The sequence below is a fragment of the Leifsonia aquatica genome, assembly GCF_014190775.1.
Lineage (GTDB): Bacteria > Actinomycetota > Actinomycetes > Actinomycetales > Microbacteriaceae > Leifsonia > Leifsonia aquatica.
The window spans coordinates 342,251-456,696 of the sequence record NZ_JACHVP010000001.1 but is presented as its reverse complement, the minus strand read 5'-3'; the positions used below and the strand labels follow the sequence as shown (position 1 = coordinate 456,696).

The following is a 114,446-nucleotide window of genomic DNA, read 5'->3' as shown; positions in this document are numbered from 1 at the left end:
GCGCTCGGCGCACGCCGAGTACTCGCCGTCGCCGGGCCGCGATCCGCTCGGCATCCTCGCCACCCAGCACGAGGCGCGTCTGCAGCAGCTCGTCGACCTGCGCGTGGAGCGGATGGGCACGGACGCGTTCTCGTTCTACCGCGGCACGGCGGCCATCCAGTCGGCCGACCTGGCCGCCGGCCCGACCACCGGCGCGGAAGTGGTCGTCTGCGGCGACGCGCACCTGTCGAACTTCGGCATGTTCCGCTCCCCCGAGAACGCGATGGTGTTCGACATCAACGACTTCGACGAGGCGACCGTCGGCCCGTGGGAGTGGGACGTCAAGCGCCTGCTCTGCAGCGTGATCGTCGCCGGGCGTTCGCTCGGCGCGCCGGAGCAGGAGCTCATCGGCATCGCCGAGGAGGCGGCGGCGAGCTATCGCGACTGGCTCGCCCGCACCCTGAAGCGCACGCTGCGCGAGCGCTACTTCCGGCCCACGTCCGTCAACGAACGCCGCCGTCGGCTGCACCCGGACACGGTGCGGATGATCCAGGAGGTCGCGCTCGCGTCCGGCAAGCGCACCAGCCAGCGCGTCGCCCGGCGGGCGCTGGAGGACGACGGCGACGGCGGTCTGCGCTTCGTCGACCGGCCGCCGGTGCTGCAGCGCGCCGAGCCCGAGATTCGGGCGCTCGCCGACGCGGCCTTCCACCGCTACCGCGAGACCGTCCCGCCGAACGTCGCCCTCCTGCTCTCCCAGTACCGGCTGCTGGATGTGGCGCGTCGCGTGGTCGGTGTCGGCAGCGTCGGAACGCGGTGCTTCATCCTGGCGCTGCGCGGCCCGGCCGAGGAGACGCTCATCCTGCAGCTGAAGGAGGCCGGCTCGTCCGTCGTGGAGCAGTTCGGGGGCGTCACGCCGCTGCCAGGCTACCTCGACCCGGCGCTGTTCCCCGAGCAGCAGGGCTACCGTGTGGTCGCCTGCCAGCGCATCCTGCAAGCCGTCTCCGACCCGTTCCTCGGGTTCCTGAAGGAGAGCGGCTTCACCTTCTACCTGCGGCTGTTCCGCAACCGCAACGCGTCGTTCGAGATCCCGGCGATGAACTCGGTGCAGTTCCGGGACTACGCGCGCATCTGCGCCGTCGTGCTCGCCCGCGCGCACGCCCGGTCTCCCAAAGCGGCCTTCGTCTCCGGATACCTCGGCACGGGCGACAGCTTCCCGCGCGCCGTTGCCCGTTGGTCGTCGGCGTACGCCGATCAGGCCGAGGAGGACTACGCCGGGTTCGTGGCGGCCGCCCGCGACGGACGGTTCACGGTCGCGGCCTGACGGTCGCCCGCGGCGGCGGCACGGGGAGCAGGAACTCGCGCACGGCTGTCAGCACCTCCGGGGTGTCGAGGTGCAGGCCGTGGCCCGCGTCGAAGGCGCGCAAGGTCGCGTGCGGGATCGCCTCGGCGAGGGGCCGTGCCTGTGCGAGCGGGGTCAACGCGTCGTGATCGCCGTGGAGCACGAGCGTCTCGGCGCGGATGCCGGCCAGCGCCTCCCGCGCGTCGTGGTCGCGGCTCGCGGCGAAGTGGCCGCGCAGCGCCTCCCGGGTGGCGGTGCGGGTGAAGAACGCGTCGACGGTCTCGGGATGCGCGACCACCCAGTCCGCGTCGAAGAAGAGCGGCGTCATCCGGGCGCGGTCGCCGCTGAGCAGATCGGCGATCACGGCGGGGTCGCGCTTCTCGCCCGAGCGGTCGCTGGCCGTCGTCGCGATGAGCACCAGCCGGCGCACCCGTTCTGGGTCGTCGGCGGCGAGCCACTGGGCGACGCGGCCGCCCATCGAATGACCGACCACGTGGGCGGCGGAGACGCCGGCCGCGTCGAGCACGGCGACGGCGTCCTGGGCGAACGCGCGCGTCGTGTAGCGCCCCGCCTCGCCGAGGTCGCTGGCGCCGATGCCCCGGTGGTCGAAGACGATGACGCGGAAGTCCTCGGCCAGTGCGTCGGCGAACGGACCCCAGCCGTGCATGCCGGTCGCCTGTCCGGCGATGAGGAGGACGGGGACGCCGGTCCCCCGCTCGGCGAAGGCGATGCGCGCCCCGTCGTCGGCGATGGCGTAGTCGGGCACGAACGAACAGCCTAGTCCGCGGTGTCGCTCGCGGGCCGCGCGCGCACGTGCATCCGCTCCCCCTGCTTGCCGAACAGGCTGAGGAACTCGACGCTCTCGGCGTCCGCACGGTCGAACCAGTGCGGTACGCGGGTGTCGAACTCGGCGGCCTGCCCCGGCTCGAGCACGATGTCGTGCTCGGCGAGCACGAGGCGCAGCCGGCCGTTGAGCACGAAGAGCCACTCGTAGCCCTCGTGGGTGCGCGGGTCCGGCTGCGGGATGCTTGCGCCGGCCGGGATGACCATCTTGTACGCCTGGATGCCGCCGGGTCGGCGCGTGAGGGGCACCACCGTGCGGCCGTGCAGCCGCTGCGGACGCAGGTGCACGCGCGGGTCGCCGGTCGGCGGCGCATCGACGAGGTCGTCGAGCGTCACCCCGTGCGCCCGGGCGAGCGGGAGCAGCAGTTCGAGCGTCGGCCGCCGGGTTCCCGACTCGAGCCGGGAGAGGGTGCTGATCGAGATACCCGTGGTCTCGGAGAGGTCGGTGAGAGTCAGGTCGCGCTTGGTCCGCAGGGCGCGGAGCCGCGTGCCGACGCCGTCGAGGGCGTTGTCCAGGTCGTCGCTCATCGTCTGAGTTTGCCATTCCGGCAAGGATATTTGCCAGCGGAGACGCGGGGGCCGACGATCGGAACATGCAGAACGATGGATTCGACGTGATTATGGCCGGCGGCGGCGCCGCCGGCCTGAGTGCCGGGCTCATGCTGGCCCGCGCCCGCCGCTCGGTGCTGGTGCTGGATGCCGGGGCGCCGCGCAACGCCCCCGCCGCCGCGGTGCACGGCCTCTTCGCCCGCGACGGCGTTCCGCCGGCGGAGCTCACGGCCGTGGGGCGCGAGGAGGTGCGGCGGTACGGCGGCGAGGTCCGCGCGGCGTCCGTCACCGACGCCCGCCGCGACGGCGACGACATCGTCGTGACCGCGGACGGCGACGAGCTGCGCGCACGCCGGCTGCTCATCGCGACCGGCCTGGTGGACGACCTCCCCGACATCCCGGGTGTGCGCGAGCACTGGGGCCACGACGTCGTCCACTGCCCCTACTGCCACGGCTGGGAGGTGCGCGACACCGCCATCGGCGTGCTCGCGCTCGGGCCGCGCGCCGTGCACCAGGCCCAGCTGTTCCGGCAGTGGAGCGACGACGTCGTGCTGTTCACGAACGGCTTCCCCGCACCGAGCGCGGACGAGAGCGAGCAGCTCGCGGCGCGCGACATCCGCGTGGTGGAGGGGGCCGTCACGGCCGTCGAGTCCACCGACGGCCGGGTCACCGGGCTGCGTCTGGCCGACGGGAGCGTCGTGCCGCGCGCGACGATCGCGATCGGCCCGGCGGCGCTGGTCCGCCTCCCCTTCGCCGCCGGCCTCGGCCTCGCGACCGCCGAGCACCCCTCCGGCATGGGCGAGCACCTGCCCGCCGACCCGGCGGGCCGCACCGCCGTCCCCGGCGTCTGGGCCGCGGGCAACGTCACCGACCCGTTCGCGCAGGTGGGTGCGGCGGCGGCCAGTGCGGCCTTCGCCGCCGCACAGCTCAACATGGAACTGGTGCAGGAGGACGTCGAGCGCGCCGTCGCCGAGCGCCGCGCGGGCTGAGACCTATCCGGCCGCCGCGCGCTCCCGCACCGCCCGGGCGCTCCAGCGACCGTCCGCGCGCTCGACGCGGATGGCGTGCTCGAACGCCCGGGTGACGGTCTCGGTCGTGACGGCCCGCTCGATCGCGCCGGTCGCGACGATGCGTCCGTGGGAGATCAACAGCGCGTGCGTGGTGGTCTCGGGCAGCTCCTCCAGGTGGTGCGTCACGAGCACCGACGCGAGCTCGGGGGCCGTGTGCGCGAGTCCGTCGATCGTCTCGAGCAGTTGTTCGCGCGCCGCGACGTCGAGCCCCGTCGTCGGCTCATCGAGGAGCAGGAGCTGCGGGTCGGCGATGAGGGCGCGGGCGATCAGCGTGCGGCCTCGCTCCCCCTGCGAGAGCGTGGGCCAGCGGGCGTCGCGGCGCGAATCCAGCCCGACGGAGTGGAGGAGCTCGTGCGCCCGCGCGATCTGCTCGGCCGTGGCCTCCCACCGCATCGGGGGCTCCAGGGTGCCGGTGAGGCCGGTGAGCACGACCTCGGTGACCGTCAGCGGCGAGCGGACCGGATGCCGCGGGTTCACGTGCCCGATGTGCCGGCGCAGCTCCTGCAGCTCCACCCGCCCCAGCCGGCGGCCGAGCACGTCGACGGTACCGGAGGTCGGGAAGGTGAGCGCGCCGCAGAAGCCGAGCACCGTGCTCTTGCCCGCCCCGTTCGGTCCCAGCAGCGCCCAGTGTTCGCCTGCCCGCACGGTCAGATCGATGCCGTCGAGGATGTGCGTCCCGTCGCGCCGGAACGTCACCTCCCGCAGCTCGAGCACGGCGGGGGCGGCGGGCGTGGTCACGAGAGGCGCTCCTTCATCGAGGTGAGGTGGTCGCGGCTGAGGCGGGAGGCGGCGACGGCGTCGCGGTCGGCGATCGCGTCGAGCAGGGCGCGGTGGGCGTCGTGGTCCGCCCCTTCGTCCGAGAGCGGACGCAGGCGCAGCATCTCGACCATCGACTGGCGCAAGCGTGGGACGAAGCCGTCGAACAGCTCGGCGAGGATGTCGTTGTGGGCGGCGGCGACGATCGCCCGGTGGAACGCGGTGTCGGCGTCCACGTGGGCCTCGAGCCCGCGATCGAGCCGGCTGCGGGCGTCGAGGGCGCGGCGCAGGGCGCGCAGCTCCTGCGGGGTGCGGCGCTCGGCCGCCAGGGCGGCGGCCTCCGACTCGATCGCGATGCGCGCCTCGATGACCGACACGATGGAGGCTCGGCGCAGGACCGCATCCCAGTCCTCCGGGGCGTCCAGCGCGGTGACGAAGACGCCTGCCCCCTGCCGGGACTGGAGCACGCCGCGGCCCGCCAGCTGACGGATCGCCTCCCGCACGGTGGAGCGGCCCACCCCGAGCTGCGGCGCGAGCGTCGTCTCGCCCGGGAGCTTCTGGCCGAGGGCCCATTCACCCGCACGGATGCGCTCCAGGAGCGCGTCGGCGGCCTGGTCTGCGAGCGGGGCGCGGAGCACGGGCATGCGCCGAGTCTACGGGATGGTGGCGTCGCCTTGTCTGCTTGTCTGAGGAGTAAAGGCACAGAGGTCACGGTTCGGTCACTTTCAGGAAACGTTCGACTTTCGCATGGGGTTCCCCCAGAGCCGCTCCTTACGCTCCCCCCTTATGACGACGCAGCCGCTCAGGGTCGGTCCGCTGACCCGGCGCCGCCTGGAAGAACGCGCACGGCAGGATGCCGAGGCGCTGCGCGGCGCGCCCGCACCCGAAGCCGGCGCGCCGCCCACCGTCGCGGCACTCCAGGCCCGCGCCAACGCTTACGCCCGCCGCGAGGAGCAGCGCTTCCACCGGCATGTGCGCCGCGAGCTGACGGAGCACCGCCTCCTCACGGCCGCCGTGCGCACCGATCTCGACGCCTTCGACGACCGGCTCGACGCGCTCCCGCCCGCGGAGCGCGACCACGCCCGCATCGCCGTCGGCGACGGCCCGGCCTACGCCGAGCTGCGGCGCCTCGAACGGCGCATCGCCCGCCGGCACCGCCGCGCCGAGGAGCTCGCCGCGCTCATCCACGCCCGCTTCACCGCCGCCCGGCTGCGCGCCGCCCGGCACTTCGACCGGTCCGACGAGAAGATCGCGGTCTACTGGGGCGCCTACCGCGCCGCACTGCCCCGCGACGCCGCCGACCGCGACCCCGGCCGGGAGGGGACGCCCGAGCTGCGGCGCTCCGACTGGCTGACCACGCGCACCGACGCACTCGAACACTGGCAAGGGGGAACCGCCGATGGCCAAGCGTGACCGGCTCACCGAATACCGCGTCCCGAACGTCTCGCGGCTCAAGCGCCGCGTGCTCTGGCGACTGCGGAGGCTGCGCGACGCGGTCGACGTCGAGACACTGGAGGTGTTCGAGCACGAGCTCGCCGCCTTCGAGCGCGCCGGCGCGGCCGAGCTCGAGCGCCAGCGCACGCGCAACATCGCGGTGTGCTCCGCCCGGGTCGCCGAGGCGCAGGCGCGCGAGGAGCTCATCCGCAGCGCCCTCGAGCGCACGGAGGCCGAGATCCTCCGCGCCGACGAGGCCGCGCAGCGCCTCGACGCCCGCCTGCTGGGGAGCGATCCCCAGCTCCACAACTACGCCTGAGACAGGAAGGACGACCATGGCCAGGGACATCGTCACCCGCCCGCCCCGCCACCGCCCGACCGTCGGGCACCTCTCCCCCGTCGCGCACGTCTTCGTGTACGTGCTGCTCGTCGCGATGCTCGCGGTGGACTACATCCTGCTCTCGCAGGCCCTCACCCTGCTGCTGCGCAACGACAGCCAGTACGGCTCGATCGGCCTGCAGATGTACGTCATCACCCTGGGCATCTCGCTCGCTGTGGTGACCCTCCCGCACGCCGTCGCGATCATCCTGCGCCGGGTGCAGTCGCGGGTCATGGCGAGGGGATGGATCCCCGCCGCCGTCGCCCTCTCCCTCGTGTGGGCGGCGCTCCTGGCCGCGATCACCGTCGCCCGGATCAAGGCGGGCATGGACGCGTCCGCGTCCGGCGGCCTCACCGGCCTCGTCGGCGGGGACACCGCCCCCGCGGCGCCCACGTTCTCGTGGACCGCGCCCGACACGATCATGGCGTTCCTCATGCTCGGCGTGCTCGCCACCTCCGGCGCCGTCAGCTTCGTGGTCGCCTGGATGACCACCAAGCCGCTGCTCACCGCGGCCGAGAAGGCGCACGCGCAGGCCGAGCGGCTGCGCGTCCACCGCGACAAGCTGCGCGGGGAGGCCGTGGCCGCCGCCGAGGCGACCCGCCTCGCCTACCAGCTCGACGCGCACGACGCCGTCCGCTACACGGGTGCCCGCGTCACCTTCCATTCCCGGGTCGACGTGGTGCGCGCGCAGCTCGGCGTCCGCCTCGCCCAGCGCGAGCGCGACCCCGAGAGCACGAGCCAGATCATCCGCGAGCTCAAAGCCCGGCGCAGCACCGCCGCGGTCGAGGCCGGACCGGGCGCGCACGCCGCGTCCACCCCGCCGGCCGATCACCCCGCCTGGCCCGCCCAGCCCTGACCTCGAGGAGCACTCGTGCCCACTCTCCCCCGCATCCGCACCGCTCTCGCCGTCGCCGGCGTGCTCGCCCTCGCGGCCGGCCTCACCGCCTGCTCATCGGCGACCGCGTCCGGCGAGGCGTGCGACCAGTCCGCCCCGCGCAACCTGGGCGTCGTCGCCGGGAGCACCGCCAACGCGCCGACGACCGCCCTGCCCGCCTCGGCCACCAGCCAGCTGAAGGCCGTCGGCGCGAGCAACGGCAGCGTCACCGTCGTCATCCCCTCCGGCACCCCGCAGGTGATGGGGACGACGCTGATCGGCTCCACCGCGCAGGACGCGATCGTGTGCCAGAACGAGCAGCGCACCAAGCTCACCCAGATCACGCAGTACATCGACGGACTGAAGGCCGCGAACCCGCAGGTCGACTTCCTCGGCGCGATCGACCAGGCCGCCCGCAACCTGGGGAAGGATCCGATGGGCGTGCTCGTCGTCGGCAGCGGCCTCCAGACCACGGACCCGCTCGACTTCGCCGGCAGCGGCCTGCTCTCGGCCGACCCGGCGCAGGTCGTCGCCGATCTGACCTCCCGCAACCTGCTGCCGACCGACCTGAAGGGCGTCACCGTCTACTGGTCGGGGATGGGCGACACCGCGGGCGATCAGCAGCCGCTCACCATCCCGGCCCGCAGCAACCTGGAGGCCATCTGGACCGCCGTCGTGAAGGCCGCGGGCGGCACGCTCTCCCTGCTTCCCGAGCCGGCCTCGGGTGGCGCGACGACCGGCCTGCCCGCGGTGACGCCGGTGCCCGTCGAGGCCGTCGCCACCAAGACGGACTGGTCGCACCCCGTCGTGATCCGCGACAGCGAGCTGCGCTTCACCAAGGACACGGCCACGTTCGCCGACCCGCCCGCGGCGCAGCAGACGCTCGCGTCGCTGGTCCCGGCCATCGAGCAGAACGGTCAGGTCGTCACCATCACCGGCACGGCCTCCAAGGACCAGGCGACGAGCAACACCGCCGACCTCGCCCTGTCGCAGCGCCGGGCGGAGGCGGTGAAGACCGCTCTCGTCGGTCTCGGCGTGCCCGCGGCCGAGCTCACCACCGCCGGCGTCGGCCACGACTGGTGCGGCTGGCGGGCCGAGACGGATGCGAGCGGCGCGTACTCCGACGCCGTCGCGGCGCAGAACCGCACCGTCGTCCTGACTTCGGCGGGTGTGGGCCTCTGCGCGTGACGTCGCTGCTCGGGAGGAGCTGCTCGGGAGGTCGCTGGATCCGGGAATGACTCGCGGCCCGCACCGGTTCGCCCGAGTATGACAACCATCGGACTCATCGGTTCCGGCCACATCGGCTCCCAGCTCGCCCGCCTCGCGGTCGCCCACGGCTACAGCGTCGTGCTGAGCAACTCGCGCGGCCCCGAGACGCTCTCCGACCTCGTCGCCGAGCTCGGACCGCAGGCGCGCGCCGCGACGCCCGCCGAGGCGGCTGCGGCCGGCGACCTCGTCGTCGTCACCGTGCCGCTCGCGGCCGAGGCGACCCTCCCCGTCGCCGAGCTCGCCGGCAAGATCGTCATCGACACGGACAACTACTACCCGCAGCGCGACGGCAACATCCCGGAGCTCGACGACGAGTCGACCACGGTCGCCGAGCGCCTGCAGGCCGTGCTGCCGACCTCGAAGGTCGTGAAGGCCTTCAACCACATCGGCGCCGCCGCCCTCACCACCGAGGGCCAGGCCGCGGGGACCCCCGGCCGCCGCGCCCTGGTCGTCGCCGGCGACGATGCCGAGGCACGCGACCGCGTCGCCGCGCTCATCGACCAGTTCGGCTTCGACGCCGTCGACATCGGCCCGCTCGCGGAGGGATGGCGCATCCAGCGCGACACCCCCGGCTACGTCACGCGCTTCGACGCGGACGGGCTGCGCGAGGCCCTCGCCGCGGCCAAGCGCTACCGCGACATGTAGCCTCCCGCACCCCCGCACATTCGGCACGAATGTCGTGAAACGCCCGCCGTTTCGCGACATTCGTGCCGAATGTGCGTCGGGCGTCCGCTGCGCGCCCCCTGTACAACCGCGCCGCGACCCCGCACAATGACGTGACATGAGCACGTCTCATGTAATCCGGACGCCCGATCAGCGATTACGCATCTTCGTCTCCTCTACCCTCCAGGAGCTGGCCGACGAGCGGCGGGCGGCGCGGCACGCCATCGAGCGCCTGCACCTCGCCCCCGTGATGTTCGAGCTGGGCGCCCGCCCGCATCCTCCGCGCGAGCTCTACCGCGCCTATCTCGACCAGAGCGACGTCTTCCTCGGCCTGTACTGGGAGCGGTACGGCTGGGTCGCGCCGGAGGAGCAGGTCTCGGGCCTCGAGGACGAGTACGACCTCTGCCCGCCCGACCTGCCGCGCCTGCTGTACATCAAGAGCCCGGCGCCGGAGCGGGAGTCCCGGCTCCGCGCGCTGCTCGACCGCATCCGCGACGACGACCGTGCCGCGTACAAGTACTTCGAGACGCCGAAGGAGCTCGCGCGCCTGGTGGAGGCCGACCTCGCCACCCTCCTCGCCGAGCGCTTCGACCAGAGCCGCCTCGTCCTCGCCGTCGCGAACGGTGTCGGCGGCGAGTCCGGTTCCCGGTCGAACGCGGACTCCGAACGCGGGATGGCCGCATCCGCCCCGGCGAGGAGCGCCCGCCTCGACGCCGAACGCCTGCTCACGCCCGTGCGCCTCCCGGCTCCCCTCACCGCCCTCGTCGGCCGCGACGCCGACGTGGCGGCGCTGCGCGGGATGCTCGCTTCCGGCACGCGGCTGCTCACCCTCGTCGGCGCGGGCGGGATCGGCAAGAGCCGGCTCGCGATCGCGGTCGCGCGGGCCGCTGCGCCCGGCTTCGACGACGGCGCCGTCTTCGTCGACCTGTCCGCCGTGCACGATCCGGAGCGCGTCCCGAATCGCATCGCGCAGGCGCTCGGCGTGCACGACACGGGAGACGCGCCGATCGCGGAGCAGCTGATCACCGCGCTGCACGACCGCCGCATCCTGCTGGTCCTCGACAACTTCGAGCAGGTGCTCGACGCGGGCCCGCTCCTCATGCGGCTGCTCGCCGAGGCGCCGGGCCTGGCGCTGCTGGTCACCAGCCGCGCGCTGCTGCGCGTGAGCGCGGAGCGCAGCTACGACGTCGGACCCCTGGAGGACGAGTCGGCGGTGAGCCTGTTCGTCGAGCGCGCCCGCGCCGTGGCGGGCGACTTCGAGGTGACAGCGGACAACGCGGAGGCGGTCGTCGGAGTGTGCGAGGCCGTCGACGGCGTGCCGCTGGCGATCGAGCTCGCCGCGGCCCGCGTGCGCGTGCTCTCACCGGCCGAGCTGCTCGACCGGCTCGACCGCCGCCTGAGCGTGCTCGTGGGAGGCTCGCGCGACCTCCCGGAGCGCCAGCAGACCATCCGTCGCACCATCGAGTGGAGCACGCAGCTGCTCGAGCCCGGGCAGCGCCGCCTGCTCTCGCGCCTCGGCGTCTTCGAGGGCGGGTTCACGCTCGACGCCGTCGAGGCGCTCGGCCATGGCGACGGGGCGGAGGACGCCGACGTGCTCTCCGACCTCGCCGCCCTCGTCGACAGCAGCCTCGTCGGCCGCCACGACGGCGACGAGCGGCCGCGGTTCTCGATGCAGGCGATCGTGCGCGAGTACGCGCGGGAGCAGCTGGAGCGGGACGGCGGGCTGACCGCCGCGCGCGACGCCCACGCGCGGTACCTGCTCGCGCTCGGCGATGCCGCGCAGGAGCCGCTGAAGGGGGCCGGCCAGCACGAGTGGATGGAGCGCCTCGGCGACGAGCGCGACAACCTGCGGACCGCCGAGCGCTTCCTCCTCGACCGTCACGACTGGGATCGGGCCGCGCACCTGGCGCTCAGCCTCTACCTCTACTGGTGGGTGACGGGTCTGCTCGGCGAGGTGCGCACCTGGATGGCGGAGGCCCTCGACGCGGGCGAACCGCTGAGCGATCGCACCCGCGCCATCGCCCTCTACTTCACCGGGACCATCGAGTTCTGGAAGGATCCCGACGGACGCGTCGCCGCCTCCCTCGCCGAGAGCGCCGACCTCTTCCACCGCGCGGGCGACGCCGACGGCGAGGGTCTCGCGCGCATCTCCCTCGCGCTCGCGCTCCTGGCGGGCGAGCGCCCCGACATCCCCCGCGCCCAGGAGGTGATGGAGGCGAGCCTCGCGCTGTTCCGCTCGACGGGCAGCGTCTGGGGCGAGTCCATGGCGCACGTGCTGCTCGGGCGGATCGCTCTCGCCCAGCAGGAGATCACCGCCGCGCAGGACCATTTCGAGCGTAGCCTCGCCCTCACCCGGCGCGACGGCGACGCGGTCGGGGAGCGGATCGCCTCCTACCACCTGGGCTGGACGCACCTCATCCGCGGCGATGTGGAGGCGGCCCGTCATGACTTCGCCCGCAGCGTCACGGTCTCCGCCGGCATCGGGCACAGCGAGGGCATCGCGTTCGGCCTGGAGGGGATGGTCGCGGTCGCCGCCCTGGCGGGCGACGCCTCCCGGGCCGGTCTGCTGGCCGGTGCCGCGCAGGCGCTCCGGGAGCGCAGCGGCACGCACAACGGGCCGACCTTCACCTTCCACCGCCGCTACCTCGACCGTCTGCTCGCCGGTCCGTCGGCGCCGGAGGTGGAGGCGGCCATGGCGGAGGGCCGTGAGCTCAGCGTGGAGCAAGCGGTCGCCGAGGCCCTCGCCGGGAATGATGCGGACGCCTCCCCGGTTTAGTTGAAGCGTCAACCATTTGGAACTATGATCGGTTGACGCGACACCATTCCGTTTCGACCGAGGACTCACGATGACCACCGACCAGCTGCTCGACGCCTCCACGCACATGGCGGCCCCCACCCTCCGCGTCGGCGACCTGGAGCTGATGTCGTCGTACTACTCCGCCGCCTTCGCCTTCGAGGCGCTCGACGAGAAGGCCGACGCGCGCGGCCGCGAGGTGCACCGCGTGCTCGGCCGCAACGGCGTGCCGATGGTGTCGCTCATCCACACGCCCGACCTCCCCGCGGTCGACCCGCGCCAGGCCGGGCTGTTCCACAACGCGTTCCTCTTCCCCGACGCCGCGAACCTCGCGGCGACCGTGTACCGCGCCGCGCAGGATCCGCGCAGCCGTTTCGTCGGCTCCAGCGACCACCTCGTCTCGGAGGCGTTCTACTTCACCGACCCCGAGGGCAACGGCGTCGAGCTCTACACCGACCGGCCCCGCGAGACCTGGAGGCGCGAGCGCGGGCAGATCCAGATGGACACCACCTGGCTCGACCCCAATGCGTACCTGCAGGCGAACCTGGCACAGGAGGTACTGGACGCCGGATCCGCGCTGAACGGGACCGTCGGGCATGTGCACCTCCAAGTCGGCGACATCGCCACGGCGCGCGCGTTCTACGTCGACGCGCTCGGTTTCGAGTCCACGCTGAGCGAGTTCCGCGGGGCCCTCTTCGCTTCCGCGGGCGGCTACCACCACCACATCGCGATGAACACGTGGAACAGCGCCGGCTCCGGCCCGCGTGCCGCGAGCCTGGGGCTCGGGGAGGTGGCGATCACCGTCCCGGCCCGCACCGAGCTGGATGCCCTGGCCGCCCGGCTGCGCGACCACCGCATCCCCTTCGCCGACGACGGCCGCTCGATCGTCGCCGCCGACCCGTGGGGCACCCAGGTGAGCGTGGTCCTGCCCGACCTGACCACCGACGAGCTCCTGACCCGCTGAGCGCGAGCGCGCCCATCGAGGCGGCACGAATTCACACGAAAACGCGCGAGACGGCGAACTATTCGCCGTCTCGCCTGCGAGCGGGTGCGGGTGCGGGTGCGGGTGCGGGTGTCGGCGCCGTCTCCTGCAGCGCCTTGATCAAGGTCTGAGCGTCGTAGGGGCCGATGTGCCGGCGGCCGTTGATGAAGAAGGTCGGCACGGCGGTGATGTCCATCGCCTCCGCGTCGAGCATGTCATCGCGGACGCGGGCCGTCACCTCGGGCGAGGCCAGGTCGGCTTCGAAGCGGTCCAGGTCGAGGCCGAGCTCCTCGGCCCGCCGCAGAATGTCGGACGGCAGCTGATGCTCCTGGTCGGCGAACAGGCTGCGCTCGAACTCGAAGAACTGCCCCTGGCGCGAGGCGGCCTCCGACGCCTCCGCCGCCGCGAGGGCGTTCGGGTGGAACCGCGTGAGCGGGGCGTGCCGCCAGACGTACCGCACGCTGTCGCCGAGCTCGGCCCGCACCTCCACCACCGATCCGGTCGCCTTCAAGCAGAATCCGCACTGGAAGTCGCCGTACTCGACGAGGGTGTACGGCGCGTCCGGGTCGCCGTAGACGTGGTCGCGCGCCGGGTCGACGGGACGCACGAGGGTCAGCCCCGCCTCCTCCTTCGGGCGCCGGGCGTCGGAGATGCGGAAGATCACGGTCGCGACCGCGAACGAGATGACGGTCGCGGCGAGCACCCCGACGCGCGCGGCGTTCTGTGCGGTCTCATCCGGGATGGCGAGGTCGACGATGAAGAGGGAGATGGTGAAGCCGATGCCGCACAGCGCCGCGCCTCCCGCGAGCCGGTCGACCGTGAGCCCGGGACCGAACTCGCCGATCCGCAGCCGCCGCATCGCGAACGTCGAGCCGAACACGCCGACGAACTTGCCGACGACCAGACCGGCGACCACACCCCACGCGAGCGGCGAGACCAGCGCGCCGGCGAGGATGCCGCCGTCCAGCCGCACCCCGGCGTTGGCGAGCGCGAACAGCGGCAGCACGACGTACGCCACATAGGGCGACCACGCCGACTGCAGCCGCTCGTTGATCGAGATGGATTCGCGGAGGCTGTTCGCCGCCGCCCGCGCGTACTCGGTGTTCGGCGATTGGCGGAAGGTCCGCGCGAGGTCGAGGGCGTGCTCCACGTCGCGCCTGTCGGGCCGGTACACCGGGATGAGCAGGGCGATCGCGACGCCCGCGAGCGTCGGATGGACTCCCGACGCGAGGAACGACAGCCACACCACGATCGCGAGCGTCGCGTACACCGGGCCGCGCCCGGCGGGCAGATACCGCGTGAGGTAGACGCCCACCAGCCCGACCGCGGCGACGATGAGCGGCAGCGGCGTGAAGTCCTTCGTGTAGACGAGCGCGATGATGCTCAGCGCACCGATGTCGTCGACCACCGCCAGGGCGAGCAGGAAGACGCGCAGCCTCCCCGTGGCGTGCGGCCCGATCAGCGCCAGCGCACCGACCAGGAAGGCCGTGTCGGACGAGATCACGATCCCCCACGCGTGCGCCTGCCCGGTCGACGCCGTGAACAGCACGAAGATCAGTGCGGGGACGGCCAGCCCGAACAGCGCCGCCACGACCGGCACGACGGCGCGCGACCAGCTCGTGAGCTCGCCGATCGCGAACTCGCGGCGCACCTCCAGCCCGACCGTGAAGAAGAAGATCGCCATCAGCGCGTCGTTCACGAGCGCGTGCAGCGTGAAGTCGAGGTGGAGGTCGCCGAGGCCGAGCGTGAGGTGCGTCTCCCAGAACGCCTCGTAGCCGCTGAACGAGATGTTCGCCCAGACGATGGCGATGACGGTCGCGGCGAGGAGCAGGACCGCGCCGATCCGGCTGCGGCCGGCCGCGCGGAACCGCTCGGCGACGGTGGGGCGCCGGTCCCGCGACGTGCCCCCGCCGTCGGGATCGGGCGAGCGCTGGATGATGGTGAGGTTGGTGGTCATGGGGTCTCCTCTGGCCGATCCGCCGATCAGGCCGGCCCGACGGGGGCGGGCTCGCGCTCGCCCTGGTACTCGGCCGACAGCAGGCGGTAGGACTTCGTGGTGAAGGCGAGCAGCGCGAGCACCACCATCGCGAGGCCCGAGAACAGGAACACCAGCGCGATGCCGCGGGCGCTCCCCTCCCCCAGCAGCCACCCCCAGGTGCTCTCGCCCGCCCCCGTCTCCATGTACGGGATGATCAGGAACTGCGCGAGCGGGGCGATCAGGAAGGCCGTGATCGGCGCGGCCGCGGACTCGAACGCCTGCGCGAACCCGAACACGCGGCCCTGGCGGCCGAACGGCACGATCTTCTGGATCACCGTCTGCTCCGACGCCTCCACCGCCGGGATGAGGGTCATGTACAGCCAGATGCCCGCCACGTAGAGCAGCCACCACTCCCGGATGGTGAAGAGCGCGCCCAGCACGCCCATCAGGGCGACGAGCAGCAGCATCGTCCGGATCGGGTTGCGACCCAGCCCGAACCTCGCCACCAGCAGGCCGCCGATGATGAACCCGGTGGACGAGATCCCGAGCACGACGCCCCACCACTCGACGGCGAACAGCTCGAGCCCGTACGGGTCCATGAGCGCCATGTAGACGCCGCCGATGAGGTTGTTGAAGGTGGAGAAGATGATGAGCGCGAAGAGTCCGGGCGCGCTCCGGATGGCCGCGATGCTCCCCCGCAGGTCCATCGACGGCGCGGCGCCCGACTCGGTCTGCGGCTGCTCCTCCGGGATCCGCAGGAACAGCAGGTGCGCGAGCGCCGCCGCGGTCAGCAGGATGGCGATGACCAGCGTCCACCCCATCCCGAGCAGTCCGATCGCGAGCCCGCTGAAGACGCTCGTGACGATGAACGCCACGCCCTGCACCGTTCCGACCAGCCCGTTCGCGTTCGCGTGCCGCTCCTCCGGCACGAGCAGCGTGACGGTGGTCGAGAGGGCGATGTTGCGCATGTTCTCCACCACCGACCCGAACAGGATGACGCCGGCGAAGATCCAGAACATCGGACCGCCCAGGTCGAGGAGCGCCGACTCGGGGAAGACGAGATAGAGCGCGCCCGCCACCGCGAACGCGACGAGCGTGATCGTGCCCGCGAACAACATCACCTGGTACTTGCGGTGCCGGTCGACGATCGTCCCGAACAGGATCGAGAACACCGCGACGAGCAGCATGTAGGCGCCGCCGACGATGCCGGTCGCGAGCACCGACCGCGTCTCCAGGTAGACCCAGAAGGTCAGCGCGAACCAGAGGAACGACGTCGTGACGTTGGCCACGGCCGTGTTCACCAGCACCTGGGCGAAGGTGCGTACTCCCGGAACGGACGTCTCCGTCATGCACAGAGGGTACGGCACCCGTGCCGCCGGTGTCAGCCCGCTGGGGGCGACCGAGGCGGCACGAATGCGCGCGAAAACCCGCGAGACGGCGAACAGTTCGCCGTCTCGCGGGCCGCTGCGCGGGGCTGCGCGCTACGCGGCGACGACCGCCTCCTCCTCGGCGGGAGTCACGACGCGGGACTCGTCGGCGAGCTGGCGGCGCCGCGCGCTCACGACGTGGGTGACCACGATGAGGAGGATGCCGGCGGTCGCCCAGAGCGCGAGGCGCAGACCCGCGAAGCCGAACGACTCGCCCGGGAAGTAGGTGAGCGCCTGGGCGGCGTCCAGCCAGGCGGCGCCGTTCCAGAACGTGTGGAGGCCCGCGAAGAGCGGCGGGGAGAGCACGGCCTGGAAGATGCCGCCCGAACTGGTGAAGTTGAGCATCACGAACAGCATCGTGAGCGCGGGCGTCGTCCACTTGCCGAGGATGGGATGCAACCCGATCCCGACGGTCACGATCCCGAAGACGTACAGCGCGCCGAGGAGCCAGATGCTCCACTCGTTGCCGGAGAGCACGCCGTAGATCGGGCCGGCCACGACGACGCCGATCCCCGCGACGACGAGGGATGTGGCCGCGGCGACAGCGAACCGCCAGCCGAGCGCGATGCGGGCCGTCACGGCCGCGACCGCGATGGCGCTCGCGTACGATCCGACGCTCAGGGCGACGAGGAGGAAGAACAGGCCCTGCCCGGTGCCGTCCTGCGCGCCGACGGGGCGCACGTCGTCCACGGTCACCGGCAGGTGCTGCTGGTAGGAGATCGGGAGGAGGAGCTTCTCGGCGGCGGAGGCCGTGGTCTCCGAGGCGGCGGAGGCGACGATGATCGTGGCGTGCGTTGCATCGCTCGCGTAGGCGGCGGCGATGTCCCGGTGCGCGACGGCGGTGCGCGCGGCGGCCTCGTCCGTGACCGTGGTGACGTCGAGCTTCTGCGGAGCGGCGTCGTTCAGCTTCTGCGCGAAGACCTCGGCCGCGGGGGTGTCGCCGACGATCGCGATCGGGAGGTCGTGCGGCTCCGGCTGGTGGAACGCGCCCAGGTAGGCCAGCGCCATCCCCGTCGCGAGGAAGAGCGGGATGAGCAGGTGCGTGCCGAGCGCCTTCCAGAAGGAGGCGGCCGGCCAGAACGACGGGCGGGGCGGGACGGTCATCGGGACGACGCGGTGGTTGGACATGACACCTTTACGGATCGGAGTTGCATTGAGCAACACCAATTGTTGCACAATGCAACGACTATGCTGAGGGGTATGGCCGCCCGAGACCCTGAGAGTGCTGACAGGAGCGCCGCCGTCGAGCGCATCCAGTCGGAGCTGACGACGATCGCCCGCCGCGGGACCGCACGCGTGCGACGCGAGGATGAGACCCTGTCGTTCGTCGATCAGTCGCTGCTCTCGTTCATCCGCGCCAACCCCGGCTGCCGTGCCGTCGACATCGCAGGGCACTTCCAGCTCAACCGCTCGACCGTCTCGCGCCAGCTCGGCGCGCTCGCGGAGTTCGGCCTGATCGCCGGCGCCGACGCGGACTCCGGTCGCGGTCACGCACTCGTGGTCACCGACCGGGGCCGCGAACTGCTCGACCGCGCGGCCGGCAGCGTGCGCGCGGCCCTCGACGAGCGGCTGACCGGGTGGTCGGCGGACGAGCTGGTGCTGTTCGCCGGGATGCTCTCCCGCTACAACGCGATCGACGGCTGACGCGCGATCGACGGCTGACTAGTGGGCCGGATCCTCGGGGTCCGATGCGCCATCCGGATCGCCCGCGTCCTCGTCCCGTTCCGCCTTCGGTCCCGGCTCGGCGTCCGGCCGGCGATCCGCGGCCGTCGCGGAGGGTGCCGACGGCCGCTGCTGCGGCGGCTTCGGGGTGCGCCGCATCTTGATCCCGACGGCGGCCAGCATCCCGACAGCCGCCACGCCGAAGAAGACGAGCCCGACGAGGAGCCACGGCTGACTCCCGGGCGCGGGCGCGGCGCCGGTCAGCAGCTCGGCGGCGGAGGGGACGGCGATGAGACGCGCGGCCATCGGGGGTCTACGGCGAGACATCGTCATCACCTCCGCGCCCCATCGTGCCGTGCGGAGGCGAACCCGTGCAACCGAGCGGCGGTCGGTGGTCAGGCGAACGCGGCGTCGAAGAGCGCGCGGGCACGGGAGGCGGTTGCCGCACGCCGCTCCGCCGGGGTGCGCGCGAGCAGGTCGGCGAGCATCTCGATCGCGAGCAGCGCGTCGGCCGGTTCGACCTGCTCGCCGACGCGGCCGGCCTCCTGGTCGCGGGCGAGCAGGGCCGAGACGATGGCCTCGAGCCGTGCACCCAGTTGCGCGGTGCCCTCGCCGAGCTGGTCGGCGTTGAGCATGTCGATGAACGCGGTGGAGACGAGCGCCTGCTCGACCACGCGGTCGAGCAGCACGTCGAGCGTGGCGTCGGGATGCGCGGCGATCGCCTCCAGCGCCGTCATGTTCTCGTCGAACACGGCGACGGCGAGCGCCGTGCGCGTCGGGAAGTGCCGGTACAGACTCCCCTGCCCGACGCCGGCCCGCTTGGCCACCGCGTTCAGCGGCGCGTTGTACCCGGCGGTGGCGAAGATCTCCCGCGCGGCGGCGATGAGCGCGCGGCGGTTCTCGGGCCCGGCGCTCGGCCCCCGGTTGCTCTTCCCCTCACCTGACACGGGTGCTAGCGTACAACCGGACACAGGAGTCCGGTTGGAGGCGTCATGGCCGTGCAATGGGATCGTGAAGTGGATGTGCTCGTCGCCGGGTCCGGCGCGGCAGGCATGACGGCGGCCGTGACGGCCGCCGATCTGGGCCTGAGCGTGCTGGTCGCCGAGAGCACCGAGCGCTGGGGCGGGACGACGATGCGCTCGGGCGGAGGCCTCTGGCTCCCCGACAATCCGGTGATGAAGCGCGCCGGAATCCGGGACTCCCGCGCCGAGGCGCTCACCTACCTGCAGGCGGCGATCGGCGATCCGGACATCCCCTCGTCGACGGTCCGTCGCGAGGCCTTCGTCGACGCGGTCACGCCGCTGGTCGAGCTGCTCTCGCGGCTCGGCGTGCAGTGGATCCCCGCCGTGAAGTATCCGGACTACTACCCCGACCGCCCGGGCGGGAAGATCGGCCGGTCCCTCGAGGTGAAGCCGTTCAACGCGCGCCGCCTCGGCGACTGGCTCGCGACCTCCCGGATCGGGGACGCCATCCCGGTGCCGCTGCGCAACGGCGACGTGTACCTGCTCTCGCGCGCGTGGTCGACGCCGTCCGGCTTCGTCGCGGGAGCCGCGTTCGTCTTCCGCACACTCGGCGGCCTGGTGACCGGCCGCAAGCTCGTCGGGATGGGCGGCGCGCTCATGCTGAGCCTCGGCGACATCGCGCGCCGGCAGGGCGTCGAGCTGCGCCTCTCCTCCCCCGTCACGGAGCTGGTGAAGGACGACGACGGCCGGGTGGTCGGCGCGGTGCTCGGCACCCCCGAGGGGCCGGTGCGCGTCCACGCCCGTCGCGGCGTCGTGCTCGGCGCGGGCGGCTTCGCGAACAACACCGCCTGGCGGCAGGAGTACCAGGGCATCCCGGGCTACAGCTCGGCGGCGGAGGGCGACCTCGGCACCGCGATCGAGCTCGGCCGCGATGCCGGGGGCGCGCTCGATTATCTCGACGACGCCTGGTGGGGTGCGTCGGTGCCGCTGCCCGGCACGCAGCCGCTCTTCGTGCTCAACGAGCGCAGCGATCCGTTCAGCATCGTGGTCGACCAGACCGGTCAGCGCTACCTCAACGAGTCCGAGAGCTACATCGACTTCGGCCACGATCTGCTCGCGCGCGACGGGATCGTCCCGGCGAACCCGTCGTGGCTGGTGCTGGATGCGCGGCACCGCCGCCGCTACATGTTCTCCGCGCTGCTCGTCGGCGGCAAGAAGTTGTTCGCCGACGGGATCGCCGTGAAGGCGGACACCCTCGACGGGCTGGCCGAGGCGATGGGTGTCGACCGGGAGACGTTCCTGGCCACGGTCGAGCGCTTCAACGGGTTCGCCCGCACCGGCGTCGATGAGGACTTCGGCCGCGGCCGCACGGCGTACGACCGCTACTACAGCGACCCGCGGGTGAAGCCGAACCCCAACCTCGGACCGATCGAGAAGGGGCCGTTCACCGCGGTGAAGCTCGTGCCCGGCGACCTCGGCACCAAGGGCGGTCTCGTCACCGACGAGCACGCCCGGGTGCTCACCGAGGCCGGCGACCCCATCCCCGGGCTCTACGCCGCCGGCAACACGACCGCGTCCGTGATGGGGCACACCTATCCCGGTCCGGGCTCGACCATCGGCCCCGCCGCCGTCTTCGGGTATCTCGCCGCACGGCACGCGGCCCTCGTCGACTCCGCCTCCTCCCCCTCCACCGCCCGCACGACCGACAAGGAAGCCAGCGCATGACCCCCAAGCCGCTCTCCGCCGACGACTCCATCAAGACCTGGCTGGACCACCCGACCGGCGGTCCGATCATCCGCGAGCTGCTCGCCGAGGCGGGTCAGAGCCCGGAGGTGCTGCGTCCGGTCAGCCGGCTCGCGCTCAAGCGCCTCATCAAGCTGAGCAAGGGGCAGTTCTCGCAGGCGATGGTCGACGACCTCGTGCGCCGCGCCAATGCGGCCGACGGCGCCGTGGATGCCGCCCTCGACTCGGCGGCCGCGTCCGCAGCGGCGGAGGCTGCCTCGCCCGAGGCCGCAGCGCCGTCCGAACCGGCCGCCCCCTCCGCGCCGGAGCCCGCCGAGTGGGCGGAGCGCATCACCCCGGGCCGCTTCGACGGCAAGACCGTGATCGTGACCGGCGCGGGTTCCGGCATCGGCCGCGCCACCGCCTCCCGCATCGCCCGCGAGGGCGGCCGCGTCGTCGCCGTCGACGTCTCGCGGGAGCGGCTCGACCAATTCGTCGCCGACCACCCGGGCGCCGACGTCGTGGCCCTCACCGCCGACATCACGGACGACGCCGGCGTCGCCGAGATCGTCCGCGCCGCCGGTGACCGCATCGACGGCCTCGCCAACATCGCCGGGATCATGGACGACATGACGCCGGTGCACGAGCTCACGGACGCGGTGTGGCGCCGCGTCTTCGCGGTGAACGTCGACGGCACGATGAAGCTCATGCGCGCGGTGGTGCCCGCCATGCTCGCCGCCGCGGCCGGCTCGATCGTCAACACCGCCTCCGAGGCCGCCCTGCGCGGATCGGCGGCCGGGGTCGCCTACACCGCGTCCAAGCACGCCGTGGTCGGCCTCACGAAGAGCAGCGCGTTCATGTACGGTCCGAGCGGGATCCGCGTCAACGCGGTCGCGCCCGGCCCGACCATCACGAACATCGAAGCGAGCTTCGGCTCCCCGCTGGGCGCCGACCGCGTGCAGACCGCCATGGCCGTCATGCCCGATCCGGCCGGCGCCGACGCGCTCGCCGCCTCCATCACGTTCCTGCTGAGCGACGACGGCGTCAACATCAACGGCGTCGTCCTGGCGAGCGACGGAGGCTGGTCGGCGGCGTGACCGGACGGCGTCACCGCGCCGCGCTTGACCGCCGCGGCACGCCCGTTGACCGTCCGCGAAGGTCCGGCCGGCGGGCGTTCCGCGGGCCCGGCGGCGCATGGGAGTCTCGGAACGACTCGAGGGAGAGGCGTCCGGGATGCAGACCAACGGTGTACGCAGCGCGATCGTGATCGGCGCGGGGTCGGCGGGTTCCGTCGTCGCCCGGAGGCTGGCCGACGCCGGAGTGTCGGTGACCGTGCTGGAGGCCGGCGGCGAGGACACGAACCCCGCCATCCACGACCCCAGCCGCATGGGCGAGCTCTGGCACAGCCCGGACGACTGGGACTACTTCACCGTCCCGCAGGAGCACGCGGCCGGCCGAGAACTGCACCTGCCGCGCGGCAAGGTGCTCGGCGGCTCCCACTCGCTGAACGCCATGATCTGGGTGCGCTGCGCGCCGGCCGACTTCGACCACTGGGCGGCGCTCGGCAACGACGGCTGGGCGTGGGACGACGTGCTGCCCGTCTACCGCGCCATCGAACGGTTCTCCGGCGGCGGCTCCGAGCTGCACGGCGCAGAGGGCCTGCTCGACGTGACCGACGACTATCCGCTCGACCCCATCCAGGAGTCGATCATCGCGGCGGCGGTCGAGGAGGGCCTCGAGCACAACCCCGACTACAACGGCGACCACCTCGACGGGGTCTCGCAGCAGCAGATCACCGTGCGCGACGGGCAGCGGCTGAACACCTACCTCGCGTACCTCAAGCCCGTGCGCGACCGCGTCGACGTGCGCACCGGATGCTGGGTGCACCGCCTCCTGATCGAGTCCGGCGACGACCGCACCCCGCGGGTCGTCGGTGTGGAGTTCGAGCAGGGCGGCGAGGTGCAGCAGCTGCGCGCCGACGAGGTGATCCTGTGCGCCGGTGCCCTCGACTCGCCACGCATCCTGTTGCGCTCGGGCATCGGCCCGGCAGCCGAGCTGGAGGCGCTCGGCATCGCGCCCGTCGCCGACCTCCCCGGCGTCGGCAAGAACTTGCACGACCACCTCCTCTCGCCGGTGATCTTCATCACCGAGCAGGAGGTCGGGCTCCCGCGCGCGGGCGTCTCGGTGACGCAGTCGCACCTGTTCTGGAAGAGCACCCCCGACAAGGAGGTGCCCGACACCCAGCCCATCCACTTCTCCGTCCCGATGTACCACGAGGGCATGACCGGCCCCGCGGACGGCTTCTCGCTGATGGCGGGGATCGTGTCGCCGAAGGCGCGCGGCAGTGTGACGCTGTCGGGCCCGGGAGCACACGACCCGCTGCTCATCGACCTCGACGCGCTCGGCCACGCGGATGATGTCGCGTCGCTCGTCGCCTCCGTGCGCCAGTGTCGCAGCATCGGCACCCGCCCCGCTCTCGCCGCCTGGGGTGCGACCGAGCTCTACCCGGGCCCGGAGGTCGGCGACGACGAGCTCGAGGACTACGTGCGCTCGACCGTCGTCACGTACCACCACCAGGTCGGCACCTGCGCGATGGGCGTCGACGAGCAGGCGGTCGTGACGCCGCGGCTGCGGGTGCACGGCGTCGACGGGGTCCGCGTCGCCGACGCGTCGATCATGCCGCGCGTGACGACCGGCAACACGAACGCCCCGAGCGTGCTCATCGGCGAGAAGGCCGCCGCCTTCATCCTCGCCGGCGAGTGACCGCGACGCGGGACGGGGGACGACGATGGAGCTGGGACTCGCCGGCCGGTCCGTGATCGTGACCGGCGCGGCCAGCGGCATCGGCCGGGCGAGCGCCCTGGCGTTCGCGCGGGAGGGGGCGCGCGTCGCCCTGCTCGACCGCGACGAGCGCGGACTGCGCGCGCTGCAGGCCGAGCTGCGCGCCTCCGGCATCGACAGCGCAGTGACCCTCCCCGTCGACGTGACCGACGAGTCGTCCGTCCGTTCCGCCGTGGAGGAGGCAGCCGCCGCGCTGGACGGCGTGGATGTCGTCGTCGCCTGCGCGGGGGTCTCCGGCCCGTTCGGCTCCCCCGTCGACGAGATCGCGCTGGAAGCCTGGAACGCGGTGCTCGCCGTGAACGTGACCGGGCCGTTCCTGCTCGTCAAGCACACCCTCCCCCATCTTCGCCGCTCGAAGGCGCCCGCGATCGTGCTGCTCGCCTCCGACTCCAGCTTCGTCGCGGCGCCCGGGATGGTGCCGTACAACGCCTCGAAGGGCGCCGTGCTGCAGCTCATGCGGGCGCTCTCCGTCGACCTCGCCCCCGACGGCGTGCGCGTGAACGCCGTGTGCCCCTCCATCGTGGACACCCCGATGGCCCGCGCAGACCTCGGCGTCGAGCCGGGCGGGTTCGCCGGGGCGGACTTCCCCGTGCAGACCGCCGAGGAGGTGGCGCGGCACGTGCTCTACCTCGCATCGACGGCCTCGCGGCCCGTGAACGGCCACGCCCTCGTCTCCGACTTCGGCTACCTGGCCCGGTCGTCGTTCCCGGCCTGAGCGCCTGATCGCCTCATCCACTCCACCACCTCCGAGAGAAAGCAGGCCGCCGTGACCGCACGCGGAGCATCCGTCGACGGCAAGGTCGTCGTCATCACCGGTGGCGGCACCGGCATCGGCGCCGCGACCGCCCGCCGCTATGCCGCCGAGGGCGCGCGTGTCGTGCTCGTCGGCCGCCGGCCCGGCCCCCTGGAGGCGGTCGCCGCCGAGACCGGCGGCCTCGCCGTGGTCGCGGACGCGAGCGTGCGGGAGGAGGCGGAGGCCGCCGTGCACCGCATCGTGACCGAGCTGGGCCGCATCGACGTCGTCGTGGCGAACGCGGGCGGGCACGGTCTCGGCACGGTCGATGAGACCGACGACGCCGCGTGGGAGCTGTCGTTCCGCACCAACGTGACGACCGCCTTCGTGCTCGCCCGCGCCGCGCTGACGCCGCTGGTCGAGTCGCACGGGCAGATCGTCGTCGTCTCCTCCCTCGCGGGACTCTTCGCCGGACCGGGCGTCGCCGGCTACACCGTGGGCAAGCACGCGCTGATCGGGCTCACCCGCTCCCTCGCCCGCGACTACGGCCGCTACGGCGTGCGCGTGAACGCGGTCTGCCCGGGCTGGGTGCAGACACCCATGGCCGACGAGGAGATGGACGACTTCGCCCGCGCCGCCGGGCTGTCCAGCCGCGAGGAGGGGTACCGGATCGTCACCGCCGCCGTGCCGCTCGGCCGACCCGCGCTGCCGGAAGAGATCGCCTCCGTCATCCGTTTCCTCGGCTCGGCCGAGTCGTCGTACATCACCGGCGCGACGATCGTCGCCGACGGCGGCGCCCACATCGTGGACGTACCGACCATCGCGCTCGACGCCTGAGCGGCGTCCGCGTCCCGGGAGATACGATCTGTGGGACACGACGGGAGCGCAGTCTGATCGCCCCGGCAAGGCAGGGAGACGACGGGTGCCGACGACGGACGTGGGAGCCACGCGGGTGAACTGGCGCCGAGGCGGCGCGGGCGACAGCGTCGTCCTCCTGCACGGACTCGGTGGCGACATCGGGTTCTGGGACGCCGAGCTCCCTGCTCTCGAGCGGGACTTCGACGTGATCGCCCTCGACCTCCGCGGGTCCGGCGCGACTCCCTCGTCCGCCGGCGGTCACGAGATCTCCGACCTCGCCGACGACGTCGTCGCGGTGCTCGACGATGCCGGCGTCGCCCGCGCGCATGTCGTCGGCTTCTCGATGGGAGGGCTCGTCGCTCAGGCGCTCGCTCTCCGGCACCCGGGTCGTCTGAACCGTCTCGTCCTGGCGTCGACCTACGCGACCATGGGCCACCAGGCCCGTCTCTTCCTCGACGCGGTCCTCGACGTCTACGAGAACGGCGCAACGGCGACGCAGATGTTCGAGCTCATCTGCCCCTGGCTGTTCTCGCCCGCGTTCGTGCAGGATCCAGCGAACCGCGCCTTCTTCGAGCTGCCCGAGGGCGCGGCCGACGACCAGTCGATGGAGGACTGGCGCGCGCTGTACCGGGCGCAGCGGAACTTCGACGTCACCGAGGAGCTCTCGCGCATCTCCGCCCCGACGCTCGTGGTGTCCGGAGCTCGGGATGCGCTCGTGCCGGCGGCGGACGCGCTCGCGCTCCGGGACGGCATCGCCGGCGCGCGCCTGGAGGTCTTCGCCGAATCGGGTCACCTCGTCAACGTGGAGGATCCGGCCCGGTTCATCGGGTCGATCCGCGACTTCCTCCGCGCCTGAAACGTCGGGCCCGGGCCTGGGAGCCGTCGCCCGGTCAGCCGCCGAGGTACGCGCGGTGCAGCACCTCGGGCGACGCCTGGAGCGCCGACGCCTCCCCCTCGAAGGTCACGCGTCCGCCGGCGACGACCAGCGCGTCCGAGGCGACGCCGAGCGCCAGGTGGGTGAACTGCTCGACGAGCAGCACCCCGACCCCCGACTCGCTGAACTGCCGGATCATCGGCAGCAGGCGCATGAACACCACCGGCGCCAGGCCGAGCGACATCTCGTCGATCAGCAGGAAGCGCGGCTTGGAGGCGAAAGCGCGCGCGAGCACGACCATCTGCTGCTCGCCGCCCGACAGCAGGCCGGAGGCGCTGGTGCGAAGCTTCTCGAGCTCCGGGAACTGCGCGAGCGCCTCATCCACCCCCTCCTGCGAGCCCGCGGTGAGCCGGATGTTCTCCTGCACGGTCAGCGACGGGAAGATCGCCCGCCCCTGCTCGATGTGCACGATGCCACGACGGGCGCGCTGCACGCGGGAGAGCTTCGCGATCGACTCGCCGTCGACGCTGATCGTGCCGGCACTGGGCGCGACGACGCCGGAGATCGACTCGAGCAGACTGGTCTTGCCCGCGCCGTTCGGGCCGACGAGCGCCGTGATGCGGCCCGGCTCGACGCGCAGGCTGACACCGCTGATGACGGGGCCCGCTCCGCGGCTGACCGCGACGGAATCCAGGACGAGCGCGTTCACAGCATCTCCGTTTCACCCATGTACGCCTTCATGACGGCGGGGTCGGCGAGCACCTCCGCCTGCGGTCCGCTGGCGAGCACCTCGCCGAAGTCGAGCACGGTGAGGCTCGAGCACACCGACCGCACGAGGTCGAGGTCGTGCTCGATCAGCACGATCGACATCCCGAACCGGGCGGGCGCCTGCAGCAGGCGCTCGCCGAGCTCGACGTGCTCCTCGTGCGAGAGGCCGGCGGCCGGCTCGTCGAGCACCAGGATGCGGGGCTGCGCGAGCACGTTGGCCGCGACCTCCACGAGCCGCCGGGTGCCGACGTCGACGCTCTGCAGCCGGGTGCGGGAGGCGGGGCAGCCGAAGAAGGCGAGGGTCTCCTCGATCTCGGCCGCGCTGAGTCGGCGGCGCGCGACGAACCGCACGTAGGCCTCTACCGTCAGCGTCGGCGGCACGCGGTCCTGCTGGAAGGTGCGCCGCAGACCCAGCCGGGCACGCTTGCTCGCCGACAGGCCGCCGAGGTCGCGCCCGTCGAGGCTGACCGTGCCGGTGTGCTGCGGGAGGAAGCCGGTGACCGCGTCGACGAAGGTCGACTTGCCCGCGCCGTTCGGGCCGATGAGCCCCATGATGCTGTTCTCGCGCACCTCCAGGCTCACGCCGTTCAGGGCCTTCACCTGGCCGAAGGCGACGCCGAGGTCCTCGACCACCAGCACCGGCGCTCCTGACGACGGGGGCGCGGCGATGGGCGGAGTGACGGCCGTCTCCGGGGCGGGCTCGACGGCGGCGGCCGCAGCGACGACCGGCCGTCTGGCGGCCTGCCGCTTCCACCACGCGTTGCGGATCCCCTGGCCGAGGTTCGAGCCGCTGGTCAGCGCCTGCACCCCGAGCACGCCGAAGATCACGAAACCCCAGTCCTGCGGGATGCCCCAGCGCTTGAGCAGCTCGGGCACCGCGATCCAGACGATGCCGCCGAAGATCACCATGTCGATCAGGTACGCGCCCGACATGATCGCGAGCACGTACAGGGCGAGCGATTGGATGGGCGTGAAGCTGCTCGCGAACGGCAGCCCCACCTGGCCGGCGATGAGGCCGCCGCTGATGCCGCCGAGCGTGGCGCTGACGGCGAAGGCCGTGAGCTTGGCGCCGCGCACGCTCGCGCCGACGGATGCGGTGCCACGCTCGGAGAAGGCGACCGACTTCCAACTGGAGCCCCACCGCCCGTTCTGCAGGAAGTAGACGGCGATGCCGCAGATCACGAGGACGACCACGCTGAAGAAGAAGTAGGAGCGGTCGTCGCTGAACGCGTCCGGCCGCAGCACCGAGATGCCGTCGGTCGACCCCGGGAACTGGATCTGCACCAGAGTCACGTCGGCGGCGGCCGCGAACCCCAGGGTGACCACCGCCAGGTTGACGCCGCGGAGACGGAGGGCGGGGAGGCCGACCAGCACGCCGACGACGCCGGCGGCGAGACCGCCGAGGATCAGCCAGACGATGAACCCGCCCGGCGCCTCCAGCGTGTTCAGCAGCGAGACGATCCACGCGCCGACGGCGGCGAACGTCAGCTGGCAGAGGGCGATCATCCCGGCGCTGCCGGTCACGATGCCGAGACCGAGGATCGCGATGGCCGCGACCACGGCGCTCACCGCGAGGAAGACGAAGTAGCCGGAGAGCCCGACGCTCAGCAGGTAGCCGGCGACGAGGCCGACGGCTCCGACGATGAACGGCAGGGCGATCCGCGCTGCCGGAATGCCGCTAACGCGCCGCATCCCACACCTCCTTGCGCTGCATCCACAGCAGGAATCCGACGATGAACAGGAACGGCAGGAAGTTGCGGATGAACGACACCGCGTCGATCTGCGCGACCAGGCCGCTCAGCAGCCCGAGCACGAGGCCGCCGACGACCGCGAGGTCCAGCCGACGGAACCCGCCGAGCAGCGCGGCCGCGGAGGCGGGGACGATGAGCATCGACAGGCTCGTCGCGTCGTTCGACTGCGACGGCGCCACGATGATGATGACCAGGGCCGAGATCAGCCCGGTGACCGCCCACACGGCGACGCTCAGGGGCCGGGCCGGGATGCCGATCAGCTCGGCCGTCGTCGGCCGCTCGCTGAGCGCCCGCAGCTTGGTGCCGATGGAGGTGCGTACCAGCACGATCCGGCAGGCGACCGCGACGACGATCGCGAGCGCCACGGTCACGACCGTGACCTGGCTCACCACCACCCCGCCGATCGAGAAGGCCGGCCCGGAGAGGATCGGGCTGAACGGCTGCGGCTTGTTGCCGAACAGGATGAACGACAGCGAGATCAGCATCAGCAGCGGCCCGACCGTGACGGCCGAGCGCGTCGTGATGTCGGCCTCCGGCAGCCAGGTGGCGATGATGAGGCCGATCAGGGCGCTCAGTGCTCCGCCGATCAGGACGCCGACCAGCGAGCCGAGCCAGATCGGCCAGCCGGCGTGGCTGACCAGCCACACGGCGACGAACCCGCCGAACATGCCGGTCGCGGCCTGCGAGAAGTTCACGACGCGCACCAGGCGCGCCATGAGGGTGAGGCACACCGCGAGCACGGCGTACAGTCCGCCGGCGGCGAGGCCGGCGAGGGCGCCCTGCAGCATCGGGGCTCCTTTCGGGTCGGGGGCGAGGAGGTGATGGCGAAGCCGGGGTGGGGCCCGCCCGGTCGGCGGGCCCCACGACGGTCACTTCTTGGGGATGGTGATCCAGTCGTCGCCGTTCAGCTCCCAGGCGTTCTTCCCGGTGACGAGCTTGATCGGCCAGCCGGCGGTGTTGCCGTCATGGGCCTTGGCCGTGCCGAACGTGTACGGCGTGCCGACCATCGGGTTGGTGATCGCGCTCATGTCGTGCAGCGCCTTGGTCACCGACTCGCGGGTGATGTCGCCCTTGATGCCCTCGGCGACCTGGATGAAGTACTTCGCCGCCAGATAGCCGCCCTGCGAGAACGACGTCAGCGGGATGTCGTTCTTCGTCATCAGGTCGCGCCAGTCCTTGTTGATGTCGCTGGACGCGTCCGTGAACGGGTAGAACTCGGCCGGCACGTAGATGCCGGCGCCGGCGTCGCTGACCGCCTTGGCGAAGTTGTCGCTGTAGACGCTGGTCAGGTACAGCCAGCTGACGTCGTTCCAGCCCTGCGCGTTCGCCGCCTTGACCTGCGCGATCGCGTCCGGCTCGACCGGGTTGATCGCGAGGGCCTTGCAGCCCGCGTCCTTCGCCTTGACGATGTACGGCGTGTAGTCGCTGGCGCCGTACGGGACGGTGTCGTCGATGTAGAGCGGCTTCTTGCCGGTGATCTCCGTCCACTTGTCGATCGCCTTCTGGTAGGCGGGACGCGTGCTGCCGGCGATCTCGAGGAGGACGCAGATGTTGTCGAGCTTGGCGACCTCCGAGCCCCAGTACAGGGTGAGGGTCATGTCGTTGAACGGCCCGACGTTGGCCGGCGAGATGTTGGGGCTGTCGAAGCAGCCGGTGTCCACCCCGACGCCCGGGATGGAGAGGATCTTCTGCTGCTCGTAGTACTTGGCGTTGATCTCGCACTCGATCAGGCTCGCCGAGCCGACCATCGCGACCGCCTCATCGCTGCCGACGATCTCGCGGGCGTTGGCGGAGGCCGTGGCGGGGTCGCCCTTGTCGTCGAGCGACTTGTAGTCGATCTTGTGGCCGTTGATGCCGCCCTTGGCGTTCTGGGCGGCGAAGACGGCCGCGGCGGCCTGCGCCGCCTCCGGAAACGTCGCCGCCCCGCTCTTGGTGTTGACGGAGCCGACCACGATCGGGGACGAGCCGTCGCCGCTCCCGCCGCCGCTGCAGCCGCTCAGTACCAGTGCTGCGGATGCCGCGAGCGCCGCTGCTGCGTAGAACACGTGTTTCCTCATGCGCTTCCCTGCCTCTCGGGTTGCGCCACGACCACTTCGTCGTGGCATCTCGGTGTGAACCTATGGCCGGGCGATACCCGGCCGGTTGCCTGTCGCCGCATCCTTCTTGCCCGTCAGTGCTCGCCCGGGTGCTCGCCCAGGCTCCGCTCGGGCGAGACCGGCGCTCACGAGAGGGCGTCGCGGACCTTCGCGGTGTCGGTGAACTGCTCGAACGCGACGACGCGGCCGTCGGCGAGACGCCAGACGTGGGCGACCCGGGCCTCGAAGTGTCGGCCGGTCTCGCGGTGGGTGCCGCTGTACGTGCCGAGGCCCACGATGGTGTCGCCGCCGTCGACGAGCTCGGTGATCGCGGCCGTGTATCCGTCCCACTCGGCCGCGATGCGCGCGAAGACGCCGGCGGCGACCTCCTCGGGGCCGATGTAGGTGCCCGCGTACGGGAACCCGGCCATCTCGGTCCAGCGGGCGTCGGGCGCGAGGGGCGCCAGCATCCCCTCGATGTCGCCGCGGTCGCTGGCGGCGTAGTGGGCGGCGATGATGTCGCGGTTGGAGGTCATGGTCGTCTTCCGGTTCGGTGCGGGCGGTGGAGGTCAGACCGGCTGGGCGTCGGGGTACGACACCGAGCCGAGCGGGTAGATGTGGCCGCCGGCGCGGGAGTGCTCCGACTCCCCCGCCCCGTTCAGGCCGAGGAAGATCCCGGTCGTGCGCAGGTCGTAGCCGAGGTCGTGCAGCCAGACGCTGGCGACCGCGATGCGGAACTCGCGGAAGCAGAACAGGTAGAGGCCGTCGGCGAACTTCCACACCGTCGAGAGGTCCATGTCGCCGTGGCCGCGCTGCACGCCCTCCAGGCACTGCCAGGCGTACCTCTGCGACGAGACGTAGACGTGCTCGTAGAGGTGGTGCGGGCTGTAGCGGTAGACATTGCGCTTGCCGATCAGGTCGCGGGAGGGGGCGGGCGCCTCCCCGGTCGGGTCGCCGCCGTCGGTGACCGCGGCGTGGAAGGTCTGGCGTACCCGCGGGGTGCCCTCCACCTCCTCTTCGCCGATGACGGAGTGCGCGACGAGCGCACGGTGGCTGGAGGTGGAGTAGACGACCGTGATCGCCTCGCGCTCCACGCTGGCCAGCGGGAGGTTCACGAAGACGACGTCGTCGCGGGCCGCCACCGCGTCGTACGGGTCGCGGCCCTCCGTCGCGCCGACGCCGAGAGCGGCGCTCGCCGACCAGACCACGGCGTCGGCCTCGAACGCCAGCGACAGCGTCGAGCCGTCGTCGAGGGTGAGCACCAGGGAGGTCCCGGTCAGGTCGGTGTTCGGCAGCCGGTAGGTGTCGATGCCGGCGGCGAACTCGTCGTAGGTGCGCCACTCGTCGGTGGCGGGGTCGTGGAGGTCGTCGGTGGTCGTGTCGGTCATGGTGTTCCTTTCGTGGATGCGGCTGGGGTGGTCGTCTCAGCGCAGCGAGTAGCCGCCGTCGATGAGCAGGTCGGTGCCGTGGCAGTAGCCGGCGTCGTCGGAGAGCAGGTAGAGCGTGCCCGCGGCGATCTCGTCGACGGTCGCGAACCGCCCGGGGACCGTGTTCGGGAGCCACTGGTCGTGCAGGGCGGAGTCGGCGGCGAGCAGGGGCGTGGCGACATAGCCGGGAGACACCGTGTTGACCCGCACGCCGCGCGGCCCCCACTCGACGGCGAGCGTGCGCGCCATCGCCGTCACGCCGGCCTTCGCCGTGTTGTAGGCGACGGTGCGCTGCGGCACGTTGACGACGCGGTTGCCCGACATCGACGCGACGGCGACCATGCTGCCGCTCCCGGCCGCGAGCATCGTCGGCGCGAAGGCGTGCAGAGTGAGGAACACGCCGCGCAGGTTCACGGCGAGCACGGCGTCGAACTCTCCGATCGAGAGGTCCTCGGCCGCCGTGTCCGAGCCGCGGATGCCCGCGTTGGCGACGACATGGTCGATCCGTCCGCCGCTGAGCGCCAGGAGGTCGGCGGCGGCCTGGGCGACGCTGCCCAAGTCGGAGACGTCGCACGGGATGTGCTCGCCGATCCCGCCCGGCTCCACGTCGAGCCCGAACACGAGGGCTCCCTCCGCGGCGAGCGCGGACGCGATCCCCCGGCCGATCCCGCTGGTCGTGCCGGTGACGGCGGCCACCCGCCCGGCGAAGCGCTCCCGAGCGTTCGTCGCGCCGGTCATCGCGCCGCCACCCCCACAGCGGGATCGATGACGGCCTTCAGCACGCCGCCGTCCCTGCTCTCGATCACGTCGTAGGCGGTGCGCACCTCGTCCAGCCCGAACCGGTGCGTCACCAGGGACGCGTAGTCGTAGTCGCCGCGGTCGAGGAGGCGGATGGCGGGCTCGAAGCCGCCCGCCGAGAGGAACGAGGGCAGCACGTCGATCTCCCGGGTCAGCAAGTCCTCGTCGGCGCGGAACGTCACCGGCGCCTCCGCTCCGCAGGCGCCGGCGAGCACCACCCGGCCACCGCGGCGCACGAGCCGCACGGCCTGCTCCTGCGCCGCCGTCGCCCCGGCGATCTCGATCACGACGTCGGCCAGGGTGCCCCCGAGCGCCTCCCGGACCGCCTCGACGGCGTCGGTCTCACGGGAGTTCACGACGGCGTCGGCGCCGAACGCGCGGGCGAGCTCGAGGCGGTTCGCGCGCGTCCCGACCACCACCACGCGCCCGGCCCCCGCGGAGCGCGCAGCCGCGGCGGCGAGGATGCCGACGGGTCCCGGGCCGATCACCACGACGCTCTCCCCCGGCGCGACCCGGCCGCGGGCGATGGCGCGGCAGGCGACCGCGAGGGGCTCGACCAGCACGGCGCGCTGCCACGGCATCGTCTCGGGCAGGCGGTGCACGACGGCCTCGGGCGGGACGAACAGGTGCTCGGCGTACCCGCCCCACATCCCCGGTGCGACGGTGCGCGGGATGTTGACGCCCAGCTGGCGGCCGTGCGGGAACCCGTTGGCGGGATCGTCGGCCTCGCAGAGGTTGTAGCGGCCCTCCCGGCAGCGCGCGCAGGAGCGGCACGGAAGCAGCATCTCGACCGCGACGTGGTCGCCGACGGCGAGGCCGCGTTCGGCGGCGGCGCGTTCCCCGATCGCCGCGACCTCGCCCACGAACTCGTGCCCGGGCACGAGCGGGAACGGGTCGCCGATGTGCCCCGCGAGGAGGTGCAGGTCGGTCGCGCAGACCCCGACGAGGGCGACCCGCAGCAGGAGGTCGCCCGGGCCGAGAGCTCGGACGGTCTGCTCGGCCGTCTCGATCACACCGCGGGCCGGGAAGACGACCTGCCTGCTGACCGCAGGGAGGTTCGTCGGATGATCCGTCGGGGGAAGGGCACTGCCGGGCATCGGGTCTCCGTCTCCGCCCGCGCCGCACCGCGCGGGCCGACCCCATGGTGCGTGCGCCCGGAGCGCCGCCTCAATGCCGGGGGCGCGATCGTGCTCTGGGCGTCAAGCGCCCTTCCCTCCGCGACAACGCGAGCGGCCGCCGCGACGACGCGAGGAGGCCGCTCCCCGGCTTCAGCCCGGGTGCGCTGCGGCCGCGGCGGCGGCGCGGAGGTCGCTCGGCGACTCCGCGTACGCCGCCTTGAACACGCGGCTGAAGTGCGCCGCGTCGACGAAGCCCCAGCGCGCCGCGATCGCCGCGACCGGCCGGTCCCCGTAGATCGGGTTCACCAGGTCGCGCCGGCAGCGGTCGAGCCGCCGGGAGCGGATCCACGACGACACCGTCGTGCCCTGCTCCCGGAACAGGCCGTGCAGGTGCCGGGTCGAGATGAAGTGCACGGCCGCGATCTGCGCGGGCCCGAGGTCGGTGGAGGCGAGGTTGGCGTCGATGTAGGTGCGGATGCGCTGCATCAGCGCCTGGTGCGGGTCGAGCGCGCCGGTCATGTCCAGCTCGTTGGCGAACATCGTGGTGACGAGGTCGAGGGCGGTGTGCGCGAGCCGTGCGCCGGTCGGTCCAGAGAGCTGCTCCAGGTTGCCCGCGAGTTGGGCGAGGAACGGCGCGATGATGCCTCCGACCCCGCTCCGCCCGCTCATCTGCACGGCGGTCAGCTGGGCGACGACGTCCGGCGGCAGGGCGATGAGGTGCTTCGGGAACATCACCACCATCGTCCGGAAATCGTCGTCGAACACCAGCGAGTACGGCCGGTTCGTGTCGTAGACGGCGAGGTCGCCGGGTTGGAGGGTGGCCTCCCGGTCGTCCTGGATCAGCAGTCCCGTGCCCGAGAGCATCAGGCTCAGCTTGTAGTAGTGACGGTCGGAGCCGGCGATCAGCTCGGGCGTCCGCTCGACGACGTGCTCGCCCGCGCTCACCTCGTAGACGTGCACCTCGTCGGCACCGGCGCGCCGGATCCTCCCCCAGAACGGATCGGGCCGCGAGCTGGTCACCTCCAGCGGCACGAACGAGTCGGAGACCGCCTGCCGGAAGTCGCTGAACGTGCGCGCGATGGAGGTCGTCACGCGGTTGGGCTCGCGGGCGGGACCAGGCGTGGCGGGCGTTGCGGGTACGGGACTGCTGAGCACGAGGAGCACCTCACTCGGATTCGGGACAGCGCTGTATACGATCCGTGATACGGGATGCTAGCACCGTTCCTACACGCGTGGACGATCCGATTCGAGCTCGCGTTCCGCTCGTGGCCTACTGCGGGTACGGGGTCTCGCCGCGCTCCAGCATCGTGACCAGCTTCTCGAGCCGGTTGGCGCGGGTGGTGGCGTTGGAGGCCGTCATGAGGCGGTGCAGCACGGCGTAGCGGTTAGTGCCGTTGAGGGTCTCAAACAACGCCGCCGCTGCCGGCGAGACGGACAGCGCAGCGGCGAGGTCGTCCGGCACCTGCGCGGTGGAGGCGCCCGCGTACGCGCGCTCCCACCGGCCGTCCGCCTTCGCGCGGTCGATCTCGGCCTGCCCGCGTGGGCGCATCCGGCCGTCCGCGGTGAGCGCCGCGACGAGCCCGATGTTGCGCTCCGACCAGAGGGAGGCCGTGCGCCGTGGAGTGAACCGCTGCAGGAACGTGGCCGCGTCGAAGCTGCGCTTCTGCCCGTCGATCCACCCGCTGCACAGGGCCTCGTCCAGCGCCTCGGCGTACGTCAGCGTGGTCGGCTCGGTCGTGCCCTTCTTGGCCAGCACGAGCCAGACCCCGTCGGAGTCGTCCTCGTGGCGGTCGAGCCACGCGCGCCAGGCGGCGGCGTCGGCGACGACGAACGGTTCGGGTGCGGTCTGTGCCATGGCAGCCATCGTAGGGGCGGTCACCGACGCCGGGCCTCGATGAGGTGCCGGGTGGAGTGCGCGATGAACGGGCCCTCGACCGCGATGCGCTCGTGCAGCTCCCGCAGCGCGTCCCGATACGTCTCCACCTCGAAGCCCGGCACCCACCAGATCACCTTGCGCAGCAGGTAGACCACAGCCGAAACATCGAGGATCTCGATCCGGAGCCGCGCCGTGCGCAGGTCCACGATCTCCAGTCCCGCGGCCCGCGCTGCGGCGGTCTCGTCGTCGGGGTGGCGTCCGCGCCGCGCCGCCGGCTGCGGCCCGAGGAAGAACTCGATCAGCTCGAAGGCGCTCGCCGGGCCCACGTGCTGCGCGAAATACGTGCCGCCCGGCCGGAGCACGCGAGCGATCTCGTCCCACCAGATCGTGGCGGGATGACGGCTCGTCACGAGGTCGAACGCGCCGTCCCCGAACGGCAGCGGCGGCTCGTCGGGGTCTGCGACGACCGCCACCCCGCGAGGATGCAGGAGGGCCGTCGCCCGGGCGACGTTCGGCGGCCACGACTCGGTCGCCACGGCGACCGGCGGGAAGCCGGGCGACTCGGCCAGCACCTCGCCGCCACCGGTCTGGATGTCGAGGGAGGCCGATGCCCGTCCCAGCCGCTCCCCGAGCAGCCGCGCGTACCCCCACGGCGGGCGCTCCTCCGTGGCCCGGCCCTCCAGCCAGCCGAAATCCCACCCGGTGACGTCGGCCTCCTCGCCCTCGGCGATCAGCTCCTCGAACGACTTCGTCATCCCGCCATCCTCGCAGAGCTCCGCTCGCGCGGGCCGGAGCAGAGTACCGTGGGGGCATGGGCAAGGCGGTACGGCTGTGACGGGTGCGCACGAATCGGAGGACCGGTTCGGTGTGGTGCTGGCGCAGCTGCGCGACGACGAGCTGCCCCGGCTGGAGCTGGCGCGGCCGTTCGTGGACGTGCTCCCCGTCACCGGGACCTCCGTCTCGACGCTGGGCGACCTCCTCGGCACCGAGACCGTCGCCGCTAGCGATGCGCAGGCCGCACGGCTCGACGAGCTGCAATTCGACCTCGGCGAGGGCCCCTGCTGGGATGCGCTCCGGCTGGAGCGGCCGGTGCTGGAGCCCGACGCACGCCGCCCGCGCAACGAATGGCCGTCGTTCTCCGAGGCGATCAAGGACGACGTCGGCGCCCTGTTCGCGTTCCCGATGCTGATCGGCCCGCTGAAGATCGGGGCCGTCGACATGTATACGACGGAACCAGGCATCCTCACCCGCGTGCACGTGCGACAGGCGACCGCCCTCGCCGACCAGGTCGCCCGCATCCTGCTCCATCAGGCCGTCTCCGCGCTGGTGCACGAGACCGAGGAGGCGGAGGTCACCCCGTTCTCCCGCCGCATCATCCACCAGGCGACGGGGATGGTGCTGGCCCAGCTCGGCCTCACCGCCGAGGACGCGCGCCTCGTGATCCAGTCGCACGCGTTCGCCACCGGGCGCACCATGATGGCGGTCTCACAGGATCTCCTCGACGGGAGGCTGGACTTCTCGCGACGAGACGGACGGATCGAGGACTCCCGATGACCGCACCCGGCCGCGAGCAGGACCTGCTGCAGGCGTTCGCCCACCTGGCGGACACGCTCGTGGCCGACTACGACGTGGTCGACATGCTGCAGAACCTGGTGGACTCGTGCCGGGACCTGCTCGACGCGACGGCCGCCGGCGTCCTCCTCGCCGACTCCTCGGGCGATCTCGACCTGATCGCGTCCACGAGCGAGGCGAGCCGGCTGGTCGAGGTCATGCAGCTCGCCGCCTACGCCGGCCCGTGCATCGAGAGCTTCTCCACGGGCACCATGGTCTCGGTCCCCGATATCTCGCGCGCCCCGGATGCGTGGAGGCTGTTCCGCGAGAAGGCCATCGAGCAGGGCTTCGCCGCGGTCGACGCCATCCCGATGCGCCTGCGCGAGACCACGATCGGAACCCTCAACCTGCTGCGCGCCGAGCCCGGCCCGCTCAGCGAGAACGATCGGGTCGCCGCCCAGGCCTTCGCCGACGTGGCGACGATCGGGATCCTGCACGAGCGCACGCTCGCCGAGAGCGAGCAGATCCGCCAGCAGCTGCAGTACGCGCTGAACAGCCGGATCGTGATCGAGCAGGCGAAAGGCGTCATCGCGCACACCCACGGCATCCCGATCGACGACGCGTTCACCGTGCTGCGCTCCTACGCGCGCTCGCATCAGCAGGGGATCTCCACGGTCGCCCAGGCCGTTGTCGATCGGACCGTGGAGCTCTGAGGCCGAGCCCGCCGCGCCGTCGGGGCGAGCCGTGATCAGGCCGAGAGGTCGGTCACGTACCGCTCGGCGGCCCCGCGCCGAGTGTCGGGTCACGACGGCTGAGCCGCCGAGCGGGGGCCGGGCCCGACTGCGCCCACGATACGCCCGGGTGAGTGATTCTCCTAGCGTTCGCCGGAGGAGCGCAGCGGTTCCTCCCCGGCGTGGACGCGCAGCTCCAGGTCGATGAACGCGGCGATCATCGCGCGATAGGTCTGCTCGACCACGGTCGGATCCGCCCCGGCCGTCTCCGCGAGCGCGCGAACCTTCCGGATCACCGCCTCCACCCGATCCGGAGCTCGGACGGCGTCGCGGTCGGGCTTGAGGCTCCCCGCCACCTCGACCCAGCGCTGCCGCTGCGCGATCACGGCGACGAGCTGCGCGTCGAGTGCGTCGATCTCGGTGCGGACGGCGTCGATGTCGGGGCTCATCCCACCGAGCCTATTCGGCGCGCTCGACCCTCGCCGAGGGGACCTCCCCCATACTCGTCTACTTGTCTGAGGAGTTGTGCTACAGTCGGCACATGCTCCGCATCGAGTCCCTCCTTCTTCGCCGCCACGACGGGGTCTAGCCGACCGGCTCCCCGTCGTGGCTGCTGGGCTGCGCCGGTCATCCCCGATCCCGGCCACCCCGAAGGACTCGTACCATGACCAGCACACCGTTCCCCCGCCTCTCCACCCCCGCCGGCCCGGTCCCGGCCGATGCGCCCGCCTGGAACCGGCAGCGCGGGTCGCAGATGCCCTCGCACCGCTACCGCGACGTCTTCTCCCGCGTCGAGGTGCCGATCGTCGCCCGCGACTGGCCGTCCCGGAGGCTGACGCAGGCGCCCCTCTGGGTACCGGTGGACCTGCGCGACGGCAACCAGGCGCTCGCCGAGCCGATGGACCCGCACCGCAAGCGGCGGTTCTTCGAGCTGATGCTGGCGATGGGCTACAAGGAGATCGAGGTCGGCTACCCGTCCGCGTCGCAGACCGACTACGACTTCGTGCGGCTGCTCGCCGAGACCGGGCTGGCCCCGGAGGACGTGACCATCGTCGTGTTCACGGCCGCCCGCCGCGACCTCATCGAACGCACCGTCGCGTCCGTCCGGGGGATGCGCAACCCCGTCGTCATCCACCTCTACACCGCGACGGCGCCGATCTGGCGGGAGGTCGTGCTCGGCCACGGCCGCGACGCGCTGACCGAGCTCATCCTGGCCGGCGGCCGCGACGTGCTCGAGTTCGCGGGCGACCTGCCCGACGTGCGCTTCGAGTTCTCCCCCGAGGTCTTCAACCTCACCGAGCCCGACTACGCGCTGGAGGTCTGCGACGCCATGACGGAGCTGTGGGAGGCGACCCCGGAGCGACCGGTCATCCTGAACCTGCCCGCCACCGTGGAGATCGCCACCCCGAACGTGTACGCCGACCAGATCGAGTACATGCACAAGCACCTCGCCCGCCGCGACGGCGTCATCCTGTCGGTGCATCCCCACAACGACCGCGGCACCGGAGTCGCCTGCGCCGAGCTGGCCGTGCTCGCCGGCGCCCAGCGCGTCGAGGGCTGCCTGTTCGGCAACGGCGAGCGCACCGGCAACGTCGATCTCGCCACGCTCGCCCTCAACCTGCACGCGCAGGGCGTCGACCCGATGATCGACTTCTCGGACATCGACGAGATCCGCCGGACGGTGGAGCACGCCAACCGGATCGAGGTGCACCCGCGCCATCCCTACGTCGGCGACCTCGTGCACACGGCGTTCAGCGGCACCCATCAGGATGCGATCCGCAAGGGTTTCGCCGAGCACCGCGCGCGGGCGGCTGCGGAGGACCGGCCCGAGTCCGAGTTGGAGTGGCGCGTGCCGTACCTGCCCGTCGATCCCGCCGACCTCGGCCGCGGCTACGACGCCGTCATCCGCGTCAACTCCCAGTCCGGCAAGGGCGGCATCGCCTACCTGCTGGAGTCTGGCTACGGGATCGAGCTCCCGCGGCGCCTGCAGATCGACTTCGCCCGGCACGTCCAGCGGCACACCGACGCGACCGGCGACGAGGCGACTCCCGCGCAGCTCTGGGCGCTGTTCCGCGACACGTACGTCGCGGCGCCCGACGAGGCGGTCGGCCTCGTGGACTACACGACCTCCGACACCGACGGGCGCACCCGCACGACGATCACCGTCCGCGTCCACGGCGACGAGCGCACGACCACGCACGACGGCGTCGGCCCGGTGGAGGCGCTGGCCGAGGCCCTCACAGCCCACGGCCTCCCGGTCGAGGTGCTCGGCCTGCACCAGACGAGCATCGGCGAGGGCGCCGACAGCCAAGCCCTCACGCTGATCGAGTACCGCGACGGCGCCGCCACCCGCTGGGCCGCGGGGCAGGACCGCTCCGTGCTGACCGCCAGCCTCGCGGCGCTCGCGGGCGCGGCCTCCCGCGTGGCGCGGGTGCACCAGCCGACCACCATGCGCTAGAAAGTGGACGTGACTCAGACTCCCGGCGCGGCCGTGCCCAAGACCAACACGTTCGCCCTCATCGGCTTCATCGCCGCCTTCGTCATCCCGGTCGTCGGGATCGTGCTCAGCGCGATCGGGATGAAGCAGACGCGGATCACCGGCGAGGGCGGCCGTGGGCTCGCACGGGCCGGCGTGTTCCTGGGCTCGCTGTTCACACTGTTCCAGGTCGGCTTCTTCATCGTCTGGGCGTCCCTCTTCTTCGGCGCCCTCTCCCACATGCGCTGAGGAGGACCGGCGAGCGTGCTCAGGGCACCGGCCGGATGATCGGGACGGGGTCGGCGCGGTAGCCGCTCGTCGCCTCCTCGTAGCTGGTGTGCTTGCGCTTGGGCTGCGAGTCCGCGGGAGGCGGCACGGGCGTGTGGCTCAGCGCGTGCAGCACCAGCTGCTCGACCAGCTGCGACGCGCTCGTTCGCCGGTGCTGGGCGATGCGGATCAGGGCGGAGTACTCGGCCTCGCCGAGGTGGATCTTGAGCGGGATGCCGCCGGGCACATGCCCGGGGCCGAGAGTCGTCGGAGCCGTGATGTCGAGTTCGCTCATGCCAGGATCATGCGCCTTGGGACGGGTGTGCGTCGAGTGGCAGTTAATACACGCCAACTAGCGAGATTGCCCGTTGCCGCGACTCCCCCGATGGGTGCATCATGCAGCCGTCAGGATACGTATGACCGACACCGGCCTTCTCCGCCTCGTCGATCGGCGGGACCGGCGTCGATGCCGGCCGGCCACAGGGGGTGGCCGGCCGGCGGCCACCGGTGCTGCATCCTCCGAAGGGAGCAGGACATGGGTTGGACCACCCAGAACCTCACCCAGAAGTTCGGTGCGCCTCCGGCGCTCTCCGGGCTCGTCGGCTACCTGTTCGCCGCGGAGCCGACGCGCCACGTCGTCTACCGGCAGCAGAGCGGCGACTCGGCATCCGCCGGGCACCTCATCGAGCTGTACTGCGGCACGGACGACGTCTGGCACGCGAAGGACATCACGGACGAGGGAGGCGCGCCGCAGGCGACCTCCGACCCGTCCGCCTACGCGTTCGAGAGCGAGGGGACGCAGCACGTCGTCTTCCTGAGCGATGACGACGGGCACATCCACGAGCTGTACCAGTCGGACGGCTGGCACCACGGCGACCTGACGGACTCCTCCGCGTCGGTGGTGCGGGCGGTCGATCCGCCGTTCGGCTGGGCGTCGGCGCACTACGGCACGCAGCACGTGGTGTTCCGCGACGAGTACCGCAGGGTCTACCTGCTCAGCCGCGGGACGGGCGACGATGCCTCCTGGACGCAGCATCCTCTCACCACTGCGACAGGGCCCCACGCGGCCGTCGCGCCCGGCGGCTACGCCTTCGACGCGGCGCAGACGCAGCACCTCATGATGGTGGGCGACGATCAGCTGCTGTACGAGTACGTGATGACGAACGGCGCGTGGGGTCCGCCCCGCAATCTCGGCCCCAACGTCGGCGCCTCGCGCGACGCGCTGCCGCATCCCACCGGCTACGGATTCGCGGGCGACGGCACGCGGCACGTCCCGTGGCTGGGCGAGGATCGCGACATCCACGAGCAGTCGTTCACGAACGGCGCCTGGTCGCCGACCAACCTGACGACCGAGGTGGGCGGCACGTCGCCGATGCCCGGGCTCGCGCCCGTCGGCTACGCGTTCGAGTCGAACCCGGCCGTGCCCGTCGGCACCCGCAACGTCATCCACGTCGGGGCCGACGGCGTCGTCTACGAGTTCTGGAACGACCCGTCCGGCTGGCACGTGAACCCGCTGACCGGCGGCGCGGGATCCTTCCCCGCCGCGTCCGCGCCGACCGCCTTCGCCGATCCCGTCGCCGGGACGCAGAACGTCTTCTACCGCTCCACCGCGGACGAGATCATCGAGCTGCGGTACACGCCGAGTGGGTTGCACGGCTCGGTGGGCATCCATGGGTCGGCGCACCTCCACGGCAAGGCGCTCTGACCGCGGCCGTCACCGCCGCCGTCACCGGCACCGGGCTCACCCGATCGCGCCGCGCTCGGCCAGCCAGTCCCTGGCCGCGCGGGCCTCGGCCGCCTGGAAGGCGCGCAGCGCGGGCATCCGCGGCGGTGCCGGCTGCAGCGAGCTCAGCCGGAACTCCCCCGCCAGTCCGGCCAGCGCACCGTCGATCGCCACGTCGGGCACCTCGGCGAACAGGGGATGTGCGAGCAGGGCACCCGTGCCGACCGAGCCGCTGAGGCGCGCATCCAGCAGCACCGCCAGCGCGTCGATCCACGGCGACCCGACGCACGCCCACGCCCAGTCGACGAACCAGACCCGGTCGCCGGCGTCGAGCAGGATGTTGTCGGCGCGGCCGTCGAGGTGCACGAGCCGGTCGCCGGCGAGGTGGTCGCCGGCCGCCGCGGCGAGCGCGGTCAGGCGCTCCCCGTTGCGCCGTTCGAGGTCGGTGAGACGGTCCGCGTGGTCGGCGACCAGTGTCGGCCACGCCGCGAAGGGCAGCTCGTCCACGAGCCGGGGCAGGCCCAGACCACGGGCGTCCGGGAACTCGCCGATCGTGTCGAGGATCGCCCGCAGCTCATCGTGCGCGGGCGGGGCGGAGGGGTGCCGTCCATCGACCTCCTCGGTCACCAGGCCGAACCAGTCCCCCACCTCGATGGTGGCGAGCAGCGCTGGTGCCGGAACACTGTCCGGCAGCCGGCGCAGCACCTCGGCCTCGCGGCGGTAGAGGTCGACCGTCCCGCCGAGCTCCGCCGGCGCCGCCTTCACGAACGCGCGGCTCCCGCCGGCCGTCCCGGCCCGCACGGCCAATCCGGCCGAGTACCCGCCCGTCTGGTCGGCGGCCTCGACGACCGGTCCGCCCAGCAGGCGGCCGATCTCGTCGGTCAGTTCTCCGGGCGCGTCTGCCCAGCGGATGCGGTCGCTCGTGGCTTCCATGCGGCCACCCTACCCAGGAAGGGCCGCGGCCACGCCCCCAGCGCCAGGACGGCGAGCACCGTCTGCACGAGCCCGGTCGCGAAGTAGATGCCGTGCAGCGGGGACCACACGAGCATGATCGCGATCTCGATGAAGATCCAGATCAGCATCACGATCCCGGCCGCGGCCTGCAGCCCCCACGCCAGCCGGAACCGCGCGTAGTAGGCGATCAGCGCGAGGGCCTGGGACCCGCCGACCACCACGCCCAGGATGATGCCGGGCCAGAAGTACGAGTCGAACGTGCCCTCCACCCACTCCAGCGGGATGCCCATGCCGCCCCCGATGGTGAGGCCGACCATCCCGATGACGGCGGAGACCAGGTTGAACCAGGCCACGACCGCGAGGGCGATGCGCAGTCCGCGAGGCGGGGTTCCGGGCGATGACGTCTGGTCCGGCTGCATGCCTCACACGATAGCGGCGGGGCGGTTCGGGACTGTACCCCCGGTCGCATCCGTGCGACCCTGTCGGCGTGCGCGTCGTGCTCGTTCCGGGAGGCGGTGGCGCGGGCTACGCCTGGTCCGCCACGGTGGATGAGTTGCGCCGACGCGGAGTCGATGCGGTCGCACCGGATCTGCCGGTCGGCCCGGGCACCGGTCTCGCCGAGTACATCGATGCCGTCGCGGAGGCCGCGGGCGACGCGTCCGACATGGTGCTCGGCGCGCTCTCGCTGGGCGGCTTCACCGCCGCGCCGGCAGCGATGCGTCTCCCTGTCTCCCGGCTGGTCTTCGTGAACGCGATGATCCCCCTGCCGCGCGAGCGCGCAGCCGACTGGGGTGACGCGACCGGCCACACCGCGGCCGTGCGCGCCGCCGAACTCGCCGCCGGACGCGACCCGGACGCCGCGTTCGACCCGGTCGCAGCCTTCCTCCTCGACCTGACCCCGGAGCAACGCCGTGCCCTGGATGCCGCGGAGCGCGACGAGGACGAGCGCGTCTTCGACGAGCCGTGCCCGTTCGACGCCTGGCCGCCGGTGCCGGTGCGGGCCGTGGCCGGGCGCGACGACCGCTTCCTCCCCGTCGCGTTCCAGCGGACCGTCGCCCGGGACCGGCTCGACGTGGAGCTGACGGCGATCCCGGGCGGACACCTCGCTCCGCTCTCGCATCCGGTGGAGACGGCGGACGAGATCCTGCGCGAGTGAGTGGCGCCATCGACCCCTCAACGGGGTCGCGCTTCCCGCACGCCGGTACTGCCAGACTGGCGGAATGGTCTCTTTCCGCCGGCGCCCCGGCCGTCTCGTCGCTGCCGTCCTCGCCGCCGTCGCGCTCGCCGGCGGTGCCGCCGGCCTCGCCGCCGCGCCGGCGAGCGCCACACCAGCGACCCCGGTCCTGCCGGGGCCGAGCGCAAGCGCCAGTGCCATGAGCCCGGGCCTCTACGTCCAGGTCGTCGACGGGCTGATCCACGTGAGCAATGGCGGCGGGCAACTGAACTTCGCGGCGGGCCAGTTCGGATTCGTGCCGACCGTCACCACTCCCCCCGTCATCATCCCCACGAACCCCGGCATCGTCTTCGCCCCACCGCCCGCGTTCCAGACGCAACCCGCACTCACGGCCGCGCAGCAGGCGGCCGCCCGGGCGGCCGCGGCCTCGGCCACGGCGCGACAGCTCGCGGCGGCGGCCGATGCCGCGCAGGCCGCCGTCACGGCCGCGCGAGCGCACGCCGACGACCTCGCGGCGAAGCGGGATGCCGCCACCGGCGCGCGCGAGGCGGCCGAGGCCGCCAAGGGCCTGGCCGACCAGGGCGTGCTCGACGCCCAGCAGCAGCTCGCCGACGCGGAGGCCGCCCTCCAGGCGGTCCCGGGCGACGGTCCGGACCACGATGCAGCGCTCGCGGCGTACACCGCGGCGCAGGCCGCGGTCGCGTCGGCGCAGCAGCAGGTCACGACCGCGGGTGACGCCCTGGAGGCCGCCATCGCCGCCGCAATGGCCGCGACGACCGCGTCGGACGTCGCCGAACAGGCCGTCACGGCAGCGAGCGTCGCGCTGGAGACCGCAATGCATGACGCGGCCGTCGCCACGACCACCGCCGTCGACGTCGTCGCCGCCACGACCCCCGCGGTGCCACCGGCCCTCCCGGCACCCACGGAGACCGCGCCGCCGTCGAAGGGCGACGAGTCGACGTCGGTGAAGGCCGGGCAGAGCCTGCTCCTCCTCGCCTCCGGCTTCCAGCCCGGCACGCAGACCGCGTTCGGCGTCTACTCCGACCCGCTCGCCGTGGCGCCGGTCACCGTGGATCCACAGGGCTTCGCCGCCGCATCGTTCCAGATCCCGGCCACGTTCACCGGCGCGCACAGCCTCGTCGCCGTCGGCGTCGGCATGGACGGCCTGCAGCGCATCCTCCGCCTCGACATCACGGTGACGGCACCCGCGGCGCCGGCCGTCGCTGTGCCCGCCATCGCGAGCACCTCGACGACCGCCCTCGCCGCCACGGGCGTGGATGCGACGGTCCCGGCACTGCTCGGCGGCGGGATGCTGCTGGTGGGCGTTGCGCTGGCCGCACTGTCGACCCGCCGTCGACGGGCGGCCTGACCCGGAGCCCGTCAGGACACGAGGTCGACGATCCCGGAGACGAGAGCGACCGCCGCGCCCCCGAACGCGATCACGATCACGGCCAGCCGCGCCCAGCGCACGTGCAGCCGCCGGGCCGCGAGCGTGCCCGTGATCACCCCGGCGATCAGCGCGACGAGGGCGGCCAGCCAGCCGACGAGGCCGAGGTCGGGGAAGGACCCCGGGGCGACGATCAGCTTGGCCACGACGGAAGCGAGTCCGACGGTCGCGAAGTACGGCTGCAGGGTCGCGGCGAAACTGCGCTGCGGCCACCGGCTCAGTATCCCGTAGGCGCTCACCGCCGGGCCGCCCACGCCCGCGGCCGCGTTCATGAGGCCGGAGGCGAACCCCGCCACCAGCCGCGGGGCCCGCCCGCTCAGCGTGATCGGGAGCCGCGCGACGAGCAGCGACGCGGTCAGCGAGACCAGCAGCACGGCGCCGACGATCGTCTCGAGCACCGCCGGATCCACCCGGGCCGCGAGCAGGGCGCCGGGAACGACGCCCACCACGGCGGCCGACGCCATCCAGCCGTACGCCCGCGGGTCGACGTCCCGCCACACGCTGACCAGCACGATCAGGGCCGACACGATGCTCGCCAGGTTCACCAGCATGACGCCGTCGAACGGGCCGAGGAGCAGCACCAGGAAGGGCGACACGACCAGCGCGAAGCCCATCCCGGTGAGCCGCTGCGCCACGGCGCCGACGAACATCGCGGCGGCCACCGTGACCAGGGCGAGCGGCGTCATCGCGATCGTGCGGATGCGGCAGTCACGGCATCGGCACCGGTACCGGTCGTCTCGCTGGCGAACGCGGTGAGCAGCAGCTCGACCAGGCGCGCGTTGTCGACCCGCGTCGCCACCCGCACGCCCCGCACTGCGGGCGGAACCCGGAGGCCGACGTGCAGCCGCAGGTTCTCCTCCGTCCACCACACCGCCCTCCCCCGGGTCAGCGAGCCCAGCAGTTCGACGTCGACGACCCGCTCCTCGTACTCGGCGATGCCGGGATCGAGCAGCAGCGCCACGGTCAGCGGGTCGTGGAGCAGGCAGCCGTCGATCTTCCGCCAGGCGGCGGCGTAGTCGATCCACGGACGGGTCGTCTCGACGACGTATTCCGCCAACGCCCCGCCGACGCCGACCAGCCGGTCGAGGTCGGCATGGGTGAACAGGGTCTGCGACGTCGTGTCCAGCGGCACGAGCGTGATCGGCGCCCCACTCGTGAGCACGAGGTGCGCGGCCTCCGGATCGATGCCGAAGTTGAGCTCCTGCAGAAACCCGGGCACATCGAATGCTCCGCCCATGATCACGAGGTCGTGCACCAGCTCCGGGAGCCGCGGCTCCAGGGCGAGGGCCATCGCGATGTTGGTCAGGGGCCCGATTGCGACGATCGTGAACTCCCCGGGGGCGGACCGGAGCAGCTCCACGATCCGGAGCGCGGCCTCGGGCGCCCCCGTCGTTGCCGGGCCGGGCCGGGCGACGTCGCGCCAGGCCTCGACGACATCCGGCCGATGCTCGTTCGCGTCCTGCCGATCGCGCCACGGCGCCGGAGGCTCCACGAGCGCGCGCTCGGCGCCGGCGTAGACGGGCACGTCGAGGCCGAGGCGCTCGACGAACTCGCGGGCGACCGCGAAGCCGACATCGCGGTGCGTGTTGCCCGAGACGACCGTGATCGCCTCCAGGGACAGCACATCGGCACGCGCCGCGGCGAGCGCGAGCGCCAGTCCGTCGTCGATGTCTGCCGCGGGCATCCCGTTGCCGGGGTCGCAGTCGATGATCAGGCGGCGCCGCTCGAGCGCGGGCCCGGCGGTCACTCCTTGCTCCCGGAGGAGGCGAGGGACCCGGTGAACTGGCGCTGGAACACGAGGAGCAGGATCAGCGGCACGGCGGCCGTCAGGATCGCCGCCGCGAACATCTGACCGAAGTCGACCCCGGACTCCTGTGCGAAGTCGGCGATGGCGACAGGTGCGACGCGGGAGTCGGGCGCCGGCGCGATCAGCAACGGCCAGAGGAACGACTGCCACTGGAACACGAACAGGATGAGCCCGGCGCCGACCAAGGAGGCGCGGGAGAGCGGCAGGTAGATCCGCCGGTAGATCCCGAACCAGCTCAGCCCGTCCATCCGCGCCGCTTCGGCCAGCGAGTACGGGATGTTCAGGAAGAACTGCCGGAGGAGGAAGATCGACAGCCCGTTCCCGATGGCGGGGAGGACGAGGCCGACGAGGGTGTTCTGCAGGTTCCAGTCGCGGAACGTGTTGGCCAGGGGGATGGCGATCGCCTCGAACGGCACGAGGAAGCTGACGACCATGATCGCGAACACCGCGCTGCGCCCGGGGAAGTCGAGCACGGCGAGCGCGAACGCGGCCAGCGACGAGACGATGAGGCCGAGCACCACGCTGAAGAACGCGACGATCACCGAGTTGATGAGTGACCGGGTGAAGTCGCTGTCGAGCACCGCGAAGTAGTTGTCGAGCGAAACGCTCGACGGCCAGATCGTTTGGATGCTGAACGGCGAGAGGTGGGCGAAGATCTCGGAGCTCGGGCGCAGCGATGAGATGAGCGCCCAGAGCAGCGGGAGGATGGAGAGCACCGCGACGGGCACGGCCACGATGAGCGCGATGCGGCCGGCGCGCCGCTGGCGGCGGTTGTCGATGACGTCGGACATGTCAGTCCTTTCCCGGGAGCAGGCGGAACTGCACGCCGACGACGCAGACGACGATGAGCACGAGGACGATGGTCGCCGCTGCCGCTCCCGCCGGGTCGGCGAGCGTGTAGGCGCGCTCGAAGATGAAGTTCATGATGAGGTTCGTGGAACCCTGCGGGCCGCCCTGCGTCAGGATGCGCACCGGCGCGAAGACCAGGAAGTTGGCGACCGTGTCCGCGACCAGCACGAACAGGAGCGGCCGGCGCAGCCCGGGCAGCGTGATGTAGAGGAACTGCTTCCAGCCTCCCGCGCCATCGAGCTCGGCCGCTTCGTACAGGCTGCTCGGGATGTCCTTGATCCCGGCGACCAGGAACGTCATCCAGTACCCGACTCCGACCCAGGTGCAGATGATCATGATCGAGAGCAGCGCCGTGTCGGGGCTGACGAGCCACGGCACCGGTGCGATGCCCAGGGATTCCAGGATGCCGTTGAGCGGGCCGTCCGGGCGGAACAGCACGCCCCAGACGATCGCGGAGACGATCTGCGGCACGGCGATCGGAAGGAGGATCAGGGTGCGCCAGATTCCGACCCCCGGCACGCGCTTCGTCAGCACGACGGCGAGCCAGAGCGCGAGGGCGATCTGGATGGGGTTGATGATGATCGCGAACAGCAGCGTCACCTTGAGGGCGTTCAGGAACGCCGGGTCGGTGAACACGTAGCCGAAGTTCGCGAAGGTGAAGGATCCCACCTGGTTGGTGAGGGAGGTGCCGACGGCTTGGACCGTCGGGATGATGCGCAGTATGAGCAGCCCGATGATCGCGGGCAGCAGGAAAGCGGCGGCGGTGAGCCACACGCGGAAGCGCGCGATCCGCCGGGAGCGGGCGCGGGAGGTCGATGCGGCGGCGTTCCGGGCGCGCGGCATCGCAGAAGTCTGAGACACGATTGTCCTTAGGGGAAGGCCAGGGTGACGGTGCGGGGCCGACGATCGTCGTCGGCCCCGCACGGGGTCACTTGTACTGGGCGAGCTGCCGCTCGAGCGCGCTCTGGGCGTCGCTCAGGATGGACCCGACGTCGCCGCCGGAGCGGATGTCCGCGAACGCCTTGTTCACGACGGTCTCGAAGTCGGCGTAGCCGATCGAGGAGGGGCGGCGCGCGGCGTGCTCGTCGGAGTCGGTGGTCAGCACGTTGCCGTACTGCGTCGTCTCCTCCGGTGCCACGCCGTCGATGTAGTGGATGTACTTCGGGTACGCCTTCTGGTTGACCGGCGGGAGGTTGAACTTGGTGGAGGTGCCGACCGCCGCGTCGCTGTCGAGCGAGAGGTATCGTGCGAACTCCTGGGCCGCCTCCTTGTGCTGGCTGTACGCGCTCACGCCCACCGCCCACGAGTCGGTCGGGGTCACGACCTTGCCGCCCTCCTCGTAGGGCAGCGGTGCCATCCCCCATTTGTCGGCGAGAGCGCTCTTCTGCAGGTCGGTGATGCGCGCCGGACCCGCGACGTAGAACGCGACCTTGCCCGACTTGAACAGGTCCGGCATCTGCGCCGACTGGATGCCCTTCGGCGAGAGCCCGTCGGAGTACAGGGCCTTGTACCAGTCGCCGAACTTCTTCCAGTCGGCGGTGTCGACGGCCGGGGTGAGGTTGCCGCTGCCGGAGAGACCGGTGCCGGCGCCCATCGACATGAGCACCGGCTGGAGGGCGTAGTAGGCGTCGACCTGCTCGAACGCGAAGCCGTACTGGGCGCCGGCGCCCTGCGCCTTCTTCGCGGCGTCGAGCGTCTGCTCCCAGGTCCACCGGCTCGCGTTGTCGGCGCCGGGAGCGGTGACGCCCGCGGCCGCCAGCAGATCCTTGTTGTAGAACAGGAAGTTGTCGCTCGTCCACAGCGGGTACGCCCACTGCTTGTCGTTCCAGGTGACGGACTTCACGCCGCCCGCGGTCAGGTCCTCCTTCATCGTCTTCGCGTCGGAGGACACATCCGTGAGGAAGCCCTTCTGCACCATCGACGGGAGGCGGGGCGGGTCGACGGCGATCAGATCGATCGAGGTGTCCTTGGATCCGAGGCGGGCCTGGGTCTGCGCCGCGATCTCCGTGAACGGGATGACCTGGAGGTCGACCTTGATGTCGGGATGGTCCGACTCGAAGGTCTTGATGACGTCGTCGTAGACGCCCTGGTGCGGGGTGACGAAGGTGATGGTCTGGGTTCCGGTGGAGCCCGATCCCGACCCTCCGCCGGCCGTGCAGCCGGCGGTGAGCGACATCGCCGCGGCGGCGACGACGGCGCCCGCGACTCTGACGGTTCGATTCATGCTAGGTTCCTCTTTCGGTGGGGACTGCCAGGCGTCTTCAGTGTTCGCCAACTCGGTCGGCGCCTGGTGGTTCTCATTCTTCGGATAGGGGCAGCCGCAGGAGCGGCGTCGGACGAGCTGCATCTCGCACGTGAGGTGCTTGATCTCGCCCGCGTCCATGGGACGCGCGAGCGCCACGGCGTGGCGTGCGATCTCATGGAACGGCTGGGTGACCGTGGTCAGTGGAGGGGTGCTGAAGCGCGACTCGTCCGTCCCGTCGAACGAGATCAGCGCCACGTCCTCCGGGACGCGGATGCCGCGCTCGGCCGCGGCCGCGAGCAGGCCGATCGCCTGCTGCTCGCTCGCGACCAGGACCGCATCCGGCACGTCGGCGGCGAAGAGCGTGGTTCCGGCGGCGTAGCCGCCCGCGCGGGTGAACGGCGCCTGCACGAGCAGGTCGTCCCCGTTGGGCAGGCCGGCGGCCTTGAGCGCCTTGCGCCAGCCGCCGATCCGCTCGACGGCGGTGAACAGGGCGGACGGCCCTGCGACGGTCGCGATCCGGCGGTGGCCGTGGCCGATCAGGTGCTCGGTGGCGATCACGGCGCCCTCGAAGTTGTCGACGACGACGGACGCGACCCCGAGCGACGGGTCGTAGCGGTCGAGCACCACCACCGGCGTCCCTTCGTCGAGGGCGGCCTCCACGTGCGCGTGATGGCCGACGCCGACGTAGAGCAGGCCGTCGACCCGCCGCCCGATGAAGCTGTCGATGAGGCGGGCTTCGCGCTGCCCGCTCTCCGCGGAGTTGCCGAGCAGGAGCACGCGGCCGGTCGCGAAGACCTCGTCTTCGATGGCGCGGGCGAGCGCGGCGAAGAAGGGGTTGGAGATGTCGGGGACCACGAGTCCGAGGACGCCGGATGAGCCGGAGGCGAGCGCTTTCGCGATCGTGTTCGGCCGGTACCCGGTGGTCTTGATGGCGGCGAGGACCCGCATCCGCGTCTCCTCGGCGACCGGGCGCGGGCCGTTGTTGACGACGTAGCTGACGACGGCCTCCGAGGTGCCCGCCGCACGCGCGACATCGCCGCGGGTCACCCGCTTCGCGGTCATGCCGTCGCCCCCGCGGTGACGACGAGCCGGTCGATCTCGTCGACGGTCGGGTACGACTCGGCCGCTCCGGGGCGCGCGACGGACAGGGACGCCGCCGCGGACGCCCAGACCATCGCGTCCGGCAGCTCCGCGCCGCGCGTGAGCAGGGCGCAGAGAGAGCCGACGAAGCAGTCGCCCGCGCCGGTGGTGTCGACGACCGCTTGCGCAGGGAAGCCGGGCACGGACCAGGTCTCGCCGTCGCGCACCGCGATGGCGCCGGCCGCGCCGAGGGTGATGACCACTGATCGAGAGACAGAAGCCAGCGCGTCCAGCAGCTCGGCGGGCTCTCGCGCGCCCGATCCACGGCTCGCCGCGACGGCCGCCGCCTCGTGCTCGTTCACCACGAGCGGGTCGGCCAGGGCCAGCACCTCGTCCGGGAGGTCGACCACGGGCGCCAGGTTGAGCACGAACCGGGAGCCGGCGGCGGCCGCGCCGTGCGCCGCCTGCGCGATCGTCGCCGCGGGGACCTCCCCCTGGGTCAGGACGACGGGGGCCGTGACAGTCAGAGCGAGCGCACGCTCGAGGTCATCGACATCGAGCCGGGCGTTCGCGCCCGCATCGACGATGACCCAGTTCTCCCCGCGGGCGTCCACGGCGATCGAGGCGGTGCCGGTCGCTGCGCGGGCGTCGCGCTCGACGGCCTCCGTACGCACTCCGAACGCGGTCAGCGCAGCGATGGCCTCGGCACCCGCCGCGTCCGTCCCGGTCTTGGCCACGAGGGCCACCCGGACGCCGGCGCGTGCGGCCGCGACGGCCTGGTTCGCCCCTTTGCCGCCGAGACCGCGCCGCCCGGCGAGAGCGGTGACCGTCTCGCCCGGGAGGGGGAATCGCTCCACGAAGGTGAAGCGGTCCTCGTTCACCGAGCCGATCACGAGCAGCTCCGCAGCGGGGCGGTCGGGCGACGGGTGCTCGTTCATCGGGTCCTCTCTGACGGGAAGTGAGATGAATCTACGCGCATTGTCTACGCGCGTCAACTCGATTTCTCCCCGTCCCGCCGGACCGCCCGGCAGCCGCCTCCGCTACTTCTTCTTGTCACCCTTCTTGTCGTCGATGATCCCGCCGATGAAGCCGCCGATCTGGCCGCCGAGCACGCCGCCCGCGGGGCCGCCGAGGAGCGCACCGAGTCCGGCGCCGATCCCGGCCAAGGCTCCGCCGTAGCTCACCCGGTACACGACGACGGTCGGGGCGCCGCCGTCCGGGTCGGGTTCGACCTCGAACGCGCCGAGGGTCGCTCCCGCGACGACCAGCGCGACCGGTGAGGTGGCGACGTTCGCCGCCAATCGGTCGTGGACGGTTCGCGCGTCGAAGTAGGAGCGCGTGACGTCGCCCTTGTCGTGGCTCGCCTCGATGACGTGCCGGTAGAGCTGAACGAGGGTCTCGACCTCCTCGGCCGTGATCAGGCCCGCTTCGTGCAGGCGCAGGAGCACCTCTTTCTGCTCCGCGACGAAGTCGCCTTTGCTCTCCTCGATGATCCGGCGCGTCTCGGCTCTCGCCGCCCGCATCCCGTCGGTCATCCCGATCGCTGTGTGCGCTGTCGTGTCCATCGTCTGCCTTCCCTAGTGAGTGTGTTCCGTCTGATGGCGGCCACAGTCAAGCACTGGGGAGGAGGGATGGGGATGGGGTGCGCACGGCATTCCGGTGCGTGGAAGTACTACCTCCGGCGACCGGCGAACACGGCGACCGCCAGCGGGACGACGGACGCCACCATCAGGACGGTCCCGAGCACGGTGTCGCTCGGCCGCACCAACGCTCCGGCGACCACCACGCCGGCGAAGACCACGGCCGCGACGAGCCGCCGTGCGGTGCGTTCGAGGCGGTCGACGCGGCGTTCGAGGTGCGGCGTGGAGACGGCGATGCTGCCGTCCTCGACGCGATCGAGGAGGGCGTCGACGCGTTTCGGCAGCCTCCACGCGACGCTCGCGATGGAGAGGGCCTCCTTCGCGAAGTCCTGCACGACGTTGCCGCGCTCGTCGCGCAGCAGCTGCGACGCGTACGGCTCGATCGAGTCCCACAGGTTGAAGCCCGGGTCGAGCGCACTGCACACGCCCGACGTCAGGGACATCGCGCGCACGATGAGCAGGAAGTTCTCCGGCAGCTGGAACGGCAGCGACCGCACCACGTCGCCGAACTGGTTGGCGAAGTCGCGGAACTCGCGCGGGTCGACCTCCCGCAGCTCGGCGAAGCCCATGCCGCCGAACCGCGCGAAGAGCTGCGTCATGGCCTGCTCCAGCTGGGAGGTGTCGGCGGAGGGCAGCAGCACCCCGACATCCCGCATCGCGTCGACCAGACCCTTGCCGTCGCGGGAGGCGGCGGCGATCAGGAGCTTGCGCAGGCCGGTGCGCAGCGTGGTCGGCACCTCCCCCATCATCCCGAAGTCGATGAAGGTCAGTCGCCACGGCCGCTCACCCTCGAGAGCGTCCGGGAGGGGCGAGACGAAGATGTTGCCGGGGTGCGGGTCGGCGTGGAAGAACCCGTTCGAGAACAGCTGATCGAACATCACCGCCGCGAACACCGGGGCGACCTCGGCCGGATCGATGCCCGCCGCCCGGAGCGACGCGGCGTCGGTGATCTTGATCGCCGTCACGTCTTCGAGCGTGAGCACGCGGCGGGTGGTGCGCTCCCAGACGACGGCCGGCACGGCCACGCGGTCGTCGGCGGTGAAGTCTGCCGCGAACCGCTCCGAGCTCGCGGCCTCGTGCAGGTAGTCGATCTCCTCCAGGCTCGTCCGGGCGAACTCCTCGACCAGCTCGGGCGCATCCACGCGGTCGGAGACGAGCCGCACGTGGCTCAGCCAGCGCCCGACGCGGCGCAGTGCCGACAGGTCGACGTCGACGATCGCGCCGATGCCCGGCCGCTGCACCTTGATGACGACGGCCTCGAGCCCGGTCTCCTCGGCATCCTGGGCCGACAGCCGTGCACGATGCGCCTGGCCGAGGGAGGCCGCGGCCACGGGGTTCTCGTCCACCCACGCGAAGGCGCTGTCGAGGGGCACACCCAGCTCGGCCTCGGCCAGCGCGCGGATCGCCCCGAACGCGACCGGCGGCACCTCGTCCTGCAGGCCCTCCAGCTCGGCTGTGATCTCGGGCGGCAGCACGTCCAGGCGCGACGACATGAACTGCCCGACTTTGATCATCAGGCCGCCGAGGTCGACGGCGAGCACGTGGAAGCGCTGCGCGAAGCGCTGCATGCGCCTCGACCGCGTGCGCTCGGCGACGCGCGCCAGCCCGATGCGCGGCAGGAAGAGCTCGTACCACCAGGTGACCGCGAGGTTCCAGCCCGCGAACCGGAGGATGCGCCGGTAGCGGCGGCGCGTGTCCCCCGCCGCGGCCTCCGCCCCCGCCTGCTCGCCGGCCCCCGGGCGAACGGACGTCACCCCGTCAGTCCTGCGCGAGGATCGAGTACAGGCGGCGCCGCGCCTCCTCGAGCACGGTCACGGCCTGCGCCACCTGCTCGGGCGTGCCGGTGCGGCGCACCTGGGCGGCCGCCTGCGCCAGCTCGACGCCCGCCTTGGGGAGGGGGCCGAACGGGTCGCTCGGGCTGCTGCCGCCGCTCGAACTGCCGGACTCCCACGGAGCGGGTCCGGCCTCCGCGGCCTCGGCGCGACCGGCCTCGGTGAGGGCGTAGGTCTTGCGACCGTTCGACTCCTCGGCCGTGAGCAGACCCTCGTCGGCGAGCAGCTGGAGGGTCGGGTAGACGGAACCCGCGCTCGGCTTCCAGCTGCCGCCGCTGCGCTCCTCGATCTCCCGGATGATCTGATAGCCGTGCATCGGCTTCTCGGCGAGCAACGACAGCACGGCGGCCCGCACGTCGCCGCGGCCCATCCGGGTGCCGACCCGCTTCTCGAACGTCGAGCGCAACTGCTCGAACGCCTGCCACATGCCGTCCGCCGTCATGCCGGGGCCGAAGCCTCCGGTCGGGAACGAATTCGAACCGCTCATGATGTCCTCCTCAGGAGTCGTCAACGATACTTAACGATATATCGCTGAATCCGACCCGCGTGGCTTTCACGACAACCTCCCAGCCGACATTCGTGCCGAATGTGGGGAATGCGGGGCCCAAAGTCGACATTCGGCACGAATGCCGCGCCATGACGCTGCGACACCCGTCCCCTGGCCTCGCACAGCGGGGCGCAGTAGCGTTGCGGGTGCGAGTGAAAGACGCAGAGAGGACGTACGAGATGGCTCAGTACACACGCGATCCGGACGCGATCGCCCGGCTGACCCCGGAGCAGTTCGCGGTGACCCAGGAGGCCGCCACCGAGCGGCCGTTCGACAACGAGTTCTGGGACAAGGAGGATGCGGGGCTCTACGTCGACGTCGTGTCGGGCGAGCCGCTCTTCGCCTCCACGACCAAGTACGACAGCGGCTGCGGCTGGCCCAGCTTCACCAAGCCGCTCTCGGCCGAGAACATCGTCGAGAACTCCGACACGTCGCTCGGGATGGTGCGCACCGAGGTCCGGTCGTCGCACGGCGACAGCCACCTCGGCCACGTCTTCGACGACGGCCCCGCCGATGAGGGCGGCCTGCGCTACTGCATCAACTCCGCGGCGCTGCGGTTCGTGCCGCTGGCCGACCTCGAGAATGAAGGGTACGGCCAGTTCGCACCCCTCTTCGAGAAGACGGCGACCGCCTGATGGCCACCGAACGCGCCATCCTCGCCGGCGGCTGCTTCTGGGGTCTCCAGGAGCTCATCCGCGACATGCCCGGAGTGCTCGGCACCCGCGTCGGCTACGCGGGCGGCCACACCGACAACGCGACCTACCGCAACCACGGCGACCACGCGGAGGCGGTCGAGATCGACTTCGACCCGTCCGTGATCTCGTACCGCGACCTCCTGGAGTTCTTCTTCCAGGTGCACGACCCGACGACGAAGAACCGCCAGGGCAACGACGTCGGCACCAGCTACCGGTCGGTCATCCTGTACCTCACGCCCGAGCAGGAGCGCGTGGCGCGCGAGACGATCGCCGAGGTCGACGCCTCCGGGCGCTGGCCGGGCAAGGTCGTCACCGAGGTCGAGCCCGCCGGCACGTTCTGGGATGCCGAGGAGGAGCACCAGGACTACCTGCGCAAGCACCCCGGCGGCTACACCTGCCACTACGTGCGCCCGGACTGGGTCCTCGACGACGAGGTGAGCGCGGCAGGCTAGCCGCCGGAGCGATCACGGACCCCGCTCACCGGAGCGCTGCGACCGCCGTCTTCGTGGCGGCGGCCAGCAGTGCGTTGTCCGGCGTCGCATCCGGCGTCGCCTTACGCGACAGCGTGACGACGACGATCGGCGCGCGACCGACCGGATAGACCACGGCGATGTCGTCGCGCACCCCGTACTCCCCCGTACCCGTCTTGTCGGCGACCGGCCACGCCGGGTCGACCCCGGCACGGATCGTGTCGTCGCCCGTGGTGTTGTCCAGCATGGTGTTGCGCAGGAGGGTGCGGTCCTTCGTCTCCAGCGCGGAGCCGAGCAGCACGGCGCGCAGGTCGCTCGCGAACTGGGCCGGCGTGGTGGTGTCGCGCGCGTCTCCCGGCAACGCCTCGTTGAGGTCCGGCTCGACGCGGTCGACGTTCGTCGTGCGGTCGCCGATGCCGCGCAGCCACTGCTCGACGGCGTCCGGTCCGCCGAGTCGCGCGACGAGGAGGTTGGCCGCCGTGTTGTCGCTGAACCGCAGCATCGCGTCGATCAGCTCGCGCACGGTCATCCCGGTGTCCACGAATCTGCTGGTGATGGGCGCGTAGTCCAGCAGGTCGGCGCTCGTGTAGTGGACGACCTGGTCGAGGTCGGCGTCGGACGATCGCCCGAGCAGCGCGGCCGCGATGAAGGTCTTGTTCGACGAAGCGAACGGGAAGCGCTCCCCGCCGCGGTAGGCGACGGTGCGTCCGTTGCCGGTATCGATCGCCGTGACGCCGAGGGTCGCCCCGTGCGTCCGCTCCAGTTCCGCGAACGCGCGCTGTGTACTGCTCGTGCTGCTCGCCGAGGCAGACGACGCCGCTGCGCTCTGCGAGGCCGGAGCGGCCTGGGCCGGCGTGAGCGAGGATGCCGCGCATCCCGAGATCGCGACCGCGAGGGCGACGGCGACGCCGCCGGTGACCGTGAGGAATCGTTTGCGAATGTCCATGCGGGCAGCCTCGCTCGCAGCGACGATCCTGTCGAAGACCGGAACGCTCCCATCGATGCCGAATGGGCATGCGTCTAGGGTGGATCCGTGGATCTGATCGCTGCGTGCCGGGTGCTGGTCGAGATCGGCGACCGCGGGAGCGTGACCCGCGCGGCGGCCGCGCTCGAGGTGGCGCAGTCCGTCGCGAGCCGCCGCATCCTGGCGTTGGAGGGCCACCTCGGCAGCCCGCTGCTGGAACGGACGGCCCGCAGCGCCGTGCTCACGCCCTTCGCCCGTGACCTCCTCCCCTCCGCGCGGCGCCTCATCCGGCTCGCCGACGAGCTGGAACTCGACGCAGCCCGTGCCCGGCTACGGCCGGTGACGGTGGCGGTGCCGGTCGGCTGCTCCACACGGGAGCTCGCCGTGGTCGATGCCGCAGGCCGCGTCGCCGGGCTCCGCCTCGAGTTCCGCGCCGACGACCCCGCGCACCGCGCCGAGCTCGCCGCGACCCGGAGTGTGCGTCTGGCCGTCGCGAGCGTCGCACCCGATGCCGCGACCTGGACCGCCGACCTCGGCGCCGCCGGCCGCCGAGCCGCGGGAGACGCTCTGCGCCTCGACGAGCTGCGGCCGGGCCGCACAGCGCGTTCCCGCGACGACGACGCCGGAGCGCGACTGCGCATCGGCCCCGAGGACGACGTCCCGCACATCCGGGATGCCCTCGTGCGCGCCGCCTTCGCCGTCGGCCTGCTGCCGAGCCAGCTCCCCGTCGACGGCTCGACGACGGCCTCCCTCGCCTCGGTGCTCGCCGACGGGGACCTCCTCCTCTGCACCGAGGGGGAGGCGCGCGAGCTCGGCCTGCACTGGCGGCGGTTCATCGGTTTCGGCGTCGCGCGCGGCTTCGCCCTCGTCGGCGACAGCGAGAACGATGTCGCGACGGTCGTGAACGCCGTCGGCGACGAGCTCGCCGCCGCGCTCGGTGCGCACGTCCGCGTGTCCGGAGACGGGATGGAGGCCGACCCCGATGCATGACGCGCGCTTCCTCGACGCGGTCCGCACCGACCTGGCGGCGGCCGGGTTGCGGGCCTCGATCGTCGTCCGCGACCTCGGCACCGGCCGCGAGCTCGACCTCGATGGCGATGTCGTGACGCCCGCCGCCTCACTCGCCAAGGTGCCGATCGCCCTCTCCGTGCTCACGCGCGTGGCGGACGGCCGGCTCGACGGATCCGCTCCGGTCGCGGTGCCCGCCGGCGATCCCACCGGCGCCCTTCCCGGCACGACGCGCTTCCGCCATCCGTCCGTCATCGCCGTCGATGATCTGGTCGGGCTCGCCCTGACCATCAGCGACAACGGCGCCGCGGACGCGCTTCTCGGCCTCGTCCCGCCCGCCGAGGTCATGGCGGATCTGGAGGCGATCGGCGTCCGCGGCATCGCCGTGCGGCATCCCTTCGCCGATCTCTCTGACACCCCGCTGGAGCGGTTCGCGCCGGACGAGGCGCACCTCGCCCACACCCTCGCGATCCGCGGCAGCACCCCCGCGCACGGGCATCCGATCCGGCAGCTGGATGTCGCCCGCACCAACACCGGGACGGCTCGCGCCTTCGCCGACCTGCTCGAGGCGGTCTGGAGCGATCGGGGCGTGCACCCCGACGCCGCCGCCACGCTCCGCGAGCACCTCCGCGCCAACCTCCTCCGTCACCGGCTCGCCCCTGACATCGTGGCCGACGACACGGCGTGGGCGTCGAAGACGGGGACGCTGCTCAACCTCCGGCACGAGGCCGGCGTCGCCGAGCATGCGGACGGATCGCGCTTCGTTATCGTCGCCCTGAGCACGTCGAGCGTGCCCGCCTCCGCCCAGCCCGCAGCCGAGGCGGCGCTCGGATCCGCCGCGCGCCGGATGCACGAGAGAGTGCGCAACGGCGCGGAGTGATCCTCTAGGATTCACGGAGACGAGGAGGCCGCGGGGTGGCGGCGATGGACAGGGGGACGATGTTCAGGGGAAACACGCGACGATCGATCGCGGCCATCGGCGTCGTCACGGCGACGCTCATCGCGCTCTCCGGATGCGCGCTCTTCGGGGCCAAGCCGCACCCGACACCGACACACACCCGCACCGCGACTCCGACGCCCACTCCGACGCCGACCGGTGACGCCACCCGCTCCGGGATCGGGTCGTCGCCGGCCCCGACGCCCGTCATCCCGCCCACGCTGACCCCGGTCCCGCCGGGCACCGTCGTCGCCGAAGGGGACGTCGCCTCCCCCAAGGGCAGCATCCACTATCACTACCGGGTGGTGTCGAACGGCGACAACACCTACTCGGCCCAGTTCTCGGGCTTCACGTCGACCGTCCCCGTGCCGGTGTCCGTCACCTTCCTGGACACTCCGCCCCAGGTCGGCGACGGGATCACCTACCACGGCGTCGGCGACTTCCAGCTCGGCGGCCCGACCACGTCCCCGGCGGCGGCCTCGTCCAGCAAGCTGGGCAGCGTCGGCCAACCGTCCTACCTGGTCGCCCTCGTGACGTACTCCTCGGCCCCGTCGTTCGACGGCGTGCCGCAGGAGCTCGGCCCCGACAAGGTCCTGGCCGTGAATACGGTCCGCTGGTCCGTTCCGGTACGGCAGTCGAACGTGCATCCCGTCGACAACGGAGCGAACCCCGGCGCGAGCGGGACCGTGACGGCGACCACGGCGTCGGGCGCCCCGAAGACGTACGCGGTCGCCGCGGGAGACGCCCCGGCGGGCATCGCCCAGCGCTTCGGGATCCAGGTCGCGGACCTCTACTGGCTCAACCCCGACCTGCCGTCGTCAGGATCGCAGCAGGTCGTCTTCGAGGGGACCGAGTTGAACCTGGACCCCGACAGTCTGTAATACCAGATCCCTTTATTCCATGTAACATGTGTGAGATCGAGTACACATGTTGCATAAGGAATCGACGGCGCTTCCTTCCCTGATGGAAGGATCGTCGTGCCCCTCTCGACGCGCGCCAACTGGCTGGCCGGACTGCTCGCCCTGACGACCGCTCTCGCAGCGCCACTGGTGACAGCGTCGCCGGCTTCAGCAGAGACCGCTCCTCCGACGGTCGTCCCGGCGGCGTGCTCTGCTGGGACTCCGGTGATGTCCGAGGACTTCACCGACGGTGCGATCCCCGACGGATGGACGACCCGAGCCGGCACCTGGTCCATCACCGACGGCGCCCTCACCGGAACCGGCCCCTCCACCGCCGCCAACCCCACCCGCATCATCACCGACGCACCCCACCTCGACCGGTACTGCCTCGACCTCACCATGCGCTTCACCACCACCGCCTCCGCCACCCGCTGGGCAGGCGCCATCCTCGACATCGACCCCACCACCACCGGCGGACCCTGGCAACACGCCATGATGCGCACCAACGGAACCGTCGCCTTCGGCACCCGCACCCCCACCAACACCGGCTGGGGAACCGACACCCTCGGCACCACCCAAACCCCCATCCCCCTCAACCAGACCATCCACCTCACCATCCGCGTCGACGGCACCCACGGCGAAATCCACTACAGCCCCAACACCACCGACACCCCCGCCAGAATCGCCACCACCAGCACCCTCCAACGCACCCCCACCGGAACCATCGGCCTCCTCCTCGACGGCACCACCACCCACTACGACAACATCACCCTCACCCAACTCCCCGAACCGGCGGCGTGCTCTGCTGGGACTCCGGTGATGTCCGAGGACTTCACCGACGGTGCGATCCCCGACGGATGGACGACCCGAGCCGGCACCTGGTCCATCACCGACGGCACCCTCACCGGAACCGGCCCCTCCACCGCCGCCAACCCCACCCGCATCATCACCGACGCACCCCACCTCGACCGGTACTGCCTCGACCTCACCATGCGCTTCACCACCACCGCCTCCGCCACCCGCTGGGCAGGCGCCATCCTCGACATCGACCCCACCACCACCGGCGGACCCTGGCAACACGCCATGATGCGCACCAACGGAACCGTCGCCTTCGGCACCCGCACCCCCACCAACACCGGCTGGGGAACCGACACCCTCGGCACCACCCAAACCCCCATCCCCCTCAACCAGACCATCCACCTCACCATCCGCGTCGACGGCACCCACGGCGAAATCCACTACAGCCCCAACACCACCGACACCCCCGCCAGAATCGCCACCACCAGCACCCTCCAACGCACCCCCACCGGAACCATCGGCCTCCTCCTCGACGGCACCACCACCCACTACGACAACATCACCCTCACCCAACTCCCCGAATCCACCCCCATCGCGCTGACGATCGCCGGAGCCGCTGACCGCACCGCGGTCACCGACGCGCCGATCACCGCGTGGAAGCCGAGCGCCCTCGGCGGGGCGCCCGCCTACACCTGGTCCGCGACCGGACTGCCGGAGGGCCTGGCGATGAACGCGACGACAGGATCCGTCACCGGGACGCCCACGACGGCGGGGACGTCGACGGTGACGATCGTCGCGACCGATGCCGAGGGAGCCACCGCGTCGGCGACGTTCATCTACACCGTGACCGCGCTGGCCTGCTTCCCCTCCGACCGCGTCCCCGCCGCCGGGGACACGGGGGCCGTCGTCGCGCACCGCGGCAACGACGGTGACGACGGGTTCGGCGACAACACGCTCGCCGGCATCGCCAACGCCGTCGCGCACGGAGCGGATGCCTTCGAGATCGACATCTTCTTGACGAACGACGGCGTGCCCGTCGTCCGTCATGATGCGATCGGCGACATCTCGCTCGCCCAGTTCCGCGCCCGCTACCCCGATCTGCCCACCCTCGAGGAGGTCGCGAGCTGGATGCAGGCCTCCCACGCGACGATGCTGCTGGAGTACAAGGCGTCGTGGACCGTCGACGGAGCCCGGATCGTCACCGATGTCCTGCACGCTCATGGCGTGGAGTCCCGCACCGTGACGCAGGCGTTCTCTCAGCCGGTCCTGGACGCGGTGCACACGGTCGATCCCGAGATGCCCCTCATGCTCCTGGTGAGCGGCGGCGTCGCTCTCGACCAGATCCGGACCGCGCAGAGCCGCAACCTCGCCGGCATCAACCCGTCGACGACCCCGAGCGCAGCGACGGTGCAAGCCGCACACGATGCCGGGGTGAAGGTCTTCGTGTGGACCAAGAACAGCGCAGCAGAGTGGGCGACGGCCACCGCGGCCGGCGTCGACGGGATCATCACGGACAACACGAGCGCTCTCGTCAGCTGGTACGCGTCGTACAACGCCTCCATCGGAGTGAAGGCCTGCCGCCCCTAGGTCGCCCGTCGGCCGCTGAGTGCGCAGACGACTGCGCCCCCGCGGGACGAGTGCGCCTCGTCGCGAGGGCGCAGTCGTACCACGGGGGCGCAGTCGCCCCTCGGGCGCTACTCGGACGCGGAACCGGAGGCAGCGGCGGCGGTCTCCACGGCCGTCGGCTCTGCAGCGCGCGGCTTGCCCGGGATGAGCAGCGTCGCGATCACGCCGACGATGAGGAACCCGGCCGCGAGGTACGAGCCGATCGCGATCGCCTGCGTCATGGCCTCCCGTGCCGCATCGGCCGCGAACACCGTCTGCGGGTTCGAGGCGAGGGGTTCGATCACGGCGCCCGCGCTGTCCGTGACGGCGTTGCTGAGTTTCGTCGCCTCCGCACCGGTGAGCCCGGCATCCGTCAGCTTGCCGTGAAGGATGCCGCCCAGCGACGAGAAGAACACCGTGGTCAGCGCCGCGATGCCGAGCGCGGAACCCAGCTGGCGGAAGGTGCTCTGGATGCCGGAGCTCTGCCCGCCCTCCCCCTCGGGCACATCGGCGAGCACCACGTTGGTGACCTGCGACGTGGCGAAGCCGACGCCGATGCCGTAGAAGAACAGCACGAGTGCGATGAACCACCAGTTCGCGTCGGTGACCGCCGCGACCACACCGAGCCCGACCAGGCCGACGACCTCCAGGACGAGGCCGATGCGCACGAGGGCCAGCGGTGACACGCGCTCCGAGAGCGGGAAGCTGATCCCGCTCGCGACGAAGCTGCCGATCGCGATGGGCACGAGCGTCGCGCCCGCCTCCAACGGCGAGTAGTCGAGGGTGAACTGCAGCCAGAGCGGCAGCACGGCGATGATTCCGAACTCCCCGAGTCCGATGATCATGGTCGCGATGTTGCCGTTGCGGAACGAGGCGATCGAGAAGAGCTTCACATCCATCAGCGGCGGGCGGGCGCTGGAGGCCCGGCTCAGCAGGATCTGCCGCCACACGAAGACCGCGAGCAGCACGATCGAGAGCACGAGCGCGACGAACGCCGGCGAGAGTCCCCCGTCCCAGGTGGCGCCGAACAGCGTGAACGCCTTCTCGCTCGTCACCCAGCCGTAGACACGCCCCTCGACGAGGCCGAATGCCAGCAGCCCGAGGCCCAGGACGGAGAGGAGGGCGCTGAGCGCGTCGATCCCTCCGCGCGATCGCGGCGGCTGGGTCAGGAAGACGGCCGCGATGACGAGGATGACGATCGTGAGCGGGATGTTGATGCCGAACGCCCACCGCCACGACGCGTGCTCGGAGAGCCAGCCGCCGAGCACCGGGCCGAGCGCGGTGGCCGCGCCGATCGTGGAGCCCCAGACCGCGAACGCCTGTCCGCGCGCCGGTCCCGTGAACATGTGGTTCAGCAGCGCCAGTGACGTCGGCAGGATGGCCGCCGCCCCGATCCCCTGCAGGAAGCGGGCCAGGATGAGGATCTCACCGTTCGGCGCCAGCCCGGCGAGCAGGCTGGTCAGCCCGAAGACGATGACGCCCCAGATGAACACCGTCCGCGCGCCGCGCAGGTCGGCGATGCGCCCCGAGACCAGGAGGAGCGCGGCGAACACGATCGCGTACGACTCCTGGATCCATTGCGCCTGACTCGAGTCGATCTTCAGGTCATCGATCACCGACGGCGTGATCACGTTCACGATCGTCGTGTCCACCACGATCAGGGCCACGCCGAGCGCGACCGCGATCAGCCCGATCCAGCGCCGCGCGCCTGCGGATACCGCCATCTTGTCCTCCTTGTTGTTTCACCAGCGAGTTACTTTACCATGAAACAACTTGATGCTTTGATAACCTGTTCGACGGCAGCAGCCGCCGACGGGAGGGCCATGCGATGACCGACGCGGAGACGCACGACGCGCTCGACGACCAGCGCGAGCGCCTCAACGAGGCGCTGCGAGCGTACGGCGCGAGCTACTCCGAGCTGGCGCGCGAGTTCGCCGCGAGCGAGGGCCTCCACTCGACCGACGCCGTCGCCCTCATCGAGATCCTGGCCGCCGAGGAACGCGGCACGCCGCTCACGCCCGCACGGCTCAGCGACCGCATCGGCCTCACCGCCGGCGCCACCTCCACCCTGCTGAACCGGCTGGAGGCCGCGGGTCACGTGGTGCGCAGTCGCGGCCACGCCGACCGCCGCATGGTCACCCTCCACTCCACCCCGAACGTCCAGACCATCGCGGACGACTTCTTCCACCCCCTCGGCGACCGCATCGCCGCCGTCATGGCCAAGCACCCTCCCGCGCTGCTCGAGCAGTTCGAGACGCTGCTCGGCGAGCTGCGCGGCGCGATGGAGGCGTACATCGCGGACACGACGACGCGGCGCGAGAACGACGAGGGTCAGAAGCGATAGAAGCACCGGGCGGTACCGGCGAACAGCGCCGCCCGCTCGTCGCCGGAGAACCCGTCGACGACCGCGTCGAAGGCGGCGAACAGCTCGCCGTAGCGGGAGTAGAGGCCGTCGACCGGGAAGTTGCTGCCGAACATGCAGCGCTGGGGCCCGAAGGCGTCGATGGTCTCGAGCACGATGCGGCGGATGCTGTCGACGGTCCAGCGGTGATCGTTGGTGCCGAGCGCCGAGATCTTCACCATCGTGTTCGGTTCCGCGGCGACGCGATCCATCCCCCTGCGCCACGCGTCGAGCGCGTCCCCTTCGCGCTCGATCGGCATCCCGGCGTGGTCGAGGACGATAGCCGTGCCGCCGAAGTCCGCTGCCAGCGCCGCCGCGTCGTCGAGTTGGGACGGGAACACCTGGAGGTCGAACGACAGGCCCGCAGGAGCCAAAGCGGCGAACCCGCTCCGCCAGGAGGGGTCGGACATCAGATCGTCGCGCTCCCGGTGCGAGTAGTACGGATCGGGATGCCAGTTCAGGATGTCGCGGACGCCACGGACCGACCGCAGCGCCGCGTGCGCCGCCACCCGCTCGGCCGCATCCGGTGCGGACAGGTCTACCTTGGCGACCTGGACGTTCGGCACGGGATGCGCGGCGATCAGCTCGTCGACCCATCGGCTCTCGCTGATCGGGTCCGCCGCGCCGTTCTCGATGTGCACGGATCCGACCAGGCGGGCGTCGAGCGCCTCCAGCTCGGCCGCATCCCGCAAGTAGTCGGCGACGAGGTAGTCGCGGCGGAGGGGACGATCGTCTCCGTGATATCGGCGCACGACGGGACCCTCGAGCCACGGGTAGGACGCCGTGCTGAGGGTGCACAGGTGGTGGTGGGCGTCGACGATGTCGAGCATGGTCAGTCCTTCCCCGCGCCGAGCTCGGCGATGGTGAGCTCGATCGCCGTGTGGTCGAGCTCCCCGCGATCGTCCACCACCATACGGTCGAACAGTCCTGCCACCGCCGCCGCCACCGGGAGGGTGACGCCGGACGCCTGCGCCGATTGGGCGACGAACCGCAGATCCTTCAATTGGTTCGCCGCGCTGCCTCCGCCCTCGAAGTCGTGCCCGAGCCAGCGCCCGCGCTTCTGCCGCAGCACCTCGGAGCCGGCGAGTCCCGCACCGAGCACGTCGAGCAGGCGTCCACGGTCGATCCCGGTCGCGTCCGCCAGCACCAGGGCTTCCGAGATGGCGGTCACGGTCGCGGCGACGACCACCTGATTGCACGCCTTCGCGATCTCGCCGGACCCGGGCGGCCCGAAGACGACGACGGTCGAGCCGACGAGGCGCAGCACCGGGAGCGCCTTCTCGACGGCTGCGTCGTACCCACCCACCATCACACTCAACGCTCCGGTCTCCGCGCCGAGGACGCCTCCGCTCAGCGGAGCGTCGACCACCGAGACCCCGCGAGCGGCGAGGCTCGACGCCAACGCCGCGACCGCGACGGGGGACACGGTTCCGTGGACGACGAGCACCGGCGACGCGATCCCCTTCGCAGCCCATCCGGCGAGCAGGCCGTGGTCGCCGTCGAGCAGGTCCTCGACGTCGACGAGGTCGGTGAGAACGGTCAGGGTCACGTCGGCCGCCGCATCCGCGGGGGTGGCGGCCACGACGGCGCCGCTCGCCGCGAGGCCGTCCGCTTTCCGCGGGGTGCGGTTCCACACGGTCAGCGCTCCGAGATCGCGCAGGAGGCGGCGCGCGATCGGCTCGCCCATCCGCCCCAGACCGAGGAGGGAGACCGTCATCGACCCCGTCATGCCAGACCTTCCGCGTCGTCGAGGTCCACGAGCAGCTGTGCGCCGAGATCGTCGAGCGTGATCGATGCCCGGAAGCCGAGCAGGTCTTCGGATCGCGCGAGCACGACCGGGACGTGCCGACCAGGAACGCTCGCGCGCGGCACCTCCGGCGCGAAACGCCGCAATGCGGTCTCCGTGTCCTGTCGCAGATAGGTCAGCGGGTTCGCGACGAGGATGCCCGGGGCTGCGGGAGTCGAATGGGTCAGCGCCGCGAACACTGCTCGGGCGGCGTCGCGGACGTCCAGGTACGTCCATCCCTCGCACGCCTGTCGGCGCGGGTCCTCCCGCATGGCCCGACGGATGTGTTGAGCGAACACCGTGCCGTCGTCGACGGTGATGTCGCGCACCAGGGGGAACCGGATGCCGGTGACCGCGAGCCCGTAACGCGCGGCGACGGCCGCTCCGGCGGCCTCGTTGGCCTGTTTGGAGAGCGAGTAGGCGTCGTCGATGTCCGCGGGCTCGGTCTCGTCCCACGGGTAGCGCGTGGGGAGGACGGGGCGCGAGTTCAGCGGGAGCCCGGACGCGTTGATGCTGGAGGCGTACACGACCTTGCGCGCTCCGGCCTGAGCCGCAGCATCCAGCATCAGGAAGGTGCCCAGCGCGTTCGCCTCGTAGATCTCTGCCGGCTCCCCCTGGTCGAGGCCGGCCCGGCCCGCGAGGTGCACGACCGCGTCCATCCCCTCGACGGCATCGCGGACGAAACGCGCGTCGCTGACGGAACCGACCAGCCAGCGGCCCTCGACCGCATCCTTCGCAGCCCCCCGAGGCTCGCCGACCTCGAGCACCGAGACCTCGGCGCCACGCGCGACCAGGTCGTCTACGACCGTGCGCCCGATGAGGCCGGCGCCGCCGGTGACGAGGATGCGGTGGCCGGCGAGCTGGTCGCCGGCCACCGCGGACACCTCCTGCGTCACCGGACGACCTGGCCCTGATCCTGGCCCTGGTCCTGCGCCGGGGCGGACACCGACGACGTCACCGGAGCGGGCTCCACCTTGTCGCGCCCGCCGCGGCGCATCATCGGCCAGCCCTTGCTGCCCTGGTCGATCGCCACGGCGATCAGCACGACCGCACCCGTGACGATCTGCTCGTAGAAGCTCGGCACGTTCAGGAGCACCAGACCGTTGGTCAGCGCGCCGAGGATGAGGGCGCCGACGAGAGTTCCGGCGATCCGGCCCTCGCCGCCCATCAGGTTCGCTCCACCGATCACGGCGGCCGCGATGGCGGTCAGCAGGTACGGGCTCCCCGCCTCCGATTGGGCGGCGGAGATGCGGGCCACGATCACGAGCCCCGCGAGAGCGGCGAGCGCACCGGAGATGCCGTAGACGAGGATCTTCACCCGGGTGACGCGCACACCGGACAGCCACGCGGTCTCCTCGCTGCCTCCGGTCGCGATCACGTTCTGGCCGAAGACCGTGCGGCGCAGGAGCAGCCAGGCGAGGATGGCGACGACGATGACGACGACCACCACGATCGGCACCCCGCCGATGTAGCTGTTGAGCAGCAGCACGAAGTCGGTCGGCACGTTGTAGACCGGTGTCCCGTTGGTGACGACATACGCGAGCCCCTGGTAGATGCTCATCGTGCCGAGGGTGGCGATGAACGGGGGCAGCTTGAGCGCCGTGATCAGGATGCCGTTGACGGCGCCCGCGAGGAAGCCGAGGACGAGACCCACGGCGAGCGCGGGGAACGCGCCGACCCCTCCGCTGACCATCATGTTCGCCGAGACGATGCCGACGAAGCTGGCGATGGAGCCCACCGAGAGGTCGATGCCGCCGGTGATGATGACGAAGGTGAGGCCGATGCCGATGAGGGCGTTGACGCACGCCGAGACGGCGACGTCGCGGAGGTTGTCGAGGGTGAGGAAGTTCGGGCTGAGAATCCCGAAGATGATGAAGATGACCGCTGCGGCCCCGAAGATGCCGAGCGCCTGCAGGTTGACGGGAGCTCTCCGCGCTTTGCGCGGCGTCGCTGACGCGTTGCTCATGATGTTCCCTTCGCGATCCCCATGGCGCTCGCCACGAGGCTCTGTTCGTTGATGTCGTCTCCGGTGTGCTCGGAGATGAAGCGGCCGGCGCGCATGACGAGCGCGCGGTCGCTGAGGGAGATGATCTCGGGCAGATCGGACGACACCACGATGACGGCGTTCCCTGCCGCCGCGAGCTGGTCGATCAGACCGTAGATCTCGGCTTTGCCGCCGACGTCGACTCCCTTGGTCGGCTCGTCGAAGAGGAACACCTTCGAACCTCTGCGCAGCCATTTGGCGATCACGAGCTTCTGCTGGTTGCCGCCGGAGAACTGCCGTGCGAGCAGCCGCACGTTCTCCGGCCGCAGAGCGAGGGACTCGGTGATCTCGGTGGCGACGGCGATCTGGTGGCGCGGGCTGATGAACGGCCCGCGCCCCACCATGCCGCGGGCGGCGGTGAGGGCGACGTTCGCATAGGCCGGCATCTGCAGAGCGAGGCCCTGCTGCTTGCGGTCCTCCGGGATGAAGGCGATCCCGGCGTTCCTGCTGTCATTCGGCGTGTGCACGCGGAGCCGCTTGCCTTCGATCTCGAGCGCTCCCCCGCATCCCGGGTCGGCGCGCACGATCGCTCGGAGGAACTCGGTGCGGCCGGAGCCGACGAGTCCCGCGATGCCGACGACCTCTCCGCGGCGCACGGCGATGTCGTTGACGGCATCGGTGTCCGGGCGGGAGACGCCGGTGGCGCGGAACACCACGGGCGCATCCGCCCGGGCGGGATGAAGCCGCTTGAAGCCGAGGAGCTCGCGGCCGACCATCTTGCGGACGATCTCGTCGACGTCCGTGTCGCCGATCAGCGAATCGAAGCCGACGGAGCCGTCGCGGAGTACGACGACCCGGTCGGAGACGGTCATGACCTCGGGCATCTTGTGGGAGACGAAGATCACTCCGACGCCGCGATCGGCGGCGATCTGCCGCACGCGGGTCAGCACCGCCTCCACGTTCTGCTCGACCATCGACGTCGTCGGCTCGTCGAGGGCGACGATCTTGGCGCCGAAGGCGAACGACTTCGCGATGGTGAGCGCGTGCCGCTGCGCCGGGCTCAGCCGGGAGAGCCGCGTTTTCCTCGTCAGCGGGAAGCCCATGGCCGCGACGTCGGCAAGTGCCGCGTCGACGGCCGGCCCGGCGGCGCGCCGCTCCGTGCCCGACTTGCCGAGGAGAAGGTTCTGCTCGACCGTGAGTTGCGGGACGACGGCCGGCTCCTGGTGGGCGATGACGACCCCTTCGGCCAGCGCCCGGCGCGGTGAGTACTCACCGCGCCGGACGCCGTCGACCGTCACCGAACCGCGATCGGGTGCCATCGAGCCGCCGAGGATGCCGAGGAGCGTGCTCTTGCCCGCTCCGTTCTCCCCGGCGAGGGTGAGGACCTCGCCGCGGCGGAGCACGAAGCTGACGTCGTCGAGCGCGCGCACCCCGGGGAACGACTTCGCGACGTTCCGGATCTCGAGAAGGGTGTCAGTCATGAGGGTTCCTGTCCTGGATCAGGGCTGCCGGTCAGGGCATCCCGGTCTGGTACTGGGCCACGTTCTGCTTGTCGACGATGAAGGCGGGGACGTCGACCCAGGCGGGGACGGTCTTGCCGTCGAGCAGCCACAGGGCCACCTTGACGCCCGTCTCACCCTCGGTCGTCGGCCGCTCGCTCACCGTCGCGGTGTACGTGCCGTCGCTGATCAGTTTCTTCGCCTGCGGGATGCCGTCGGTCCCGACGAGCATCACCTTGCCGGTCAGCCCCTTCGCGTCGATCGCGGCCTGGACGCCGAGGCCCATGCCATCGTTCTGGGAGTAGAACGCCTTGATGTCCGGGTTCGCGGTCAGCATCGCGTTGGCGATGGTCTGGGCCTGGTTGGTGTCCCACTTCGCCGTCTGCGAGGCGACCAGGTCGAGATCGGTGTTCTTCGCGATACCGGCCTTGAACCCCTTGCCGCGGTTCAGCGCGTTCGACGAGCCCGGGTCGCCTTCGATCTGGGCGACCTTGCCGCCGTCGGGCAGCTGCTTGGCGATGTAGTCCGCCGCCGTCTCGCCGATGGTCTCGGCGTCCGGTCCGACGTAGACGACGCCGGGCACCGTCCCCTGTGCGTCATTGAGCACGATCGCGGGGACCCCCTTGGCGAGGGCCGCCTTGAACACGGTGTCGAGGGCGGTCGCGGAGATCGGCGACGCGAGGATGGCGGAGCATCCCTGGTTGAGCGCGCTCTGCGCCTTGTCCAGCTGTTCCGTGATCGACGACTCGTCGTTCACGGCGAAGGTCTGGTACTTGACGCCCAGTTTCTTGGCCTCGCTCTCGAAGCCGTCGCGCTCATAGCCCCAGAACTCGTTGGCCAGGGTGCGGGTGACGTAGCAGAGCTTGACGTCCGACTTCGCCTTCGGGGTTCCGAGCGCCTTCTCGACCTCGGTGACATCGGTCTTCTTGCCCGTCTGCACGAGCGAGACGAGGTCGGCGGAGCCTGCGGTTCCGCCTCCTGCCGAGCCGTCGGGGGTCGCTGAGCACGCGCTGAGCACGAGCAGGGCCGCGGATGCGGTCGCGAGGGCAGCGATGCTGCCGACTCGTCGCTTCATGGTGATTCCTTTCGTCATTGGAAGGGGGACTTCTCATCGGTGGTGGGTGGGTGGTGCCCGCGCTGCTGTCGGACCATTCTCCGCCGCGGGCCGCGGCGAATGGGCCGGGATCAGGCGGAGACGCTGATGAGCGCCTCGGTCTCCCGGCGCAGTTCGAGGGCGGTGGCGAGGGACTCGTCGATGATCACGTCGTCCCAGCTGACGCTGCGGCCCTTCGGGACGTCGTGCGTCAGCTCGACGTGGTGGGCGAGGGCGACGGGGAGGAGGCGCTCGCGCACCGAGGTCTCTGCGGAGACGAGCTTGCCCCACACGGTGTACCCGCCCTCGCCGTCGAGGAACTCGCCGGCGGCGAGGTCCTTCTTGGCGGTCGCGACGACGTCGCCGTGGAACCCGATGGGCGACCCGGTGGCGACGCCGAGCAGGGCGGCGTTGGCGATGGAGATGTTCAGCTCCAGGCCGACGTAGTGGTACGGGCGGTAGAGGGCGGCGTACTGGCCGGTGGGGTCCGGGTGCCACGGGTACTCGGTGAAGCATCCCGAGACATAGTCGTTGGTCGCCTTCACGACCACGAACACGCCTTCCTGGGTGTTGAACGGGATCCACTCTCCGTCGCGGGTGACGCTCGACATCACGTCGACCGATCCGCCGTTGGCGAGCACGCCGCCGACGTCGGAGGGCCGGCAGATCGTCGCGATCTCCTCGATGTTGCCCGGCGTGAAGGTGAGCCCTTCATCCGACGGGGTCAGGCCGGCCGCGTTCGCCACGGCCGCCATCTCGATGGCGGCTTTCGTGCCGTCGCGGAAGGAGGTGTGCATGTAGGGGTTGAGCTGCCCCGACTCGGTGAGCTCCTTCGAGAACTCCCAGTTGTCCCAGACGTTGTCGGGGTTCATCTCGTGATAGTGCGGGAGGTACTTCGCGCCCTTGCCGGCGCAGACCACGTCGAAGCCGGAGCTGCGCGCCCAGTCGACGAGCTCCATGATGAGCGCGGGCTGGTCACCGAAGGCCATCGAGTAGACGACCCCCGCCTCCTCGGCGCGGCGCGCGAGCGCCGGTCCGGCGAGCGCATCCGCCTCGACCGTGACCATGATGATGTGCTTGCCCGTGGCGATCGCCTTGAGGGCGTGGTCGATCCCGACGATCGGGTTGCCGGTGGCCTCGACGATCACGTCGATGTCGGCATCGAACAGCTGGGCCGAGTCGGGGACGATCGTCGTCGTGCGGTGGGCGATGGCCTCCTCGATCGTGGACGCCATCTGCTCCGCCGGCCATCCGACGAGTTCGAAGGCGCCCTGAGCGCGCGCCACGTTGATGTCGGCGATGGCCACGACGTGGACACCGGGGATGTTCCTGGCCTGAGCGAGGTACATCGTGCCGAACCGGCCGGCGCCGATGAGGCCGACGCGGATCGGGCGGCCTTCGGTCTCGCGCTGCTGGAGGAGGGAGTGAAGGTTCACGATCGCCTTTCCTGTCGTGCGACGGCTGGGAGATCGTGTGTTCGGCCGAAGGTCGGCCCGACTCCATCGTCGTTCGCGTTGGTGAGTGGTAACGGTTACACTTTTGTACCACTACCCGTTCTCCGCGTCAAACACGGGGGCGGACATCATTAGGCTGAGCACGACCACAGGAGGTACCGGTGAAGAAACCAGCGACGATCCGCGATGTCGCACGCGAGGCCGACGTGTCGGTCGCCGTGGTCTCCCGCGTCCTCAACGACGGCACGGGTCCCGTCGCGCCCCTCACCCGGGCGAAGGTCGTCGAGGTCATCGAGCGACTCGGATACCAGCCCCGGGCGGCGGCCCGCGAGCTGCAGCACCGTGGCGCGCCCACGATCGGCCTGGTGCTCGCCGACCTCGTCAACCCGTTCTTCGCCCGTCTCGCCGACCGCGTCGTGTGGGAGGCCCGCGCCCGTGGCGTGCACGTCGTGCTGCTGACGACCCAGGAGGATCCGCACCTGGAGGCGGAATCCATCGACAACCTCATCGGCCGCTCGGTGTCGTCGGTCATCGCCACCCCGACCGGCGGCAACATCGACAAGTGGTCGCGGCTTCTCGAGCTCGGCATCAGCGTGGTCTTCGTCGACCGCGAGATCGAGGAGCTCCCCCAGATCGACGTCGTCTCGATCAGCAACGACGCCTCGTCGGAGGTGACGACCCAGCACCTCATCGACCTCGGGCACGAGGCCATCGCGTTCATCTCCGGGCCGCTGACGACCTCCACCGGGCGCGACCGGGTGGCGGGTTTCCGCCGCACGATGACGGCGGCCGGCCTGGAGGTGCGCGACGACCTCGTCCGCGCCATCCCGTTCCGTGGCGATGCGGGCCGGGATGCCGTCGCCTCCCTGCTGGCCCTCCCGATCCCGCCGACCGCGCTGATCATCGGAAACACGGCGCAGGTCCCCTCCGCCCTGCACGCGCTCAAGCAGGCGGACGCACTCGTCCCCGACGACCTGAGCGTCATCGTGTTCGACGACAATCCGTGGACCGAGCTCGTGTCGCCACCCCTCTCGGCCATCCGGCAGCCGATCGACATGTTGGCCCTCCATTCGGTCGAGCTCGCCGTCGGTCGCGCGAAGGGCAACCTCCCGGAGGCGCCCCGGCGCATCCACGTGGATGCCGAGTTCATCCTGCGGTCCAGCACTGCCGCCCTGAGTCCCGCCGTCCGCGGGCTCTGACATCCCGATCCCTTTGGAGACCCCATGACCGTCGTCGTCACCGCCGTGTTCCACCCGCTCGAAGGCCGCCGCGACGAGCTCGTCGATGCGCTGCGCGCCACGATCCCTGCCGTCCACGCCGAGGAGGGCTGCCTGCTCTACGCCATCCACGCCGCGTCCGACGGCACGATCACGATGATCGAGAAGTGGACGGCCCCCGAGCTCCTGCAGGCCCACGCAGAGGGAGCGGCCGTCGTCGCCCTGAACGCGGCCGTCGGCGACCTGCTCGCCGCCCCGACCACCGTGACCACCATGACGCCGATCCCGGTCGGCGGCGAGGAGCAGGGGCTCCTGTGAGCGACGCCCCGGCCGTCGTCGTCGTGATGGGCGTCTCCGGCTCTGGCAAGTCGGTCTTCGGGGCGGCACTGGCGGCATCCCTCGGCCGCGGATTCCTCGACGCCGACGACCTCCATCCCCCCGCCAACAAGGCCAGGATGGCCGCGGGCGTGCCGCTCGACGATGCCGACCGCTGGCCGTGGCTCGACACCGTCGCCGAGACCGGATCCGCGGCGGGCGACGTCGTCATCGCGTGCTCCGCGTTGCGTCGCGCCTACCGCGACCGTCTGCGCCTCCGGCTCCCCGCGGCCGTGTTCGTGCAGCTCGACGTCGCCGTCTCCGAGTTGGAGCGCCGGCTGGCCGGCCGGTCGCACGAGTTCATGCCGGCATCGCTGCTGACGAGCCAACTCGACCTCCTCGAACCCCTCGAACGCGACGAACGCGGCGTCGTCCTCGCGATCGCACCGGGGCGGAGCATCGACGCGATGGTCGCGGAGGCCGGCTCCGCGCTGCGGGATCTCTCGGCGCGGACGACCGTCGCACCCTCCGTCGGCTGATCCGCAACCCCCTGACGCCGCCTCCCCTCCCGGCGTACTGTCGCAGCGCAACCGATAGAAGGGGTATCCGCATGGACCACGACAAGGACGCACGACCCGATCCGGACGATCTGCCCGACGGTTCGGGGAACGGCACCGGGACGCCGAACGACGGCGAGGACACCGCGTCGGGTGGTGGAGCCGATGACCGATAAGCCGCACCCCGACGACCTCCCCCGTCCCAGCGAGGTCGACCCCGACTCCGGCACCGACGCGGACGACAAGCCCGTCGAGAACCCGGGCGGCTGACCGAGTGCTGAGCCGTCTCGCCGCCGAGTTCGCGGCGGAGATCAAGAATCACGACTGGTCGGACGCGCCCTATCGGACGGACCAGGCCGGCCACAGCCGCCTGGACGACGACGAGGAGCAGCGGTCCGACCAGGTGCTGTCCGACGAGGAGACGGGGCGGGTGAAGACCAATGTCGCGTGGGTCGTCGGGCAGGTGCTCCTTCATGCCGATCCGAATTTCGACATCCGGGAGTTCGCCCACGCCTGCGATCTGCCGCGCGCCCTGCGCTACGGGCCCAATGGGCAGCCGAGCGATGCCGTGCTGGAGGGGATCCGGCGCGACGACGACGGCGAGGTCAGCACGCCGTGATCACCTGCGTGGTGCACTACACGATCGACCCGGCGAAGATCGGGGCGTTCGAGGAGTTCGCCGCCGCCTGGATCCGGCTGGTGAACCGCCACGGCGGAGAGCACCACGGCTACTTCCTCCCCGGTGAGGGCGCCAGCGACCAGGCGCTGGCGCTCTTCACCTTCCCCTCGCTCGCCGCGTACGAGGAGTACCGGCAGCTGTTCGGCGTCGACCCCGAGTTCATCGCGGCCGACCGCATCCGGGATGAATCGGGATGCGTGATCCGCTACGACCGCACCTTCATGCGGCCGCTGCTCCCCCGCGACCTGCAGACGCTCGAGGCCGACTGAGCCGGAGCCCGTCGAGGCGGGCCCAACCTGGACGTCTGCCGCATGCATTTCCGTCCCGATAGGCGTACCTTGACGGAAACGCGATACATCGCGTTTGCAACCGACAGGTCGACGAAGGTGGACCGATGGACATGAACTCAGCGGCGGGCACCCGCATCCGGCCCCGCTTCAGACCGATGAGCGGCGGGCGGCGCTCATGAGCGTCATCGCCGGCGTCCTCCTCAGCCTCCTGGTGATCGCCCTCCTGGGCATCCTCATCGGCGTGCTGATCGTCCGCGCCGTGTACCGAAGCATCAGGCGCAGCCGCACGATCAACGGAGCCGTGCTCCGCACGCGCACCGCGTTCACCTGGGGGCCGCAGCAGCAGGTGCTGCGACTCCGGATGCGCCTCAACGACAGCCTCGAGAGCGGACGGGCGGCCGTCGAGCTCACGCTGCGCAGCGACGGACTGCGTGGCGAACTCGTCCGGCTGTTCAAGCGCATCCAGGCCGAAGGCTCGACGCTGGAGTCTCAACTCCGGCTGCTCCAGAGCGAGACCGACACGGCCGCGCTCACGGCGGAACTCCCTGTGGTGCGCGGTCGCGTCGAACAGGTCGAAGGGTTGGTGCGCCGCCTGCGGTCGGCGGTCTCGTCCGGCCTGGGAGCGCCCAGCGACGACGCCCTCGATGCGCTGCGCGCCGACGTCGACCGCGAGGTCGCGGCCATCCACGCCGGCATCCAGGAGCTCCACACCCTCAACTCCTTCGACGGCCGGCCGGAGCCGCGCCGCCAGACCACGAACCGTCTCTACGGGGGGAACGAATCATGAGCGACAACACCGCGCGGATGCGCAACATCTTCCGCATCAAGACCTCGCGCGCACTCGACAAGATGGAGGACCCGCGCGAGGCCCTCGACGACAGCTACGACCAGCAGGTGCGGATGCTCCAGCAGGTGCGGCAGGGACTCGCCGAGGTCGCGACGGCGCGCAAGCGCATCGAGCTGCAGGGTCAGGAGATGGGCGCGCGCTATCAGAAGCTCGCCCAGCAGGCCCAGGAGGCCCTGAACCAGGGCCGTGAGGATCTCGCCCGCACCGCGCTCGAACGCCGGTCCCTGCTGGAGAACCAGGTGGCGACCCTCCGGGATCAGCACGCGGCACTGCAGAAGCAGCAGGCCCAGCTCCAGGACAACGAGCGTCGTCTCGCCGAACGCATCGAGGCCTTCCGGGTCGAGAAGGAGACGATGAAGGCCACCTACACGGCCTCGCAGGCGCAGGCGCGCGCCAACGAGGTGGCGGCCGGCATCAGCACGCAGATGAACGATGCCGGGGCCTCCCTCAACCGCGCGAAGGACAAGATCGCCCAGATGCAGGCCCGGGCGGCCGCGACCGAGGAGTTGATCGCCACCGGCGCACTGCACGACCAGACGGGCCGCCCCGACTCCGACCTCGAGCGCCAACTCGCGGCCGGCCTGACCAGGGCGGACATCGAACGGCAGCTGCAATCGATGAAGGATGCGGCAGCGCCCGGCTCGGGCACGCCGAGCGGCACCGCGACCGACCCCGACAGCTGGCTCAGCATCGGCCGGTGAGCGCGCGGCGCGACGAGCCGGCGCAGCGGCCTACAGGTCCGTCGGCCCGTGCAGCGGCGGCGGGCTGACGCGGAAGAATCGCGTGCGCCACAGCAGGTACGCCAGCCCGATCGCGACCCACACGCCGCCGACGATCATCGCGCTCGGCTCCAGGCTGAACCAGAGAGCCACGTTGATGACGACGCCCAGCCCCGGCAGCACGAGGTAGCCGATGGCGACGCGCCAGCCGCGCTCCTTCACGAACCGGATGTACGTGAAGATCACCGCGAGGTTCACGAAGATGAAGGCGACGAACGCCCCGAAGTTGATGAGAGAGGCGGCCCGCCCGAGGTCGAGGAACACGGCCGAGCACGCGAGCGCCGCGATGAGCAGCACGTTCGCCGCGGGCACGCCCGCCCGGTTGAGCGAGCCGAAGAAGCGCTTGGGCAGCGCGCCGTCCCTCCCCATCGCGTAGAGCAGGCGGGCGGCGCTCATCTGCTGCGTGATCCCGCAGCCGAGCACCGCGACCATGTAGCCGCCGATGAACACGGCCTGGAACGCCGCTCCCCCGATGTACTTCGCGATCTCGGGCGACGCACCGACGATGTTGCCGACCGTCGCCACGTCGGGGAAGAGCACCTGCATCACGTAGGTGACGCCGACGAAGAAGACGCCGGCGACGGCGACGATGATCAGGATGGCGCGCGGGATGTCGCGGCGCGGCTTCTCCGCCTCCTCCGCGAGCGTGCTGACGGCGTCGAACCCGAGGAACGACAGCGCGAGGATGGCGGCGCCGGCCCCGATGGCCGGCACGTCGAGTCCGGGCGCGAAGAACGGGGTCATCGAGAACGACGCCCCGTTGGCGCCGTCGACGATGTTCTTGATCGTGAGCCCGACGAACGCGACGGCCACGACGACCTGGATGATGACGAGGATGACGTTCACCTTCGCCGCGATCTGCACGCCGATCAGGTTCAGCACCGTGCAGATGACGATGGTCGACAGGATCCACACCCAGGACGGAACCGCGGGGAACGCGGCCGACATGTAGATCGCCGACAGCAGGGCGTTGATCATCGGCAGCAGCAGGTAGTCGAGCGTCGCCGCCCAGCCGACGAGGAACCCGAGGTGCGGGTTGATCGCCTCCCGCGTGTACGTGTAGGCCGAGCCCGCCATCGGGAAGACCTTCACCATCCGGGAGTAGCTGAGCGCCGTGATCAGCACGGCGACGAGCACCACGAGGTAGGCGAGCGGCACGTGGCCGTGGGTGACGTCGGCGACGATGCCGAACGTGTCGAAGACCGCGAGCGGCGCCATGTAGGCGAGGCCGAGGAAGACGATGTGCCGGAGCTTCAGGGTGCGCCGGAGGGCGGGGGCGCCCGGGGTGTGCGGTGCTTCCGCGGTCCGGGACGGCGCGATGGCCGGGTCGAGCTGGGACATGGGGGTTTCCTTCGCGACGGTGAGAGGAACGGGGTGGGTGACGGGATGGGGTGGGCGCGTCGGCGCGCTCAGTGCGTCGGCGCGGTCTCGGCGTGCGCCGAGCAGTGCGCGAGCCCGCCGTAGACGGACGGGGTCGCGGAGGCGGTGGAGGCGTCGTGCACGATCTCCCCTCCGACGATGGTCAGTTCGGCCTGCTGGTCGAGCAGGCCGGCCGGGTCGGCCTCGTGGGTGTAGAGGTCGTCCGACCAGGCGACGAGGTCGGCCTTCGCCCCGACGCGCAGGGTGCCGAGCTGGCCCTCGTCGTGCCAGGCCCAGGCTCCCTCGCGGGTGTAGCCGCGGAGGGCGTCGTCGAGCGTGGTGCGCTCTGCGGGCGTCCACGCATCGCGGCCGTCGAGACCGGCGCGGGTGAGGGCGGAGTAGAAGCCGACGAGCGGGTCCATCTCCCCCACCTGCCAGTCGCTCGACAACGCGACGTGGGCGCCGGAGGCCATGAGCGAGCGGATGCGCCAGGCGCGGTCCCAGCGCTGCTCGCCGACGTTCTCCATCCACGTGCCGGCGACGAGATCGGGCGAGCAGTGGCGCGGCTGCATGGCGGCGGTGATGCCGAGGGCGGCGAAGCGCGGGAGGTCGTCGGGGTGCAGGCACTCGACGTGGACGATGCCGTGGCGCCGATCGACGGTGCCGTTGGTGCGGGCGGCGTGCTCGATCGCATCCAGCGCCAGGCGGATGCCGCCGTCGCCGGTCGCGTGCGTGTGGGTCTGGAAGCCGAGCCGGTCGAGCTCGGTGACGATGCGGGTGAGCTCGCCCACCGGGGCGCTCGGGTGGCCCCGGTGGCCGGGCTGGTCGGCGTAGTCGTCGAGCATCCACGCGGTGTGCGGCTCGATGACGTCGTCGGCGTAGAGCTTGACCGGGCCGAACCGGAGGCGGTCGTCCAGCGGGGCGGAGTCGACCGCGTCGCGCAGGTCGCGGCGGAAGGCGGCGTCGGCGTCGATCGGGTGGAACAACGCGGTGATGACGCGCGAGCTGAGGCGCCCCTCCGCCCGGGCGCGGTACAGCAGGTCGATCTCGGCGAGCGGCACCTGCGGCTCGACGACGGTGGTGATGCCGCTGGCGGTCGCGAGCTCGAGGCTGCCGATGAGCTTGCGGTAGCGGCGCTCGGGCGAGTACATCGGGATGTCGCGCTGCAGCCCGGCGAGGCCCGCGGTGGTCATGGCACTCGTGTAGAAGTCGGTGACCCAGCCGGTGGCGCTGCCGTCGGCGCGACGCTCGGGCCTCCCCCACGGGATGTCGCCGCCGCCGGCGATTCCGAGCACGCGCATGGCTTTCTCGTCGAGCCAGACCGAGTGCTGGTCGTAGGTGGTGACGAAGATGGGGCGGTCGGTGAGGCCTGCCAGGTCGTCGGCGTTCGGGCGGCGGCCGCTGACGATGGAGTAGACGGCGTTCTCGGCGCAGATCCAGTCGAGGTCGGGGCGGCGGTCGGCGAGCTCGCGGATGCGGCGACGCACCTCGTCGAGGGTGTCGGCGCCCTCCAGGCTGACCGCGTCCTGGTCGAAGCCGAGGAGCAGGTGGTTGTGGCTGTCGATGATGCCGGGCGTGAGGGAGGCGCCGCCGAGGTCGCGGGTCTCGCGGGCGGCGGGAGCGTCGTCCATGCTGCCGACGTAGCTGATGCGTCCATCCGTGATCCCGACGGCCTGCGCCCAGGGCTGGGCGTCGTCGAACGTGCGGACGGACGCGTTGGTGAGGAGCAGGTCGGTCACGGAAATCCCTCTCGGCGATGAACTGGATCATTCTTTGACGCTTGTGTCAAAGAATTCCGTAAGCGTGTCACGCCGATCGGCTAGTGTCAACTGATGGCCAGACCGCGCAAGCAGGACGAACGCCGCGCCGACCTCGTGGAGGCGGCGCTCACCGCCGTCGGCGAGCACGGCCTCCGCTCGCTGTCCTTGGCCGATGTGGCCGAGAAGGCCGGCCTCACCCGCGGCGCGATCCTCTACTACTACGAGGACCTCGACGCCCTGCTCGTGGAGGCCCACCGCGCCGGCCTGGAGCGGTTCTGCGACCACCGGGACGCGGTCGTCGCGGCGATCACCGAGCCGCAGTTGCAGCTGGCCGCGGCGATCCAGGAGGGGCTGCCGAGCGGGCCCGACGATGCGCTGATGCGGCTGCTGTACGAGTTCGATGTGCTGGCGGGGACGTCGCAGCTGCACGACGAGCTGGTCGAGCGGATGTACCTCCGGCAACTGGCGACCTACGCGGGGATCCTCGAGCGCGGCGTCGCAGCGGGCGCGTTCGAGCCGCGGCTGGAGATCGCGACGCTCGCGATGAACCTGGTGGCGCTGGAGGATGCGTACGGGCTGCACATCGTGGCCGGCAACAGCCTGATCACGGTGGAGTCGGCGCGGGCCGCGATGGTCGCGGCGGCGGAAGGGCTGGGGGCGCCGACGCGGGTGTGAGCCTCCCTCCCCCACTCCGCCCGGCGTACTGTGCGCGCCAGGAGGGAGAACGCGATGGATGGACGAGTCGTGGTGATCACCGGCGCAGCGCGCGGGATCGGGAGGGCGACGGCGGTCGCCTTCGCGAAGGAGGGCTACCGCGTCGCGGGTGCGGATATCGCCGGGCTGGCCAGCTCGGCGATGGACTATGAACCCGCGACCCCCGAGGATCTCGCCGAGACCGGTTCGCTGGTCGAGGCGGCGGGTGCGGAGTGGCTGCCGGTGATCTTCGACCAGCGCGATATCGCCGCGGTGCGCGAGGGGTTCGCGGGGGTCGTCGAGCGATTCGGCGGCGTGGATGTGGTGTTCGCCAACGCCGGCATCCAGGGCTTCGGTTCCCTGCTCGAGATGTCGGACCAGCTCTGGAACGACCAGATCGAGATCAACCTCACGGGCACCGCGAACGTGCTGCGGGTCGCCGCGCCACTGCTTGTCGAGCGCGGCGGGGGCCGCATCATCATCACCTCCTCCACCCAGGGCCAGCACGGCACCCTCGACGGCAGCGGCTACTCCGCCTCGAAATGGGGCCTGATCGGACTGATGAAGTCGGCCGCCCTGGACCTCGGCCCGCACGGGATCACCGTCAACGCCGTCATCCCGGGGCTGATCAACACGGCGCTGACCCGCCACGAAGACCGCTACGCGCAGATGATCCGCACGGGAGGCAGCGAGCCCACCGGCAACGTCGACGACGACGAGAGGACTGCCGCCGCGGCATCGCAGAAGAAACTGCCGCTCGGCGTCCCGTGGATCGAACCGGAGGATGTGGCACCGCTCGTCGTCTTCCTCGCCTCCGATGCAGCCAGGATGGTCAGCGGCACCAGCTTCGCCGCGACAGGCGGGGACAGCGCGAACATCACGGCGTGACGACGCGTTCTCGGGAGTCGAGCGATCGGCACGGCGGAGTGTCGATCCGCGCCTGGCCCGATCGTCATCCAAGTGTCATCATCGAACGATCCGGAAGGACACTCTCACCATGCGTTACACGATCCTGATGCACTACCCCGAGCTGGCCGCCAGCGGCGAACTCGACGAGGCCGCCCTCGCGGAGGGCATGGCCGCTTTCGACACGTACGCGAAAGACCTGCACGCCGCGGGCGTGCTCCGCTCGGCCGAGGTGCTGCAGCCGTCGTCCGCGACGACGACGCTGCGCACGACCGAGGCGGGCCCGCAGATCCAGGACGGCCCGTTCGCCGACACGAAGGAACAGCTCGGCGGCACCGTCGTCATCGACGTGCCCGACCTGGATGCCGCCCTCGAGTGGGCGAAGCAGGCCCCGTCCGCCGCGTGGGGTCCCATTGAGGTGCGCCCGACCGCGACGTACGTCGTCGACGGCGCGTGGGTCCCCGCCTCGTGACAGCTGCGGATGCGCGGGCGGTCGCCGAACGCACAGCTCGCGCATCCTACGGTCGGCTGGTCGCGATCCTCGCGGCCCCGACCCGCGACCTCGCGCTCGCCGAGGACGCCCTGGCGGACGCCTTCGAGCAGGCGCTCACCACCTGGCCCAGCCGGGGAGTGCCGGACAATCCCGAAGGCTGGATCCTGACCGTCGCCCGCAACCGCCAACGCGACGTGTTCAAGTCGGCTGCCCACCGCACGTCCGCACCACTGGAAGAAGGGGATGGCGTGATCGACATCGACGCAGCGTTCCCCGACCTCGACGCCCTCCCGGACAAGCGCCTCGAGCTGTTGTTCGTGTGCGCGCATCCGGCGATCGACGTGAGCATCCGCACACCGCTCATGCTGCAGACCGTGCTCGGACTGGAGGCGGCGCAGATCGCCCGCGCCTTCGCCGTCCCCGCGCCCGCAATGGCCCAGCGGCTCGTGCGCGCGAAGCGACGCATCCGGGATGCGGGGATTCCGTTCACGGTCCCGTCGCGCGACCAGATGGCCGACCGGCTGCCCGTCGTGCTCGAGGCGATCTACGGCGCCTTCGCGATCGACTGGGACAGCACGTCCGACTCGTCGCTCACCGGCGAGGCGCTCTACCTGGCGGTCACACTTGCCGCGCTGCTCGGCACCGAACCCGAAGCCTTCGGACTCGCGGCCCTGATCGCGCTCTCGTCCTCGCGTGCGCCGGCCCGCGAGGTCGACGGCGCGTTCGTCCCGCTTGACGCGCAGGATCCGGCCCGCTGGGATGCGGCCCTGATCGCCGAGGGCGAGGCGTACTTGCGGCGGGCGCACGAGCTGGCATCCGCGGCGCCGACGGCCGGCCGCCGCTTCCAGCTCGAAGCCGCGATCCAGTCGGCGCACGTCGCCCGCTTCTTCGGCGCGGAGACCGACTGGGTGGCGATCAGGGCGCTGACAGCGGCGCTGGTGGAGGTCTCCCCCACGCTCGGCGCGCGGGTGTCGCTCGCCGCGGTGACGGCGCGGCTCGATGGGGCGGCGGCGGGGCTTGCGGCGCTCGAAGGCATCCCGGAGACGTTCGACCCGGCGCGGCGGCTTCGGGTGGTGCTGGAGGAGGAGGAGATGTCAGGGATGGACGCGGACGCCCACCGGATCGTTTCCCCGACATCCGATTGAGAGTCAGCAGACCTGGCTGGTTGCCTGGCGGCGCAAACAAGACGAACGGAGCGCCGCCCTCGTGGAGGCTATCACCCGGGCTCACTCGCGGCGCCATACTGTACTAGTACGAAGTACTCGCACCCCCTGCTCGTGGAGGCGCGCGCCGGACGGGAACTGTTCTGCGACCGCCGCGATGCACTCGCCGCGGCGATAGCCGCACCGCAAGATTGCAGCTGTCTTCCACGATTCGGCTAGGTAGTGGTGAGCGGCCCGGAATTCGTCACGCTCGTGGTGGGCGCGGTTGCGCTGAAGGGTGCGCAGGGCTGCGTCATGACCGAGAGCAGATCGAGCACGTGGTGCGAGTGTGGGGCGGAGGGTCTCAGGGCACCTACGAGCGTTGGATCTGCCGGCGATGCGTGTGGGCACCATGGCAAGCAGGACGGAACCCAAGGCGCTAGGAGAACGTGGGAGTAGCAGAGACTTCTGTTTTTGGGTTCTTCTCATCGGCGAACTCGATGGATACGACGTTCTCGGGGCCGACCCAGCCCGTTAGTACAGCGAGGGCGTCGTCGTCCAACTCCTGAACAAAAAGCAGCGCAAGATTGTGTTTTGCTCGCGAGGCGGCAACGTAGAAGAGATTCCGGGAGCGCTCGAAACTACGCAGCTCCTTGGGCTCGCGTTCGCTCTCACGGGCGTATCCGGAAATCATCCTCGCGAAGTCGTAGCTTGCCCACCCACGGCCAATGAGGACGATGACGTCGTCGAACTCTGCACCTTTCACGGAGTGCTTCGTCGAGAAGACTGTGTTGTCGGCCAGGTAGGAGCGGAGGGCTCGTACCTCGCTGTACGAGACCCCGCGAAAGGCTCGGTGCTCTGCAATTCTTCGCGGTTCTCTAGGCTCATCCCCGCTTCCGGGAACAGATGATGCCTCCTTCAAATCGCCTTCGATCTTCGAGACTCGCGGGGGTACGGAAAAGAGCTTCTGCGCAACTACCAGGTCCAGCACATCCCCGACCGTGCCTGTAGCGCATGTACTCGAGAGGGAGTCGAAAAACTCCGTCCATCGAAGTTTGTCTTTCGGCCCATGCAGCGTTGGTTTCTTACCCCCGAATATATTGAAGAGCTCTCCGTAACGGTGGAGGGCGAACGCTTCAATGGCGGGATCGATGGTGTCGACAAGATACTCGACTACAGGATCCCCCTTCTTGGCGAATGAGTCGTTGTTGCTGAATACTCCCGCAAGGCTTGAATAGCCCAGCTGGTTCGCGATCGTCGCGTGAGTCAGCATCAGTATTTTCAGATCACCTGAATCCTGGATCCAGGCACTGCTCGGGGACGCATTCTGAAGCCAGGCTAGACTCGCCTGCGTGGCTTCATGAGAGATCTGACCTTTCCACTGACCGCCCTGGCGAGTCCCCGGCCAGGAATTGGAATGATATATCGTGACGCTGCCTTCGCCAGCATCGTCCCGAGGCGCCTGGCGCAACTCTGGCCGCAGATGGTTGAGGAAGTCGACCACCGACGTGTCCGATCTAAAGTTGGCATTCTTCGGGATCGCCGTAAGAGTGGGATGATCGATCGCACCGCAGGTTCGGTCATAGATCTGTTGCCAATGGTCACCAAAGAACCCCACGACCGGACTCCTGAGGTCCGAACCGTGGCCCGATAAGACTGCTTCGCCCAGCCCTTCGGGTGTGTCCTGGTACTCGTCGATGAAAATGATGGGGAACCGATCAGTGATGAGCGCGCGGAACTTCCTGTTTTCCAAAAGCCGAATCGCTAATTCTGGGATGTCGTTGTGGTGCAATGTGATCCGGTTTTCGTGAACACCGCGAATGCCCAGGTCATAGTGAATGGCCAGTCCGTCAATTTCTGGGTGCTCGGAGAGGAGGTCGTTCCAACTTTCGGACGCGCTCAGGGAGGCGGCAAGGGCCTTCTGGTATGGACGAATCATTTCCCAAAGAAAGCCATGAAGGGTGTCGGCGAAGATCGAAGGATGCTCATCGGTTCGGGCTTTGATTTCGTCGCGCGCAACTTTGGTGTATGTAAGGCAGGCTACGCGTTGATCACTGCGGGGCAGGTAGATTGCTCGATTGCCCAGGATGTGCCTGAGGGCTTGGATTAGCGAATAGGTCTTGCCTGCCCCGGCACCCGCCTCGAGCTTGAAGTTCTTGCGACCTTCGAGCGCCGCAAACACGGCTGATAGCGCTTCCTCGCTCGCTTGCTCAGCCGTGTAGGCGACGGCACCGCCTGCCGCGCTCATCGAACCACCACCCCATTTTCGTTTGAGCCATCGCTCCCGAAAGCGTTCTCCCTACCGTGCTGTAGCAGCCAATCAAGGCCACGCTGGATGTAACGTGGCGTTTGCCAGCCGGTTTCCTTGACCGCAAAGCGGAGAGCGAAATCACTTTTTTTCGCGTCCTGCACGGCTTCAATGGCAAGCATCTCGTCGCTGTTGGCGTCTCCGGTGAGCGTGAGACCCTCGGCGGATGGGTTTGCTAGCACGAACGCGTCTTCAAATGTGCGTCCGCATGCTTCTGCGCCAAGCTCCGGGACTTGAAACGCGAGGTACCGGTTGCCCTTGATAATCGCGCCCGTTTCCGCGGCTGCGAGCAAGGCGGCAAGTTCTTGGGCCTCGCGGCCTGGAAACCAGGCCTTGATGGTTGCATTGCTAGTTGACACGCCTTCGTGCACACTTGTCGCCGCGTATCGTTCTTTTCCTTCTACGGGACCTACAGAATCGATGTCGGTGATTACGAGAGCCGGAAGTCTGAGGAAATCGAGCAGCGGGAAGAAGATGTGTGCGTATGCGCCTCCAACCTCCATCAGCGCGACGTATTGACTGCTGAGCTTGTGCTGCGAGTTTCGGATAGCAGCAGGCACGATGAGCCTCTCGCTGGTTCCCTCGACCAGAATCGCCTTATCAGCGAAGAACAGATCGGAACGAGTAAGGGTCAGGTATTGGTGTAGGAAATCTGTATCTAGCCCCTCAGCCTCACTCAAGTCCAGCACAACCGCGCGACGGCGCTGCGAACCATCCTCGGCATCTTCGACCCGGAAGTAGCGAATGCTTGAGAAGTCCGCCCGGTTGGCGACGTGAGAGGAGTGGGTCGATACCGCGAACTGGGGCCACCAAGGGTAAATACGCGCGTCGAGAGTCGGGAACAGGCCCGCGATCGAGGAGAGCTGCTCGATAAAAACTTCCTGCATCTGCGGGTGAAGATGCGCTTCTGGTTCCTCGATGAACACGAGGTGGAGGCCAGGCATGTTGCCTCGCGATGCGTAATCGCGGTAGTGGCTCAGTAGCGTGAGCAACATCAGAATCAAGTTGCGCGACCCTAAACCGCTATAAGACTCAGGGAGCGATACTCCGGCCACACCTTGATATCGGATGCTGGTGTGATCCGCGAGCAATCGCTCCACGTCCAAGGTCGTTGCTGCTTCGATACCTGGATCATGAAGGCCGGGGTATCCAAAGCTCTTCAGAGCGGGGATGATGTCGACCATCATCTTGCTGACCTGGTCTCCCAGCTGCAACTCGACGTCTGATATTGCTTCAGTGAGGGCGACTGCCGTCGACTTTTGCGGGCTTCCGTCTTCTGCGTTGGAAGCGGCATCGAATAGGTTCTGGAAGACTTTGCCGATGAGATCTTTGGGATGGTCCTTCTCATCGTCGAGTCCGCGTTGCGCCCTTAGAAAATGTACGGTGAGGAGGCTGCGCGCAGCGGCAAGCGTTACCTCTCGCGTATTGGACTCATCGTTCGGATCAATTGCGATGATCGACCGCTCGAAAAGCCTCGGCAATCGCTCACGGACCACCGATAGTACGGCCTCAACATCGGGGGCTTCTCCGGTCTGCGGGTCTCTCTCCACCCCCTCGAAAAAGTCGTCGAGACGACCGCCCTCCAGTGAATACGCAAAGCGAATTGTGGCATCGGTGCAATCCGGGTCAAGATCAACGATGGCGGCAGCCAAGGGCCCGTAATCAGAAAGCTCTTCAGAGTACGAGATCTCTACGGTGAGGGACACCTCGGGGAGCAGTGCCCTCGCATCTTCCTTCCTCCCCTCGTCGAAAGCGATCCAAGCATCGCGGAAATCTTGGTAACTTTCGGCCGAGAAGTCCGCGGCAGTGAAACTCAACGTCGAGGACTGCAGAAAGCGAGTGAACGCCTCGGCAAGGGTGGTCTTGCCGCTGTTATTCCGACCGACTAGCACGGTTGTCTGTACATCGAGGTCGATGTCTATCTTCCGAAGTAGACGGAAGTTACGCACTTTGATACGAGACACCCGCATCGGAGCGGATGGCTTCGCTTGAGGGTCGTTCGGTGACGCGGGCGCGTTTTGCAATGACATTCACGGTCCCCTTGTTGAAGGACCGCTCTCACGGCGTTCCTGCTGGGTAAGTTGGTCTGGTTCATACCAGCATGCCCGAATGTGCATACTCGAGTTGGCTACGACATGCGCACCCCATGCACGCCTCGACTGCCAAGTCCATTGCGATTCAGGTATAGCGACTCCGGACCCATCTCCGGCAAGTCAGGACTTCGCGATTGCGACCTCCACGCCGGTCACCAGGCTGCACCCCACCGCTCCCCCAAACGCCGCCTGCACGCTTCGCGTTTGGCGTCGCCCGGGGCCCCTCGCGGCGGGGCCCGGGAAGTCCGCAGCGAGTCACGACAAAAAGAGAAGGGTCCCAGTTCGCAGAGCGAACCAGGACCCTTCTCTTTTTGTCGTGACGTGGGCTGTTTACGAAACCTCCCACGGCCCGGGTTCAGGACCGCACGTGGCTCTAGCTTTCCTCCGCGGGCGTGGCGTTTTCCCTCCACCGATCCACGGTAGGTTTTCCCTCCACCGATCCACGGTAGGTATGGCTAAGTCGCGGAGCGCTGCTCTCAGAGGGATGAGAGCGACCAAACCGGAGAGATGCCGTCGCGCACACGTCCAAGGTGCCATGATGCAGATGCAGCTAGTCGGCGAGCCGAAGTACCGCTCGATTGGTACTGAGCGTGGACTTCGCTCAGAAGCCCGGAAACTAGAACCACTGAGTCGTAGTAGACGCTCTGAAGCCCGTACGGCGCGACAACTCCGGCGTGCACAATCTGATTTCGAACGTCGTATAGCCGCCGCAGTGCAGTCGCTAGCTGCTGATGGAGAATAGCAACAGCACCTTGCTTGAGTTGCAGCGCGGTCTGTATCGCCGCTGCACCCAGAGTCGAGTTCACCGCAAGTCCACGCGTCCCAAGCGACTCGGCGATTAGCTCAGCCCGTCGTGGCCGAGCCGAGCTCCTCAATTCATCGGCGAGGGCGTCGTTCCCTCCCCGCGAGTGTCCGACTGCGAGCCTCTCGTATGCGTCACGTACATAGAGGCAAACAAGAATGTCCGCGGCACGGTCAGCGATCGACGCGAGATCTCCAAAGTCGGATTCGTCTGCGAACAACGTTTCAAGGACGGACCACGTCGCGACACACGCTGCGCGTTCTGAGGTCATGTCGGCCGCGATAAGTAAGTCTGTGGCTGCTTCCACTTCGTCCGACGCCGGATGGAATAGTTGCCCCCCTCCAAAAGCATCTAAGCTCGGCAACCGGACACGCGATTGAGGAGCGAATGAAAGCTCCGTTTGCCAAGCTCCTGGAAGCACCCATGCACGGTTGACTGGACGGAGAATACGACGGTTTCCCGCGGCATTGTGACGATTTAGAAGCGCCCTGACCTCACGCTCCGCCCATTCAATCGCAGCATACTTATCGATCGTGTCTGGTCGAAGCTCAAGCCCTCCACGATTCGACGGCATTGGCTCCGTGGGGAACTCAGTCTTGAACCGATCCTCAAAATCCCGACGAGGAAGAAATGGTGGTGTCGAGGGAATGTTATAGCCGCGTGCGCTTTCAAGTGGAACAAGGAACACCCAGCCCGGCTCTCCGCGAGCTACCTCCCTCGCTTCTACGAGTACGTCTGCCACGCTCACGCGTTTGGCGTTGTGATTCAAGTGATAGCTGAAGTAGTTAACGACCCATCGGTCTGAAAGTCCTGCCGATCTCAGCAATGACCCGATTCTCCATGCGGCCTGATCTATATCTATACCCGAGGAAGCAACTGGTTGCGTGTCGTCCTTAGAGTTGAAGAACCCGATCATCCAGTCCCAATAGTTCTCGCTCAAGTGTCCTTCGGCGAGCTCCAGCTGAAGAAGCGACGTCGAGCCAGGGACGAGCTTCTCTGCGTTGATGGACAAAGTGCGTAGCAGAAAACCGCGTTCCGCCGGCGGCACATTCGGGTCACTGGCTATTGCATCGCGGGCATATTTGAGCGACCAAGACTTGGGTCTGTCTCGGGCTCCACTTTCAGCGAGCGCTGCGCAGTGGCGCAGCGCCTGGAGTGCGTTCGTCCTCCAAAGCTGCTGCGCCCAAGGCACTGTCAGTGAGTGGAGATCAACCACTCTTTCGATAATCGCTTTACCTGCTCCGTCGTCGGATAGCACACCGATAGACAACCACATCGTTATGCCGAACAAGTAAACTTGCCGGATCGACCACCATGCTGACACGGACGGCGCGACAGTCGACTGTTCTTTCGCTCAACCATCACGGACCCTTTGCCAGTCGGCTGGATTTGCGCCCTCGATTCGCGTCAGGTGGTCAAGGTCACAGCCGAAACGTAGAGTCTCGAGGTCGTGTCGTACTCGTAAGTCGTGATCTGCGGCAGCGTGGCGACGTATGTTCCAAGCAAGAACGCGTAGCCTGCCGGACCGGCAATAAAGAAGTGGATCGAATCGAGACCGAGCACTTGTGAGCGCGTGTAACGTATTGCATCGATGGTCAGGTGAACCAGTGATGCCACCTCGTTAGGCGTAAGCGGGTCCGCCCTCGTATTCCGCCCGGCTGGCGAACTGATCTCCAGCACCGCCCGCCAGTCCGGGGTCTCAAGACGGCTGCGCGCGAACGCCTCAGCCACGTTGTCGCTTATGTTGACACATACAGCGAGAGCGCCCGCCGTCGTCGTTCGATACACAGGCGACGCTACTTTCCAGCCGCGTTCTTCTGCGACTGAGGCGTCGGGAGACTCGCTCATCCTCCACGGTTTCGAGGTATCGCCGGTTGGCTGGCGCTGCAGCCAAGCAGGACTCCGTCCGTCTCTCGTGGAGTAAGTAGATCCGAGCAGCATTGCGGACGGCACAGATGGGGTTCCGCTGAGCTGAACCGCGGTTGTTGCCGGTGTGAGTTGTTTCAGGGCGGCGGCCACATCGTGTGCGGCGACGGACATTGCATTCCAGGCCGCCCGCTGCGGAGCGCCAGCGCGAAAGTACCTCGTCCAGTCAAGGGTAAGCACGTCTGCGGCGGTCCGCGACAGAGTTCCTTTGGCGTGTACTGAAAACGGGATGCTCGACCCCGAGGAGCCGGCTGAAACCTCAGCAATCCTGTTCCTGAGTACGGTGACCGCAACTTGACAGATGTCGGTCTCTAGGGCCCACGGTGTTGCGACTTTGATTAGGTTCCAAGTGGCGAGATCTTCTACGCCAAGAGAATCTGCGAACAGGTCAGCAGCATCGCTGTAGTCGAGGCCATCGGCGAGGATGACGATGAGCCAGAAGCCGTTGTCCCGTCGGTAGCGACGAACAGCTTCCGGCACCTCGACATCCTTGATGATGGCGCTATCCCCCACGTCGGGCGTCAGCCAAAGGACGGCGCCCGACGTCTTCTCATCATTGAGGACCGCGCGGATGGTTCCTTCGGTCGGCTCGCTCGATAGATCGTCCACGTCACGCCATGTAGGCACGCCTCGATCGTGGAGCGCATGGATAAGCGCATCGGTCTCTCGCAGACGCTTCCTTCGGTAAGAGATGAAGACCGGGCCGCGAGGATCAGCCATCGGTTCCTCCGAAGGGACGGGTCGGAACGAATGACTTGGCGGCCTCGGTAAGGCCGGACTCCGTGATGGCAGTGTCGTCGCCGTACGCGCTGAGCACCAGGTCCGGCACGAATCTCTGCCTCAAATCGGAATAGGTGGCTCCCCACGCGCGTCCGTTGTCTGTTCCCAGCAGCCGTGCAGCTTCCTCAATCGCGCCGGCGCTGATCCCAGTGCCCGTCAGCGCGCTCGTGAGAACGTGAACCCGCTGCGCGGTCGTTGGACGAGCGAAGGTAAAGACGTGAGCTGCACGCCGCGCAATTGCAGGATCAAGCGCGTCCGAGCGATTACTGCACAATACGGTGAGGACAGGGAGCTTGTCGCGGCGGAGGCTGTCAATAGCGCGAATGAGCGCATTGACGCCGGCACGATCTTCGTGGTGCATCTGCGCGAGTTCACGAGACTGAGCGATTGCGTCGGCCTCGTCGATAAGGAGGATGGCGGCGTTACGAATGTTCCCTTTTACGTCGCGCGCTTGCCCGAGCGACGAGCGGACGTGCTCGAACGCTTGTGTAATTAGAGTGCTCATCTCTCCGACGAGTCCTCGCCCGCGGGCACTCAGACTGAGGGGGTAAAGGGTAAGCATCGGAAGATGGAGCGACCGGGCGATCGGGTCCCCCACGGACTCCGCAAGTTCTGTCTTGCCTGTGCCAACGTCTCCGGCGAGAACTATCAGAGGCGTGCGTTCCTCGACGGCTCGCACCGCGTCGAGACTTGAGCCATGATGTCTCACGCTCCAATGCTCAAGCACTTGAGGGTCTATTAGGACGCTGGCCTCATTCACCAGACGCCGTTTGATGTGGTCGATACCGACAAGCGCGTCGAAACGCTTTCGAGCAGCGCTGTCAGGGTACTCCATGACATTGCCGAAGAGTTCATTGTTGGAGGTCATACCGGGCGGAAAGTCTTTCGGTCGATGGCGACGCCCGCACTGCCATATGTCCGGTCAGTGTGCCAGTAGCCGCTACCGTCGCTGGGCAGATGGCCGGTACTGCGGCTTATCGGGTGCCGAGACTTCGCGGTGTTCTGCTCTTCCGGTGTCAAGTTGAACCATGCAGGACTGTACGACATGAAGTTGAAATAGACCGCGCCGCTGATGTCGGCTCGAGCGTAGATTCCGCCGCTACGGTCATCCGCTCCTCCCACGAGGTCGCCGCTTGCGTTAACCCGATACTGCCAGGACACAACGCGCTGGTCGTTCTTCTTGAACCCGAATTCATATTCCTTCGTAAAGCCGCCTGCGAGCATCACGATGAGCTCATCCTGATATTTCGTGACCATCGTTTCGGAAGGTTCGCCGTAAAAGTTGCGGCATTGGTATAGGTCGCTGACGACCTTCGATGCCAAGTGTTTAGCGTGCGTCAGAGTGAACGTCTGGCTGACGGAGTAGGAACCGGTCATTCGCGTTTATCCCTTGAAGGTGGGGCCGAGTATCTCTTGCCAACCATCGACAGCGCGGCCCTTGGTTGTCGCGAAGCGAGCGTCAGTGAGGGCGTCATACGCTGACGCGGCGGCATCGACGATCTTGTCTCGACCTACGGAGTCATACCTGATGGCGACGTTGTTCTCGGTGTTCACGGGATCAAGGATGTCGATTGGAGCTGATCCACGTTTCGGGAAGTCAGAAGCGGGGGTGTAGTCCGTGAACGCGATTCGTTTGTCGAGGCCCGTTTTCACGATCCATTCGAAGAAGGCTTCCAGCGCCCTGGGATAATCGGACAGGGGCACACCTGAGTCTGCGAGATGGGCCCATATCAATTCGATCATGAATGATTTGAACTTGAAATCGGGATCCGCCCGCGTGATGATCTGGCGCTTCCACCACTTCGTCAAGCGAATCAGTTCTAGAAATTCGAGGCCGTATGTTTTGCGTCGGCCCCCGATAAAGTCCAGGTGTAGACGGGTGCTGGTTTTCAGTCGGTCTCCGGTGTACTTCTTGATGAGATACCCAATGTCGTTTGCCTCCCCCTCATACAGCACCGGAACAACATCTACGTCCAGGCCCGAGCCACGGTAGTGAACTGTGACGCAGTGAGTTTGCTCTTCGAATTGGTCGCGGTCCATGTTTGTAGTGGCCTCGTACAGCCGATCTGCCAGCCACGGCACCAATTGGGAGTCACTGGATGGTGCCTCGCCCGCCTTGACGTACACGGCTAGATCAAGGTCATTCACGTTCTTTAGGGCCGTCCCCTTCGCAACGCTGCCAGCGTGCAGACTCTTCACCAAGCCATAACCGGGGTCGGCAGCGATCTTCGAAGACAGGCGATCGCGGAGTCCATTAACCTGGGTTCGATGCTTCGCCGCGTCCTGGCGGGGAAGATTAACGCGATCGGCGGCGAACGTCGCGACGTGCTGATGGGTAATCTCTGACACGCGTACCTCTTGCCCTCGGGTGTACTCGGCGGTCGGGACGGTCCGTCTTGGTGAGCGGGTATCGGCCCTGGGCCCAAGTGTAGATAGAGGCACCGACATTAGCGCCCGCACGCGGTACCGGGACCAGCTTTCCCGTCCGGGAGCTATTTTTTCGAGCGTCTGAGGTTGCCGCCGACGCCCACCGATCGTCAGACTCCCCTGCGAACCACTCGGCCGGCTCGTGCCAGGCACCCGAATTGGATGAGGTCGTATCCCGGAGAACTTTCGTCGATCGCTACCTCGGGGTTCCGCACTAAGCTCCCGTGTATGCCCTCGACCCCGTCGCCCCAGCCGCGGTGGGAGCAGATTGCGGACAATCTGGACTCAATGGCTGCTGGGCCAACTGCCGCTCAGATCGCGACTGCTGACGCCCTTGGCATTCCTCTAAGTCGCACTATTCCTGCGCCGGTTGCCGCCGTGGTCATTCGGGACTACTTGGCACCAGTTCTCTTCCAAGGATTAGGTGGGGACGCAGAACTTCCCGACGCGCTTGGAGACCTCGAAACTGAACTCGGCCTCACGCTTAGCGCGCACCTGATTACGGGCTCGCGCGATGAAGTGAGCGCCTGGTTCAGCGCCCGCTATATGGTGATGACCTCCCGTGGCTTGCGCGCTCTGATGCCAGAGCCTGGCGACGTGGTGGCTGGGCATTCGGGCGCGACCGAGAGGCGTGTTATCTCGAGTCTGAGCTCCGATGGCCACATCAATTTCAAGGGTCGGCCCACGGCCCGAGCGTGGCCGAATCATCTCGTCTCGGTCGCGCGGGTGGGGAGCTCGGAATATGCCCGCGCTGTGCAGGAGGTCGACGCGTCCCTTCGTAACGCCGCGAACTACGCGGGGGCAAGCTTCGGGAACTTCCTGCCGCTCACCGAGTACGCACTCGATGGCTACACGCCGGCCCCTGAAGCCATTCGAGCCCTTGAAGAACTCCTGGAATCAGGAGAACGCCTCGAGCAACCTTTCCAAGATCTGCTCGAGCGTTATCCCGCGCTTCTTGCCTCGGTGGTGATCGGCAATTGGAAGACATACGTCATTCCGCAACCTCGCTTAGGCGCCGAACACGTGCCAGATTTCTTGGTCCTCGGATTCAACAGCCTCGGCCCGCACTGGGTCACCGTCGAAATCGAGGCAGCTCGCCACAAGATAGTCAACCAGAGCGGTCGGTTGTCCGGGCCCAGCAACCATGCCGTAGCGCAGATTCAGGATTGGCGTGAGTGGCTGACGCACAACGTCGCCTATGCACAGACCGAACATCATCTGCACGGACTTACCAATCGTGCGCCCGGTTTGGTCATTATCGGCCGCGATAGTCCCTCTTCGCAAAGACAGGCCGCTCGAGCCCAGTCAGAGGAGGATGCGCGTATTGCGGTCCACTCATGGGACTGGTTACTTCGAAACGCTCTAGCCCGCGCTCAAAACCCGTTATTTCCATCACAGTTCGCATTGGCGAATCTCCCAAAACAAGCGAACTCCGAGTCGTTGCGTCCGACACCTGTGGAAACCTCTGGCAGCGTATTCGATGACGACTTCGAGGGGCTGAATATCGACGATCTGCTCTCGAGCTAGCGCACGCCGAACTGGCTGTTAAACCTCCCCCATATGACCCAATTGGTAGAATACAGGGTGAGCATCGTCGACTACTCAGCGCCGGCGTCCACCGTATTCCAGGGCCTCGAGTCGGCTCTCGAGCGAATCACGGGCGAGAGCATGAGATCAGACCAGATTGCCATCGGGGAGTCGCTCTTTTGGGGAATCACGCTCGACGAGCTGCTCTACAAAACGCACGGCACCCCCTACGTGGATGCGCGAGATGCCGACCCTCTGGGAGGGTGCGTCAACGGTGCCCGGTTGGCGCGGAACGCAATCACGCATGGCGCCGTACTCGTCCAGTCGATCCAAGGCGGCCTGACCTTCCCGCTGTCGTTCCCACTGATGTTTGGAGAGCCAGCGTGGCTGCCGGTGGATCGCATCATGGAGCTGGCGTCTCCGCCAACATCGAAACGGCTAGCGGCTCAGCAAGCGAGCTACGCCACTCACTTCGCGACCAGGAAGCCGGCGGAGCCGCCGCGTCAGTTGCGAGACTGGATCGTGGTAGCGGCAGACGCTGGCTTCCTCCTTTAAGCTCGTCCAAGCTCGACATCTCGTTCGACCGGACGTACATGAACTCGCCGAACCGCAAGGGCTACACTCGCGGAAACCTCAAGCCAAGGTCACCGAGCAGAGCAGGTCAGTGATCCTCGTGAGCTTCCGCCAGGAATTGTCGACGTCTTCGCCGGGTACCACGTGCGAAGTGGGAAACGGACCGACTACCAGAAGAAGCAAACGGACCTCACTCCACCGAAGCGTCCTGGAGACGCAACGTTCGCCTGGGGATGGGAAAGCAACTTCGCTGTCCGCGTCGACTCCGCCAGCCCGAAGCATCGACCATTTCCCGGGATCATCGTCGCCGCGACGATGAGCCTTCCCAACATGGAGGTCGCCGAAGAAGCGGTATCGCTCATGTCGTACAGTCTGCGATTGGGGCTCACCCCCGGCGTGGCAGACGCTGATAAGCAGTACTGGGCAAACAGCCTGGCAAAGAGACTTCACGAGCCGGCCTTCATGCTCGGCTTCACGCCATCGACGGACTACCGAGCGGATCGCCTGAAGCCTTCCGGCGGTGCCCACGGTGCACGATACCTCGAAGGCCGGGCATACTGCCCCAGCACTCCCTCCACGCACCTGTACGCGACGCAGCAGTACCACGATGGCGAGATCGACAAGGCGACCTTCCGGGACCGGAAGGTGGAACTCGCGGCATATGAACTGCACAAGAGAGAGACAAAGCCGAATGGCAAGGTCATGCTGGCCTGTCCCGCATTGGGGAACGCTCCCACTGTCACCTGCCCACTGAGAGAACTCGCCGAGAAGGCATCCAAGAAGAGCCGTCCATCGATCGACGCCGAGGACCTCATTCCGGCCACTCTCCGTGACACGATCTGCTCGAAGCACAGCGCCTCGTTCGACCCCGCGGACCTCCGTCGCGAGGCACAGGCATTCCCTTACGGCACTCAGGAGTGGGAGGACTTTCACACGCACGCTCGGAACGCGATCGAGTCTCTGAACTCGCAGATCAAGAGCGGCGGCGGACACAACCTGCATGACTCCACCCGCAGGCCCGTCCATGGGTTCGCCGCAGCACAGATCATGATGACGCTCGTCGTCGCAGCGTTCAACATGCGCAAAATCGTCAGCTTCATCTCCGATGCAGCGCACGAAGCGGCCAAAGGTGAATCGAAGGACCCCGAGGTGCGACGACGCGACCGTGAGCACTACAACCCATACACCGGCACCTACCCGCCGGGCGTGAGGCCCCTCACCTCGGCGAAAGCGCGCCCCGATGACGGTGACGGAACGGGCGGACCACCCCTACGGGAGTAGTGTTCCGCTACTCGCGACACCGCTCGAGAGAGAGCAAGAACCCAGCTCACCGAAGGCGCCAGCGCGCCCAAAATCGGCAACGATCCAGAGGTCGTGCCCGCTGCTACCGCACTTTCGACAGACACGTCGATCATGTTGGCGCTCTCGCCGCACAAAACAAGAATCGCCCCGGACTTTCGTCCGGGGCGATTCTTTTGTGGCCGGTTCCGTAATAAGTTACGTAAACGGCCCTTTGGTCGGGCTGACAGGATTTGAACCTGCGACCCCTTGACCCCCAGTCAAGTGCGCTACCAAGCTGCGCCACAGCCCGTTGCTGCCCCACCCAGGCGCTGGGCACCAAGCGAGGCAACTCCACTATCTTAGCGTGTCGGCGGGGGTGCGTCGTGCACCAACCCGAAGGTGCCTTGACGGCCCCGCCGACACGACGACGAACGCGCGCTCAGGGGCTTCCCGACGAAGCCGGCGCGTATCGCCGCCTGGAACCTCCGCCCCGCAGCGGATGTGTCCAGTTGGGTCGACGACGGGATGCGAGCAGGGGGTCTGCATCCCGCCGCCGAGTCTCATCCGGCGGTGGAACCGCCGAGGATCTGGTCGATCTCGTCCTGGGTGAGCGGGGTCCAGGGAGACGAGTCGGGGTCCGAGCTGGCGGCCTCGGGGCTGTCGCCCTGGGTCCACCACTTGGCCTCGAAGGGCACGCCGTCGAAGAGCACGCGCTGACCCTTGTCGAACTGCGCGGTGCCGGTCCACTCGGGGTAGGTGCCGGCGGGCACGGTGGGCTGCGGGATGGGCGTCTCACCGGCCAGCACGGGGCCGACGAGCTCCCACGGGGTCTCCCACGCGTTCAGGACGGGGTTGTCGGGCACGTCGCCCTTGGTCCACCACTTGGCGACGTACACGTTGCGGTGCCACACGACCTTCGTGCCCTTGAGGTACGAGTTGGTCTGGGTCCAGATGGCGTACGGGGAGGTGGCGGGATCGTCGGCGACGGCGGTGCTGGTGGGCTCCGCGGTGGTGACGGACGACTCGCCGAGCGAGATGTGCCCGTCGAACCCCTTCGAGAGGATGCCGGCGAAGGTCTGCTTGCCCTGGCTGACGCCGGAGCAGGCATCCGAGACGACAGAGGTGTCGACGTAGTTGGACCCACAGGTCTTGTCGCGGTTGGCGGACCACATGGACATGCGGCCGATGCCCTCCGAGACGGCCCACTTGTTGAAAGCGGTGGCGTCCTTGAGGCCGAAGACCTCATCCTCCACGTCGTTCTGGCCGATCATGGGAGTGGCGCCGATCTTCGCCCACAGGCTGGGGTCGCTCTGGTGCAGGCCGGCCCGGTCGTAGAGCACGCCGAGCTGACGCTGAGCGGCGGTGACGGCGGCCTGCGCGTTCTGCGCCATGGACTTCTTGGCATCCTTCGACTGCCCGAAGTCCATGGTCATGACGTTGACGCCGGCGATGTCGACCTTGGCCTTGAGCATGGCGGCGATAGCGTTGGTGCCATCGGAGGTCATGCCGCTGGGCGCGACGGGGAGGGTCAGCCACACGGCGAGGCTCTTGCCGGCAGCGCGACGCTCCTTCTGCAGGGCGGCGATGGCGGTGGCGCGACGCTCGGCGGCCGCGGTGTCGGTCAGGCCGTTGCCCTCGAGGTCGAGATCGATGGTGCCGATCTTGTACCGGTCGACGACGGAGGCGTACGCATCCTTCAGCTCGGTCTCATCGGTGCAGTTCACGGCGAGCTCGTCGTTGTTCAGACCGCCGAACGAGACGGCGACGGTCCCGCCCTGCTGCTGCAGGCGCGCGATGCGGCGGTCCAGGTCGAGGGAGGAACGGGCCTGGTCGAGGGTGTAGGCGGCGCCCCACGAGGGGGTGCACGCCTGCTCTTTCGACGAGACGACGAACGAGAGCACGGCGTCCTTGGAGGAGGTGGCGCCCATGTTCTCGAACGCGAACCGCGGGGTGGCGGTCACGTCGACGTAGGAGGCGAACCAGGGCTTCGAATCCACGGCGGCGCGGGCGCTCCACCACTGGAATCCGACGACACCGCCGGTGATGACGATGGCGGCGACGAGCGTCGCGCCGACGACCCGCCAGAACCCGAGCCGGCGGCCGGAGGTGGACTCCGGCGCCTGGGCGCGCTCGATCTGGGCCGCCTCGGCGGCCTTGCTGTCGCGAGCCATCAGGCGGCCTGCTTCTCGGCGTCGTCGATCACGGAGTCGCCGGACACGGCGGCACCGGCAGCACCCGTGGAACCCGCGGCGGCGGCGCGCTCCAGGTGGGGCACCTCCCCGCCGGAGTGCCCGTGGTACAGCACGGAACGCCAGTCGATCGACTCGGTCGCGGGTGCGGGAGCCTCAGCGGAGCGCTTCTTGCCCTTCTCGACGTACAGCGGCTTGGTCAGGCCGAGCCAGATGTCGACGATGGTGGCGCCGATGCCGATGTAGGAGATGATCGCCCAGATCGCGAGCGTCGCGTTGAAGGCGGCGAACGCGGCGTTGCCCCAGTTCTGCGCGTTCCAGTCGCGCCACAGGGTGAACAGCGAGAAGGCGACCATCGCCAGCGGCGCGACGACGTAGAGCAGCGGCGACGCGGTGCGGTTCTTGACCTTCGGTGTGCGGGCGAACGGGATCTTCTTGCCGGTCAGCGACTGCTGGATCGACTTGAGCACACCGGCCAGGTTCACCGGCAGCAGGATCAGGTTGAAGCCGTAGATCCGGAAGATGTCGGTGGCCTTGTAGCCGGAGTAGCGCAGGTCCGAGGCCTGGCTGATGAAGTATGGCAGGGCGGCCAGCAGCACCATCGGGCTGAGGAGGCGGCCGTCGTACGGGTAGGCCAGCAGGAAGACGAGGCCGAAGCTCGCCCAGCAGATGGAGGCCATGTAGTTCACGCGCAGCAGCAGCTCGATGCGGGAGACGTTCTCCCCGCGACGGCGGCGCTCCTTCACCTGACGCCACAGCTTCGGGAGGATGAGCAGACCGCCGTTCGCCCAGCGGCGACGCTGCACGATCAGGGAGCCGAAGTCCGGCGGGGTGGCGGAGTAGCTCAGGCGCTCCGGGTAGTTCGCCAGGGTCCAGCCGTGGGTGCCGAGGTCGATGCTCGACTCGGTGTCCTCGATGACGGTGCGGTCCTGGATGTACCGGCGCACCTCGAACCCGCCGACGAACTCGGTCTCGACGATGTCTTCCAGCGCGCGCTTGCGGATGACCGCGTTCGCGCCGACCCAGAACGTGGCGCCGTAGTACGACTTGCCCTGGTGCAGGATGTGCTGGATGTCGGTGGTCGCACCGGCGAGGCGCTCGATGCGGGTGCCGGCGCCGCGGAACGACGAGTACGGGGTCTGCGTGACGGCGACGCGGGCGTTGTCCGGCTGCTGCAGGAAGTAGGTCAGGCGCAGGCAGTACTCGCGCAGCAGGATGGAGTCGGCATCCAGGGTGAGCAGGAAGTCGCTGTCCGGGATCTCGATGTCGCCGGGTCGGCGCTGGCCGGCCGGGACCGGGGTCAGGATGGGGCCGTCCGGCGTCTCCTCGACGCGGTACACACCGCCCATCAGGCCGATGTACGCGTTGAGGTTCATCGCCTTGTTGGCCTCGTGCGAGAGGGAGGCCCACTGCTTGCGCTCGAAGACGGCGAGCTCGGCGTCGAAGGTCCAGGTGAGGCGGCGGTAGAGCTGGGCGACGCGCTCGGTGGAGAGGGTGGCGCCGTCGTCGATCGCGGCGCGCACGGCCTCCCCCGTCAGGGCGAGGTCGTCGCCGAGGGCGCGGAGCACCTGGTCGGCGAAGAAGACGTCGACGTGATCGTCGATGGCGTGGGCGTCGGCCTGGGCGTACAGCCACTCGGCGGCCCAGGTGTAGTGGGAGGCGAGCTCGCGGGCGTCGTCGGCGGAGGCGAACGCACGCCCGTCGCCGAGCTCGAAGCGCAGCAGCGCGTCGGTGAAGCGGAAGCGCGGCTCCGACAGCTGGTCGCTGATGCTGGCGGCCAAGTCGCGGGTGGCCTGGAGGCGCTCGATCACGGCCGGGTCGGTCGGGTTCGGGTTGTCGTCGAGGAGCAGCACGACCCGCTTGGACGGGAACTCCTGCAGCGCGGCCGAGAGCAGCGTCATCCGCACGACCTCCGGCTCCTCCGCGTAGGAGGGCACCAGGACGGTGATGGTCGGCTGGTTCTCGGAGAAGTGGCGGTCGAGCTCGGCGCGGGGAACGCGCACGTGCTTCTGGAACCGCTGCAGCGCACCCTGGCGGGCGACCAGGTACATCAGCGCCGAGAAGGTGAGGAAGGTGACGACGACCGTGTAGCCGATCGCCTCCATCGTGAAGCGGAAGTCCTGCGTGCCCAGCACGAGGAACTGGCGGATGATCGTGGTCACCACGTAGATCGCCCAGAAGACGATCGTCAGCACGATGGCGACGCGACTCCAGGTGACCTTGCGGTCCGACGGCTTCGGGTGGACCGTCGGCAGCGGGGTAGTGCGCTTCTCGGAGCCGAGCTGGCGCTTTCGGGCAGGGGTGTATGAACTTGTAGAACTCATGATCGGGTATGCGTCCTTGATAATGAGAGTCCGCGCCTTCGGGTGGCACGGTCGGGTAGCTCTCGGATGTCCACATTAGTGAGGACACGATGGGGGACAAATACCCCCAACATGGTCGCCCCCGATCTGGGGGTGACTCGTCACCCTTTCTCTCAGAATCGCTCGCGCGTGTCCGCTTGACGCAAAAGGGCGCCGAGGTTCACGACCTTGCGGTCAAATCCGGGGAAATGACCGCAACAACGTGAACTTCGGCGCCCGAAGCTCGCGACCGGCGCGCGCTGGCTAGCGCTGGCGCTTCTCGCGCACGCGCATGTTGAGCACGATCGGCGTGCCATCGAAGCCGTAGACCTCCCGCAGCCGGCGGATGATGTAGCGCCGGTAGCCCGGGTCCAGGAACCCGGTCGTGAACACGACGAATGTCGGCGGCCGGCTGGTCGCCTGCGTGCCGAACAGGATGCGCGGCTGCTTGCCACCGCGCACCGGGTGCGGGTGCGCCGCGGTGAGCTCGGCCAGGAAGGCGTTGAACTTGCCGGTCGGGATGCGGGTGTCCCACGACTCGAGTGCGAGCTCCAGTGCCGGGACGAGCTTCTCGAGATGGCGGCCGGTGCGGGCCGAGATGTTGACGCGCGGCGCCCAGGAGACGTGGGCGAGATCCTGCTCGATCTCGCGCTCCAGGTAGCGGCGGCGCTCGTCGTCCAGCAGGTCCCACTTGTTGAAGGCCAGCACGAGGGCGCGACCCGACTCGAGCACGAGGTCGATGATGCGCACGTCCTGCTCGCTGATGGGCTGGCTGACGTCGAGCACGACGACGGCGACCTCCGCCTTCTCCAGCGCGGTGGAGGTGCGCAGCGACGCGTAGAAGTCGGCGCCCTGCTGCAGGTGCACGCGGCGGCGGATGCCGGCGGTGTCGACGAAGCGCCACACCTTGCCGCCCAGCTCGACCTGCTCGTCGACCGGGTCGCGGGTGGTGCCGGCGAGCTCGTTGACGACCACGCGCTCCTCGCCCGCCGCCTTGTTCAGGAGGGAGGACTTGCCGACGTTCGGCCGGCCGACGATCGCGACGCGACGGGGGCCGCCGACCTCCTGCTTGGCGACGGCCGAGACCTCGGGCAGCGCCTTCAGGATGTCGTCGAGCAGGTCGGCGACGCCGCGGCCGTGCAGGGCCGAGACGGGGCGCGGCTCGCCGAGGCCCAGCGACCACAGCTCGGTCGCGAAGGGCTCCTGGCGGGCGTCGTCCACCTTGTTGGCGGCGAGGAAGACCGGCTTGTCGGTCTTGCGCAGCATGCGCACGACGTGCTCGTCGGTCGCGGTCGCCCCGACCGTCGCGTCGACGACGAACAGCACCGCGTCGGCGAGATCGATCGCGACCTCGGCCTGCGCGGCCACGGACGCGTCGATGCCGCGGGCGTCGGGCTCCCAGCCGCCGGTGTCGACGAGGGTGAAGCGGCGGCCGTTCCACTCCGCCTGGTACGACACGCGGTCGCGGGTCACACCGGGGGTGTCCTCCACGACGGCCTCGCGGCGGCCCAGGATGCGGTTGACGAGCGCCGACTTGCCCACGTTGGGGCGGCCGACGATGGCGAGCACCGGCAGGGCGGGGAGGAAGGTGATCGCGTTCGGGTCCTCGCTGACGGTCTCGAGGATGTCGAGGTCGCTCTCGTCGAGCTCGTAGTCGTTGAGGCCGCTGCGCAGGGCGGCGGCGCGCTGGACGGCGAGGACGTCGTCCATCTCCGCCAGCCGCTCGGCGAGGTCGTCGGCCCCGACGGGCTCGTTGTCGATGTCAGACATGGGTCTCTTTCTGTACGACCTGGATGACCGCATCCACGGTCTGGTCGAAGTCGAGGTCGGTGGAGTCGACGGTGGTCACACCGTCCGCGGCGTTCATGAAGTCGACGACCCGGGAGTCGGCCGCGTCCCTCCGGAGCAGCGCCTCGCCGACATGGGCGGCGGAATGGCCGATCAGCTCAGCAGAACGTCTGGCAATTCTAACGGATTCGTCGGCGGTGAGCAGGATGCGCACGGGAGCATCCGGAAACACCACGGTCGTGATGTCCCGGCCCTCGACCACGACGCCCGGTTTGCCGGAGCGCCGCACGATGTCGCGGAAGAGCTGCGTGAGGAAGGCGCGCACCTCCGGCACCCGCGCGATCGCGCTCACGACGGCGGTGACGTCGGGCTCGCGGATCGCGTCGGTCACGTCGTGGTCGCCGACGAAGACGCCGGTGTTCGCCGGGTCCTCGCCGGAGGGATCGGTGCCGATCCGGTAGTCGAAGTCGGGCAGCGCGTCGATCACGGCCGCGGAATCGGTCGGGTCGAGCCGGCGCTGCACGACGTACCAGCTGAGCGCGCGGTACGCGGCGCCGGTGTCGAGGTACGCCCAGCCGAGCCGGCGGGCGGTGGCCTTCGAGACGGACGACTTGCCGCTGCCGGCGGGTCCGTCGACCGCCACCACGATCGGGGTCTGTGCGAGCTCTGTCATCCGGCGATCCTCCAGCCGCGGTCGGTCAGGTCGTTCACGGTGCGGGTCAGCACCTCGGGCAGCACGGCGATCTCGGCGAGGCCGAAGGCGGCGCCCGGCGAGTGCTCGAGCCGCAGGTCCTCCAGGTTCACGTCGAGGTCGCCCAGTTCGTTCAGGAGGCGCGCGAGCTCGCCAGGGCGATCCTCCACCATCACGACCACCGAGCTGTAGCGCTTGTCCTGGCCGTGCTTGCCCGGCAGGCGCGAGACGCCGACGTTGCCGCCCGCGATCTCCTCGGCGATCGCGCGCCGGGAGCCGGCCGCATCCACGTCGCCGAGGGCCACGAGCACGCGGTCGAGGTCATCGCGGTAGGCGTGCAGGATCTCGACGATCGCGGGTGCGTTCGCGCCGAGGATCTGCACCCACAGCTCGGGCTCGCTCGCGGCGATGCGGGTCACGTCGCGCACGCCCTGACCCGCGAGGCCGAGGGCGGCGTCGGTGGAGCCGGCGAGGCGCTTGGCCATCAGGCTCGACACGATCTGCGGCGCGTGCGAGACGAGGGCGACGGCCGCGTCGTGGTCGGCCGCGCCCATCTCGACCGGCGTCGCGCCGAGGTCCAGGATGAGCGCCTCCACCAGGCTGACGGCCTCGCGCGGGTTCTCCGGTCGCGCCGCGACCACCCAGGGGCGGCCGATGAAGAGGTCGGCGCGGGCGGCGCTGGGGCCGCCGCGCTCGCGTCCGGCCAGCGGGTGCGAGCCGACGTAGCGGGACAGGTCGGCGCCCGACTCCTGCAGCTCGGAGAGCGGCGCGACCTTCACGCTGGCGACGTCGGTGACGACCGCCGCGGGATGCGCGGCGAGCTCGTCCGCGACGACGCGCGAGACCAGGTCCGGCGGCACCGCGACGACGATCAGCGACGGTTCCGCTCCCCCGTCGTCCGCGCGCCCGGCCCCATAGTCCGCGGCCAGCCGCAGGTGGGCGGGCGAGGCGTCGGCGAGCAGCACGTCGACTCCCCGGGCGCGCAGCCCGAGTCCGACGGAGGCGCCGAGCAGCCCGGCGCCGACGACGCGGACGGGACCGGTGAGCCGGGAGGCGGGTTCGTTCACGCATCCACCTTAGTCAGCGGCGGCACGCCTCACCGCCGCGCCCCTCCCCCGCACATTTGTGACGAATGTCGACTTTGGGCGCGCCAAAGGCGACATTCGGCACAAATCGTGAGGGGGGGGTCAGCGCTCGGCGGAGTCCGCGGAGTCGGCAGAGCCCTCGCGGGAGATCGTCAGCAGCTTGCCCAGCTCCTCCTTCGTCAGGTCGCGCATCGCGCCGACCTTCAGGGTGCCGAGGTGCAGCGGGCCGAACTGGCGGCGGACGAGCTCGATCACGGGATGCCCGACCTCCGCCATCATGCGGCGCACGATGCGGTTGCGGCCGGAGTGCAGGGTCAGCTCGACGAGACTGTCGTTCGCGCCGCCGCCCCCCTGGAGCAGGCGCGCGCGGTCGGCGGAGATCGGGCCGTCCTCCAGCTCGACGCCGCGGGTCAGGCGCGCGATCGTCTGCGGCGTGACCTGGCCGCGCACGCGCGCGATGTAGGTCTTGGTGACGCCGAAGCTGGGATGCGCGAGCACGTGGGCGAGCTCCCCGTCGTTCGTGAGGATGAGCAGCCCGGAGGTCTCCGCATCCAGCCGCCCGACGTTGAACAGCCGCTCCGCGAACTCGGAGGTGAACCGCGAGAGGTCGGGGCGCCCCTGCTCGTCGCGCATCGAGCTGACCACGCCGACGGGCTTGTTGAGCATGACGTAGCGGCGGCTGGTGTCCAGCTGCACGGCGGTGCCGTCGACGGCCAGCTTGTCATTCTCCGGGTCGATGCGGCGGCCCAGCTCGGTGACGACCTGGCCGTTGACCGTCACCCGGCCCTCGACGATCAGCTGCTCCGAGACGCGGCGGGAGGCGACTCCGGCGGCGGCCATGACCTTCTGCAGGCGTTCGCCCTGGGGTGCGTCCTCAACGGACATCGGCATCGAATCCTTCCGCTCCGTCCGCCAGCAGCGGGGAGATCTTGGGCAGCTCGTCCACCGAGTTGATGCCGAGCTGGGTGAGCAGCAGGTCGGTCGTGCCGTAGTTGATGGCACCCGTCTCGCTGTCGGTGAAGAGTTCGGTGATGAGCCCGCGGCCCAGCAGGGTGCGGACGACGGAGTCCACGTTGACCGCGCGGATGGACGCGATCGCGCCGCGGCTGATCGGCTGCTTGTAGGCGATCACGGCGAGCGTCTCGAGCGCGGCCTGCGAGAGCTTGGTGGGGTTCTGCTGCAGCACGTAGCCGGCGACGACCTGGTCGTACTCGGCGCGCACGTAGACGCGCCAGCCGCCTCCGACCTCGCGCAGTTCGAAGCCGCGGCGCACGCTCCCGCCCGGGGCGTTGCCGTCGAAGTCCTCCACCAGCACGTCGATCGCCTGCCGCACCCGCTTGACCGGGGCGCCGACGGCGGTCGCCAGGGTCACGATGCTCATCGGCTCGTCGGCGACCATGAGGATCGCCTCCAGCGCGCGCTCGATGTCGGTGTCGGCGACGGGCGCCGGCACCTCCGTCGAGTCGGTCGCGTCCACGAGCTCGGACACGTTCTCAACCGTCATAATCCGCTCCCAGGTTGGACAGGTTCTCCTCGGACCAGTGCTCCGCCGTCCAGCGCAGCGTCAGCTCGCCCAGCGGCTCCAGCTGCTCGAACGCGATGGCCGCGTGCCGGTACAGCTCGAGCACGGCGAGGAAGCGCGCGATGACGACGCCCTTCTGCTCGGCGCCCGCGACCAGCTGCCGGAACGACAACTGGTCGCCACCGCGCAGCATCCCGACGACCACGGCCGCCTGCTCCCGGATGCTGACCAGCGGTGCGTGCAGGTGGTCGAGCCCCACGACGGGGATCTCACGCGGCGTCATCGCCAGGGTCGCGAGCGCGGCGAAGTCGTCGAGGCCCAGCGTCCACACCAGCTCCGGGTCGCGCTGGCGGAACTTATCCTCCAGCCGCACCGTGCGGGTGTGCCGGCTGCTCTCGGCCTCCAGCGTCCCCGCGAACCACGCCGACGCCTCCTTGAAGGCGCGGTACTGCAGCAGCCGGGCAAAGAGGAGGTCGCGCGCCTCCAGCAGCGCCACATCCTCCGCATCGACGAGCTCGCCCTGCGGCAGCAGCCCGGCGACCTTGAGGTCGAGCAGGGTCGCGGCCACGAGCAGGAACTCGCTGGCCTCGTCGAGGCTGTCCTCGGTGTCGAGCGCCCGCAGATAGGCGATGAACTCGTCGGTGACGCGGCTCAGCGAGATCTCGGTGATGTCGAGCTCGTGCTTCGTGATGAGCGAGAGCAGGAGGTCGAACGGCCCTTCGAACGCGCCGACCGCGACGCGGAATCCAGCATCTGCGGGTGCCGCGTCGTCGGTCGCGGCCGCCTCGGCTCCCGCGTCCGCGGCGGACGGGGTCGCCAGGGTGCCCTGCGGGGCGTCGTCAGGCGACGGCGCCACGGAAGATCAGTTCCCGCGCGAGCTGGCGAAAGGCCTCGGCGGCGGCGTGCTCGGGGGCGAACTGCGTGATCGGGGTGCCCGCGACCGAGGCGTCCGGGAACTTCACCGTGCGCGAGATCACCGTCTCCAGCACGCGGTCGCCGAACGCGTCCACGACGCGCTCCAGCACCTCGCGCGAGTGCAGCGTGCGCGAGTCGTACATGGTGGCCAGGATGCCGTCGAGCTCGATCGCCGGGTTGAGCCGCTCGCGCACCTTGTCGATGGTCTCGATCAGCAGGGCGACGCCGCGCAGCGCGAAGTACTCGCACTCGAGCGGGATGAGCACGCCGTGGCTCGCCGTCAGGGCGTTCACGGTCAGGATGCCGAGTGAGGGCTGGCAGTCGATCAGGATGACGTCGTAGTCGGCGCTGACCTTGCGCAGCACCGAGGCGAGGATCTGCTCGCGGGCGACCTCGTTGACGAGGTGCACCTCCGCCGCCGACAGGTCGATGTTCGCCGGGATGATGTCGAGGCCGGGGACGCTCGTGGTCTGGATGGCGCCCTGCACGTCCGCGTTGCGGTTCAGCAGCAGGTCGTAGATCGTCGTCACGTCGTGCGTCTGCGCACCGAGGCCGGCCGAGAGCGCACCCTGGGGGTCGAAGTCGACGGCCAGCACGCGACGGCCGTAGTCCGCGAGGGTGGCGCCGAGGTTGATGGAGGTCGTGGTCTTGCCGACCCCGCCCTTCTGGTTGCAGAGCGCCACGATGCGGGCGGGGCCGTGCTGGTTCAGCGGGGCGGGCTGGGGGAACGCGCGCAGGGGTCGCCCGGTGGGTCCGAGCTTCGTGGTGAGGGAAGCCTCGTCCATACCGGGAAGCTCGGTCCTGACCTGGTCGTTGCGCGTCACCGGGGTGTTCCTCGTCCCTGTCGTTGGCGGTCTGTTCAAGGGGACAGTCTATCCGGGGCGAACCCCTGCCGCCGGGCGGGAGAGCGGCGGTTCGCGGGGCCGCCGATCAGCGCGCCCGCGGGTGCGCCGACGTGTAGACGTCGCGCAGGGTGTCGGCCGTGACCAGCGTGTAGATCTGGGTCGTCGCGACCGACGAGTGCCCCAGCAGCTCCTGCACGACGCGCACGTCCGCTCCCCCGGCGAGGAGGTGGGTAGCGAAGGAGTGGCGCAGGGTGTGCGGCGAGATCTCGACGGGCAGGTTCGCCCGCTCGGCGGCGGCCCGGATGATCAGCCAGGCGTTCTGGCGCGAGAGCCGCGCCCCGCGCATCCCGAGGAACAGCGCGGGCGTCGCGCGGCCCTTGGTCGAGAGCAGGGGCCGCGCGCGCACGAGATAGGCGTCGACCGCCGTGCGGGCGTAGCTGCCGAGCGGGACGATGCGCTGCTTGCTGCCCTTGCCCGTCAGCCGCACGATGTCGGCGTCGATGACGTCGTCCACGTTCAGCCCGACGGCCTCGCTGACGCGTGCACCCGTGGCGTACATGAGCTCCAGCAGGGCCTTGTCGCGCAGGTTGGCGACCTCCTCGCCGTCGGTCGCCGCCAGCAGGGCGGCCACCTGGTCGATCGTGATGGCCTTCGGGAGGCGGCTGGGCAGCTTCGGAGGGCGCACCTCGTGGGCGACATCCTGCTCCACCCGCCCCTCCTCCAGCAGGAACCGGTGGAAGCCGCGGACCGTCGACAGCACCCGCGCGAGGGAGGATGCAGTGAGGGGCGACTCGGGCCGCGTTCCGAGGTGCGCCACGAACTCCGAGACCATCGGGCTCGTGACCTCGCGGAGGTCGGCCGCGCCGCGCTCGTCGAGCCACGCCGTGTAGACGGCGAGGTCGCGCCGGTAGGCGGCGACGGTGTTCGCCGAGAGGCCGCGCTCGATCGTCACGTGCCTCAGGAAGGCGTCCACCTCCGCCGCTGCGGTCATTCCCCGGCGAGCTTCGGGTGGGTCGGCCACGGCTCGTCCGCCGCACCGAGCGTGGCCCAGCCCTTCTCGCGGGCCGTCCGTGCCGCGAGCACCGCGATGATGAGCGGCGCGTTGTGCACCGTCCGGGCGAGCACCGCGTCCACCGCGTCGTCGAGAGGCAGCCACGCCGTCTCGATGTCGGCCTCCTCCTCCTCGCGCGCGAAAGCCTCCGCCGCCGGGCGCACACCGCGCGCCAGGTAGATGCGGATGGCCTCGTCGCTGCCACCAGGGCTGGTGAAGATGTCGGTCAGCACGTTCCACTCGTCGGCGACCAGGTCCGCCTCCTCGGCGAGCTCGCGCTTCACCGCGGTGAGCGGATCCTCGCCGCGGATGTCGAGGAGCCCGGCCGGGATCTCCCAGTCGCGGTGCCGCACCGGATGCCGGTACTGCTTGATCAGCAGCACCCGCTCCTGGTCGTCCAGAGCGAGCACCGCGACGGCACCGGTGTGGTCGACGTACTCACGGGTGATGTCCTCGCCGTTGTAGCGGAACACGTCCCGGCGCACATCCCAGATCCGGCCGTCGAAGACCGCCTCGGACGAGACGATCTCGGGGCGGAACGGCTCGTCCTGCAGCAGACGGTCGCTCATCAGCCCTCCGCGGCGACTTCGAAGAGCAGGCTCGCCTTCTGGCGCTCGAGCGCCGCGCCGACCAGGCCGGCGAACAGCGGGTGCGCGTTGTTCGGGCGCGACCGCAGCTCCGGGTGGGCCTGGGTGCCGATGTAGAACGGGTGCACGTCGCGCGGCAGCTCGACGTACTCGACGAGGTGACCGTCGGGCGAGGTGCCCGAGAACCACAGACCGGCGTCGGCGATCTGCTCGCGGTAGTTGTTGTTGACCTCGTAGCGGTGGCGGTGGCGCTCGCTGGCCTCGTTCGAGCCGTACAGGTCGGCGGCGAGGGAGCCCTCGGCGAGCACGGCCGGGTAGAGGCCGAGGCGCATGGTGCCGCCCAGGTCGCCGCCGGCGATGATCTCGACCTGCTCCGCCATCGTCGCGATCACGGGGAACTCGGTCTCGGGGTCGAACTCCGACGAGGACGCGCCGGCGAGGCCCGCCTCGTGACGCGCGTACTCGATGACCATGCACTGCAGGCCGAGGCACAGGCCGAGCGCGGGGATGCCGTTCTCGCGGGCGAAGCGCAGGGCGCCGACCTTGCCCTCGATGCCGCGCACGCCGAAGCCGCCGGGCACGCAGATCGCGTCGACCTCGCTCAGCTGGTGGGCGGCGCCTTCGGCGGTCTGGCACTCGTCCGACGGGATCCACTTGAGCTTCACCTTGGTCTGGTGCGCGAAGCCGCCCGCACGGAGCGCCTCGGTGACCGACAGGTACGCGTCCGGGAGGTCGATGTACTTGCCGACCAGGCCGATGGTGACCTCGTGCTTCGGGTCGTGCACGGCCTCCAGCAGGCGCGCCCAGCCGTTCCAGTCGACGTCCGCCGCCTTGTCGAGGCCGAGCTGGTCGATGATGTAGGCGTCGAGGCCCTGGTCGTGCAGCATGGTCGGGATGTCGTAGATGCTCGGCACGTCGACGGCGTTGACCACAGCCGACTCGTCCACGTCGCACATGAGCGCGATCTTGCGCTTGTTGCTCTCGGAGACCGGGCGGTCGCTGCGGAGCACGAGCGCGTCCGGCTGGATGCCGATCGAGCGGAGCGCGGCGACGGAGTGCTGCGTGGGCTTGGTCTTCTGCTCGCCGGAGGCGTTCATGAAGGGCACCAACGAGACGTGCACGAAGAAGCAGTTCTTGCGGCCGAGCTCGTGACGCACCTGGCGCGCCGACTCGATGAACGGCTGCGACTCGATGTCGCCGACCGTTCCGCCGATCTCGGTGATGATGACGTCGGGCGCGGGCTCGCCGTCGGGGCCGGCCTGGGCCTGGAGGCGCATCCGGCGCTTGATCTCGTCGGTGATGTGCGGGATGACCTGCACGGTGTCGCCGAGGTACTCGCCGCGCCGCTCCTTGGCGATCACGTTCGAGTAGATCTGGCCCGTGGTCACGTTGGCCGACTGGCCGAGGTTGATGTCGAGGAACCGCTCGTAGTGTCCGATGTCGAGGTCCGTCTCGGCGCCGTCGTCGGTCACGAAGACCTCGCCGTGCTGGAACGGGTTCATCGTCCCCGGATCCACGTTCAGATAGGGGTCGAGCTTCTGCATCACGACGCGGAGTCCGCGCGCGGTCAGAAGGTTGCCCAGGGAGGCCGCCGTGAGGCCCTTGCCCAACGAAGAAACGACACCACCGGTCACGAAAATGTGCTTGGTAATGCCGTTCGAGATGCCCGCTTCAGATTTATCCACCACGGGCTTGCAGCTTATCACCATCGGCTGCGAGTGGTTCGCGCGCCGCGGAGGTTCAGCGTGCAGCGGCCGCCATCTCGACGAGCTCGCGCGCGTGCGCCAACCCGCTCTCGGAGTCGGGGAGGCCGGAGAGCAAGCGCGCCATCTCGGCGATGCGTTCGTCGCCGTCGAGGCGGCGCACGCTGGAGGCCGTGACCGATCCGTCGTTGCCCTTCACGACCGTGAGGTGGTTGGTCGCGAACGCGGCGACCTGGGCCAGGTGGGTGACGACGATGACCTGCGCGCTCTCCGCGAGCCGCGCCAGCCGGCGGCCGATCTCGATCGCCGAAGCACCGCCCACGCCCGCGTCGATCTCGTCGAAGATGAAGGTCGGCACCGGGTCGGCGCCCGCGATGACGACCTCGATCGCCAGCATGACGCGCGAGAGCTCGCCGCCTGACGCCCCCTTGCCGAGCGGACGGGGCTCGGCGCCGGGATGCGGCTGGAGCAGGATCGACACCTGGTCGCGACCGGTCGACGAGTACTCGTCGCGCTCGGTGACCTCGACGACGACCCGGGCGTCGGGCATCGCGAGGGCGGAGAGCTCGTCGGAGACGGCGGCGGAGAGGCGCTCGGCGGCCTCCCGGCGGCGGGCGCTCAGGTCGGCGGCCAGCTCGGCGGCCAGCGCCTCGTCGGCCTCGACCTCCCGCGCCAGCTCCTCGATGCGGTCGGCGTCGCCGTCGAGCTCCAGCAGGCGCAGACTGCCCGTCTCGAGGGTGCGGATCACGTCGTCCAGGGTCGGACCGTACTTGCGGACGAGCGTGGCCAGCTCGGAGCGCCGCTCCTGCACCAGCCCGAGCTCGTGGGCGCCGTCGGTGTCGAGTCCGTCGAGGTACGTCGACAGCTGCGCGGCGATGTCGGAGATGAGGTAGTTGGCGTTGGCCACGGCTTCGGCGAGCGGCCCCAGCGCGGCGTCGTGAGGCGCCATGCGGTCGAGCTGGCGGCGCGCGTTGTCGAGCAGACCGAGCGCATCCGCGCCCTCGGACTCCTCGGCCGACAGCAACTCGCGGGCACCGGCCGCGGCGAGCCGCAGCTCTTCGAGGTTGGTGAGGCGCTCGGCGCGCTCCGCCAGCTCATCGTCTTCGCCGGGCTGCGGCGCGCGCGTCTCGATCTCGGACATCGCGAGCCGGAGGTCCTCCGCCTCGCGCGAGCGACGGTCGCGGTCGGCGACGAGCTCGTCGAGCTCGGCCGTGTTGTCGCGCCAGCGGTGGAAGACCTGCGCGTACGCGTCGACGG

The 114,446-nt window shown here is 69.9% G+C and carries 106 protein-coding genes, 1 tRNA gene and 1 pseudogene (2 of these 108 running past the window's edge); 44 read left to right on the top strand and 64 right to left on the bottom strand.

Annotated features, from left to right (window positions below; all coding sequences use genetic code 11):
* Positions 1-1,300 carry the 3' portion of a DUF2252 domain-containing protein gene (locus tag FHX33_RS02100; RefSeq protein WP_183428109.1) on the top strand. Its footprint begins 92 nt before the window's first position, so only the last 1,300 of its 1,392 coding nucleotides appear in the window; its start codon lies off the left edge, out of view; its stop codon occupies positions 1,298-1,300.
* Here FHX33_RS02100 and FHX33_RS02095 read toward each other — a convergent pair.
* Together FHX33_RS02095 and FHX33_RS02090 are read right to left on the bottom strand one after the other, a co-directional pair.
* Positions 1,284-2,084 carry an alpha/beta fold hydrolase gene (locus tag FHX33_RS02095; RefSeq protein ID WP_183428108.1) on the bottom strand — a complete coding sequence of 267 codons (801 nt, stop codon included), beginning with the start codon at positions 2,082-2,084 and terminating at the stop codon, positions 1,284-1,286. The two genes, FHX33_RS02100 and FHX33_RS02095, sit on opposite strands and share 17 nt — an antisense overlap.
* 11 nt (positions 2,085-2,095) lie before the next feature.
* On the bottom strand, positions 2,096-2,689 hold the full coding sequence (locus FHX33_RS02090; RefSeq protein WP_021764276.1) for a helix-turn-helix domain-containing protein: 594 nt from the start codon (positions 2,687-2,689) through the stop codon (positions 2,096-2,098).
* 65 nt (positions 2,690-2,754) lie between these two features.
* On the opposite strand from FHX33_RS02090, the gene FHX33_RS02085 reads away from it, so the two are divergent.
* A complete protein-coding gene (locus FHX33_RS02085; protein ID WP_183428107.1) occupies positions 2,755-3,699 on the top strand; it encodes an NAD(P)/FAD-dependent oxidoreductase in 945 nt (314 codons plus the stop codon).
* A 3-nt stretch (positions 3,700-3,702) separates the two neighbouring features.
* Here FHX33_RS02085 and FHX33_RS02080 read toward each other — a convergent pair whose 3' ends face one another.
* The gene (locus tag FHX33_RS02080; protein ID WP_021764646.1) at positions 3,703-4,518 is read right to left on the bottom strand and encodes an ABC transporter ATP-binding protein; all 816 of its coding nucleotides are present in this window, start codon (positions 4,516-4,518) and stop codon (positions 3,703-3,705) included.
* Positions 4,515-5,180 carry a FadR/GntR family transcriptional regulator gene (locus FHX33_RS02075; RefSeq protein ID WP_183428106.1) on the bottom strand — a complete coding sequence of 222 codons (666 nt, stop codon included), beginning with the start codon at positions 5,178-5,180 and terminating at the stop codon, positions 4,515-4,517. Before FHX33_RS02075 ends, FHX33_RS02080 begins: the two co-directional genes overlap by 4 nt.
* Before the next feature lie 142 nt (positions 5,181-5,322).
* On the opposite strand from FHX33_RS02075, the gene FHX33_RS02070 reads away from it, so the two are divergent.
* The 7 genes and pseudogenes from FHX33_RS02070 to FHX33_RS02040 all read left to right on the top strand — a co-directional run bounded on the left by FHX33_RS02070 (position 5,323) and on the right by FHX33_RS02040 (position 12,913).
* Positions 5,323-5,949, top strand: a complete 627-nt coding sequence (locus FHX33_RS02070) for a hypothetical protein (RefSeq protein ID WP_183428105.1) — start codon at positions 5,323-5,325, stop codon at positions 5,947-5,949.
* Positions 5,936-6,289, top strand: coding sequence for a hypothetical protein (locus FHX33_RS02065; protein WP_021758112.1), 354 nt, complete (start codon positions 5,936-5,938; stop codon positions 6,287-6,289). The genes FHX33_RS02070 and FHX33_RS02065 overlap by 14 nt, the downstream gene beginning before the upstream one ends.
* Before the next feature lie 16 nt (positions 6,290-6,305).
* Positions 6,306-7,205 (top strand): hypothetical protein, encoded by a 900-nt coding sequence (locus tag FHX33_RS02060; RefSeq protein WP_183428104.1) that lies wholly within the window; start codon positions 6,306-6,308, stop codon positions 7,203-7,205.
* A gap of 15 nt (positions 7,206-7,220) precedes the next feature.
* Positions 7,221-8,411 (top strand): OmpA family protein, encoded by a 1,191-nt coding sequence (locus FHX33_RS22050; RefSeq protein WP_021764170.1) that lies wholly within the window; start codon positions 7,221-7,223, stop codon positions 8,409-8,411.
* Between the two features lie 69 nt (positions 8,412-8,480).
* Positions 8,481-9,137: pseudogene (locus FHX33_RS02050) on the top strand (NADPH-dependent F420 reductase); the annotation flags it as partial.
* 136 nt (positions 9,138-9,273) lie between these two features.
* A complete protein-coding gene (locus FHX33_RS02045) occupies positions 9,274-11,931 on the top strand; it encodes a DUF4062 domain-containing protein (RefSeq protein WP_183428102.1) in 2,658 nt (885 codons plus the stop codon).
* A 70-nt stretch (positions 11,932-12,001) separates the two neighbouring features.
* Positions 12,002-12,913: a VOC family protein gene (locus FHX33_RS02040; protein ID WP_021765204.1), complete on the top strand. Its 912-nt coding sequence runs from the start codon at positions 12,002-12,004 to the stop codon at positions 12,911-12,913.
* 58 nt (positions 12,914-12,971) lie between these two features.
* Here FHX33_RS02040 and nhaA read toward each other — a convergent pair whose 3' ends face one another.
* The 3 genes from nhaA to FHX33_RS02025 all read right to left on the bottom strand — a co-directional run bounded on the left by nhaA (position 12,972) and on the right by FHX33_RS02025 (position 17,464).
* Entirely contained in the window at positions 12,972-14,888 is a 1,917-nt protein-coding gene (nhaA, locus tag FHX33_RS02035; protein ID WP_021765205.1) for a Na+/H+ antiporter NhaA, read from the bottom strand.
* A 26-nt stretch (positions 14,889-14,914) separates the two neighbouring features.
* A complete protein-coding gene (locus FHX33_RS02030; RefSeq protein WP_021765206.1) occupies positions 14,915-16,258 on the bottom strand; it encodes an MFS transporter in 1,344 nt (447 codons plus the stop codon).
* A 132-nt stretch (positions 16,259-16,390) separates the two neighbouring features.
* Complete coding sequence (locus tag FHX33_RS02025) at positions 16,391-17,464, bottom strand: hypothetical protein (protein ID WP_021765207.1); 1,074 nt, start codon at positions 17,462-17,464, stop codon at positions 16,391-16,393.
* A gap of 72 nt (positions 17,465-17,536) precedes the next feature.
* Here FHX33_RS02025 and FHX33_RS02020 point away from each other — a divergent pair, with 72 nt between their 5' ends.
* A complete protein-coding gene (locus FHX33_RS02020; protein WP_051337062.1) occupies positions 17,537-17,980 on the top strand; it encodes a MarR family winged helix-turn-helix transcriptional regulator in 444 nt (147 codons plus the stop codon).
* A gap of 18 nt (positions 17,981-17,998) precedes the next feature.
* On the opposite strand, the gene FHX33_RS02015 is transcribed toward FHX33_RS02020, so the two are convergent.
* Together FHX33_RS02015 and FHX33_RS02010 are read right to left on the bottom strand one after the other, a co-directional pair.
* Entirely contained in the window at positions 17,999-18,325 is a 327-nt protein-coding gene (locus FHX33_RS02015) for a hypothetical protein (protein WP_183428101.1), read from the bottom strand.
* 68 nt (positions 18,326-18,393) lie between these two features.
* Positions 18,394-18,945: a TetR/AcrR family transcriptional regulator gene (locus FHX33_RS02010; RefSeq protein WP_021762595.1), complete on the bottom strand. Its 552-nt coding sequence runs from the start codon at positions 18,943-18,945 to the stop codon at positions 18,394-18,396.
* Between the two features lie 45 nt (positions 18,946-18,990).
* On the opposite strand from FHX33_RS02010, the gene FHX33_RS02005 reads away from it, so the two are divergent.
* From FHX33_RS02005 to FHX33_RS01980, 6 genes are all read left to right on the top strand, one after another.
* Positions 18,991-20,685, top strand: a complete 1,695-nt coding sequence (locus tag FHX33_RS02005; RefSeq protein WP_021762594.1) for an FAD-dependent oxidoreductase — start codon at positions 18,991-18,993, stop codon at positions 20,683-20,685.
* Positions 20,682-21,779 carry an SDR family NAD(P)-dependent oxidoreductase gene (locus FHX33_RS02000; RefSeq protein WP_183428100.1) on the top strand — a complete coding sequence of 366 codons (1,098 nt, stop codon included), beginning with the start codon at positions 20,682-20,684 and terminating at the stop codon, positions 21,777-21,779. Before FHX33_RS02005 ends, FHX33_RS02000 begins: the two co-directional genes overlap by 4 nt.
* A gap of 136 nt (positions 21,780-21,915) precedes the next feature.
* On the top strand, positions 21,916-23,445 hold the full coding sequence (locus FHX33_RS01995; protein ID WP_039923962.1) for a GMC family oxidoreductase: 1,530 nt from the start codon (positions 21,916-21,918) through the stop codon (positions 23,443-23,445).
* A 25-nt stretch (positions 23,446-23,470) separates the two neighbouring features.
* Positions 23,471-24,238, top strand: coding sequence for an SDR family NAD(P)-dependent oxidoreductase (locus FHX33_RS01990; protein ID WP_183428099.1), 768 nt, complete (start codon positions 23,471-23,473; stop codon positions 24,236-24,238).
* 51 nt (positions 24,239-24,289) lie between these two features.
* Positions 24,290-25,093 (top strand): SDR family oxidoreductase, encoded by an 804-nt coding sequence (locus tag FHX33_RS01985; RefSeq protein ID WP_183428098.1) that lies wholly within the window; start codon positions 24,290-24,292, stop codon positions 25,091-25,093.
* A gap of 85 nt (positions 25,094-25,178) precedes the next feature.
* Positions 25,179-25,970 carry an alpha/beta fold hydrolase gene (locus tag FHX33_RS01980; protein WP_021764769.1) on the top strand — a complete coding sequence of 264 codons (792 nt, stop codon included), beginning with the start codon at positions 25,179-25,181 and terminating at the stop codon, positions 25,968-25,970.
* Between the two features lie 34 nt (positions 25,971-26,004).
* Here the strand turns inward: FHX33_RS01980 and FHX33_RS01975 are convergent, their stop codons facing one another.
* The 11 genes from FHX33_RS01975 to FHX33_RS01925 form a co-directional block, all read right to left on the bottom strand.
* Positions 26,005-26,697 (bottom strand): ABC transporter ATP-binding protein, encoded by a 693-nt coding sequence (locus FHX33_RS01975; protein WP_021764768.1) that lies wholly within the window; start codon positions 26,695-26,697, stop codon positions 26,005-26,007.
* Positions 26,694-28,448: a branched-chain amino acid ABC transporter ATP-binding protein/permease gene (locus FHX33_RS01970; RefSeq protein WP_021764767.1), complete on the bottom strand. Its 1,755-nt coding sequence runs from the start codon at positions 28,446-28,448 to the stop codon at positions 26,694-26,696. Before FHX33_RS01970 ends, FHX33_RS01975 begins: the two co-directional genes overlap by 4 nt.
* Positions 28,435-29,295, bottom strand: coding sequence for a branched-chain amino acid ABC transporter permease (locus tag FHX33_RS01965; RefSeq protein ID WP_021764766.1), 861 nt, complete (start codon positions 29,293-29,295; stop codon positions 28,435-28,437). Before FHX33_RS01965 ends, FHX33_RS01970 begins: the two co-directional genes overlap by 14 nt.
* Before the next feature lie 81 nt (positions 29,296-29,376).
* Positions 29,377-30,564 (bottom strand): ABC transporter substrate-binding protein, encoded by a 1,188-nt coding sequence (locus FHX33_RS01960; RefSeq protein ID WP_021764765.1) that lies wholly within the window; start codon positions 30,562-30,564, stop codon positions 29,377-29,379.
* 164 nt (positions 30,565-30,728) lie between these two features.
* The gene (locus FHX33_RS01955) at positions 30,729-31,118 is read right to left on the bottom strand and encodes a nuclear transport factor 2 family protein (RefSeq protein ID WP_021764764.1); all 390 of its coding nucleotides are present in this window, start codon (positions 31,116-31,118) and stop codon (positions 30,729-30,731) included.
* Between the two features lie 33 nt (positions 31,119-31,151).
* Positions 31,152-31,970, bottom strand: coding sequence for a MoaF C-terminal domain-containing protein (locus FHX33_RS01950; RefSeq protein ID WP_021764763.1), 819 nt, complete (start codon positions 31,968-31,970; stop codon positions 31,152-31,154).
* Between the two features lie 36 nt (positions 31,971-32,006).
* The gene (locus FHX33_RS01945; protein ID WP_021764762.1) at positions 32,007-32,747 is read right to left on the bottom strand and encodes an SDR family oxidoreductase; all 741 of its coding nucleotides are present in this window, start codon (positions 32,745-32,747) and stop codon (positions 32,007-32,009) included.
* Entirely contained in the window at positions 32,744-33,904 is a 1,161-nt protein-coding gene (locus FHX33_RS01940) for a zinc-dependent alcohol dehydrogenase (protein WP_183428097.1), read from the bottom strand. The genes FHX33_RS01945 and FHX33_RS01940 overlap by 4 nt, the downstream gene beginning before the upstream one ends.
* A 171-nt stretch (positions 33,905-34,075) precedes the next feature.
* The gene (locus FHX33_RS01935) at positions 34,076-35,017 is read right to left on the bottom strand and encodes an AraC-like ligand-binding domain-containing protein (protein WP_183428096.1); all 942 of its coding nucleotides are present in this window, start codon (positions 35,015-35,017) and stop codon (positions 34,076-34,078) included.
* A 178-nt stretch (positions 35,018-35,195) separates the two neighbouring features.
* Positions 35,196-35,780 carry a YdeI/OmpD-associated family protein gene (locus FHX33_RS01930; RefSeq protein ID WP_420870858.1) on the bottom strand — a complete coding sequence of 195 codons (585 nt, stop codon included), beginning with the start codon at positions 35,778-35,780 and terminating at the stop codon, positions 35,196-35,198.
* Positions 35,781-35,800: 20 nt separating this feature from the next.
* Positions 35,801-36,556: a class I SAM-dependent methyltransferase gene (locus FHX33_RS01925; protein ID WP_021764156.1), complete on the bottom strand. Its 756-nt coding sequence runs from the start codon at positions 36,554-36,556 to the stop codon at positions 35,801-35,803.
* Between the two features lie 76 nt (positions 36,557-36,632).
* Here FHX33_RS01925 and FHX33_RS01920 point away from each other — a divergent pair, with 76 nt between their 5' ends.
* Both FHX33_RS01920 and FHX33_RS01915 read left to right on the top strand, forming a co-directional pair.
* On the top strand, positions 36,633-37,355 hold the full coding sequence (locus FHX33_RS01920; protein WP_021764157.1) for a GAF and ANTAR domain-containing protein: 723 nt from the start codon (positions 36,633-36,635) through the stop codon (positions 37,353-37,355).
* Positions 37,352-38,065 carry a GAF and ANTAR domain-containing protein gene (locus FHX33_RS01915; RefSeq protein WP_021764158.1) on the top strand — a complete coding sequence of 238 codons (714 nt, stop codon included), beginning with the start codon at positions 37,352-37,354 and terminating at the stop codon, positions 38,063-38,065. The genes FHX33_RS01920 and FHX33_RS01915 overlap by 4 nt, the downstream gene beginning before the upstream one ends.
* 161 nt (positions 38,066-38,226) lie before the next feature.
* Here the strand turns inward: FHX33_RS01915 and FHX33_RS01910 are convergent, their stop codons facing one another.
* A complete protein-coding gene (locus FHX33_RS01910; protein ID WP_021764159.1) occupies positions 38,227-38,532 on the bottom strand; it encodes a chorismate mutase in 306 nt (101 codons plus the stop codon).
* 215 nt (positions 38,533-38,747) lie between these two features.
* On the opposite strand from FHX33_RS01910, the gene FHX33_RS01905 reads away from it, so the two are divergent.
* Both FHX33_RS01905 and FHX33_RS01900 read left to right on the top strand, forming a co-directional pair.
* Positions 38,748-40,541: a 2-isopropylmalate synthase gene (locus FHX33_RS01905; protein ID WP_183428095.1), complete on the top strand. Its 1,794-nt coding sequence runs from the start codon at positions 38,748-38,750 to the stop codon at positions 40,539-40,541.
* A gap of 9 nt (positions 40,542-40,550) precedes the next feature.
* Positions 40,551-40,808: a DUF4190 domain-containing protein gene (locus FHX33_RS01900; RefSeq protein ID WP_246396855.1), complete on the top strand. Its 258-nt coding sequence runs from the start codon at positions 40,551-40,553 to the stop codon at positions 40,806-40,808.
* A 19-nt stretch (positions 40,809-40,827) separates the two neighbouring features.
* Here FHX33_RS01900 and FHX33_RS01895 read toward each other — a convergent pair whose 3' ends face one another.
* Positions 40,828-41,121: a hypothetical protein gene (locus FHX33_RS01895; protein WP_021764840.1), complete on the bottom strand. Its 294-nt coding sequence runs from the start codon at positions 41,119-41,121 to the stop codon at positions 40,828-40,830.
* Positions 41,122-41,361: 240 nt separating this feature from the next.
* Between FHX33_RS01895 and FHX33_RS01890 the strand changes: the two genes are divergently transcribed.
* Positions 41,362-42,531 (top strand): hypothetical protein, encoded by a 1,170-nt coding sequence (locus tag FHX33_RS01890; RefSeq protein WP_039923594.1) that lies wholly within the window; start codon positions 41,362-41,364, stop codon positions 42,529-42,531.
* Between the two features lie 36 nt (positions 42,532-42,567).
* Here FHX33_RS01890 and FHX33_RS01885 read toward each other — a convergent pair whose 3' ends face one another.
* Both FHX33_RS01885 and FHX33_RS01880 read right to left on the bottom strand, forming a co-directional pair.
* Positions 42,568-43,482 carry a phosphotransferase family protein gene (locus tag FHX33_RS01885; protein WP_183428094.1) on the bottom strand — a complete coding sequence of 305 codons (915 nt, stop codon included), beginning with the start codon at positions 43,480-43,482 and terminating at the stop codon, positions 42,568-42,570.
* Positions 43,431-43,922: a hypothetical protein gene (locus FHX33_RS01880; protein ID WP_021765695.1), complete on the bottom strand. Its 492-nt coding sequence runs from the start codon at positions 43,920-43,922 to the stop codon at positions 43,431-43,433. Before FHX33_RS01880 ends, FHX33_RS01885 begins: the two co-directional genes overlap by 52 nt.
* Positions 43,923-43,990: 68 nt before the next feature.
* Between FHX33_RS01880 and FHX33_RS01875 the strand changes: the two genes are divergently transcribed.
* Together FHX33_RS01875 and FHX33_RS01870 are read left to right on the top strand one after the other, a co-directional pair.
* Positions 43,991-44,659 carry an alpha/beta fold hydrolase gene (locus FHX33_RS01875; RefSeq protein ID WP_183428093.1) on the top strand — a complete coding sequence of 223 codons (669 nt, stop codon included), beginning with the start codon at positions 43,991-43,993 and terminating at the stop codon, positions 44,657-44,659.
* A 64-nt stretch (positions 44,660-44,723) separates the two neighbouring features.
* Positions 44,724-46,046 (top strand): hypothetical protein, encoded by a 1,323-nt coding sequence (locus FHX33_RS01870; protein ID WP_183428092.1) that lies wholly within the window; start codon positions 44,724-44,726, stop codon positions 46,044-46,046.
* 11 nt (positions 46,047-46,057) lie between these two features.
* Here the strand turns inward: FHX33_RS01870 and FHX33_RS01865 are convergent, their stop codons facing one another.
* From FHX33_RS01865 to FHX33_RS01825, 9 genes are all read right to left on the bottom strand, one after another.
* Positions 46,058-46,810, bottom strand: a complete 753-nt coding sequence (locus tag FHX33_RS01865; RefSeq protein WP_021764895.1) for a sulfite exporter TauE/SafE family protein — start codon at positions 46,808-46,810, stop codon at positions 46,058-46,060.
* Complete coding sequence (locus FHX33_RS01860; protein ID WP_221209314.1) at positions 46,807-47,871, bottom strand: nucleoside hydrolase; 1,065 nt, start codon at positions 47,869-47,871, stop codon at positions 46,807-46,809. The genes FHX33_RS01865 and FHX33_RS01860 overlap by 4 nt, the downstream gene beginning before the upstream one ends.
* Entirely contained in the window at positions 47,868-48,722 is an 855-nt protein-coding gene (locus FHX33_RS01855) for a carbohydrate ABC transporter permease (protein WP_021758164.1), read from the bottom strand. The genes FHX33_RS01860 and FHX33_RS01855 overlap by 4 nt, the downstream gene beginning before the upstream one ends.
* 1 nt (position 48,723) lies before the next feature.
* Complete coding sequence (locus FHX33_RS01850) at positions 48,724-49,623, bottom strand: carbohydrate ABC transporter permease (RefSeq protein WP_021758163.1); 900 nt, start codon at positions 49,621-49,623, stop codon at positions 48,724-48,726.
* A gap of 85 nt (positions 49,624-49,708) precedes the next feature.
* On the bottom strand, positions 49,709-52,087 hold the full coding sequence (locus FHX33_RS01845; RefSeq protein ID WP_021758162.1) for an extracellular solute-binding protein: 2,379 nt from the start codon (positions 52,085-52,087) through the stop codon (positions 49,709-49,711).
* Entirely contained in the window at positions 52,084-53,043 is a 960-nt protein-coding gene (locus FHX33_RS01840) for a ribokinase (RefSeq protein ID WP_183428091.1), read from the bottom strand. The genes FHX33_RS01845 and FHX33_RS01840 overlap by 4 nt, the downstream gene beginning before the upstream one ends.
* 102 nt (positions 53,044-53,145) lie before the next feature.
* A complete protein-coding gene (locus FHX33_RS01835) occupies positions 53,146-53,670 on the bottom strand; it encodes a hypothetical protein (protein ID WP_021763746.1) in 525 nt (174 codons plus the stop codon).
* 107 nt (positions 53,671-53,777) lie between these two features.
* Positions 53,778-55,499, bottom strand: a complete 1,722-nt coding sequence (locus FHX33_RS01830) for an ABC1 kinase family protein (protein WP_021763747.1) — start codon at positions 55,497-55,499, stop codon at positions 53,778-53,780.
* A gap of 4 nt (positions 55,500-55,503) precedes the next feature.
* Positions 55,504-56,064, bottom strand: coding sequence for a PadR family transcriptional regulator (locus FHX33_RS01825; RefSeq protein ID WP_183428090.1), 561 nt, complete (start codon positions 56,062-56,064; stop codon positions 55,504-55,506).
* Between the two features lie 239 nt (positions 56,065-56,303).
* Here FHX33_RS01825 and msrB point away from each other — a divergent pair, with 239 nt between their 5' ends.
* Both msrB and msrA read left to right on the top strand, forming a co-directional pair.
* Positions 56,304-56,759: a peptide-methionine (R)-S-oxide reductase MsrB gene (gene msrB / locus FHX33_RS01820; RefSeq protein ID WP_021758315.1), complete on the top strand. Its 456-nt coding sequence runs from the start codon at positions 56,304-56,306 to the stop codon at positions 56,757-56,759.
* Positions 56,759-57,271, top strand: a complete 513-nt coding sequence (gene msrA / locus FHX33_RS01815; RefSeq protein ID WP_021758316.1) for a peptide-methionine (S)-S-oxide reductase MsrA — start codon at positions 56,759-56,761, stop codon at positions 57,269-57,271. Before msrB ends, msrA begins: the two co-directional genes overlap by 1 nt.
* Before the next feature lie 25 nt (positions 57,272-57,296).
* On the opposite strand, the gene bla is transcribed toward msrA, so the two are convergent.
* Positions 57,297-58,235, bottom strand: coding sequence for a class A beta-lactamase (gene bla, locus FHX33_RS01810; RefSeq protein ID WP_021758317.1), 939 nt, complete (start codon positions 58,233-58,235; stop codon positions 57,297-57,299).
* An 87-nt stretch (positions 58,236-58,322) separates the two neighbouring features.
* On the opposite strand from bla, the gene FHX33_RS01805 reads away from it, so the two are divergent.
* From FHX33_RS01805 to FHX33_RS22045, 4 genes are all read left to right on the top strand, one after another.
* Complete coding sequence (locus FHX33_RS01805) at positions 58,323-59,243, top strand: LysR family transcriptional regulator (RefSeq protein WP_183428089.1); 921 nt, start codon at positions 58,323-58,325, stop codon at positions 59,241-59,243.
* Complete coding sequence (locus FHX33_RS01800; protein ID WP_021765323.1) at positions 59,236-60,141, top strand: serine hydrolase; 906 nt, start codon at positions 59,236-59,238, stop codon at positions 60,139-60,141. Before FHX33_RS01805 ends, FHX33_RS01800 begins: the two co-directional genes overlap by 8 nt.
* A gap of 59 nt (positions 60,142-60,200) precedes the next feature.
* Positions 60,201-61,079: a LysM peptidoglycan-binding domain-containing protein gene (locus FHX33_RS01795; protein ID WP_051337068.1), complete on the top strand. Its 879-nt coding sequence runs from the start codon at positions 60,201-60,203 to the stop codon at positions 61,077-61,079.
* Positions 61,080-61,175: 96 nt separating this feature from the next.
* Positions 61,176-63,482, top strand: a complete 2,307-nt coding sequence (locus FHX33_RS22045) for a glycerophosphodiester phosphodiesterase family protein (protein WP_183428088.1) — start codon at positions 61,176-61,178, stop codon at positions 63,480-63,482.
* A 107-nt stretch (positions 63,483-63,589) separates the two neighbouring features.
* Here the strand turns inward: FHX33_RS22045 and FHX33_RS01785 are convergent, their stop codons facing one another.
* Positions 63,590-65,224, bottom strand: a complete 1,635-nt coding sequence (locus FHX33_RS01785) for an MFS transporter (protein WP_021765024.1) — start codon at positions 65,222-65,224, stop codon at positions 63,590-63,592.
* Between the two features lie 104 nt (positions 65,225-65,328).
* Here FHX33_RS01785 and FHX33_RS01780 point away from each other — a divergent pair, with 104 nt between their 5' ends.
* Positions 65,329-65,844 (top strand): MarR family winged helix-turn-helix transcriptional regulator, encoded by a 516-nt coding sequence (locus FHX33_RS01780; RefSeq protein ID WP_021765025.1) that lies wholly within the window; start codon positions 65,329-65,331, stop codon positions 65,842-65,844.
* Here FHX33_RS01780 and FHX33_RS01775 read toward each other — a convergent pair.
* From FHX33_RS01775 to FHX33_RS01745, 7 genes are all read right to left on the bottom strand, one after another.
* A complete protein-coding gene (locus FHX33_RS01775) occupies positions 65,832-66,731 on the bottom strand; it encodes an amidohydrolase family protein (protein WP_021765026.1) in 900 nt (299 codons plus the stop codon). The two genes, FHX33_RS01780 and FHX33_RS01775, sit on opposite strands and share 13 nt — an antisense overlap.
* 2 nt (positions 66,732-66,733) lie before the next feature.
* Entirely contained in the window at positions 66,734-67,630 is an 897-nt protein-coding gene (locus tag FHX33_RS01770; protein WP_021765027.1) for an NAD(P)-dependent oxidoreductase, read from the bottom strand.
* Positions 67,627-68,583 carry an NAD-dependent epimerase/dehydratase family protein gene (locus FHX33_RS01765; protein WP_183428087.1) on the bottom strand — a complete coding sequence of 319 codons (957 nt, stop codon included), beginning with the start codon at positions 68,581-68,583 and terminating at the stop codon, positions 67,627-67,629. Before FHX33_RS01765 ends, FHX33_RS01770 begins: the two co-directional genes overlap by 4 nt.
* On the bottom strand, positions 68,580-69,653 hold the full coding sequence (locus FHX33_RS01760; RefSeq protein ID WP_021759191.1) for an ABC transporter permease: 1,074 nt from the start codon (positions 69,651-69,653) through the stop codon (positions 68,580-68,582). Before FHX33_RS01760 ends, FHX33_RS01765 begins: the two co-directional genes overlap by 4 nt.
* Positions 69,650-71,152, bottom strand: coding sequence for a sugar ABC transporter ATP-binding protein (locus FHX33_RS01755; RefSeq protein ID WP_021759189.1), 1,503 nt, complete (start codon positions 71,150-71,152; stop codon positions 69,650-69,652). Before FHX33_RS01755 ends, FHX33_RS01760 begins: the two co-directional genes overlap by 4 nt.
* Before the next feature lie 31 nt (positions 71,153-71,183).
* On the bottom strand, positions 71,184-72,245 hold the full coding sequence (locus tag FHX33_RS01750) for a sugar ABC transporter substrate-binding protein (RefSeq protein WP_039921347.1): 1,062 nt from the start codon (positions 72,243-72,245) through the stop codon (positions 71,184-71,186).
* 110 nt (positions 72,246-72,355) lie between these two features.
* Positions 72,356-73,699, bottom strand: a complete 1,344-nt coding sequence (locus tag FHX33_RS01745) for an NAD(P)H-dependent oxidoreductase (RefSeq protein ID WP_021759186.1) — start codon at positions 73,697-73,699, stop codon at positions 72,356-72,358.
* 179 nt (positions 73,700-73,878) lie between these two features.
* Here FHX33_RS01745 and FHX33_RS01740 point away from each other — a divergent pair, with 179 nt between their 5' ends.
* The 7 genes from FHX33_RS01740 to FHX33_RS01710 all read left to right on the top strand — a co-directional run bounded on the left by FHX33_RS01740 (position 73,879) and on the right by FHX33_RS01710 (position 78,323).
* Entirely contained in the window at positions 73,879-74,916 is a 1,038-nt protein-coding gene (locus FHX33_RS01740) for a LacI family DNA-binding transcriptional regulator (RefSeq protein WP_021759182.1), read from the top strand.
* 24 nt (positions 74,917-74,940) lie between these two features.
* Entirely contained in the window at positions 74,941-75,252 is a 312-nt protein-coding gene (locus tag FHX33_RS01735) for a putative quinol monooxygenase (RefSeq protein WP_021759180.1), read from the top strand.
* Positions 75,249-75,788 (top strand): gluconokinase, encoded by a 540-nt coding sequence (locus FHX33_RS01730; protein WP_021759178.1) that lies wholly within the window; start codon positions 75,249-75,251, stop codon positions 75,786-75,788. The genes FHX33_RS01735 and FHX33_RS01730 overlap by 4 nt, the downstream gene beginning before the upstream one ends.
* 292 nt (positions 75,789-76,080) lie before the next feature.
* Complete coding sequence (locus FHX33_RS01725) at positions 76,081-76,425, top strand: hypothetical protein (RefSeq protein ID WP_021759174.1); 345 nt, start codon at positions 76,081-76,083, stop codon at positions 76,423-76,425.
* The gene (locus tag FHX33_RS01720; protein ID WP_021759172.1) at positions 76,422-76,754 is read left to right on the top strand and encodes an NIPSNAP family protein; all 333 of its coding nucleotides are present in this window, start codon (positions 76,422-76,424) and stop codon (positions 76,752-76,754) included. Before FHX33_RS01725 ends, FHX33_RS01720 begins: the two co-directional genes overlap by 4 nt.
* 196 nt (positions 76,755-76,950) lie before the next feature.
* Positions 76,951-77,562, top strand: coding sequence for a hypothetical protein (locus FHX33_RS01715; protein ID WP_021759170.1), 612 nt, complete (start codon positions 76,951-76,953; stop codon positions 77,560-77,562).
* A complete protein-coding gene (locus FHX33_RS01710; protein WP_183428086.1) occupies positions 77,559-78,323 on the top strand; it encodes a PspA/IM30 family protein in 765 nt (254 codons plus the stop codon). Before FHX33_RS01715 ends, FHX33_RS01710 begins: the two co-directional genes overlap by 4 nt.
* A 30-nt stretch (positions 78,324-78,353) precedes the next feature.
* Here FHX33_RS01710 and FHX33_RS01705 read toward each other — a convergent pair whose 3' ends face one another.
* The gene (locus FHX33_RS01705; RefSeq protein WP_021763025.1) at positions 78,354-79,742 is read right to left on the bottom strand and encodes an APC family permease; all 1,389 of its coding nucleotides are present in this window, start codon (positions 79,740-79,742) and stop codon (positions 78,354-78,356) included.
* 68 nt (positions 79,743-79,810) lie between these two features.
* Positions 79,811-81,499: an amidohydrolase gene (locus tag FHX33_RS01700; RefSeq protein ID WP_021763024.1), complete on the bottom strand. Its 1,689-nt coding sequence runs from the start codon at positions 81,497-81,499 to the stop codon at positions 79,811-79,813.
* Positions 81,500-81,592: 93 nt separating this feature from the next.
* Here FHX33_RS01700 and FHX33_RS01695 point away from each other — a divergent pair, with 93 nt between their 5' ends.
* From FHX33_RS01695 to FHX33_RS01680, 4 genes are all read left to right on the top strand, one after another.
* Positions 81,593-82,195 (top strand): TetR/AcrR family transcriptional regulator, encoded by a 603-nt coding sequence (locus FHX33_RS01695; RefSeq protein ID WP_021763023.1) that lies wholly within the window; start codon positions 81,593-81,595, stop codon positions 82,193-82,195.
* 54 nt (positions 82,196-82,249) lie between these two features.
* Positions 82,250-83,101: an SDR family NAD(P)-dependent oxidoreductase gene (locus tag FHX33_RS01690; RefSeq protein WP_021763022.1), complete on the top strand. Its 852-nt coding sequence runs from the start codon at positions 82,250-82,252 to the stop codon at positions 83,099-83,101.
* A 109-nt stretch (positions 83,102-83,210) separates the two neighbouring features.
* Complete coding sequence (locus tag FHX33_RS01685) at positions 83,211-83,591, top strand: YciI family protein (RefSeq protein ID WP_021763020.1); 381 nt, start codon at positions 83,211-83,213, stop codon at positions 83,589-83,591.
* A complete protein-coding gene (locus FHX33_RS01680; RefSeq protein WP_211235397.1) occupies positions 83,588-84,757 on the top strand; it encodes an RNA polymerase sigma factor in 1,170 nt (389 codons plus the stop codon). The genes FHX33_RS01685 and FHX33_RS01680 overlap by 4 nt, the downstream gene beginning before the upstream one ends.
* Positions 84,758-85,193: 436 nt before the next feature.
* On the opposite strand, the gene FHX33_RS01675 is transcribed toward FHX33_RS01680, so the two are convergent.
* The 6 genes from FHX33_RS01675 to FHX33_RS01650 form a co-directional block, all read right to left on the bottom strand.
* Entirely contained in the window at positions 85,194-87,002 is a 1,809-nt protein-coding gene (locus FHX33_RS01675) for a UvrD-helicase domain-containing protein (protein ID WP_183428085.1), read from the bottom strand.
* Positions 86,999-89,092 carry an AAA family ATPase gene (locus tag FHX33_RS01670; protein ID WP_081703960.1) on the bottom strand — a complete coding sequence of 698 codons (2,094 nt, stop codon included), beginning with the start codon at positions 89,090-89,092 and terminating at the stop codon, positions 86,999-87,001. The genes FHX33_RS01675 and FHX33_RS01670 overlap by 4 nt, the downstream gene beginning before the upstream one ends.
* Before the next feature lie 2,272 nt (positions 89,093-91,364).
* Positions 91,365-92,510, bottom strand: coding sequence for an SAVED domain-containing protein (locus FHX33_RS01665; RefSeq protein ID WP_221209313.1), 1,146 nt, complete (start codon positions 92,508-92,510; stop codon positions 91,365-91,367).
* Positions 92,511-92,595: 85 nt separating this feature from the next.
* A complete protein-coding gene (locus FHX33_RS01660; protein WP_039922222.1) occupies positions 92,596-93,531 on the bottom strand; it encodes an ATP-binding protein in 936 nt (311 codons plus the stop codon).
* Entirely contained in the window at positions 93,528-94,040 is a 513-nt protein-coding gene (locus FHX33_RS01655; protein WP_021763012.1) for an HORMA-1 domain-containing protein, read from the bottom strand. Before FHX33_RS01655 ends, FHX33_RS01660 begins: the two co-directional genes overlap by 4 nt.
* 6 nt (positions 94,041-94,046) lie before the next feature.
* Positions 94,047-95,012 (bottom strand): CBASS oligonucleotide cyclase, encoded by a 966-nt coding sequence (locus tag FHX33_RS01650; RefSeq protein WP_039922220.1) that lies wholly within the window; start codon positions 95,010-95,012, stop codon positions 94,047-94,049.
* A gap of 306 nt (positions 95,013-95,318) precedes the next feature.
* Here FHX33_RS01650 and FHX33_RS01645 point away from each other — a divergent pair, with 306 nt between their 5' ends.
* The 3 genes from FHX33_RS01645 (at position 95,319) to FHX33_RS01635 (ending at position 98,471) form a co-directional block, all read left to right on the top strand.
* Positions 95,319-96,617, top strand: coding sequence for a Shedu anti-phage system protein SduA domain-containing protein (locus tag FHX33_RS01645; protein WP_169730331.1), 1,299 nt, complete (start codon positions 95,319-95,321; stop codon positions 96,615-96,617).
* A gap of 57 nt (positions 96,618-96,674) precedes the next feature.
* Entirely contained in the window at positions 96,675-97,172 is a 498-nt protein-coding gene (locus FHX33_RS01640; protein WP_155829020.1) for a hypothetical protein, read from the top strand.
* Between the two features lie 348 nt (positions 97,173-97,520).
* Positions 97,521-98,471, top strand: coding sequence for a hypothetical protein (locus tag FHX33_RS01635; protein WP_039922217.1), 951 nt, complete (start codon positions 97,521-97,523; stop codon positions 98,469-98,471).
* A 233-nt stretch (positions 98,472-98,704) separates the two neighbouring features.
* Here FHX33_RS01635 and FHX33_RS01630 read toward each other — a convergent pair.
* The 14 genes from FHX33_RS01630 to recN form a co-directional block, all read right to left on the bottom strand.
* Positions 98,705-98,781, bottom strand: a tRNA-Pro gene (locus FHX33_RS01630).
* 250 nt (positions 98,782-99,031) lie between these two features.
* Entirely contained in the window at positions 99,032-100,642 is a 1,611-nt protein-coding gene (locus tag FHX33_RS01625) for a chitinase (protein ID WP_183428084.1), read from the bottom strand.
* Positions 100,642-102,984: a glycosyltransferase family 2 protein gene (locus tag FHX33_RS01620; protein WP_021763005.1), complete on the bottom strand. Its 2,343-nt coding sequence runs from the start codon at positions 102,982-102,984 to the stop codon at positions 100,642-100,644. Before FHX33_RS01620 ends, FHX33_RS01625 begins: the two co-directional genes overlap by 1 nt.
* A gap of 282 nt (positions 102,985-103,266) precedes the next feature.
* Positions 103,267-104,772 carry a ribosome biogenesis GTPase Der gene (der, locus tag FHX33_RS01615; RefSeq protein ID WP_021763004.1) on the bottom strand — a complete coding sequence of 502 codons (1,506 nt, stop codon included), beginning with the start codon at positions 104,770-104,772 and terminating at the stop codon, positions 103,267-103,269.
* Complete coding sequence (gene cmk / locus FHX33_RS01610) at positions 104,765-105,463, bottom strand: (d)CMP kinase (protein ID WP_021763003.1); 699 nt, start codon at positions 105,461-105,463, stop codon at positions 104,765-104,767. The genes der and cmk overlap by 8 nt, the downstream gene beginning before the upstream one ends.
* Positions 105,460-106,548 carry a prephenate dehydrogenase gene (locus tag FHX33_RS01605; RefSeq protein ID WP_183428083.1) on the bottom strand — a complete coding sequence of 363 codons (1,089 nt, stop codon included), beginning with the start codon at positions 106,546-106,548 and terminating at the stop codon, positions 105,460-105,462. The genes cmk and FHX33_RS01605 overlap by 4 nt, the downstream gene beginning before the upstream one ends.
* Positions 106,549-106,668: 120 nt before the next feature.
* A complete protein-coding gene (locus tag FHX33_RS01600) occupies positions 106,669-107,451 on the bottom strand; it encodes a pseudouridine synthase (protein ID WP_039923326.1) in 783 nt (260 codons plus the stop codon).
* Positions 107,441-108,070 (bottom strand): SMC-Scp complex subunit ScpB, encoded by a 630-nt coding sequence (gene scpB, locus FHX33_RS01595; protein WP_021764460.1) that lies wholly within the window; start codon positions 108,068-108,070, stop codon positions 107,441-107,443. Before scpB ends, FHX33_RS01600 begins: the two co-directional genes overlap by 11 nt.
* Positions 108,060-108,944, bottom strand: coding sequence for a segregation and condensation protein A (locus FHX33_RS01590; RefSeq protein ID WP_021764459.1), 885 nt, complete (start codon positions 108,942-108,944; stop codon positions 108,060-108,062). Before FHX33_RS01590 ends, scpB begins: the two co-directional genes overlap by 11 nt.
* Positions 108,928-109,827 (bottom strand): ParA family protein, encoded by a 900-nt coding sequence (locus FHX33_RS01585; RefSeq protein ID WP_021764458.1) that lies wholly within the window; start codon positions 109,825-109,827, stop codon positions 108,928-108,930. Before FHX33_RS01585 ends, FHX33_RS01590 begins: the two co-directional genes overlap by 17 nt.
* Before the next feature lie 106 nt (positions 109,828-109,933).
* Positions 109,934-110,839 carry a site-specific tyrosine recombinase XerD gene (gene xerD / locus FHX33_RS01580; RefSeq protein ID WP_021764457.1) on the bottom strand — a complete coding sequence of 302 codons (906 nt, stop codon included), beginning with the start codon at positions 110,837-110,839 and terminating at the stop codon, positions 109,934-109,936.
* Positions 110,836-111,468 (bottom strand): NUDIX domain-containing protein, encoded by a 633-nt coding sequence (locus FHX33_RS01575; protein WP_021764456.1) that lies wholly within the window; start codon positions 111,466-111,468, stop codon positions 110,836-110,838. The genes xerD and FHX33_RS01575 overlap by 4 nt, the downstream gene beginning before the upstream one ends.
* Positions 111,468-113,195 carry a CTP synthase gene (locus tag FHX33_RS01570; RefSeq protein WP_021764455.1) on the bottom strand — a complete coding sequence of 576 codons (1,728 nt, stop codon included), beginning with the start codon at positions 113,193-113,195 and terminating at the stop codon, positions 111,468-111,470. The genes FHX33_RS01575 and FHX33_RS01570 overlap by 1 nt, the downstream gene beginning before the upstream one ends.
* A 31-nt stretch (positions 113,196-113,226) precedes the next feature.
* Positions 113,227-114,446, bottom strand: partial view of a DNA repair protein RecN gene (gene recN / locus FHX33_RS01565; RefSeq protein WP_183428402.1) — the 3' portion only. It continues 505 nt past the right edge of the window; 1,220 of the gene's 1,725 nt are visible here — the last part of the coding sequence; its start codon lies beyond the right edge, outside the window — the gene reads right to left on this strand; its stop codon occupies positions 113,227-113,229.

Coding starts and splice junctions, on each gene's coding strand:
- FHX33_RS02020 (WP_051337062.1), top strand. CDS start 17,537: ATGGCCGCCCGAGACCCTGAGAGTGCTGACAGGAGCGCCGCCGTCGAG.
- msrA (WP_021758316.1), top strand. CDS start 56,759: ATGGCCACCGAACGCGCCATCCTCGCCGGCGGCTGCTTCTGGGGTCTC.
- FHX33_RS02090 (WP_021764276.1), bottom strand. CDS start 2,689: ATGAGCGACGACCTGGACAACGCCCTCGACGGCGTCGGCACGCGGCTC.
- FHX33_RS02000 (WP_183428100.1), top strand. CDS start 20,682: ATGACCCCCAAGCCGCTCTCCGCCGACGACTCCATCAAGACCTGGCTG.
- scpB (WP_021764460.1), bottom strand. CDS start 108,070: ATGACGGTTGAGAACGTGTCCGAGCTCGTGGACGCGACCGACTCGACG.
- nhaA (WP_021765205.1), bottom strand. CDS start 14,888: ATGACCACCAACCTCACCATCATCCAGCGCTCGCCCGATCCCGACGGC.
- FHX33_RS01940 (WP_183428097.1), bottom strand. CDS start 33,904: ATGCCCGGCAGTGCCCTTCCCCCGACGGATCATCCGACGAACCTCCCT.
- FHX33_RS01995 (WP_039923962.1), top strand. CDS start 21,916: ATGCAGACCAACGGTGTACGCAGCGCGATCGTGATCGGCGCGGGGTCG.
- FHX33_RS01880 (WP_021765695.1), bottom strand. CDS start 43,922: ATGCAGCCGGACCAGACGTCATCGCCCGGAACCCCGCCTCGCGGACTG.
- FHX33_RS01965 (WP_021764766.1), bottom strand. CDS start 29,295: ATGCTGCAGGGCGCCCTCGCCGGCCTCGCCGCCGGCGGACTGTACGCC.
- FHX33_RS01785 (WP_021765024.1), bottom strand. CDS start 65,224: ATGGCGGTATCCGCAGGCGCGCGGCGCTGGATCGGGCTGATCGCGGTC.
- FHX33_RS01780 (WP_021765025.1), top strand. CDS start 65,329: ATGACCGACGCGGAGACGCACGACGCGCTCGACGACCAGCGCGAGCGC.
- bla (WP_021758317.1), bottom strand. CDS start 58,235: ATGGACATTCGCAAACGATTCCTCACGGTCACCGGCGGCGTCGCCGTC.
- FHX33_RS01885 (WP_183428094.1), bottom strand. CDS start 43,482: ATGGAAGCCACGAGCGACCGCATCCGCTGGGCAGACGCGCCCGGAGAA.
- FHX33_RS01945 (WP_021764762.1), bottom strand. CDS start 32,747: ATGACCGGCGCGACGAACGCTCGGGAGCGCTTCGCCGGGCGGGTGGCC.
- FHX33_RS02085 (WP_183428107.1), top strand. CDS start 2,755: ATGCAGAACGATGGATTCGACGTGATTATGGCCGGCGGCGGCGCCGCC.
- FHX33_RS01600 (WP_039923326.1), bottom strand. CDS start 107,451: ATGTCCGTTGAGGACGCACCCCAGGGCGAACGCCTGCAGAAGGTCATG.
- FHX33_RS01760 (WP_021759191.1), bottom strand. CDS start 69,653: ATGAGCAACGCGTCAGCGACGCCGCGCAAAGCGCGGAGAGCTCCCGTC.
- FHX33_RS01835 (WP_021763746.1), bottom strand. CDS start 53,670: ATGGACACGACAGCGCACACAGCGATCGGGATGACCGACGGGATGCGG.
- FHX33_RS02070 (WP_183428105.1), top strand. CDS start 5,323: ATGACGACGCAGCCGCTCAGGGTCGGTCCGCTGACCCGGCGCCGCCTG.
- FHX33_RS01925 (WP_021764156.1), bottom strand. CDS start 36,556: ATGACGAAGTCGTTCGAGGAGCTGATCGCCGAGGGCGAGGAGGCCGAC.
- cmk (WP_021763003.1), bottom strand. CDS start 105,463: ATGACAGAGCTCGCACAGACCCCGATCGTGGTGGCGGTCGACGGACCC.
- FHX33_RS01660 (WP_039922222.1), bottom strand. CDS start 93,531: ATGACCTCCAACAATGAACTCTTCGGCAATGTCATGGAGTACCCTGAC.
- FHX33_RS01800 (WP_021765323.1), top strand. CDS start 59,236: ATGCATGACGCGCGCTTCCTCGACGCGGTCCGCACCGACCTGGCGGCG.
- FHX33_RS01655 (WP_021763012.1), bottom strand. CDS start 94,040: ATGACCGGTTCCTACTCCGTCAGCCAGACGTTCACTCTGACGCACGCT.
- FHX33_RS01915 (WP_021764158.1), top strand. CDS start 37,352: ATGACCGCACCCGGCCGCGAGCAGGACCTGCTGCAGGCGTTCGCCCAC.
- FHX33_RS01770 (WP_021765027.1), bottom strand. CDS start 67,630: ATGACGGGGTCGATGACGGTCTCCCTCCTCGGTCTGGGGCGGATGGGC.
- FHX33_RS01930 (WP_420870858.1), bottom strand. CDS start 35,780: ATGGCACAGACCGCACCCGAACCGTTCGTCGTCGCCGACGCCGCCGCC.
- FHX33_RS01695 (WP_021763023.1), top strand. CDS start 81,593: ATGGCCAGACCGCGCAAGCAGGACGAACGCCGCGCCGACCTCGTGGAG.
- FHX33_RS01750 (WP_039921347.1), bottom strand. CDS start 72,245: ATGAAGCGACGAGTCGGCAGCATCGCTGCCCTCGCGACCGCATCCGCG.
- FHX33_RS01850 (WP_021758163.1), bottom strand. CDS start 49,623: ATGCCGCGCGCCCGGAACGCCGCCGCATCGACCTCCCGCGCCCGCTCC.
- FHX33_RS02065 (WP_021758112.1), top strand. CDS start 5,936: ATGGCCAAGCGTGACCGGCTCACCGAATACCGCGTCCCGAACGTCTCG.
- msrB (WP_021758315.1), top strand. CDS start 56,304: ATGGCTCAGTACACACGCGATCCGGACGCGATCGCCCGGCTGACCCCG.
- FHX33_RS02005 (WP_021762594.1), top strand. CDS start 18,991: ATGGCCGTGCAATGGGATCGTGAAGTGGATGTGCTCGTCGCCGGGTCC.
- FHX33_RS02075 (WP_183428106.1), bottom strand. CDS start 5,180: ATGCCCGTGCTCCGCGCCCCGCTCGCAGACCAGGCCGCCGACGCGCTC.
- FHX33_RS01990 (WP_183428099.1), top strand. CDS start 23,471: ATGGAGCTGGGACTCGCCGGCCGGTCCGTGATCGTGACCGGCGCGGCC.
- FHX33_RS01755 (WP_021759189.1), bottom strand. CDS start 71,152: ATGACTGACACCCTTCTCGAGATCCGGAACGTCGCGAAGTCGTTCCCC.
- FHX33_RS01625 (WP_183428084.1), bottom strand. CDS start 100,642: ATGGCTCGCGACAGCAAGGCCGCCGAGGCGGCCCAGATCGAGCGCGCC.
- FHX33_RS01635 (WP_039922217.1), top strand. CDS start 97,521: ATGGAGGTCGCCGAAGAAGCGGTATCGCTCATGTCGTACAGTCTGCGA.
- FHX33_RS01825 (WP_183428090.1), bottom strand. CDS start 56,064: ATGAGCGGTTCGAATTCGTTCCCGACCGGAGGCTTCGGCCCCGGCATG.
- FHX33_RS01620 (WP_021763005.1), bottom strand. CDS start 102,984: ATGAGTTCTACAAGTTCATACACCCCTGCCCGAAAGCGCCAGCTCGGC.
- FHX33_RS01670 (WP_081703960.1), bottom strand. CDS start 89,092: ATGTCATTGCAAAACGCGCCCGCGTCACCGAACGACCCTCAAGCGAAG.
- FHX33_RS01960 (WP_021764765.1), bottom strand. CDS start 30,564: ATGAGGAAACACGTGTTCTACGCAGCAGCGGCGCTCGCGGCATCCGCA.
- FHX33_RS01855 (WP_021758164.1), bottom strand. CDS start 48,722: ATGTCCGACGTCATCGACAACCGCCGCCAGCGGCGCGCCGGCCGCATC.
- FHX33_RS01905 (WP_183428095.1), top strand. CDS start 38,748: ATGACCAGCACACCGTTCCCCCGCCTCTCCACCCCCGCCGGCCCGGTC.
- FHX33_RS01645 (WP_169730331.1), top strand. CDS start 95,319: ATGCCCTCGACCCCGTCGCCCCAGCCGCGGTGGGAGCAGATTGCGGAC.
- FHX33_RS01950 (WP_021764763.1), bottom strand. CDS start 31,970: ATGACCGACACGACCACCGACGACCTCCACGACCCCGCCACCGACGAG.
- FHX33_RS01795 (WP_051337068.1), top strand. CDS start 60,201: ATGTTCAGGGGAAACACGCGACGATCGATCGCGGCCATCGGCGTCGTC.
- der (WP_021763004.1), bottom strand. CDS start 104,772: ATGTCTGACATCGACAACGAGCCCGTCGGGGCCGACGACCTCGCCGAG.
- FHX33_RS01970 (WP_021764767.1), bottom strand. CDS start 28,448: ATGCGGCGCGTTAGCGGCATTCCGGCAGCGCGGATCGCCCTGCCGTTC.
- FHX33_RS02015 (WP_183428101.1), bottom strand. CDS start 18,325: ATGTCTCGCCGTAGACCCCCGATGGCCGCGCGTCTCATCGCCGTCCCC.
- FHX33_RS01955 (WP_021764764.1), bottom strand. CDS start 31,118: ATGACCTCCAACCGCGACATCATCGCCGCCCACTACGCCGCCAGCGAC.
- FHX33_RS02030 (WP_021765206.1), bottom strand. CDS start 16,258: ATGACGGAGACGTCCGTTCCGGGAGTACGCACCTTCGCCCAGGTGCTG.
- FHX33_RS02045 (WP_183428102.1), top strand. CDS start 9,274: ATGAGCACGTCTCATGTAATCCGGACGCCCGATCAGCGATTACGCATC.
- xerD (WP_021764457.1), bottom strand. CDS start 110,839: ATGACCGCAGCGGCGGAGGTGGACGCCTTCCTGAGGCACGTGACGATC.
- FHX33_RS01685 (WP_021763020.1), top strand. CDS start 83,211: ATGCGTTACACGATCCTGATGCACTACCCCGAGCTGGCCGCCAGCGGC.
- FHX33_RS01675 (WP_183428085.1), bottom strand. CDS start 87,002: ATGAGCGCGGCAGGCGGTGCCGTCGCCTACACGGCTGAGCAAGCGAGC.
- FHX33_RS01570 (WP_021764455.1), bottom strand. CDS start 113,195: ATGGTGATAAGCTGCAAGCCCGTGGTGGATAAATCTGAAGCGGGCATC.
- FHX33_RS01840 (WP_183428091.1), bottom strand. CDS start 53,043: ATGAACGAGCACCCGTCGCCCGACCGCCCCGCTGCGGAGCTGCTCGTG.
- FHX33_RS01910 (WP_021764159.1), bottom strand. CDS start 38,532: ATGAGCCCCGACATCGACGCCGTCCGCACCGAGATCGACGCACTCGAC.
- FHX33_RS01775 (WP_021765026.1), bottom strand. CDS start 66,731: ATGCTCGACATCGTCGACGCCCACCACCACCTGTGCACCCTCAGCACG.
- FHX33_RS01870 (WP_183428092.1), top strand. CDS start 44,724: ATGGTCTCTTTCCGCCGGCGCCCCGGCCGTCTCGTCGCTGCCGTCCTC.
- FHX33_RS01575 (WP_021764456.1), bottom strand. CDS start 111,468: ATGAGCGACCGTCTGCTGCAGGACGAGCCGTTCCGCCCCGAGATCGTC.
- FHX33_RS02060 (WP_183428104.1), top strand. CDS start 6,306: ATGGCCAGGGACATCGTCACCCGCCCGCCCCGCCACCGCCCGACCGTC.
- FHX33_RS02025 (WP_021765207.1), bottom strand. CDS start 17,464: ATGTCCAACCACCGCGTCGTCCCGATGACCGTCCCGCCCCGCCCGTCG.
- FHX33_RS01705 (WP_021763025.1), bottom strand. CDS start 79,742: ATGTCCCAGCTCGACCCGGCCATCGCGCCGTCCCGGACCGCGGAAGCA.
- FHX33_RS01710 (WP_183428086.1), top strand. CDS start 77,559: ATGAGCGACAACACCGCGCGGATGCGCAACATCTTCCGCATCAAGACC.
- FHX33_RS01715 (WP_021759170.1), top strand. CDS start 76,951: ATGAGCGTCATCGCCGGCGTCCTCCTCAGCCTCCTGGTGATCGCCCTC.
- FHX33_RS02040 (WP_021765204.1), top strand. CDS start 12,002: ATGACCACCGACCAGCTGCTCGACGCCTCCACGCACATGGCGGCCCCC.
- FHX33_RS01865 (WP_021764895.1), bottom strand. CDS start 46,810: ATGACGCCGCTCGCCCTGGTCACGGTGGCCGCCGCGATGTTCGTCGGC.
- FHX33_RS01735 (WP_021759180.1), top strand. CDS start 74,941: ATGACCGTCGTCGTCACCGCCGTGTTCCACCCGCTCGAAGGCCGCCGC.
- FHX33_RS01890 (WP_039923594.1), top strand. CDS start 41,362: ATGGGTTGGACCACCCAGAACCTCACCCAGAAGTTCGGTGCGCCTCCG.
- FHX33_RS01845 (WP_021758162.1), bottom strand. CDS start 52,087: ATGACCGCGAAGCGGGTGACCCGCGGCGATGTCGCGCGTGCGGCGGGC.
- FHX33_RS01895 (WP_021764840.1), bottom strand. CDS start 41,121: ATGAGCGAACTCGACATCACGGCTCCGACGACTCTCGGCCCCGGGCAT.
- FHX33_RS01690 (WP_021763022.1), top strand. CDS start 82,250: ATGGATGGACGAGTCGTGGTGATCACCGGCGCAGCGCGCGGGATCGGG.